Origin of the sequence: Nonomuraea sp. NPDC050663 (assembly GCF_044456985.1) — a bacterium.
Classification (GTDB): Bacteria; Actinomycetota; Actinomycetes; order Streptosporangiales; family Streptosporangiaceae; genus Nonomuraea.
This window is the reverse complement of record NZ_JBITGL010000005.1, coordinates 109,227-223,780: the sequence shown is the minus strand read 5'-3', so window position 1 is coordinate 223,780 and position 114,554 is coordinate 109,227. Positions and strand designations below refer to the sequence as shown.

Here is a 114,554-nt window from a genome sequence, read left to right as displayed (position 1 = left end):
CCGCTGATCCGAGCAGCCATGGCGCACCTGCACCTGGTCTCGATCCACCCCTGGGCCGACGGCAACGGCAGGATGTCGCGCTCGCTGCAGACCTTGCTCATCTCCAGAGACGGCACCCTGGCGCCGGAGTTCTCCTCCATCGAGGCATGGCTCGGCCGTCCTGGCAACACGTGGGAGTACTACGCGGTGCTCGCCCGCCGAGGCGCGGTCTACCGCCCTGATCAGGATGTGGCCGAATGGATCCGCTTCAACCTCACCGCCTACCACCAGCAGGCGCAAGCGGTGCGTGCCCGGCTCGGTCGTTCCAACCAGGTGTGGATCCTTCTCGAGGAATTCGCCCGGCAGCGCGGGCTCGATGAGCGGATGGTGACCGCACTCCACGACGTCGCGGTCTCCGGACGCGTACGGCGCAGCCGCTACGAAGCCGCGGAAGGGCTGAGCGTGCAACAGGCCCAGCGTGATCTGCGCGACATGGTGACCGCCCAGGTGCTCACACCTGTGGGCAAGACCCGCGCGCGGTTCTACACCGTGGGGCCAGCCTTTCCCGGGCCGCCGTTGGAGCTTGCCCGGACGCCGTTCTCGCTGGCGGATCCCTACCGGGGCGACATCTGAGCGGGCCCGGGACGCGCATCCGCTTTTGCTGGAACCCGCAAGTGATTGCGGGATGGCCCCGTGCGGGGTGCCGATGGCGCCCAGGGCCATCGGCCTCGGGGGCGTGGGGGTGGGCCGAAGGACCACCCCCACTGAACACAGCCCGAGCACGACGCGCCGAAGGCGCCCGACCCGGCGAGGCCCGAGCCTAGGAGGTGGCGAGCTTCTCCAGGATGATCTCCCGGGCCCGCCCGGCGTCGGCCTTGCCCCTGGAGGCCTTCATGACCGCACCCACCAGGGCGCCGACCGCCGCGACCTTGCCGCTGCGGACCTTCTCGGCCGCGTCGGCGTTGTCCGCGAGCACCTGGTCGATGATCGCCAGCAGTTCTCCTTCGTCGGCGATCTGCAGCCCGCGGCCGGCGATGACCTCGTCGGCCGAGCCTTCGCCGGCGAGGATGCCCTCGAGGGCGGCCCGTGCCAGCTTGTCGTTGAGCGACCCGGAGGCCACCAGCTCGGAGACGCGGGCCACGTCGCCCGGGGTGATGGGCAGGTCGGCGAGTGTTGCGCCCGTCTCGTTGGCACGGCGGGCGAGCTCGCCCATCCACCACTTGCGCGCGTCGGCGGCGGGGGCGCCGGCGGCGATGGTCGCCTCGACGAGGTCGATGGCGCCGGCGTTGTACATGGACTCCATGTCGTGGTCGCTGACGCCCCATTCGGACTGCAGGCGCTTGCGCTTGACGCTCGGCAGCTCCGGCAGGCTGTCGCGGAGGGTGGCGACCCAGGCGGGGTCGGGGGCGATGGGGACCAGGTCGGGGTCGGGGAAGTAGCGGTAGTCCTGGGCTTCTTCCTTGGAGCGGCCGGAGGTGGTGGTGCCGGTGTCTTCGTGGAAGTGCCTGGTCTCCTGGATGATCTTCTCGCCGGAGGCCAGCAGGAAGGCCTGGCGTTCGATCTCGCCGCGCACGGAGCGCTCGACCGAGCGGAAGGAGTTGACGTTCTTGGTCTCGGTGCGGGTGCCCCAGGGGGCGCCCGGCTCGTTGAGCGAGACGTTGACGTCGAAGCGCATCGAGCCCTGGTCCATGCGCACGTCGGAGACGCCGAGCGAGCGCATGATCTCGCGCAGCTCCACTCCGTAGGCGCGGGCGACCTCGGGGGCCATCGCGCCGGTGCCGGTGATGGGCTTGGTGACGATCTCGACCAGCGGGATGCCCGCGCGGTTGTAGTCGACGATGGAGTAGTCGGCGCCGTGGATGCGGCCGGTCGCGCCACCGACGTGGGTGGACTTGCCGGTGTCTTCTTCCAGGTGCACGCGCTCGATCTCGACGCGGTAGGTCTGGCCGCCCACTTCGACGTCGAGGTAGCCGTCGAAGCACAGCGGCTCGTCGTACTGCGAGATCTGGTAGTTCTTCGGCATGTCCGGATAGAAGTAGTTCTTCCGGGCGAAGCGGCACCATTCGGCGATGGAGCAGTTCAGCGCCAGGCCGATGCGGATGGTCGCCTCGATGGCGGCCTCGTTGGCCACCGGCAGCGAGCCGGGGAAGGCCAGGCAGATCGGGCAGACCTGGGTGTTGGGCTCGGCGCCGAAGCCGGTCGCGCAGCTGCAGAACATCTTCGAGGCGGTGCCGAGCTCGACGTGGGTCTCCAGGCCGAGCACGGGCTCGAAGCGCTCGAGCGCCTTGTCAAAAGCGATCACGCTCATAGCGCGGGAGCCTCCTTGAGCAGCGGGCCGCCCCAGCGGGCCTCGAAAGCCTTCTCCAGCACGGCGCCGACGCGGTAGCAGCGGTCGTCGCCGAGCACCGGGGCCATGATCTGCAGGCCGACCGGCAGGTTGTCCTCGTCGGCCAGGCCGCACGGGATGGAGATCGCCGCGTTGCCCGCCAGGTTGGACGGGATGGTGCACAGGTCGGCGAGGTACATCGCCATCGGGTCGTCGGCGCGCTCGCCGATCGGGAAGGCGGTGGTCGGCGTGGTCGGCGAGATGAGCACGTCGACCTGGCCGAAGGCGGCCTCGAAGTCGCGCGCGATCAGGGTGCGGACCTTCTGCGCCTGGCCGTAGTAGGCGTCGTAGTAGCCCGACGACAGGGCGTAGGTGCCGAGCATGATGCGCCGCTTGACCTCGGGGCCGAAGCCGGCGGCGCGGGTGAGCGCCATGACCTCCTCGGCGCTGCGGGTGCCGTCGTCGCCGACGCGCAGGCCGTACCGCATGGCGTCGAACCTGGCCAGGTTCGACGAGCACTCGGAGGGCGCGATCAGGTAGTAGGCAGGGAGCGCGGTGTCGAAGGACGGGCAGGAGACCTCGACGATCTCGGCGCCCAGCGACTCGAGCATCTTGACGGCGTCGTTGAAGCGGGAGATCACGCCGGGCTGGTAGCCGTCGCCGGCGAATTCGCGCACGATGCCGACCCGCATGCCCGAGATGTCGCCGGCCTGGGCCGCCGCCACCACGGAGGGCACGGGGGCGTCGATGGAGGTGGAGTCCATCGGGTCGTAGCCGGAGAAGGCCTCGTGGAGCAGCGCCGCGTCGTGGACGTTGCGGGCGAAGGGCCCGGGGGTGTCGAGCGAGGAGGCGAAGGCGATGAGGCCGTAGCGCGAGGAGCCGCCGTAGGTCGGCTTCATGCCCACGATGCCGGTGACGGCGGCGGGCTGGCGGATCGAGCCGCCCGTGTCGGTGCCGGTCGACAGCGGCGCCTGGTAGCCCGAGACCGCGGCGGAGGAGCCGCCGGAGGAGCCGCCGGGGATGCGCGACAGGTCCCACGGGTTGCGCGTGACGCCGTACGCGGAGTTCTCCGTGGAGGAGCCCATGGCGAACTCGTCGAGGTTCGTCTTGCCCAGGATGACCAGGCCGGCCGCGCGCAGGCGCGCGGTGACGGTGGCGTCGTACGGCGGGCGCCAGCCTTCGAGGATCTTCGAGGCGGCGGTGGTGGGCATGTCGCGCGTGGCGAAGATGTCCTTGTGCGCGATCGGCACGCCGGCCAGCGGCCCGAGCTGCTCGCCGGAGGCGATGCGCGCGTCGACCTCGCGGGCCTGCGACAGCGTCACCTCGCGGTCGACGTGCAGGAAGGCGTGGAGCTTGGGCTCGGTGGCCTCGATGCGGTCGAGGTGGGCGGTGGCCACCTCGACGGCGGAGACCTCACCGGAGGCGACCAGCGCGCCCAGCTCGGCGGCGGTCTTGTGGATCAAGCTCATGCCTCCTCCCCGAGGATGCGCGGCACCCGGAAGCGGTCGTCCTCGACGGCGGGCGCGCCGGAGAGCGCCTGCTGGGGCGTGAGGGACTGTCGCACCTCGTCGGCGCGGAAGACGTTGGTCAGGGGCAGCGCGTGCGACGACGGCGGCACATCCTCGGCGGCGATCTCGGCCACCTTCGCGACCGACCCGATGATCACATCGAGCTGGGTCGCGTAGTGACTGAGTTCGTCGTCCGTGAGCGCCAATCTGGACAGCTTGGCCAGGTGGGCGACCTCGTCGCGGGTTATGGCGGACATGAGTCGGTGAACCCGTTTCGTGGTTGGGCGGGGCTTATTCGTGACCTCGACAGGCTCGGTCACACGGTCACCTGTCATCCTAGAGGGCATGACGGAGAGCGACCGAACCGTTAACACGGTGGAAATCCGCGACGAGCTCCCAGAGGACCGCGAGGCGGTGTGGCAGGTGGAGGCGGACGCCTTCGGGCGTCCCGACGAGGCCGACCTGCTCGCCAAGCTGGAGCCGGACAAGGCCTTCTCGCTGGTCGCGACCGTCGGCGGGGAGGTCGTGGGCCACGTGCTGTTCACCTGGCTGCCGATCAGCGAGCACCGGGCGCTCGCGCTGGCCCCGCTGGCCGTACGGCCCGGCGCGCAGGGCAAGGGCGTCGGCGGCGAGCTGGTACGGCAGGGCCTGGCCAGGGCCCGCGCCCTGGGGGTGCCGGCCGTGGTGGTGCTGGGCGATCCCGCCTACTACGGGCGGTTCGGGTTCGCCCACGATCCCAAGATCACCCAAAGCTACGGATGGCCGGACGAGGCCTTCCAGGTCGTGAAATATCGAGAAATCGCGGGTGAGGCCGCCTATCCCCAGGGGTTCTTCCTGTAGAGCAGGCAGAACTCGCCGCCCGTCAGACGAACACAGAATCGGCGTGCGAGCGCAGCCACAAGGTGGCGTCGGCCGCCGTCATGGGCTGCGAGAACAGCCAGCCCTGCCCCATGTCGCATCCCATGGCGACCAGGCGCTTGGCGACGTCGTCGGACTCGACGCCCTCGGCGACGGAGCGCAGCCCGAGCGAGCGCACCAGGTCGACGATGGAGCGCACGATGCGCTCGTCGTCCTGCGAGTCGACGATGCGGCTGACGAACGACGCGTCGATCTTGACCTCGGAGACGGCCAGCCGCTGCAGCCTGATCAGGGAGGAGTATCCGGTGCCGAAGTCGTCGAGCGAGAGCGGCACGCCGAGCGCGGCCAGCGCCTTGATGGTGTCGTGCGCCTGCTCGCCGGTCAGGACGCGCTCGGTGACCTCCAGCTGGATGGCGTCGGGCGGCAGCCGGTAGCGGGCCAGCCCCACTTCGAGCTGGTCGGGCAGGGCGGAGTCGAGCAGGTCGCGCGCGGAGACGTTGACGGCGATCTGCACGCGCAGCCCGGTGTGCCACCAGCGGGCGGCCTGCTCCAGTGCTCCCTCGATGACGTATTCGGTCAGCTGCCGCATCAGGTAGGACTGCTCGGCCAGCGGGATGAACTCCGAGGGCGCGACCTGCCCGCGCACGGGGTGGCGCCATCGCAGCAGCGCCTCCATGCCGCGCACCCGCCCGGTGTCGAGGTCGACCTTGGGCTGGTAGTTCAGGCGCAGCTGGCGGTTCTCCAGCGCCCTGCGCAGGTCGCCGAAGAGCGAGAGCCGTTCCGGCGAGTTGCGGTCCTTGTCGGCCTGGTAGAACTCGACGCCGGTGCGCGCCTGCTTGGCCTGGTACATGGCGACGTCTGAGCGTTGCAGCAGCAGTTCGAAGTCGGGCGCGTGATCGGGGTAGAGCGCGATGCCCACGGAGCCGTCGAGGTCGAACGACATGCCTTCCAGCCTGATCGGCTCGGTCAGCGCGACCCTGAGCCTGGCGGCCACCTCGCGGGCGGCCTGGATGTCGCGCACCTTGGGCAGCAGCACCGCGAACTCGTCGCCGCCGAGCCGGGCGACCACGTCGCCGGGCCGTACGGTGTGGGTCAGCCGGTGGGCGATGGTCTGCAGCAGCCGGTCGCCGACGGGGTGGCCGAGCGTGTCGTTGATCTGCTTGAGCCCGTGGGTGTCCATGAGGAAGAAGCCGACCTTCTCCCCCTCGCGCGCCTCGGCCAGGGCCTCCTCGGTGGCGACGGCGAGCAGCTTGCGGTTGGGCAGGCCGGTGAGCTCGTCGTGCATGGCCTGGTGGTCGCGGCGCATGGAGAGCGTGGCGGTGAAGTAGACGGCGACGAGGGGCGCCACGAAGAGCGGCACGAGGGTGGGCGACCACTTCATCACGACGACGACCAGGGGGGCCAGGCCCAGGAGCCCGGAGTAGACGAGTGCCTGCGGCCCGATGGAAGCGCGCAGCACCCGCACGATGGACCGCCGCTCGTGCAGCGCGACGGCGCCGCTGACGAGCAGGCCGCGGGTGGTGAAGTAGGCGATTCCCGCGACCGCGATGGCCACCAGCGACGAGCCGTCGGGCACCCAGGTCTCGTCGGGGGTGGGCACGATGCCGAAGAGGCCGAGCACCACCGCGGCGGCGGTCAGGGCGAGCGTGGACTGGGCGGTGTTGAAGGTCACGCGGTGCCAGGCCTTGCGGGTCGCCAGGGCGTTGAAGATCACCGCCACGGCCTGCATGAGCGCGGCCACCGGCAGTCCGTAGTGGAGCAGGACGGCGAAGGTGAACATGGTGGAGGGGTAGGTGCCGCCGACCATCGTCTGCGACGACAGCATGACCGGGCGCAGCTCTCCCAGGACGACCAGGACGCCGAGCACCCAGAACAGCGGTGAGCGCGCCAGTTCCGCCAGTTCGGCGAAGCCGAGGCGCACCTGGCCCACCGCGAGCGCGGTGAGACCGATCACGGTCACCGCGGCCAGGTAGCCCCACAGGGGCGTGCCTGCGCGTGGTCCCGTGTCGCGGGTGTCATTCGGGTCGGTCATCGAAAACTTCAACCCCCATGAGTTCTCTAAGGGAGAGTACGGCCTTTGCTCCACTTCGCGAAACCAGTCGGGTACGTTCCGTCACTAATTGCCAGTTGGCACCACAGTGGAGTTGACATGGCACCATCATGACCCCATAGTGGAGCCATGCCCGCTTACGAGACTCCAGACCCGATCCACGTGATCGTCGAGCTCGCGCTGGGAGACCTGAGAGTCAGCGCGAGCGACCGCACCGACACCGTGGTGCGGCTGCAACCGAAGAACCCCGGCAGCAAGGCCGACTGCGACGCGGCCGCGGGGGCCCGCGTCGAGTTCGCCGGCGGCACGCTCGGCGTCAAGACCTTCACCCCCGGCCTCATCGACTCGATGTTCGGCCGGATCGGCGGCGTCGACGTGCTGGTCGAACTGCCGGCCGGCTCCACCGTCGACGCCGTCATCCACGGCCTGCTGCGCTGCGAGGGCAGGCTCGGCGACTGCCGGTTGGAATCCGCCTACGGCGACGTCGCCGCGGACGAGACCGGGCGACTGCGCGCCCGTGCCGGCTACGGCGACATCGCCGTCGGCCGGATCGCCGGCAAGGCCGACCTTGACGCCGGCTATGGCACCATCCACGCCGGCTCGATCGCCGGACCGGCGGTGATCAAGAACACCAGCGGCGACACCTCGGTCGACCTCGTCGAGGACGACCTGCGCGTCAACACCGCCAGCGGCGACATCACCATCGGCCGGGCGCTCAACAACGTCACCGTCAAGACCGCCAACGGCCACGTGCGCGTCGACGAGGTCGTCAGCGGGGTGGTGCAGCTGGAGACGGCCCACGGCTCCATCGACGTCGGGGTGCGGCGGGGCAGCGCCACCTGGCTCGACATCGACTCCACCTACGGGGCCGTGCGCATGGAGATGGACCCCCGCACCATCACGCAGGCAGAAGACGCCGTCGAGGTGCGCGCCCGCACCGGCTACGGCGACATCCACATCCACCGCTCGGACAAGGAGCTCCCCCATGGCTAACGCCATCGAAGCGACCGGCCTGGTCAAGACGTACGGCAAGCACACGGCGCTCGACGGCATGGACCTGGTCGTCCCCGAGGGCACCGTGCTGGGCCTGCTCGGCCCCAACGGCGCGGGCAAGACCACCACCGTGCGCATCCTGACCACCCTGATCAGGCCGGACTCCGGGCAGGCCAGGGTCGCCGGATACGACGTCGTGCGCGAGGCCCCCAAGCTGCGCAAGGTCATCGGCGCCTCCGGGCAGTACGCAGCCGTCGACGACCACCTGACCGGCGCGGAGAACCTGGAGATGGTCGGCAGGCTCTACCACCTGGGCGTCAAGCGGAGCAGGCAACGGGCCAGAGAGCTCCTGGACCGCTTCGACCTGGCCGAGGCGGGCGACCGTCCGGTCAAGGGCTACTCGGGAGGCATGCGCAGGCGCCTGGACCTGGCCGCCACGCTGGTCGCCCAGCCGCCGGTGCTCTTCCTCGACGAGCCCACCACCGGCCTGGACCCCCGCGCCCGCATCGCCCTCTGGGACGTGATCGCCGAGCTGGTGCGCGGTGGCACCACGCTGCTGCTCACCACGCAGTACCTGGAGGAGGCCGACCGGCTGGCCGACTCCATCGCCGTGGTCGACCACGGCAGGGTCATCGCCCGTGGCACCGCCGACCAGCTCAAGGACCAGGTGGGCGGCGACCGCATCGAGCTCTCGGTGACCAGCGGGCGCGACTTCGAGCACGCCCTGCGTCTGTTGGCGCCGCTCTCGGCGGGCGAGCCCACGCTCGACCGCGAGGCCTTCCACATGACCATGCCGGTCGCGCAGGGCGCCGCGTCGCTGACGACCGCCCTCGGCAAGCTCGCCGCCGACGGCATCGCCGTACGGGACGCCGGTCTGCGCCGCCCCACCCTTGACGACGTCTTCCTCACCCTGACTGGAGAAGTGACCACGTGACCACCGCCCTGGCCGACGGCCTGACCATCGCCAAGCGCAACGTCATCAAGATCAAGCGCACCCCCGACCTGCTCGGCAGCGTGGTGACCTTCCCGATCGTGTTCGTGCTGATGCTCGTCTACGTCTTCGGCGCCATGATCGAGATCCCAGGCATGTCCTACGCGGAGTACATGATCCCCGGCATCTTCGTGCAGACGGTGGTCATGAGCTCCCAGATCACCGGCTACACCCTCGTGCTCGACCTGCAGAAGGGCATCTTCGACCGGTTCCGGACCCTGCCGATGGCGCCGTCGGCGGTGCTGACCGGGCAGACCCTGGGCGACGTGCTGATGAACGCCGCCAGCATCCTCGTCATGTCGCTGATGGGCCTGCTGGTCGGCTGGCGGATCAACGGCTCGCCGCTGGAGGCGGTCACCGCCTTCGCGGTCCTGCTCTTCTTCGCCTACGCCTTCTCGTGGGTGACCGCCACGGTGGCGCTGGCCCTGCGCACCCCCGAGGTGTTCAACAACATCGCCACCATCGTGACGTTCCCGATCATGTTCCTGTCGAACATCTTCATCGACAGCAGCCGCCTGGCCGGTCCGCTGCAGGCCATCGCCGAGTGGAACCCGGTCTCCGCGGTCACCCAGGCGCTGCGGGAGCTGTTCGGCAACACCAGCTCCGCGCTGCCGGTGCCGGACGCCTGGCCGCTGCAGCACCCGCTCCTGGCCACGCTGGGCTGGTCGGTGGTGCTCCTGCTGGTGTTCGTGCCCCTGGCCACCCGTCTCTACAAGCGCTCGGTCAGCTAGCCGATTCTCAGGAAGGCCACAGCTCCGCGAGCTGTGGCCTTCACCCGTTTCTCAGCCACGGTTCCTAGCCTCGAAACCATGACAGCCGACCATCACGAAGGCCAGCGCGTCAGCCGCAGGCGCATCATCGCCGGCATCGGCTCGATCGGCCTGGGCGCGATCCTGACCGCCTGCTCGACCAGCCGGGCCGGAGCCCCCGCCGCGGTGGCGACCACCGAGGGCACGGCCTCCATCACTCCGCGGACGGCGCCGGCCACCGGCCTCGACGCCATGTTCGCCCGGGCGGGCACCTGCACGCTCACCGAGGCCACCACCCAGGGCCCGTACTACTTCGACGCCGACAAGGTGCGCAGCGACATCCGCGAGGACCGTCAGGGGGTACGGCTGGCGCTCGCGATCAAGGTCCAGGACAGCGAGAAGTGCACGCCGATCCCCGACGCGGTGGTCGAGATCTGGCACTGCGACGCGGCGGGTCTCTACTCGGGCGCGGAGGCGATGTCGCGGGGCGAGGGCGGCGGCGGCATGGGAGGCGGCGACCTGGAGCCTCAGGACGGCAAGCGCTACCTGCGCGGCGCCCAGGTCACCGACCAGGACGGCATCGTGCGCTTCACCACGATCTGGCCCGGGTGGTACCGCGGGCGCACCGTCCACATCCACGCCATGGTGCACGTGGGCGACCAGCGCACGCTCACCACCCAGGTGATCTTCCCCGAGGACCTCAACACCGAGGTGCTCCAGCAGCAGCCCTACACCGGGCAGGGCGAGCGCGACACCTTCAACGACGACGACGGGATCGCCGGCGAGAGCACGATGCTGGTCGTGGCCGAGGAGGGCGACGGCTACCAGGCCGTGGCGATTTTCGGCGTCAACCCTTGAAATAATCGGTCAGGTGACCTGGAACCTCCGCAAAGCCCACCAAACCGATGTCGACTTCCTGGCCGAGCTGCGCGCCGAGGTCCTCCGTCCCGACCTGGAGCGCCTGGGCAGATACGACGGCCAGAGGGTACGGCGGCGCATGCACGACACGTTCTCGCCCGAGCACACCTCGATCATCGTCGTCGACGGCGAACCCGCAGGCTCGGTCACCCTGCGCCCCGGCGACGACGGCTGGTGGCTGGAGCACTTCTATCTCTCCCCCGCCCTGCAGGGCAGGGGGATCGGCACCGCCGTCCTCGACAGCCTGCTCGCTCGGCTGGAAGGGCACCGGGTCCGGCTCAACGTGCTGCAGGGCAGCGCCGCTCGCCGGTTGTACGAGCGGCACGGCTTCGTCGTCGACTCCCAGGACCCGGTCGACATCTACATGAGCCTTCAGCCCAGCAGCCGGACGAACTCCTCGAAGGAGATCTGACCGTCGCCGTCGGCGTCGGCAGAACCCGACAGGGCGGCCAGTCCTTCCGGGCCGATCTGCGGGAACTTCCGCAGGAACTCGGCCTGGCTGATCTGCCCGTCGCCGCTCTGGTCGATCTCCTCGAAGAGCTGCTTCAGCTCAGCGAGCCGCTCCGCCGTCACTTCCATGGTCAGGCCTCTTCCTTGATCGCGACTTCGGCGGCGGCCTCCGGTCCCTGCTCCAGCAGGACACCGAACCCCGCCTCGTCGAGGATCGGCACGCCCAGGGAAACCGCCTTGTCATACTTTGACCCGGCATTCTCCCCCATCACGAGGAACGAGGTCTTCTTCGACACCGAACCGGAGACCTTGCCGCCCCGGCTCGTCAGCGCGTCGGCGGCGGAGTCGCGGGTGTAGCCCTCCAGCGACCCGGTGACGACGAAGGTCATGCCTTCGAGCGTCTGCGGGCCCTTGACGGGCGCCGGGCCGTCGTCCTCCATGCGCACCCCGGAAGCCCGCCACCGCTCGACGATCTCGCGGTGCCAGTCGACCTCGAACCACTCCTTGACCGTGGCGGCCACGCGCGGCCCGATGCCCTCGACCGCGGCCAGCTCCTCCTCCGTGGCGTTCATGATGGCGTCGATGGAGCGGAAGTGGCCGGCGAGGTCGACGGCGGTGGGCGGCCCGACGTGCCGGATCGAGAACGCGACCAGGACCCGCCACAACTCCTTGTCCCTGGCCTTCTCGAGCTCGTCGATCAGGCGCAGGGCGCCCTGCGACGGCTCCCCGTTGAGGTTGGAGAACAGCGAGACCACCTTCACCTCGCCCGTCTTGGGGTCGGGCTTGGGCAGGCCGGTCTCCTGGTCGCGCACGATGGAGCGGATCGGGACGAGCTTGTCGAGCGTGAGCTCGAACAGGTCGGCCTCGGTGCGCACGACCGGCTCCTGGCCCTCGACGGGCTGGGTCAGCGCGGTCGCCGCGACGTAGCCCAGGCCTTCGATGTCGAGGGCCTTGCGCGCGGCCGCGAAGAAGACCCGCTCGCGCAGCTGCGCGGGACAGCTGCGGGCGTTGGGGCAGCGCAGGTCGGCGTCGCCCTCCCTCTCGTAGGCCAGGGTGGTGCCGCAGGCCGGGCACTCGGTCGGCATCACGAACGCCCGCTCCGAGCCGTTGCGCAGCTCCGCGACCGGCCCGACGATCTCGGGGATCACGTCGCCCGCCTTGCGCAGCACGACCGTGTCGCCGATCAGCACGCCCTTCTTCTCGACGATCGCCGCGTTGTGCAGCGTGGCCCGCTCGACCGTCGATCCGGCGACCACGATCGGCTCCATCACCGCGAACGGCGTGACCCGGCCGGTGCGCCCGACGCCCACCTGGATGTCGAGGAGCTTGGTGTTGACCTCCTCCGGCGGGTACTTGAACGCGATCGCCCAGCGCGGCGCCCGCGAGGTCGAGCCCAGCTCGCGCTGCACGCGGAAGCGGTCGGCCTTGACCACCACGCCGTCGATCTCGTAGGCCGGGTCGTGGCGGTGCTCGGCGTAGTAGTCGATGTAGGAGACGATCTCCGTCAGCCCCGGCACGACCTTGTACAGGTCGCTCACCGGCAGGCCCCACTCGCGCAGCCTGTCGTAGATCGCCGACTGCGCCTGCGGCGGCTGCCCGCCGTCCTCCCACACGCCGATGCCGTGGACCAGCATGGCCAGCGGCCGCTGCGCGGTGATGCGCGGGTCCTTCTGGCGCAGCGTGCCCGCCGCGGCGTTGCGCGGGTTGGCGAAGGGCGGCTTGCCCTCGGCGACGAGCTGCTCGTTGAGCTTCCTGAAGTCGTCGACGGGGATGTAGACCTCGCCGCGGATCTCCACCAGCGACGGCACGCCCTCGCCCTTGAGACGGTGCGGGATGCCCTTGATCGTGCGCACGTTGGCGGTCACGTCGTCGCCGATCCGCCCGTCGCCGCGCGTGGCGCCGCGTTCCAGCCTGCCGTCGCGGTAGACCAGCGCGACGGCCAGGCCGTCGATCTTCAGCTCGCAGAGGTACGGCCCGGCGTCGCCTTCCGCCAGCCGCTCCGCCCTGGTCTGCCAGGCGCCCATGTCGTCGGCGCTGAAGGCGTTGTCGAGGCTCTCCATCTTCTGGAGGTGCTCGACCTTGGCGAAGTCCGTCGAGACCGGCGCGACCTTCTGGGTCGGGGAGTCGGGGGTCTGGAGGGAGGGATGGTCCTCCTCCAGCTTGACCAGCTCGCGATACCACGTGTCGAACGTCGCGTCCGTCACGACCGGGGCGTCGAGCACGAAGTACTTCCAGCGCGCGTCGTCGATCAGCTCGCTCAGCTCGGCGTGGCGCTTCCTCGCCTCGATGGGGACCTCACTCGTCATGAGGCCAAACTATCTCGCGGCACCGACACGTACAGAGCGCTCGACCTCGGCTTTAATCGCGGTCCGCGAGGACCTCCGCCGCCTGGCGCACCGCGGTCAGCGCCTGCCTGGCATAGCCCGGCGTGGCGCCCGCCAGCCCGCACGAGGGCGTCAGCACGACCTGCTCGGCCAGCCGTACCGGATCGAAGGCCAGCCGGTCCCACAGGCGCAACGCCGGCTCGGCCACCTTGGCGGGCTTGGGCAGCACGCTGTCGACGCCCGGCACCACGCCCAGGAAGAACAGCACCCCCGCCTCGACCGCCTCGCCGATCGAATCCTCGTCGCGCCTGCTCATGACGAAGGTGTCCATCGAGATGCCGCGCACCCCCGCCACCCGCAGCGCCCTGATCGGCACGTTGCGCGCGCAGCAGTGGACCACGGGCCGGTCGAAGCCCTTGAAGGACTCGATCACCACGTGCTCCTCGATCGCCCGCAGCCGCCCGAACCCGGAGGCCGTCGGCACGGTGCCGCGCAGCGCCGCGGGCAACGACGGCTCGTCGAGCTGCAGCACGACCTCGGTCACCCCGGGCAGGCGCCTGCGCACCGCGGCCACGTGGTCGGCCACGCCCTGGGCCAGGGACGCGGTCAGGTCGCGCACGGCGCCCGGGTCGGACAGCACCTTGTCGCCATGGGGCAGCTCGATCGACGCCGCCAGGGTCCACGGCCCGGCCACCTGGAGCTTCAGCGGCCCCTCGTAGGCGTGGCCGATCTCCTCCAGCCCGTCGAGGTCACGCGAGAGGTGGTCGAGAGCCCGCCTGTGGTCGCGCCCGGGCCGCCCGGTCAGCCGCCACCCGGACGGCTGCACCTCGACCGGCAGCTCGACCAGCAGCCCCGCCGCCCGCCCGATCATGTCGGCGCCCACGCCCCGAGCGGGCAGCTCGGGAAGGTACGGCAGGCCGGGGACCTCGCCGAAGACGACGCGCAGCGCCTCGAGGTGATCTTCGCCGGGATGCGACCCGACGCCGGTGGCGGAGAACATGGCTCCCAGCCTAGAGCGGCAGCAGAGCCTCCACGGACGTGCCTCCGCCCGGCCGGGGCTGCACCGTCCAGGCGCCGCCCACCTCGGTGGCGCGTTCCCGCATCGAGGTGAGGCCGATCCCCGGCGCGGCCGAGGGGGAGACGCCCGCGCCGTCGTCGTCCACGCGGACCCGCAGCACCCCGTCCTGCCTGCTCAGCCGTACGACCGCGCGCGTGGCACCGGCGTGGCGCCGCACGTTGGTCAGCGCCTCCAGCACGATCCGGTAGGCGGCCAGCTCGACCTGCGGCGGCAGGTCGCCCGCATCGGCCACCTCCAGATCCACCTCGAGCCCTGGCACGTCGGCCGCCTCGCGCAGCGCGCCTTCCAGTCCCAGGTCGTCGAGGACCGGCGGGCGCAGCCCCGCCACCAGCGACCGCACCGACACGACGGCGCCGCGCAGCTCCTCCTGGGCACGTTCCAGCAGGCCGGGAGCGGGCGCGTGGCGTGCCGCGTCGAGCATCATGACCACCCCGGTCAGCGCGGGGCCGAGGCCGTCGTGCAACTCCCTGGCCAGGCGGCGCCGCTCCTGCTCGCGTGTGACGCGGATGCGCTCGCGCGAGCGCCGCAGATCCTCCGCCAGCCGTACGGCATGAGCCAGCTCGGCCAGGTGCTTGGCCATCACGGCCAGCCGTTCCCTGCCGGCCCCGACACCGGCGGCGACGCCACCCGAGACGAGCAGCGTGCCCGCGGACTCGCCCTGCCACGACAGCGGCAGGCTGCGCGGCCGTGGACCGATCCTGCCGTCGGCGTACCGTTCGTCGCCGACCTCCACGGCCACGCCGCGCGCGTTCGTGGACCATCGCAGCAACCTGATCGCGCTGGCCAGCGCCTCGTCCGGGCTCTCGGCCTGCTGGGACGTCCGGCTCAGCCGGTCGGCCTCCCGGTAAGGGTCGCGCTCGACGCCGAAGACCCGGTCGACCGAGCCCTGCAGCCGAAGGCGCAGCGGATGCGCCACCGCGCCGACCGCCAGCGTGGCCGCCAGGCCCGCGACCGGCCCGTAGCCACCGGCCAGCCGGTCGCCCGCCCAGATCATGACGGTGTTGGCGATCGCCAGCACGCCGGCGAGCGAGACGTAGACCATGGTCCTGTTGAGGGCGACGCGGATGCCGTAGAACCCGCGCCGCACGACGGCGGCCACGATCGAGATCGGCGCCCCCGCGAGCAGCAGCAACTGGATGGCGACCAGCACCACGTCGCCGGGGTCGGACGCGAACACCACCCTGGCCACCCAGAACGCCATGAAGGCCGCCATCGTCCCGACGAACCAGACGATCTGGCCGCGCACCTCCCGCCCCGCCGCCCTGTAGCGGAAGGCCAGGGAGAGCACCGCGAGCGAGTACAGCGGCACCATGACCCAGCCGATGTGCGTCTCGGCCAGCCACGGCAGCCCGCCCAGCGCCTCCACGCCGACCGGGTTGTCGAGCGGCAGCAGGATCTCCTTCTCCGGGTCGGGCATGAGCGCCATGAGCGTCGAGTGGCCGGCGCACAGGGCGACGAGGCCCCACCACACCGGCCGCCACCGGCGCGACGGCAGCCGGCCGTCGGGGAAGAGCAGCGGCAGGAACCCGCTGAAGGCGGTGACCGGGTAGACCCAGGCCCAGACCGACAACCACGCGAGGGGGACGTAGGCGGCGTGCCCCGGCTCGGTCAGGTGGATCCAGTTGGAGGCGCACAGGGCCAGGGAGTACAGCGCCCAGACCAGGCCGCCGGTCCACATGATCCACGCGACGACCAGGCGGGGCCGGTAGGTGATGAGGAAGGCTCCGGCAGGAGGGAACAGGGTGCCGATGGGGTCGACGGGCTGCATGATCGCGGTCCAGCCGGTGCGCCAGGCGAACCAGGCCGCCGCCGCGACGGCCACGTTGGAACCGATCGCGCCCGCCCACACCGCGATCACCAGCGCTCGGCGGCGGGGGGACCAGGGTGGGGCGGGATCGTTCCCGAACACCGCCTCCTTCGAGCCGGGGCGGGCCGAGGAGGGTGAGCGCGGAGGGTCGGGGAGGTGCATGCCGTAGACCAGGTTGCGCACGCTCTCCACGGCGTCGGCCAGCCGGGTCCGCGCGGTCAGCAGCAGGTCGCCGTCGGCGGCGCCCGATCCGCGTGCGCGGCCGAGCAGGTCGACCAGCCCGGTGAGCGTCACCCCCAGGCCGTCCTGGAGGACGCGCAACAACCGCCCGCGCTCCTCCTCCCGCGCGGCCAGCAGCCGCTCGTGCGCGCGCCGCAGATCCTCGGTCAGCCGGACGGCGTGCGCGACCTCCGCGAGGTGCCTGGCCAGGCTGTCGACCAGCGCGGCATCCGGGCGGCGTCCCACGACGGTCAGGCGTCCCACCGGCCGCCCGTGCCAGACCAGCTTCGTCTCGTGCGCCTCCCCCTCCAGCGACCCGTCGCTGACCGCCGCCGACCCGTCGACCTCGACGAGCACGCCGTCCGCGCCCAGCGTCTGCCTGATGGCCACCGCCCCCGACGCCAGCGCCTCCCCCGGCCCGCTCGCCGCCTGCACACTGCGTGAGAGCCGGTCGGCCAGCAGATAGGGATCCCGCTCGACCCCGAACAGGGGCCGCAGGCGCTGCCGTACCGGATGGAACAGGGCGCCGGCCGCCAGCGCGGCCACCAGCCCGTCCACGGAGACGGCGAGCAGCCCGAAGTAGACGGCCGCGACCACCCCAGCCACCACCCCGTAGACGGCCGCCCGTCGTAAACCGCGCATGAGGCCGGAGACTATCGTCAGCAGGATGGAGCTCACCAAATACGGCCACGCCTGCTGGCGGGTGGAGAAAGACGGCAAAGTCCTCGTCATCGACCCCGGTGTGTTCACCCCAGAACCCGAGGCTCTGGCCGGAGCCGACGCCGTGCTGATCACGCACGCCCACTTCGACCACGTCGACGTCGACCGGCTCTCCGGCCTCGACGTCCCCGTCTGGACCTGCGCGGGGGTGATCGACGAGGGCGTCAAGGGCCAGGCCGTACGGCACGGCGACACCTTCGACGCCGCCGGATTCGGCATCCGGGTGTTCGGCGAGTGGCACGCCGCCAACCACCCCGACCAGCCCGTCATCGACAACGTCGGCTTCCTGATCGACGACGAGCTGTTCTACCCCGGCGACGCGCTCACCGTCCCCGACGCCTCCGTCGGCACCCTGCTGGTGCCGACGGGCGCGCCGTGGATGAAGCTGAGCGAGATGGTGGAGTACCTGCGCACGGTCAAACCCTCCCGCGCGTACTCCACCCACGACGCCCTGTACAGCGAGGCCGGGCTGGGCCTGGTCGACCGCTGGCTGCAGCTGGAGGCCGACAGGCAAGGGGCCGACATGCGCAGGATCAAGCCCGGCGAGTCGGTCACGCTGAGCTGACCCCGTCGCGCTCCTTCCGCACGGTCACCTCGCGGGCGCCGAGCGGGATCCCCGAGATCTCCAGCCAGTCGATGCCCTCGGGCAGGCCGGGCCGCACCGTGCCGTCCGGCCGGAGCCCGAGCAGGCCCTCGACGACCTGGGCGACCAGGGTGAAGGAGACCTCCGGGTAATCGCCGTTGCGCCCGCCTGCCACGTGCGGCAGGTCACGCATGGCGAAGATCTCCCGCATCCAGGCCCAGCCCTGGTCGAGGCGCCCGTGGCGGAAGAAGGTGTCGGGCAGGTAGGTGAGCGCCTCGACGTTCGCCGGCCGCCCCGCTCCCCATGCCTGCTCGTCGATGTAATCGAGGTAGGCATGGGGCTCGGCCATGATGCCCTTGAGCGGCATGAACCAGCTGTTCTCGCGCCCCCAGCCGGTCACCGGCCCTCCCTCGGGGGTGAAGCCCCTGACCTGGCCGGCTCCGCTGCCGGTCCATTCGCGGGCGAAGCGCTCGCGCAACGCCAGGGCACGCTCGACGCTGCCGACGGCCAGGCAGGCGGCGTACTCCGACGCGATCATGTCACCGGCCTCGGTCAGCACCTCGCCGGGCAGCTCGTTGTAGGTGGCCACGCCGTCGAAGATGCTCGCGCCGCCGACCCGCGGCCGTACGGCCATGGCGTCGCGGTAGAAGTCGCGCAGCACCGGATCGTCCAGGAAGGCGCGGTCGCCGCTCCACCGGTAGGCGACCATGCCCGCCTCGACCAGCTCGTAGACGGCGGGCGCCTCGCGCACGAAGTCGTCGGGGCCGCGGTAGTCGATGGCCAGGTAGGAGCCGTCGAAGTTGAAGGCCCAGACCGGATGGTGGCCGTGCTCCTCGGTGGCCGAGGCGGCGAAGCAGCGCAGCATGGCCAGGTTGGCCTCCTGCAGGCCGAGCAGGTGCGCGCCGACCAGCTGGTGGGCGAAGTCGCGTGCGTAGAAGCCGCTGCGGTGGGCGTAGCCGGCCCAGTAGGAGGCCAGGTAGACGCCCGTGCCGCGGCCCTCGGGATGGTGCTCGTCGGCGTCGACGACGCCGACGACGCCGGCGGGGTGGGCCCAGCGCAGGGCGCGCTCACAGGCCCATTCGAACAGCTCCACGACCTCGCGGGAGGACGAGTCGATGCGCATGGGATGGTCCAATCACGGCAGGCTGGCCCGCACGACGATCTCTCCGGGCAGCAGGAGACCGGCTTCGGCGCTCACGCCGTCTTCGATGATGGTCAGGAGGCGGCCGACCAGAGCGTCGGCGATGCGGCGCAGCGGCAGCCGCACGGTGGTCAGCGGCGGCTGGAGCAGCGCCGCGTAGGGCATGTCGTTGAAGCCCGCCACGGCCAGATCGCTCCCCACGACCAGGCCCTCGGCCTGGGCGGCGGCATAGGCTGCCGGGGCCAGCCAGTCGTCGATCACGACCAGGGCCGTCGGCGCGGGACGCCCGGCCAGCAGCTCGCGGGCGGCCGCCACGGCGCTCTCCGGGTCGTCGGCGGTCGCCTCGGCGGAGGTCAGGCCGCGGTCGCTCACCCCGGCGCGGAAGCCCTCGGCGCGGTGGCGCAGCCAGGGCTGGTCCAGGCTCATGGTCAGCAGCCCCACGTGGCGGTGCCCGCGATCGGCCAGCAGGCCGACCAGGTCGGCCATCGCCAGCGCCGAGTCGACGTCGACCCACGACTGCGCCAGGCCGGGCCCGGTGCGGCCGAAGACCGCGAACGGGAACCCCTCGGCCGCCAGGTGCTCGACGCGGGGGTCGTCGTCGAGCACGTCCGACAGCAGGAAGGCGTCGGCGCCTCCCCCGGCGATGACCTCGTCGATCGCCTTCTCCTGCGACTGCCCGGGGCGCGGGCGCACCAGCAGGATCCGGTAGCCCGCCTCCCCCGACGCCGCGACCAGCGCTTCGAGGAAGCCGCTCATCAGGGCGTTGGGGTTGGCGGGATCGGTCTCGGGCGTCGTGTAGGCGATGATGCGCCGGGTGCCGGAGCGCAGGCTGCGCGCCGACTGGTCGGGGCGGTAACCCATCTGCCTGATCAGCTCCGTGACCCGGTCGAGCGTCTCGGGCCGCAGGCGCTGCGGGGCGTTGAGCGCGTTGGAGACGGTCTGCCGGGAGACACCGGCCGCGCGGGCGACGTCCTCGATGCTGACCCCGCGGGCCCGGCGTGCCGGCATGCTCAGCTTCCTCCCCCTACGCGGCGCAGCCGCAGCAGGCCGCCCATCGGCACCGACACCGTGGCGGGCAGGCTCACCCTCGCCTCCTGGACCACCCCGCCCCGGCAGTCGTGGACGACCGCCTCGGCCTGCGCCTCGCCGTACAGCGTGACCCTGGGGTCGGGGTCGGCGTTGGCCACCAGCACCTCGCTCCAGTCTCCGTACGGCACGTCGACGGGCAGCGCGGCGTAGCGCGCGACGACCACGGTCTGCTCATCGTAGGCCCGCACCAGGGGGTAGCCGTGCTCGGGCTGCTCGGGCCGGAAGGCGCCCAGTTGGAGGGCGCCCAGGTGCTCGCGGCTGATCCCGAGCCAGAAGCCGACCGCGTCCAGCTGGTCGGGGCGCTGCGTGGTCAGGTCCACCGAGATCTGCGGGACCGAGAAGAGCGCGTTGATCAGGTGCACCGCGACCTGCTCCGCGCTCTCGTCCGGGTGCCACATGATCATGTCGGCGTGCACGGCCTGCGGCCCGGCGATCAGCCGCAGGTCGACCGTGCGCTGCCGGTTCTCCTGCGAGCTCAGCGGGCAGTCGGCCGCGCGGACCATGTTCCCGAAGCGCCACAACCCGGGGCTGGTGTACGGCTGGCGGTACTCGATCAGCAGCTCGGGCTCGGCCCCGCGCAGCCTCCTGTCGAGCTCGTCGAGCAGCAGCCCGACCCCCTCGTCGACACTCTCGCAGTCGGCGCCCTCGGAAGGGGCCGGATCTCCGCCCGGGGTCGCGAAGCGGTCCACGAAGTCGACCTTCAGCCCGTCCATGCCCCACTCCTCGACCGCGCGGGCCAGCCGGTCGGCCAGGAAGGCGCGCACGTCGGGGTGACGCGGGTCGAGCACCGCGGCGTCCATGAGATCGAGATAGCGCAGCGTCTTGCCCGCGAACCGCTCGAAGGCCTCGTTGTCCTTGCCGACGAACGGGATGGCGTACCACAGCATGTAGGCCAGGCCGAGCTCGTGCACGCGGGCGACGTGCGCGGCCGGGTCGGGGAAGGCGACCGGGTTGGGCGCCCAGTCGCCGCAGAAGGCGTAACCGCGGGCCCGGTCGGCCGTCTGCCAGCCGTCGTCGACGATGATCGTGGCGCAGCCCAGCCCCGCCGCCAGCCTCGCCTGCCGCTCCACGCCCTCCTCGTCGAGCTCCTGGTGCATGCTGTACCAGGTCGAATAGACGGGCAGCCTGGCCCGGTACGGCGTGGCCGGCGGCTCCTGCGCGGCGGCCCACCAGCCGGCCACCTCGCCCAGCACCTCGGCGAAGTGGCGGCCCGACAGGTCCAGCAGGATGGTCAGGCCCTGGCCCTGCGCGGTGAAGGCGAACTCCCCGGTCTCCTCCACCAGCCCGCCGGTGATGCTGGTCGGGCCGTGCACGTCGGCGAGCGCGACGGTGCAGACGTTGGCGCCCTTCATGCCGACCAGCGAGGCGACCGGCGAGCCCGAGGTCAGCCGGGAGGCGCGCGGGCCGGTCCAGATGGGCGGGATCCAGCGGGCGCCGCTGTTCGGGGTCCAGTAGGCCGCGGCCCCGACGCAGGGGACGCGCCACTGGGCCGCCCCCGCCCCAGGGGCCTCCACCAGCCAGACGTCGCCGCCCAGCGGGGTCACCATGGCCGCCGTGCCGTTGTCCAGCGAGAGCTCGACGTCGCCGACGGGCAGCGTGACCACCTCGGGCAGGGCATGGGGCTGCCAGATCTGCATGTCTATCCTTTCGTGGCCCCGGCCAGCAGGCCGGAGATGAACTGCTTCTGCAGGATGAGGAAGAGGGCCATCATCGGCAGCGCGGAAAGGGCGGTGCCGACCATGACCTGACCGAAGTCGGTCCTGGTCGTGGCCTGGAGGGAGGCCAGGGCGACGGGCAGGGTGTGCATCTCGGGGGTGCGCAGCGCGATCAGGGGCCACAGGAAGTCGTTCCAGGCGCCCAGGAACAGGAAGACCGCCAGCGCGGCCAGCACCGGGCGCATGACCGGCACCACGACCTGCACCAGCACCCGCAGCTCCCCCGCGCCGTCGACGCGTGCCGCGTCGAGCAGGTCGTCGGGTACGGCCAGCAGCGACTGGCGCATGAGGAAGATGCCGAACGGCACCGACAGGCCGGGCAGGATCAGCGCGGGATAGCTGTCGATCAGCCCGATGTCGTTCATCATCTCGAAGATCGGGATGATGGTGACGCCGCCCGGGATCACCAGCGTCGACAGCAGCAGGACGAAGAAGGCGTCGCGGCCCCAGAAGGTGAACTTGGCGAAGGCGTAGCCCGCCAGCAGTGAGACGACCAGTGCGCCCGCCGTCTGCACGACGGCCACGAACAGCGTGTTGCCCAGCACGTTCAGCAGGCCGATCGACTCCTCCAGCTTCCTGGTGTTCTCCAGCAGCTGGTCGCCGGGGTAGAACTTGGGCGGGTAGGAGAAGATCTCGGAGTTGGCGTGCGTGGCCGCCATGGCCAGCCAGTAGAAGGGGCCGACGCACAGCCCGAAGACCGCGGCCAGCCCGATGGTCAGCGGCCAGCCCCTGATCAGCCTGGTCATTTGCGGCCTCCGGTGAGCTTGATCTGCACCAGCCCGAAGCCCGCGACGATGAGGGTCAGCGCGTAGGCGATGGCCGCTGCGTAACCGAAGTCGAAGTAGCGGAAGCCGTTCTGGTACAGGTAGAGCGAGATCGTCAGCGTGGTGTTGTCGGGCCCGCCGCCGGTGAGCACGAACGGCTCGTCGAACAGCTGCAGGGTGCCGATCGTCGACAACACGATCGTGAGCAGCAGGATCGGGCGCAGCTGCGGCACGGTGATGGACCAGAAGCGGCGGACCGCGCCCGCTCCGTCGACCATCGAGGCCTCGTAGAGCTCCTTCGGGATACTCTGCAGGCCCGCCAGGTAGATGACGGCGTTGTAGCCGGTGTAGTGCCAGGTCAGGGCGATCACGATGGCGATGCGGGCCCAGAAGGGGCTGCCCAGCCAGTCGATGCGCTCGACCCCGAAGAAGCTCAGCATCCAGTTGAGCAGGCCCGACTCCTTGCTGAGGATCACCGAGAACATCACGCCGTAGGCCACCAGGCCGGTCAGCGAGGGCATGAACACGCCGAGCCGCCAGGTGCCGCGCAGCCGTACGAAAGGCGAGTTGAGTCCCAGTGCCAGCACCAGCGCGAGCAGGAGCATGATCGGCACCTGGACCACGAGGATCAGCGCGGTGTTCCACAACGAGGTCCAGAAGAGCGGGTCGTCGACCAGGCGGGCGTAGTTGTCCAGGCCCACGAAGCTCCTGGCCGCCCCCGCGCCGGTGGTGAGGCTGATGTAGGCGGCGGCCAGGATCGGGTAGGCCTTGAAGACGAGGAAACCCGCGAGCGCCGGCAGGATCAGCAGGTAGGGGACGTTGCGCCGGGTGATCATCCCGAGGCGAGCTTCCGGTTGGTCTGCTGGGCCAGCAGTTGCGCGGCCTGGGCCAGCGCGGCGGCGGGGTCGGCGCCCTTGGTGAGCACCTGCGTCTGCGCGTCGCTGGCGATCTTCAGGGCGCGGGCGTAGTCGCTGGAGTAGTAGGTGGCGTCGGCGCCCTCGGCCAGGGAGTCGGTGAAGGTCTTCAGCGCGGGCTGGCCGCCGTAGTAGGCGTTGGGCTCGGCGAAGACCGGGTCGGTGTAGGCGGCGTTCAGGGCGGGGAAGACGCCGCCCTCCTTGAAGACCTTGTTGATCACCTCGGGGCGGGTCAGCGCGTACTCCACGAACGCGTAGGCCTCCTTCCGGTGAGGGCTGTTGCCCGAGACCGACAGGTAGGTGGAGTTGACGATCGCGGCGCGCTTGCCGCCGGAGCTGATCGCGGGCGGCTGCATGGAGCGCCACAGGCCCTTCTGCTCGGGGCGCATCTCGGGGATGTAGTTGACCGCCCACGCCGGCCAGGGCAGCACGGCGAGCTTGCCGCTGCTGACGAGCTGCTTGAAGGTGCCCTCGCCCGAGGTGTCGGCCAGGATGCCCGCGTCGTTCATGCGCTTGAGCAGCGTCATCGCCGTCACCGCCGCGGCGCCGCCGAGGGTGACGTCGCCCCGCTGGTCGAAGTAGAAGGCGCCCTGCTGCTGCAGGAGCATCTGGTAGAAGTCCATGTCGGCGCCCCCGGCGGCCGGCTTGTTGACCCCGACCAGGTAGGCGCCGGTCTTCTCCTTGATCTTCTTGCCCGCCTCGATCGCCTCGTCCCACGTGGTGACCTCGGCGGGGTCGACCCCGGCCTTCTCGAAGAGGTCCTGGCGGAAGAACACGCCCGCCGGGTTGACCTCCCACGGCAGCGCGTAGACGCCGCCGTCCTTGCCGAGCACCGTGGGCCACAGGCCCTTGGCGAAGGCGTCCTTGTGCTTGTCGGCACCGAACTCCCGCAAGTCGGCCAGGCCGCCGGGGAACTTCTCCGTGTAGCCGGGCAGGTAGTCGACGCCGATGTGCAGCACGTCGCCCAGGCCCTTGCCGCCCGCGGCCATGCCGATGGTGATCTTCTCCCAGATGGCCGGGTTGCCGACCGCCTGGACGTCGACCTTGATGCTGGGGTTGGCCTTCTCGAAGTCCCTGGCCACGGCGGCCAGCCCCTCCGAGGCGGGCTTCCAGGTCCAGACGGTGATCTTCACCGGCCCGGCCTGCGCCCCGGGCTCGGTGCCGCCGCAGGCGGTGATGGGGAGGAGGAGCAGCAGGGCGAGGGCCCCACGGCGGTGGATCATGGCCGACTCCTTGGATGGGGGGTTTGAACGTTCAAACGCTCATTTGAACGTTCATATTGGTGGCTAGTGCTATGTCACACAAGACACGATTGAGTAACGCGCCCGCGGAGGATGGGCGACCGCCACCGGACGCCAGCCGACGCCGAACCACCAAGCCAGCCAGTCGGCCACCCCGCGGAGCACCGCAATGTCAGGAGGCGGCTCCAAGCCCGTCGTAAAGAGACCTGGGCGTGTCACTGGCGGCGTTGTGACGCCTCACCCACTCCCAGGACTCGTGGGTCAAGCCCACCTCCCAGGCCTCGGGCACGCAGTGCGACCGCTTCACCCCTGCCTCAACGCCCGCCGGAGCGCACCGCGCATCCAGCACGGCGAACCCGCGCTGCACCTCCAGCTCCGACCGCAACCGGGCATTGTCCTCATCCGCGCCCCGCAGCCGAGCCTCCAGCAACCGCATCCGCCCCTCGGCCTCGGCCGCCCGCGCCTCGGCCTCCACCAGCCGCTCGCCCATCCCGAGCGAAGCCGCCCTGACCGCAGCCACTTCGGCCGCCCGGCTTTTCCTCGCGGCCAGCTCCGCCTCAAGCTCGGCCACCTGCGCCTGGCACACCGCCCCGGCCACCTCGGCCCGCTCCGCCTGCCGCCGCACCTCACCCACCCCGGCCTCATCTCCATTGCCGAAGGCCTCCAGCTCGCGCTTGACCAGGTCGTCGTGGAGCAGATCGATGTGCTGCCGGAGCGCGGCCAACCTGCCCTCGGCCGCCTTGAGCCGGTCGGCGACGACCAGGATCGTGTACGCGTCCCTGTCTCGCGCCTGCAGGGCCTGGCGGTGCAGGGGCCGCAGCTCGTGACCATCGGGGAGGCAGTCGAGGAACTCCTCAGGAGGGTGCCGCTCGCCGTTGAGATAGCGGGTGATCACGGTCTCGTCCCAGTGCACCCCGGGGGACGGGCGGGGCCGGTTGAACCGTTCGCGCATCGCCACGACGAAGGCGGCGACGCGCGGGTCCAGATGTTCGGGGACCTCTTGAACCATCCTCAGTCCTCTCCGTTGAGGCCTTAGGGACATGGTGGCTCATGAAGGGCGCGGATGGGGGGCTACGTCACTGGGAGAAGAAAGTGATGGGGTGCCGGTTGTTGGGATAGGGGGGTGAGGACGCACCTTCATGCTGAGGACGCGCGGGCGCATGTCGTGCGGTTCGGTGCCGGGTCGAACGGCTGCGGTGGCGAGGACGCGGCCACAGTCGTGGGGTGGGGTTGATGCTCGACAGCCTGCGTGCCCCCTGGAGGTGTACGGCAGGCGCGAGCTGCCCTGCTCGCGCTGCGGCACGCCGATCAGGCGCGGCCCCCGACCCTCGCGCCGTGGGTCACCTCGTCTCGATCACCGACCCGGCGGCGTCAGTTGGCACGCTCGACGGTCCCGATGCGCGCGGTTCACACGGTTGACGTCCTGCTGAGCTGCACGTTCAGCTCGACCGCGGTCGCCGTCCTGAGACGTCGAAGGACCGTTGAGCGCAAGGCGTCACCGAAATACGGCTACCGCGCCGCCATGGCCTGCGCCACGGGCGTCCAGTTGATCGTCATCGAGTTGCCGCCCTCACCTGCCCTCAGCGACGCGCCTCACCATGGGGTGCCCGGGCGCAGCCCGGGCCAAAACCAGGACGCCCGAGCGCGGAAGCGCGAGGCCCTTAGATCCGGGTGGGTCCAAGCGGGTGACCCCGGAAGCGCGTCACGGGTGGGCGGGGGGCCGGGGGGCGGAGCCCCCCGTGCGGGGTCTGGGGCGGAGCCCCGGTGTTACAGCCCCGACCACGCCCGGCGCGAAGCGCCCGCTGACCGGGGAGGGACCATGCCTGGCTACCGGGGAGGGACCATGCCTGGCTACCGGGGAGGGACCATGCCGTCAGGAGGAGGAGGCGATGGTGGCTGACCCGATGACGGTGTCGCCGGAGTACAGCACCGCTGCCTGGCCGGCCGCGACGCCCTTGGCCGGGGCGTCGAGCTCGATCACGATCGAGTCGCCGCCGTCGACGATGCGGCAGCCGTACACCTCGCCGTGGGCCCTGAGCTGGACGGTGAGTCCGGTGCGGTCGGCGGGGCCGTTCCAGACGGGCCGGGTGGCGGTGATCGTGGTGACTTCCAGCGACGAGCGCGGCCCCACGGTCACGGTGTTGGAGACGGGCTCGATCGACAGCACGTAGCGGGGCTTGCCGTCGGCGGAGGGGCGGTCGAGGTGGAGGCCCTTGCGCTGGCCGACGGTGTAGGCGTAGGCGCCGGAGTGGGAGCCGAGGACGGTGCCGTCCTCGTCGCGGATCTCGCCCTGCGCGGTGCCGAGGCGCTTGGCGAGGAAGCCGCGGGTGTCGCCGTCGGCGATGAAGCAGATGTCGTGGCTGTCGGGCTTGTCGGCGACGGTGAGCCCGCGGCGGGCTGCCTCCTCGCGGACCTGGGCCTTCGTGGAGTCGCCGAGCGGGAACATGGCGTGGCTGAGCTGCTCGCGGGTCAGGACGCCCAGCACGTAGGACTGGTCCTTGGCCGGGTCGGGGCTGCGGCTGAGGACGCCGTCGGCGAGGCGGGCGTGGTGGCCGGTGGCGACGGCGTCGAAGCCGAGCGCCAGCGCCCGGTCGAGCACCGCCTCGAACTTGATCTTCTCGTTGCAGCGCAGGCACGGGTTGGGGGTGCGGCCGGCGGCGTATTCGGCGACGAAGTCCTCGATGACGTCGCGCTGGAACCGCTCGGCCATGTCCCAGATGTAGAAGGGGATGCCGATGACGTCGGCGGCGCGGCGGGCGTCGCGCGAGTCTTCGATCGTGCAGCAGCCGCGGGCGCCGGTGCGGTGTGATTGCGGGTTGGCCGACAGTGCGAGGTGCACGCCGGTGACGTCGTGGCCCTGCTCGGCGATGCGCGCAGCGGCTACGGCGGAGTCGACGCCGCCTGACATGGCGGCAAGTACGCGAAGTCCCATGACCCTTCCAGGGTATCGGGTCTGAGATGATGAAGGATTATGCGACTGTTCGGGCGCAAGGACGAAGAAACAGAAGAAGAGCCGGGCGACCACATCGCCGAGTTCTGGGTGTGGTGGGAGGAGACCCGGCCGCGGCTCGACTCGCTGGTGGCATCCGGTGAGGCCGAGGGGCTGTCGGAGGTGCTCGCGCCGGCGGTGGCGGCGATCGACCCGGGCCTGGTGTACGAGATCGCGCCCGGCCGGAGCGCCGCGCACGCCCTGGTGGTGACCGCGGCGGGCGACGCCGAGTTGCGTTCGCTGGCGCACCGCTGGGCGAAGGCGGCGCCGCCCTCCGATTTCCTGTGGGAGTTCTTCCCGTCGCGGCAGGCCAATCCGCGGGCGCTGGAGACGGCGCTCGACGTGGGCGGGCAGGAGTTCGGGTTCGACAAGCTGATGTTCGGGTTGCGGGTGCCGCGTGGCGCTTCGCGGGTCGACATCGCCGCCTACCATCCGCTCTTCGCCGATCTCGACGAGGAGACCCGGATGGACACCGCCCTGCTGGCCCTCGACTGGATCCTGGGCGAGGACGAGGTGGCCCGATGGGTGGGCGACATCACTCCGGCGACCTTCCAGCCGATCGACGCCGTGCCTGCCGTACACCTGCCCGCGGTCGTGGCCGATGTGGCCTCGGAGTGGTCGGAGGAGCAGTGGGCGCTGCTCGAGGGCCAGGCTGCGAGCGGGGCGCCGCTGATCGCGACGACGCGCTATCCGCTGCGGCCGGTCGACTATCCGCTGTTCGACCAGCACATCGAGATCACGCTGCCGTATTCCCACCGCGACGAGAACGGCCTGCCGGTCGGCGACTCGCTGGAGGCGCTGCGCGATTTCGAGGAGCGGCTGGCGACCCGGCTGACGAAGGCGCACGCCGACGCGGTGGTGGCGGTCCACGTGAGCGCGGAGGGGCATCGGGTGATCCACCTGTACGCCGATCCGACGGGCGACGCGGCGATCCACGCCAAGGAGCTCATCGTGGGCTGGGAGGAGGGCGAGCCGCGCGTCGACGTGGCCGCCGACCCGGGCTGGATCTCGGTCTCGCCGTTCCTGAGCTGACGAGCCGTTCCTGAGCTGGCGAGCCGTTCCTGAGCTGGCGAGCCGTTCCTGAGTCAGGCGACCGCCTCAGCTGAGTCCGGCTCGGCGGGCGCGCTCCACCACCGCGGGCAGCACCTCGACGAGCCGGTCGATGTCGTCCTTCGTCGAGGTGTGGCCCAGGGTGAACCGCAGCGAGCCGCGGGCGCGCAGCGAGTCGGCGCCCATGGCGAGCAGTACGTGGGAGGGCTGGGCCACCCCTGCGGAGCAGGCCGAGCCGGTGGAGCACTCCACGCCCTTGGCGTCGAGGAGCATCAGCAGCGCGTCGCCCTCGCAGCCGGGGAAGGAGAAGTGCGCGTTGCCCGGTAGCCGGTCGACGGGGTCTCCGTTGAGTATCACGTCGGGTACGGCCAGCCGTACTCTCTCGATCAGCTCGTCGCGCAGCTTCGTGAGGTGCTCGCGCTGCTCCTCCTGATCGCGGACGGCCACCTGGACGGCGGCGGCCAGCCCGGCGATGGCGGGGGTGTCGAGGGTGCCGGAGCGCACGTCGCGTTCCTGGCCTCCGCCGTGGAGCACGGGCGCGGGGGTCATGCTGCGTCCGAGGAGCAGCGCTCCCACGCCCATCGGCCCGCCGATCTTGTGGCCGCTGATGGTGAGCGCGTCGGCGCCGGAGGCGGCGAAGGAGACGGGCAGCTGGCCGAGCACCTGGACGGCGTCGGTGTGGAAGGGGATGCCGTGGTCGTGGGCGATCGCGGCGAGCACGCGGACGGGCTGGATGGTGCCGACCTCGTTGTTGGCCCACATCACGCTGACCATGGCCACGCTGTCGGGGTCGCGCTCGATGGCGGCGCGCAGCGTGTCGGGGTGCAGCTTGCCGTACTCGTCGACGGCGAGCAGCTCCAGCTCGGCGCCCTGCCGGTCGGCCAGCCACTGGGCGGGGTCGAGGGCGGCGTGGTGCTCGACGGAGCTGAGCAGCAGGCGGCGGCGGGGCGCGCGTGACCAGTACAGGCCTTTGACGGCGAGGTTGTCGGCCTCGGTGCCGCCGCTGGTGAAGACCACCTCGCTCGGGCGGGCGCCGAGGGCCTCGGCGATGCTCTCGCGGGACTCCTCGACGACCCGGCGGGCATGCCGGCCCGCCGCGTGCAGGGACGACGCGTTGCCGACCTGCCCGAGCTGCTCGGTCATCGCGGCGATCGCCTCGGGGAGCATCGGCGTGGTCGCCGCGTGATCAAGGTACGCGCTCACCGAATCAGGTTATCTTGTTTGCTACTGTACCGTCCGGACGGTACAGTAGCGGTATGCGTAGAGACGAGTTGCTGGATGCCGCGGAGCAGTTGCTCTGCGACCAGGGCTCCGACGCGCTGACCCTGGCCGCCGTCGCCGATCGCGCCGGCGTGAGCAAGGGTGGGCTGCTCTACCACTTCAACACCAAAGAAGCCCTCATCAAAGGCATGGCCGAACGGCTGATCGACGATTTCGACCAGCTCATGGCCGAGCAGGGCGAGACCACCTACACCCGGCGCTATTTGGCCGCCACCATGGCCGCCATCCGCAGCGGACGTCTGCGACGCTGGGCCGTCGTGACGGGCGCCTCAGGCAACATGTTCCTGCTGGGCCCGCTGCGTGAGGCCATGACCCGCTGGCACACCTCGGAGCTCGACAGCGAGCCCGACCCGGTGGCCGCCCAGATCGTCCGCCTGGCCTGCGAGGGACTGTGGGACGTCGCGTCCCACGACCCCGGGCTCTACCCGGACGACGAGCTCGACGCCCTTGAGCGTCGCCTCATCTCTCTTCTCTGATCCTTTTTACGTCTTTTCAGGAGTTCGCGATGACCCGCGCCCTGAGGACGGCCCGTTACGGCGCCATCCTCACCTTCGTCCTTGCCGGCCTCATGGTGGGCACCATGACCGTCCGCATTCCCGCGATGACCGACAAACTCGGCCTCTCGGACTCCGCGGTGGGCACGACCCTGCTCGCCTGGGGTCTGGGCGCCCTGGTCACCATGCAGGCGATGCGCGGCGTCATGGCCCGCATGGGCAGCAAGGCGGTGCTGCGCATCGGCGGCCCCCTGACCGCGGTGTCGATGCTCGGCATCGCCTACGCGCCCACGCTGCCGTGGCTGCTGGCCGCCGCCGCGCTGTTCGGCATGTCGTTCGGCATCGTCGACGTCGCCATGAACGCCCAGGGCTCCACCGTGGAGCAGGCCGCCGGCCGTCCGCTCATGAACGGCATGCACGCCGGCTGGTGCGTCGGCGCCATGAGCGCCGGCCTGTTCGGCTCGCTGTCCATCGCGCTCGGCCTGTCCATGACCGCCAATCTGACGATCATGGCCGTGATCTGCCTCCCGCTGATCGTGCTGATCGGGCGCACCTACCTGCCGGACGCCCCCGCCTCGGCGTCGGCCGAGACCCGCGTACGGCACCGCATGCCGCCGATCGTCTACCTGCTCGGCGCCATCATGTTCCTCGCCTTCATGGTCGAGGGTGTCGTGGCCGACTGGAACGGCCTGTTCATGCGAGACACGCTCGGCGCTCCTGAAGCCGTGGCCGCGCTCGGCTACCCGGTGTTCGAGCTGGGCATGCTGCTCGCCCGCGTGACCGGCGACCGGCTGCGCGCCCGCTTCGGGGTCAAGGGCATGATGACCGCGTCAGGGCTGGCCACGGCCGGGTTCTTCCTGGTCGTGCTCACCGCCCCGACGCCCGTGGTCGCGCTGGCCGCCATGTTCTTCGTGGGCGTGGGCGTGGCCACGATCGCCCCGATGACGATGTCGCTCGCGGGCACCTCCACCGCCCAGTCGGGCCCGGCCATCGCCCAGGCGGGCGCCATGGGCTACGCCGGTCTGCTGCTCGGGCCCGTGATGATCGGCTTCCTGTCGGACGCCACCTCGCTGCACACGGCGCTCGGCCTGGCCGTGGTGCTCGGCGCGATGATCGCGGTGCTGGCCCGCTTCCTGCCGCGGCCCCGCGCGTTCGGCGGGTCACGCGAGGACGAGCGGGAGCTGGCCCACGCGGCCTGATCGGCCGCTGGCCGAAGGGCATGCCGGATGGGATCCTGTGCGGCATGCCCCCCATCGTCTCCACCGTGGCGGCCTGGATCGGCCTGCTGGCCCACCTCGGCACGCTGATGTTCTACCTGTCCAGCGGCCTGGTCGCCCCGCTGTGGGCGATCGTCGTGCTGCTGATGCTCTGGGCGGCCCTGCTGCTCCTGGCGATTGCGGCGGTACGGCGGAGGCAGGCGTGGGGCCTGCTGGTGCCCGTCGTCGCGGTGGGCCTGTGGCTGGGCGCGATCTCGGCCGGTGAGGCGATCCTGGGATGGCAGGCCTAGACCTCGCCCCTGACGCCGTCGAGCAGCCGGGCCGCGTGACCGGAGACCTCCCCCGGGTCGAGCAGGGCGCGACCCACCAGCAGCCGGTACCAGAAACGGGTACGGCATCGGCACGCGGCTGGGTTAGTCTGCGCCCATGCGCCAGGGGGACATCGACAAGATCGCCGAAGAGACCGGCTTCTCCGGCGTGGTCTCGATCGACCGCGCCGGAGAGGTCGAGTTCGCCAAGGCGTACGGCCTGGCCAACCGCGCCTACCGCTTGCCCAACACGGTCGCCACCAGATTCGGCATCGCCAGCGGCAGCAAGGGCTTCACGGCGCTGGCCGTGCTCTCCCTGGTCCAGGACGGCCTGATCGCGCTCGACACCACCGCCAGGTCCCTGCTCGGCGACGACCTGCCGCTGATCGCCGACGACGTGACCGTCGAACACCTGCTCACGCACACCTCGGGCATCGGCGACTACCTCGACGAAGAGGGTGACCTGTCCATCACCGACTACCTCATCGGCGCGGCCCACGAGCTCACCACCACCGAGGCGTTCCTGCCCCTGCTCGACGGGCACCCCGCCAAGTTCCGCGCCGGCGAACGGTTCTCCTACTGCAACGGCGGATTCGTCGTCCTCGCCCTGCTCGCCGAACGGGCCGGCGGCGCCGGCTACCACGACCTGGTGCGCGAGCGCGTCCTCCGCCCGGCCGGGATGACCAGGACCGACTTCCTCCGCTCCGACGAGCTACCCGCCGACGCCGCCGTGGGCTACCTGCCGCTGGAGGGCGTCGACCGGACCAACCTCTTCCACCTGCCCGTGCTGGCCACCGGCGACGGCGGCATCCACACCACCGCCGCCGACGTGTCGACCTTCTGGCGCGCCCTGTACGCCGGTGAGATCGTGACCTCGGTCGACGACGCGGTCCTGCCCCGTTGTGACGTGCCGGAGGAGGGCATGCGGTACGGGCGCGGATTCTGGCTGCACGGGAGCAGCGACGCGGCGATCCTGGTGGGGTATGACGCGGGGGCGTCGTTCAAGTCGAGCCACGACCCGGGCACGGGGGTGACGAGCACGGTGCTGTCGAACACGTCGCCAGGGGTGTGGCCGCTGGCTCGGGCGCTGGAGATCTGAGGGTCGCTCGGAGAGCCGCGGGCAAAAGGAAGCGCCGGGAAGGGCCTGATGACCCTTTCCCGGCGCCCAACCTCACGGAGGGACCGCTACTTGCGCTTGGTGACCTCGTCCGTCAGCTGCGGCACGACCTGGTGGAGGTCCCCCACCACGCCGTAGTCAGCCAGCTCGAAGATCGGCGCTTCCGGGTCCTTGTTGATCGCCACGATCGTCTTGGCCGTCTGCATGCCGGCCCGGTGCTGGATGGCGCCCGAGATGCCGGCGGCGATGTACAGCTGCGGCGACACGGTCTTGCCGGTCTGCCCCACCTGGAACTGGTGCGGGTACCAGCCGGCGTCGGTGGCGGCGCGGGAGGCGCCGACGGCGGCGCCGAGCGAGTCGGCCAGGCCTTCGATGACCGAGAAGTTCTCGGCCGATCCCACGCCGCGTCCGCCGGAGACGACGACGGCCGCCTCGGTGAGTTCGGGGCGGGCGCCCTTCTCCTGCTTCACGCGGTCGACGATCTTCGCGGCGCGGGCGGCGTCGGACAGCGAGACGGAGACCTGCTCCTCCGTGCCGGCGCCGGCGGAGGCGACGGGGGCGGTGGAGTTGGGGCGGACGGCGACGATCGGGGTGCCCTTGGTCACGCGCGAGTGCACGTTGACGCCACCGCCGAAGATCGACTGGTCGGCGACGAAGCCGTCGCCGAGGCCGACAGCGTCGGTGATGACACCGGAGTCGGTCTTGACGGCCAGGCGGCCGGCGATCTCCTTGCCCTCGGCGGTCGCGGCGACCAGCACGGCGGCGGGCGAGGCCGACGACACGAGCTGGGCGAGCAGTTCGGCCTTGGGCGCGACGACGTAGTCGACGATGTCGGCGGAGTCGGCGACGTAGATCTTGTCGGCGCCGTACTCGGCCAGCTTCGCGGAGGCGGCCGCGGAGTGGCCGGGGCCGGCCCAGACGGCGGCGGGGGTGCCGAGCGAGCGGGCCAGGGTCAGCAGCTCGAGGGTGACCTTCTTGACCTCGCCGTCGACGTGCTCAACGAGTACGAGAATCTCAGACATTCTCTCAAGCTCCTCAGATGAACTTCTTCGACGCGAGGAAGTCGGCCAGCTTGGCGCCGCCGTCCCCCTCGTCCTTGACGATGGTGCCCGCGGCGCGCGGCGGCGCGGCGGCGAAGTCGACGACTTCGGTCCACGCGGCGCCGAGGCCGACCTGGGCGCCGTCGATCTCGGCGTCGCCGATGGCGAGCGTCTCGACGGGCTTCTTCTTGGCCGCCATGATGCCCTTGAAGGACGGGTAGCGCGGCTCGTTGATCTTCTCGACGACGGAGACGACGGCGGGCAGCGTGGCCTCGACCTTGTCGTAGCCGTAGTCGGTCAGGCGCTGCACGGCGATCGAGGAGCCGGAGACGTCGACCTTGTTGGCCAGCGTCAGCTGCGGCACGCCGAGGCGCTCGGCCAGCATGGCGGCCAGCACGCCGGTGCGGGCGTCGGTGGACTCCGCGCCCAGGACGACCAGGTCGAACCCGATCTTCTTCAGCGTCTGGGCCATCGCGTAGGAGGTGGACAGCGCGTCGGAGCCGTGGAGGGCGTCGTCGGACAGGTGCACGGCCTTGTCCGCGCCCATGGCCAGCGCCTTGCGGATGGTGTCGGTGGCCTTGCCCGGGCCCATGGTGAGGACGGTCACCTCACCGCCGTGTGCCTCTTTGAGCTTGAGCGCCTCCTCGACGGCGTACTCACATAGCTCGTTGACCACGCCGTCGGCGGCGTCGCGGTCGAGCGTCTTGTCATCCGACCGGAGCTTGCGCTCGGTCGCCGTGTCGGGGACCTGCTTCACGCAGACGACGATGTTCATGGCCGGTAGCCGACCTCCCGTTATCGCATGCTCGGATTCATTGCTGTCCAGACTGCCAGGCGACCCGGATGATCCATAACTCCGGGGCCCCTCGCGGCCATGTTACCCGCGGGTAGCTTTCACGCAAACCCGCACCCCCCACCATACCGAACTTTATTCCGGAGGCTGCTCACGCACTGAGCAGGAAGACCACCCCGACCACCAGAGCCGTGATCGCGAACAGCGCCAGCGTCCACGGCTCGAAGATGGCACTCATGATCAGCCCCAGCGCCGCCGTACCGAACACCGCGGCCAGATCGATCACGATGCGCGACCGTTTGAGCGGCGCCCGCGAGACCACCGCGACCGCGGCGTCGGCGAGCACGGCCAGCGAGTAGCCGGCGAACAGGAACAGCGCGACCTCGCGCAGCGGGGTCCAGGCCGCGGCGGCCATCAGCGAGATGAACAGGCCCGAGCCGATCACCCAGATCCTGCGCACCTTCTCGCGGTGCCGCAGGCGCGCGTCGCCCAGGCTCCTGCCCAGCTGCCGTCCGCCGCTGGCCTGGGTGGGCTCGTGCTGCACCGGCCCGCCTTCATGCAGGGCGTACGGCACGGCGGGCCCCCAGGCGGTCGTCGACTCGCCCGGAGACTCGGGCGCCCCCGCGGTCAGCGGGATCCCCAGCCGCAGGCACAGCTCGGCCGCCGTGGGCCTGGTCGCCGGGTCGCGGCGCAGGCAGTCCAGCACCAGCGGCTCCAGCCATCCCGGCACCCCGTCGAGATCGGGCTCCTGGTGCACGACCCGGTAGGCGACGGCCGACAGCGGCCCGTCGCCGAAGGGCTGGCGCCCGGTCGCGGCGTACGCGAGCGTGGCGCCGAACGAGAAGACGTCGGCCGCCGCGGCGGCGGGACGCCCCTCGATGACCTCGGGCGCGAGGTAGCCGGGCGTGCCGATGACCGCGCCGGGAGCGGTGGCCGACAGCGAGTCGAAGGCCCGCGCGATGCCGAAGTCGATGACGACCGGATCCCCGTCGGAGATCATCACGTTGGCCGGCTTGAGGTCGCGGTGCACCACCCCGGCCTGGTGCATCGCCAGCAGCGCCGCCGCCAGCCCGCGCGCGAGCCTGGCCAGGTCGGGCACCGGCTTGGGCGCGGCCGACAGCGGCTTGCCCTGGACATACCGGGTCACCAGGTACGGCCTGGCGCCGTCGAGCGAGACGTCGAGCACCTCGGCGATGTGCGGCCCGCGCACCAGCCGCATGGTCTCGACCTCGCGCGCCAGCCTGGCCAGCGCGCTGGCGTCGGCGGCCACCTGCGGATGCAGGAGTTTGACCGCCACGGTGTGGCCCTCGGGATCGAGAGCCAGATGGACCTGACCGAAACCGCCCGCCCCCAGCTCCGACAGTAAGCGGTAGGGGCCCAGAGTCTGACTCACGTCCTCCTCCTGCCCCGTCAGGACCAGGGCGAAAGGAAACCGAGGCCGAGATTCTTCATGAGATCGTCGAGCAGCCCCGTGAAGAGGCTGACCGTGCTGTCGCGCGCGCTGCGGGTGAGCTCGCGGATCACCTGGTCAGGCGCTCGCCACGGCTCCCATGACGGCTCCTGGCCGAGCGCGAACATGATGGCCAGCAGTGCCGCCGTACCCGCGATCAGGGTGGCCACCAGGGCGGCTCCCGGGCTGCGCAGCACCGAGCTGAGCGTGCGGGTGACCGCCTGCCGCGGCGCCTTGGCCCCGGGCAGGATGAACAGCCCGGCCGCGAAGGCCCCGGCGGCGAAGGCGATCGAGTGGTTGGTGTCGAAGCCGCCGCCCCACCGGGCCACGCCGTACGCGCAGGCCCCGAGCAGGACGGCGAGCACGGCGTGCAGGCCGGTCACGAGCACCGCCTTGACCAGCGCCCACGGCGCGCCCACCACGACCAGCAGCGGGTCGGCGGCGCTGCCGCCTCCGCGCATCTGGCGCCGGTTGACCAGGTCGCCGAAGAGGTATTCGCCCATGCGCAGCACCAGCGCCAGCGACGCCGCCACGATGCTGAAGATCACCGGCAGCATGACGGTCAGCCCGACCAGCGTGGCCAGCAGCAGCGCGCCGACCAGCTGGCTGCCGACGATCTGCTTCTTGCGCTCGCGCGGCGGCGTGTAGGGAGGCGGGCGGAACTGCGGCTGCGGCGCGGGGTAACCGGCCACGCGCTGGTCGGCGTAGGGCGCGGGCGCCGGACGCGCGTTCATCGGCGCGACGCCTCCGGGACGGGCCGGCACGGGGGCGGGCACGTAGGGCGGCGGCTTCTCCTGGCGCTGGGGCTTGTCCTGCCGCGGCTTCTTCTGGCGCGGCGGCTGCGTCGGCGCCTTGCTGTACTCGACCGGCGGCAGCACGTCGGAGTAGGTCCCCTTGCCCGGCAGCACCTTGGTGCCGCCGCGCGCGGGAGGGGTCTCGTTGAAGGTGGTCACCCTCGGGTCGAGCTGGCGCGCCGTGCGCAGCAGCTCCTGCGAGGAGAGCCGGTCGGCCACGTCGACCGCCAGCGCCCTGCTGAGCCAGCCGCGCAGCCACACCGGCGCCTTGTCGAGCTGCGGCCGCCCTTCCATGATGTTGTAGCAGACCGTCTCGAAGGCGCCCGTGCCGAAGGGCGGCACGCCTGTGGCCGCGAAGAACACCGTCGAGGCCAGCGCGTGCACGTCGGCCTTCTGGGTGATCTCGTCGTCGCGGATGATCTCCGGCGCCAGGTAGCCGGGAGTGCCGACGAACATGCCGGTCTGGGTCAGCCTCGTGGCGTTGACCAGGTGCGCGATGCCGAAGTCGATGACGAGCGGCTCGCCGTTGACCAGCATCACGTTCGAGGGCTTGAAGTCGCGGTGGATGACGTCGGCCGCGTGGATCGACACCAGCGCCTGGCACAGGCCCTGCGCCAGGCGGATGAGATCGCGCCCTTCCAGCGGCCCGTCGGTCAGGACCGTCTCCTCCAGCGTGCGGCCGGGCGCGAAGCGAGTGACCACGTACGGCTGGCCGCCGACGAGCTCGGCGTCGAGGACCGAGGCGACGAACGGGCTGCGCACCCGCCTCATCGTCTCGACCTCGCGGATCAGCCGGTCACGAGCCTTCAGGTCGGCGGCCACATGGGGGTGCAGGACCTTGATGGCGACCTCGCGGCCGACCTCGTCAAGACCGAGGTGGACAACTCCCATGCCACCTTCGCCGATCTTCCTGACCAACCGGTACGGGCCGAGTCGTTCGGGTGCTTGGGTGCTGCCTGCGCTCATTTACCTGCCGTCCCCCCTTGCAGTTCCTTGAGCTTGCCTTCGACGAATCCCACATCGACAGGTGTCCAGTTGGCCTCCGTCGGGTCGGTGCGGCCCGCTGTGCCGTACGCCACCCACAACGAGCCGGCGGCGACGACGGCCAGGACGCCCGCGAGCGTCATGGCTACTGTCTTAGAGGGTACGAGCGACGAAAGAGTTCTGCGCATCTGTCGGCTGGGTCCCTCGACACCGGGTCCGGCGCAGATGGTCCACAAGGCCACCGCCGCACCCCAGGCCAGGGCATTCCCGGCATCCATCTTCACGATGACGGTCAGCAGAAGCGTGACGGGCAGGCCCAGGATGGCGGCGTAGAACACCAGCGCGAGCGTGACGCCCAGCGACTTGGCCAGCGCCTTGGGGTAGGCGAAGACCCACAGCCAGTCGAAGGCGGCCGGGCCGGGACGGCGGCCGGTGAGCTGCGGCTGGGCCAGGTCGGCCGCGCGCAGCAGGATCGCGAAGGGGATCGCGACCGCGGCCACGAGCACCGGCGCGAGAGCCGCCGCCACGATCATGATGACCAGCAGCATCGCGCCGGCCACGCCGTAGGCCTTGGAACGCTTGAGCGGGTTGCCCAGGGCCGCGCCGGGGAAGTCGGGCGCCCGCCTCGTGGGAGGGTCGGGCGGGTAGTGCTGTTGCACGGCCGGGTTGGACTGCGAGCCGGCGGGCGGCACGTACGGCGGCGGCTGGTGGCCGCCGCTCGCGCGCAGCTGCTCGGCCACGGCCGGGGGGACCCTGCGCGTGGCCACGTCGGCCTCGCGCCGGCCGGGCTGCCAGGACTGCGCCTCCTCGCGCATGCGGCGCAGCTCCTCCGGGCTGACCCGGCGGGTGGGCGAGTTGTCGGCGGGGGCGCCGGCCTGCTGGGGGCCGGAGCCGTAGCCCTGCTGGGAGCCCGGGTAGCCGGGAGCCTGCTGCGGGCCCGAGCCGTAACCGCCGGCCTGCTGCGGTCCGGAGCCGTAACCCTGCTGGGACCCCGGGTAGCCGGAACTCTGGTGAGAGCCCGAGCCCTGGTGGGGGCCGGACCCCTGGTGGGGGCCGGACCCCTGGTGGGGGCCCGAGCCCTGGTGGGGGCCGGAGCCTTGGTGCGCGCCCGAGCCGAAGCCCGGCGCCTGCTGGATGTCGGACCCGAAGCCCGGCTGGATGTCGGACCCGAAGCCCTGCTGCACGCCCGAGCCGAAGCCCGGGCGGTCGGCGGTGGGCTGGCGGTCGGGGCGCCGTGGCACCGTGCTGGGCTCGTGCCCGGCAGGAGTGCCCCCTTGACCACTCCCCTGGCCGCCCGGCTGGCTGCCGGTGCCGCTGGACGGCTGCTGCGGCAGCAGCGAGACGAACGGGCCGGAAGGCGGCGGCGTCGGGTCGGGCGGCTCGTTGCGATCGGCCCGCGGCACGGTCGAGACCTCGTCGGGCACCCGCCCGGCCGGCTTGGGCAGCAGGCGCGCCGTCTGCTCCGCGAGCTCGGCCGCCTTGGGCCGCTTGCTCGGATTGCGCTGGAAGGCGGCCTTGAGGAACGGCTGCAGCTGCCCGGGAGCCGCCGAGATGTCGGCCTTGCCCGCCGTGATGTTGTAGAAGATCATCTCCAGCGTGCCCTTGCCGAAGGGCGGCTGGCCGGTGGCGCCGTAGAGGAGCGTGCCCGCCCAGGCGTGCACGTCGACCTCGGGCCCAGCCTCGTGACCCTCGATGATCTCGGGCGCGAGGTATTGCGGCGTGCCGATGAACATGCCGGTCTGGGTGAGGCGCGTGGCGTCGACCGCCTGGGCGATGCCGAAGTCGATGAGGACGGGCTCGCCGTCGAGGATGAGCACGTTGCCCGGCTTGAGGTCGCGGTGGATGACCCCGACGGAGTGCACGGCCGCGAGCGCGGCGGCCACGCCGTGGGCGACGCGGATGAGGGCCGCCAGGTCGAGCGGGCCGTCTTCCTTGACGATCTCGTCGAGCGGGCGTCCTGGGACGTAGCGGGTCACGATGTACGGCCGGTGCCCGGTCACGTCGGCGTCGAGCACCTCGGCGATGTACTTGCTGCGCACCCGCTGCATGGTCTCGACCTCGCGCGAAAGCCGCCGCCTGGCGACGTCGTCGCCCGCGACCTCGGAGCGCAGGACCTTCACCGCCACCTGGCGCCCGGCGGAGTCGACGGCCAGGTGAACCACACCCATGCCGCCCTCGCCGAGCCGCCTGAGCAGGCGGTACGGCCCTAGTCGATCGTCCTGATTCATGGCATGAAGCACCATACCGGCTTAAACCCCACCCAGAGATGAACCATGAGGTTACGATCCCTCCTGCGTCGGGACCGCAACCGAGGTGCTGTGCTTAGTGGTGCCCTCGCTTCGCTCGGTCACATTCCCACTTGCATAACGTTCGATTCAGTCCCGTCGGTTTCCCAAACGACGGTCTCACATTGGTCTCGATATAGGCAGCCAGGTCAGTCTGACCCACGCCACCGACATTTGATGCATCCGCCTCAGGGAGTCTTCATCACTCTCTGATGCAGCTGGGTCACCACGTGCCTGGCCGACTCCATCGCGCCCGCCTGCCATGCGGTCAGCTGGGTCAGCCAGTCACCGGCGAAGTAAACCCTTCCGGCCGGGCCTTGCAGAAGAGTGAAGGACGAATCAACGACCGGCCAGCGCACCCAGCCGCCCTTGATGTGGTCCTGGCGCTCCCAGGCGATCGAGGCGCTGGACAGCACGTTCTGGCGGAACTTCTCGCCGTGGATCTTCTTGCCCTGGGTGAGGGCACGGCGCTTGCGGTCCTCGTGGCTGAGCGCTCCGTAGAGCTCGGCGTCCTTGTCGGTGTTGTAGTAGGCGACGACCAGGCCGGTCGGCGCGTGGTAGCCGTGGGAGGGGTACCAGATGTGGGTGATGTCGAGGTCGGTCTCGGTGATGCCGCCGTAGATCCGGTCCTCCAGCTCCCACCAGCGCCTGCCGTACTCCAGGCCGAGCTTGCCCGCGGGCACGGGCGTCGGTTTGGCCAGGGCGGTGCTGACGTCGGGGCCGAGGTTGTGCGGGATGCGGGCCAGGAGGTGCGGGGGCAGCGCGGCGATGCAGTAGTCGGCCTTCTGCTTGCCGCCCTGCCATTCGACCTCGACGCCGTCGCCCAGGTTGGTGATCTTGGTGACCTGGACGCCGGTCCTGATCCGGTCCTCGCCGACCCGCTCGACCAGGGCGGTCACGATGCGGTCCATGCCACCGACCGGCTGGAACATCGGCGCGGCCATGTCGTAGGAGAAGTCGGCGGTGATCGCCCGGCCGGTGCCGGCGGACAGGACCTGGCTGAGCGTGCCGGGCGGCGGGTCGAGCTCCAGGCCGCCGGCGATGCCGGGGTTGCGCGCCATGCCGCGGCGCGGCGAGCCGTCGTACGACAAGGTCTCGCCCAGGTCGCCGAAGCGGGTCAGGAAGTCGAGCAGGCGCTCGCGGTCCTCGCCGGTCAGCCTGCGGTTCAGGCGGCCCTCGTCGGTGGCCTTGGCCAGGAGTTCGGCGATGTAGCCGTAGGTGTCGGCGCGGGCGGTGCGCGCGCGCACGGTCTGGCCCTTGGTGTGCACGTAGGCGGCGCCGTTGTTGTTGACGAAGGTCTCGATGGGGATGCCCAGCTCGCGGCAGTAGTCGAGGGTGAGCATCCAGGGCGCGATGCGCGCGGGCCCGGCGTTGAAGTAGACGCCGTCGCCGAAGCCGATCTCCTGCGCCGAGCCGCTCTCGGTGAGGCGGTCGCCGCCGCGCAGGGTCAGGTTGCGCCCGCCGGCGCGCTCGCGAGCCTCCAGGAGGGTGCAGTCGTATCCGGCCTTGCCCAGCTCGTAGGCGGCCGTCAGCCCCGCCACGCCCGCGCCCAGGATGAGCACGCTCGCGCCGGCGCGCCCGGTGAGCGTGAAGTCGCCCTTCTGCGGGGCCTGGAACTCCTTGTCCTGCCCGGTGGGGGCCAGCCCGAGCGCTCCCATCGCGGCGAACATCGCTCCCGCGCCGCCGGCCGCGCCGATGCCGACGAGCAGGCCGCGGCGGGTCAGCCGGGGGGTCTGCTCAGCCATAGGGGCCGCTGCCGCACGAGATCTGGCCGCCGATGGTGGCGAACAGCCCGAACAGGGCCATGATCTGGGTGAAGTCGTCGGTGGTGAACTCGATGTGCCGTGACCCGGCGGCCTTCACGCCGGGGATCAGCCCGACGGCGGCGGCGATGGCGGTGGAGTTCCACTCCACCGCGAGCGTGTACGGCGCGGCGAGCGTGTAGGGCGTGAAATCGCTCAACCGGTTCAACGCCCGGGTGGTCGCCTCACGGATGCGCGCCTGCGCCACCGAGGGTGGCAGCAGCTCGGCCGAGAACTTGTCGATGCCCTTCTTGACCGCCACGGTCTCCACGTCGCCGAGCAGCTCGCGGGCCTCCTCGCCGACCGCCTCGTCGCCGGTGACGAGCACGACGGGCACGCCGTGGAAGCCGGCGCAGGCGGCCACCAGCCGGGTCTCGCCGCAGATCTCGCCGTTGAGCCAGACGTTCTGGATCTCCTTGCCCATCCACGTGTGGTTGAGCACGCCATGGGTGACGCCGGCCCGCGCGTGGTAGCCGATGAAGCAGGCGGCGTCGAAGGAGCCGTCGAGCCCCTGGGCCATGCGCTGCGACTTGCCGGGGCCGCGGATCAGGCTGGCGCGCTCGTCGAGCAGGTCGATCCGCAGGTTCTTGGTCGACCCGTGCGCGTCGTTGACCAGCACGGCGTGCACGCCCGAGGCGTCGAAGGCCCCGGCCACGCAGGCGTTGGCGTCGGCCGTCATGAGCTCGCAGCCGCGCTCGTAGCCGCGCTTGCCCGCGTGCATCTCCTCCGGGTCGGTCAGTCCGGTGACGCCCTCCATGTCGACCGACAGGTAGACCTTCACGCGCCCCACTCCTCGACCCGCCGGGCCTGCTCAGGCGTCATCAGCCCGACGTTGTCGATCATGAACTTCTCCACGGTGTCACGCCACGGCGACGGGATCTCCGCCAGCGCGGGAGGGTAGCAGCGGTCCAGCCAGGCGGTGGACTCCTCGGTGGCCTTGAGGTGGCCGGCGGCCTTGCCGAAGACGCCCTCCTCGATGCCCGGCACGCGCGCGCAGCCGTACTCGATCATCTCCTGGCCGCCGTAGGGCGGCGGCTCCTGCCACTTGCGGGCCACCGGCCGCTTGGGCGTGATCGGGGTGTCCAGCGGCCGCCGTTCGACGGCGGCCTGGATGAGCTCCTTGTACAGGCACTTGCCGCAGGTACGGCACGGCCCGTCGACCCCTCGCAGGCACCAGCGCACGACGTCCTTCAGCGGCGACTCCAGGGCCAGCCGCATCGTGACCGCCTCGCTCACGCCGCCCACCGGCAGCACGATGTGCACGCCTGCGGCGGCGAACAGCCGTCCCCACGCGCCGTGCGGCGCCCACATCGGGTTGTCGGGGGTGTAGCGCAGCAGGTAGCGGTCGCCGCCGAGCCAGCGCGAGCCCAGCTCGTAGCCGAAGGCCAGCCCGCCCAGGTCCATCCGGTCGGCCAGCAGCAGCGCCCCCACGGCCACGGCGTGGTGCTCGGGGTAGCCGGGGCGCGGTTCGGCGAGCGTGAACTCCAGGTCGGAGTCGACGACGGTCAGCTCGCGCCCGGTGCGCGCGGCCAGCTTGGCGAGCACGTCGGAGCGGTAGTGCGTCCAGCGGTTGGGCACGCGGGGATGCGGCACGCGGCGGAAGTGCACGAAGGGCGCGTCGGGGTGGATCGCGGCGGCGGCCACGGAGTCGGCGCCGCCGCTGTAGGAGATCGCCAGGACCGAGCCGGTACGGCGGGGCGTCCCTGAGACGGGCCCGGCCTCGACGCCCCAGCCTTCGTGCAGCGCGGCGGCCAGTTCGGAGGAGATCGCCCGGTCGAACACGATCCGCCGCCGCGTCCACGGCGCCACGATGCTCCACGCGGCGACCGCGAACAGGTCGGGGTGCGCGTCGGCGGGAACGCCGTGCACGGTGCAGGAGTTGGTGCGCAGCTTGACCGGGTAGCCGTCGGCGGCGTGCCCGGTGAGTTCGTCGTCGGCGTCGAGCCTGAAGGTGAGCGTGCCGCCGTTCCAGATGACCCTCATGCCCGGTCGACCGCCTGCCAGAGCAGCACCTCGTTCTGCAGCACCGCGTCGAGCGCCTCGGCGGTCTGGGTGGCCAGGGCGCAGGGTTGGGGCGGCGCCGCGGTCAGCCGCCTGACCTCCTGCTGGAGTGCAGCGACGGCGGCCCGCAACGCCTCGATCTCCTGCCGCGCCTCGGCCAGCTCCTGGCTGGCCGCATAGCGCTCGTCCATCCAAGCTTTGGGGGCGCGCATCATGAGAGGCAACCATAGGAGATGACCCGGATTTGAGGCGACTCTGTGCCACAAATCGGTGCATAACCCGGCGAGGGTGGACGGGGCTACCGCCCGGTGAACTTGGGCTTGGTCTTCTCCGCGAAGGCCCGCATGCCGATCTTGGCGTCGTCGGTGGCGAACAGCCCGGAGAACTGCAGGCGCTCGATCTCGAGCCCGGTGTCGAGGTCGACCTCGAGGCCGTGGTCGACCGCCTGCTTGGCCGCGCGCAGCGCCACCGACGGGCCGCCGACGAAGGTCGTCGCCCACTCCAGGGCCGCGGTGTACACCTGGTCGTCCGGGACGACCCGGTCGACCAGGCCGATCTCCTTCGCCTCCGCGGCGGTGACGTGGCGCCCGGAGAAGATCAGGTCCTTCGCGCGGGACGGTCCGACGAGCCTGGGCAGCCGCTGGGTGCCGCCCGCGCCGGGGATGATGCCGAGGTTGATCTCGGGCTGGCCCAGCCTGGCCGACTCCCCCGCCACCCGGAAGTCGGCGCACAACGCCAGCTCGCAGCCGCCGCCGAGCGCGTAGCCGGTGATCGCGGCGATGACCGGCTTGCCGATGCGCGCGACCGCGGTGAAGCAGTCCTGGAGGGTGCCGGAATGCGCCGCCATCTCCGCGTAGGACATGTCGGCCATCTCCTTGATGTCCGCCCCGGCGGCGAACACCCGCTCCCCTCCGTAGATCACCACGGCGGCGACGTCGGTGTCGTCGGAGACCTGGCGGGCACTCTCGCCGATCTCTCGCTGGACCTGTCCGTTGAGCGCGTTCATCTTGGGCCGGTCAAGCCTGATCGTCGCGATCCGGTCGGCCACTTCGACGCGTACAAACTCACCCATGTGCCGACCCTATCCGGGGACGAACAGGCCGGGACGGGCGCAGCCGCGACGCACTCGGCATCCTCCCGTTAAATGCTGAAAAAAACTTTCGTAATGCCCTCGACTGCTGAAGGAAATCATGGTCAGACTGTCCCTGACGCACACCCCCAGCCAAGGAGCGCTTGATGCGTAGAGCGTTGATCGCTGTCATCGCCTTACCGCTGATCTTGACCCCCACCGTGTCCGCGTCGGCCGAGGAGCCTGGTGACCGGCAGGCGGCGTTCGCCGCCGCTGCCGAGGAGTTCCAGGTGCCGGAGAGCGTCCTGCTGGGCGTCTCCTACCTGCAGTCACGCTGGGACGCCCACGCCGGGCAGCCGAGCACGGACGCCGGATTCGGCCCGATGCACCTGACCGACGCCGCCGCCTACGCGGGGACGAACCACCACGACCACGGCGAAGAGGACTCGCGCGGCGACGAGAGCCGCCCGCAGGAGACAGCCGAGGCCGCCCCCGCCCCCGCCGAGATCCCGGCGTCGCTGCGCACGATGGAGAAGGCCGCCGAGCTGACCGGCGAGACCCACGAGAAGCTGCGCACCGACGCGGCCGCCAACATCCGGGGCGGCGCGGCGCTGCTGGCCGCCTACCAGAAGGAGCTGGGCGCGCCGCTGTCCGCCGACCCTGCGCAGTGGTACGGCGCGGTCGCCAAGTACTCAGGCGCCCAGGAGAAGGAGGCCGCCCAGTTCTTCGCCGACGAGGTCTACTCGACGATCAAGCAGGGCGCCAGCCGTACGACCGACGACGGCCACCAGGTCGCGCTGCAGCCCGACCCGGCGCTGGAGGCGATCAGGAACTGGCTGGAGAAGCTCGGGCTCAAGCCGCCGAGGCGTGACGGCGTGGAGTGCCCGCCGACCATCTCGTGCGAGTGGATCCCGGCCACCCAGGGCACCCGCCCCAACGGCAGCTACGGCAACTTCGACACCGGCAACCGGCCGGTGAGCCAGAAGGTCGACTTCATCATCATCCACGACATGGAGGGCTACTTCGGTCCCTCCGTGCGGCTGGGCACGAGCTACACCTACGGCGCCTCGTGGCACTACTCGCTGCGGTCGAACGACGGCCACATCGCCCAGCACCTGAAGACCAAGGACGTCGGCTGGCAGGCCGGAAACTGGTACATCAACGCCAAGTCGATCGGCCTGGAGCACGAGGGCTTCCTCGCCGAGGGCGCCTCCTGGTACACCGAGGCGATGTACCGCACCTCGGCCAAGCTGGTGCGCTACCTGGCCATGAAGCACCTGGTCCCGCTGGACAGGCAGCACATCCTCGGCCACGACAACGTGCCGGGCACCCTGCCGACCACCGTGCGCGGCATGCACGAGGACCCGGGACCGTTCTGGGACTGGGCGCACTACTTCCAGCTGCTCGGCAAGCCGCTGCACCCGTTCGGCGGTCCCAACTCCGGCACGGTCATGATCAAGCCGGACTTCGCCACCAACAAGCCGTACTTCTACGGCTGCAACCGCCAGCAGCCCCAGCTCGACTGCCCGCCCACCAGCGCCTCGACCGTGTGGCTGCGCAAGGAGCCGCGCGCCGACGCCCCGCTCATCGGCGACCCCGGCAAGCTCAACCCCGGCCTGTACAGCGTCTACGACCACAGTGCCCGCGCCACGACCGGCCAGCGTTACGCCGTGGCCGAGCGGCAGGGCGACTGGATCGCGATCTGGTACCTGGGCCAGAAGGGCTGGTTCGAGGCCAAGCACGCCATCCCGTCGATGGGCCTGCAGGTGAGCCCCAAGCCGGGACTGGCGACCGTGCCGGTGTACGGCAGGGCCTACCCGGAGCAGGAGGCCTACCCGGCCGACGGCAGCATCCCGTACCAGCCGATCACCCCGCTGTCGCAGTACACGTTCTCGGCGGGCGAGAAGTACGCCTTCGGCGGGATCCAGTTCGGTGAGTACTACCGCGCGGTGACCATCGACCCGGCGCCTCACAAGGTCGTGCGCGGGAAGCTGAAGTACTACCAGCTCCAGTTCGGCCACCGCGTGATGTACGTCAAGGCTGACGACGTGGTTCTGAGTTGGTCTTGACCCACTTGGTCACGAACATCGCCGCGAAGGCGATGCCACCGATGATCAGCGCCCACTTGAGGAGCGTGAAGGCGAAGCCCAGAATCGGGCCGAGCAGCATGAGGCCGACGATCACGGCGGCCACGATCAGAAGAATCCGTCCCATGCCTTGACGGTACGGCCCGGCGGCCGCCAGTGGCAGCCGCCGGGCCACAGATCGGGGAAGAGCCAGGGTTATCCCCGACCATCGGCGCTGACGTGGGAAAACGTAAGATCGGTCCATGGACCGCACCTGGGTGGAGTTCCCGGCGCGCCATCCTCTGCTCATGGACCTGAGCTGGCTGGTGCCGTGGGCGGTCCTGTGCGTGTTCACCTCCGGCGGCGAGGACGGCATGCCCGCGGCGCTGCCGGCCGAGCTGGCCGTCTGCGCCGGTCTGCTGGTCCCGTTGTTGTGGCGGCGCCGCTTCCCGATGGCGGTCTTCGCCGTGGTCGCCGGGGTGACCCTGATCCAGATCTATCTGCGCTGGCCGATCCTGCTGGCCAATCTGGGCGCGTGCGTGGCGCTGTTCGGCGTGGCCAACCGGTGCTCGCTCGCCAAGTCGCTGGTCGCGGCGGGGGTGGCGCTGGTGGGCCAGTGGCTCTGGGTCGTGCGCTATCCCGATTCCGACACCGGTCCCATGGCGGGATCGACGGCCGTCCTGGTGCTCCTGCTCTGGCTGGGCGGACGTTTCCTGCAGGCCAAACGCCAGGGCACCATGGCGCTGCGCGAGAGCCTGGTGCTGGCCGAGGAGGCCAGGCAGCGCGAGGCACGCTACGCCGCGGTCAGGGAGCGCATGGAGCTGGCCCGCGAACTCCATGACACCGTCGCGCACAACGTGAGCGTGATGATCCTCCAGGCGGAAGCCGTACGGCAGCAGCCCGCGCTGGCCGTCCGGGCGATGGACGTGATCGCGTCGGCCGGGAGGGCGGCGCTGGCCGACATGCGCTCCCTGGTCGGGACCCTGAGCGAGGAGCCTCCTGTCCCGTGGTCGGCGCTGGTGGCCGACGCCGTCGAGGCGGTCGAGCGCAGCGGGTTGAAGGTCCATGCCGAGGTCGACGGCCGGCCCTGCGACGCGCGGTGGGCGGAGGTGTATCCGGTGGTGCGCGAGGGCCTGACCAACGCGCTCAAGTACGCGGGTCCCGGCGCGCAGGTGCGGCTGGTGATCCATTTCGGCACCGAGCGCACGGAGGTCTCGGTGGAGGACGACGGGGGCGGCAGCCCGCTGCCGATGCCGCCGGGCGGGCACGGGCTGGCCGGGCTGCAGGAGCGGGTGCTCGCCGGCGGCGGCACGTTCTCGGCCGGGCCCGGCGAGTCGCGCGGCTATCGAGTGGTCGCCACCATGCCGAGGGAACCCGATGGACGGTGACGTGCGTGTCCTGATCGTCGACGACCAGCAGCTCCTCAGGGCCGGGCTGCGGCTGGTGCTGGAGCCGCGGCCGGGGCTCACCGTGGTGGGCGAGGCGGGGACCGGCGAGGAGGCGCTGGACCTTCTGGAGGTGGAGCGGGTCGACGTGGTGCTCATGGACGTGCGCATGCCGGGCATGGGCGGCATCGAGGCCACCCGCCAGGTGCGCGCCCGCTTCCCTCGCACCAAGGTGCTGCTGCTGACCACCTTCGACGAGGACGGGCTGATCCAGGAGGGCCTGCTCGCGGGCGCCGACGGCTACCTGCTCAAGGACGTCCCGCCCGACGACCTGGCGCGGGCACTGGTGAACATCGGCCACGGGGCGGCGGCGATCGACCCGCGGATCGCCAAACGGTTCCTCGACCTGTTCCGCACGGATCTTCCGGACGTCGCGCCGCCCACCGGGCGGCTGGAGGAGCTGACGGCCAGGGAGCGCGAGGTCTTCATGCTGGTGGCCGCCGGCTGCACCAATTCCGACATCTCACATAGGCTGGGCATCTCCGCCGTGACGGTGCGGACCCACGTCGACAACATCGTCGCCAAGCTCGCGCTGAGGTCCCGTCCGCAGATCATCGTCTACGCCTACGAGCAGGGCGTCATCCAGCCCTCTCAGCGTTTCGATGAGGAGTCAGCGAAAGAATGAGGGACAAACCCTTCTCGCGCAGGAGATTTTCCGGTGGAATCTCTTCTTACCGTCAAGTATGGGCATCATCCGTTCGCACATCACTTGTCTCACCCTTTGCCTCCTCGGCGCGGTGGGCGGTGCCGTCGCGGTCGCCGGAGCCCTCGGTCTGAACGGCGCCGAGCACGGGAGGTTCACCCAGTGCTTCGCCGGTCAGAGCATGAGCATCGTGGTCCTGCCCGCCGGCTTCCCCGGCAAGGACAAGGCGCCCGAGCTGCCCCCCGGCACCCCCGCGCAGGTCGAAACCGTCCCAGGCGTCTCCCACGTGGAGGAGGTCTACGGCGGTCCGCTGGAGACCGGCTCCCGCCCGCTGGCGGGGATCATCCTTCCCGAGGGCGGGCTCCCCATGCTGCCGCTCGTCTCGGGCACGCTGCCCGCCTCCGCCAAGGACGCGGTGCTCGACCGCGGCACCGCCTCGGCGCTGGGCCTGCGGCCCGGTGACCGCTTCCCGGTCACCGGCACCACCGGCCGCACGACCGACCTGCGCCTGTCGGGGATCATCGGCATCGACATGGACGCGCGCCAGATCGTCCGCGGCGCGGTGGGCCTCGGCCCGGAGACCGCGCGTGCCCTGATGGACCGGCCAGAGCTCAACGGCATGCAGCTGACCGTCGCGGGCACCGCCACGCCGTCCACCGTGCGAGACCTGGTGGCCGGCAAGCTCGGCCCCGGTCCCGAGGTCTTCACGCGCAAGGAGTTCGCCGCCCGCCGCGACCTCGACGCCCAGATCCTCACCGTCTCGCTGGCGGTCCTGGGCCTGACCGTCCTGCTCTTCGCCGCCGCGATCAGCAGCGTCACGTACGGCAGGCTACGCGAGAGCTGGCTGCGCCCGCCCAGGAAGGCGATCGCCAAGCACGGACTGGGCCCCATCCGCAGGCTGATGACCTTCGACCGCGTCATCGGCCTGCCCATCGCCCTGATCAGCGGTGTCGCGATCGGCACGGGGACGTTGGTGGTGCTCTCGGCCCTGGGCGCCGACATGTCGTGCACGGGCGTCTACTCGGTCCTCGGCCTCACCGTGCTGATCCCGACGAGCGCCTTCTTCCTCGCCATGTTCCTCGCCCCGATTCCTTCACTACTTCACAAATGGCGAGGAAAAATATAGAACTTGTTCCAACCCCCAACTGTGAGGAGCATCACATGAGCTCAGAAAGGGAAGGTGCGTTAGGGGTCTCCCGTCGGACCCTGCTCGCTGGAACGGGTTTCATACTGGGAGCCGCAGCGCTCCCGGCGCCCGCCAAGGCGAACGTACCCGCGCTGGTCATCGGCACCGGGTACGGCGGAGCGGTGGCGGCACTCCGGCTCGCGCAGGCGGGCGTGGACGTGCACATGGTCGAGATGGGCATGGCCTGGGACACCCCGGGATCGGACGGCAAGATCTTCTGCACCACCACCTCGCCCGACCACCGCTCCTACTGGCTGCGCACCAAGACCAAGGCGCCGCTCAACTACTTCCTCGGCTTCCCGATCGACCGGGACATCTCCCGCTACACCGGGATCCTGGACGCGGAGGAGTTCGGCGGCATCACGGTCTACCAGGGGCGCGGCGTCGGCGGAGGCTCGCTGGTCAACGGCGGCATGGCCGTCACGCCCAAGCGCCAGCACTTCGCCTCGGTGCTGCCCTCGGTCAATCCGGACGAGATGTACGACGTCTACTACCCGCGCGCCAACGCGGGCCTGGGCGTCGGCATGATCGACCCGGCCTGGTTCGAGAGCACCGCCTGCTACCAGTACTCACGGGTCGGCCGTAAGCACGCCCAGCGCTCCGGCTTCCCGTGGACCTTCGTCCCCGACGTCTACGACTGGGACTACATGAAGCAGGAGGCCGCGGGCACGGCTCCCAAGTCGGCGCTGGCAGGGGAGATCCTGTACGGCAACAACCACGGCAAGAAGTCGCTGCAGAAGACCTACCTCGCCCAGGCCAGGGCCACCGGCAGGGTCACCATCTCGCCCCTGCACCGGGTCACCTCGGTCACCCCGGCGGGCGGCGCCTACACCGTGACCATGGAGCAGCTCGACACGAGCGGCAACGTCGTCGCGGTCAAGCAGGTGACGGCGAACCGGGTCTTCTTCGCCGCCGGCAGCGTCGGCACCAGCAAGCTGCTGGTCAAGCTGAAGGCCACCGGCGCGCTTCCCGGCCTCAACGACGAGGTCGGCAAGGGCTGGGGCGACAACGGCAACGTGATGTGCGGCAGGGCCAACCACCTGTGGGATCCGACGGGCAAGCTGCAGTCGACCATCCCCTGCTCGGGCATCGACAACTGGGACGCGGGCGGCGCCTTCGCCGAGGTCGCACCGCTGCCCACGGGGATCGAGACCTTCGCCTCGTTCTACCTGTCGATCACCCGCAACCCGCACCGGGCTCAGTTCACCTGGAACGCCGCGGCGGGCAAGGTGGAGCTGAACTGGCAGACCGCCTGGAAGCAGCCGTCCATCACCATGGCCAAGACGATCTTCGACAAGATCAACTCGAAGGAGGGCACGATCTACCGGACGGACCTGTTCGGCGTCTACAAGATCTGGGGCGACCACCTGACCTACCACCCGCTGGGCGGCGCCGTGCTGAACAAGGCCACCGACAACTACGGCCGCCTGCACGGCCACCCCGGGCTGTACGTCATCGACGGCGCCCTCATCCCCGGCAACACCACGGTGAACCCGTTCGTCACCATCACAGCGCTCGCCGAACGGAACATCGAGCGGATCATCGCCACTGATCTGTGAGCACCGGGTCGGCCACGGGCGCGTGTGGCCGACGTCCTCTCACCTCTTCTTGACGAACTCCGCGACCGCCACCCGCGTGCTCCGCAGCGCCTCCTGCGAGGTGTCATAGGTGCGTTGAGCCACTCCCACGAAGACGCAGTCGACCACCAGCAGCTGACTGATGCGGCTGGCCAGAGCGCCGGGACGGAACTCCGTCTCCCTGCCCGCCGAGATGAGCACGTGCTCGGCCACCTCGGCGATCGTCGAGCGCGGGTTGTTCGTGATCGCGACGGTCGTCGCCCCCGCCTCCCCCGCCCTGCGCAGCGGCTCCAGCACGTCGGGGGTCTCGCCCGTGGTGCTGATGCCGATCGCCACGTCGCCGGGCTTGAGCAGCACGGCACTGGTCAGCGCCAGGTGGGCGTCGTTGAAGGCGTGACTGGCCAGCCCGATGCGCATCAGCTTCTGCGCCATGTCGGCGGCCACCAGGCCCGAGGCGCTGACGCCGTAGGCGTGGATCCTGGGGGCGCCCACGATGGCCTCGACCACCGCGCCGAGCTTCTCGGAGGTGAGCTGGGCGACCGTGTCGTTGATCGCCTCGGTCTCCGAACGCGAGACCTTGACGATCACCTCGGACAGCGGGTCGTCGGGCGCCAGGTCGCCGGGCACCAGCCGGTCGGGCTGCGCCGCCGCCGCGGCCAGCGCCAGGCGCAGCTGCGGGTAACCGGCGAACCCGAGCAGCCGTGCCGTACGCACGATGGTCGCCTCGCTGGTGCCGGAGGCGGCAGACAGCTCGGTGATCGTGCTGCGCGCGACCGTGGCGGGATCCTCGAGGATCAGCTTGGCCACGGTCTGCGCGGCGGGGGTCAACGACGGCAGCACCCCACGCACGGTGGCTACCAGGGTGTCGGCACGGGGTGTGTTGTCGTCCACACGATGATTATGCGGCCTTCCTCACCTGAGTGTGCCGTTCGTCATGCCGGCGGGCTCCTCAGGGAGCGCGACCAGCCCCAGGTCGGCGTGGGAGGCCATCAACGGGTGGTGCGGCACCACCCTGACGGTGTAGCCGAACGCGCCGGTGCGCTCCAGCGGCAGGACCCCCGAGTAATGGGCCTTGCCGTCGTCGCCGTTGCTGATCTCCTCCAACGTCAGATAGGAGGGGCTCAGCAGTTCGTCGTGCGCCCCGACCCGGCCGTAGGCGGCCTGGACCAGCACGTCACCGGGCGCCAGGTCACCCAGCGCGACCGTCGTGCGCAACTCCAGCGCGGCGCCCACCTCCGGAGTGTCGCCGATGCCGGAGGCCTCCACGTGCTCCACCCGCACGCCCGGCCACGCCTGGCTGACCCGCACGCACCAGGCGGCGAACGCCCGCGCCTGGCCGTACGCGTCGGACGACAACGCGCGGGCGGCGTGCGAGGCGGGCGTGTAGAGCGTGACCACGTAGTCGCGCAGCATGCGCCCGGCCAGGACCTTCGGCCCGAGCGTGGCCAGCGTGTGCTTGACCATCTCCAGCCAGCGCCGCGGCAGGCCGTCGGCCGCGCGGTCGTAGAAACGGTCGGCCACCTCGTGCTCGATCAGGTCGAGCAGCGCGCCGGACTCCAGATCGTCGCGCCGGTCGGGGTCGGTGACGCCGTCGGCGGTCGGGATCGCCCAGCCGTTGGTGCCGTCGAACCACTCGTCCCACCAGCCGTCGCGGATCGACAGGTTGAGCCCGCCGTTGAGCGCCGCCTTCATGCCCGAGGTGCCGCACGCCTCCAGCGGGCGCAGCGGGTTGTTCATCCACACGTCGCAGCCCTGCACCAGCAACTGGCCCAGGGCCATGTCGTAGTCGGGCAGGAAGACGATGCGGTGGCGCACGTCCTCCTCGTCGGCGAAGCGCACGATCTGCTGGATCAGCTTCTTGCCGCCCTCGTCGGCGGGGTGCGCCTTGCCCGCGATGACGATCTGCACGGGCCTGTCGGGGTCGAGCAGCAGCTCGCGCAGACGCTGCGGGTCGCGCAACATCAGGGTCAGCCGCTTGTAGGACGGCACCCGCCGCGCGAAACCGATCGTCAGCACCTCGGGATCGAGCGCGTCGTCCACCCAGCCGAGCTCGGCGTCCGAGGCGCCGCGGTCACGCCACGACCTGCGCAGCCGTACCCTGGCCGCCTCCACGAGCCGCCGGCGCAGCTTGCCGCGGATGCCCCAGATCTCGGCGTCGGAGATCTTCTGCACACCCTCCCAGCCCTGCGCCTTGTCGATGAGCGAGGGCAGCTCGCGCCCGGCCACCTCCATGATCTCGCGGCTCACCCAGGTGGGGGCGTGCACGCCGTTCGTGATCGAGCCGATCGGCACCTCGTCGAGGTCGAAGCCGGGCCACAGCGCCTGGAACATGCCGCGGCTGACGTCGCCGTGCAGCTCGGATACGCCGTTGACGCGCTGCGCCAGCCGCATGCCCATGTGCGCCATGTTGAAGCGGCCGGGATCCTCCTCGACGCCCAGTGCCAGGATGCGGTCGACCGGAACGGTCGGCCAGGCGTTGTCGCCGCCGAACTGCCGCTCGATCATCTCCCTCGGGAAGCGGTCGATGCCCGCGGGCACCGGGGTGTGCGTGGTGAACACCGTGCCGGCGCGCACCACCTCCAGCGCCTCGTCAAAACTCAGCCTCGACTCGGTCAGCTCGCGGATACGCTCCAGGCCCAGGAAGCCGGCGTGGCCCTCGTTGGTGTGGAACACCTCGGGCTCGGGATGCCCGCTGGCCGCGCAGTAGGCCCTGATCGCCCGCACGCCGCCGATGCCGAGCAGGAGCTCCTGCATCAGCCGGTGGTCGGTGCCGCCGCCGTACAGGCGGTCGGTCACGTCGCGCGCCGCCGAGTCGTTCTCCGCCACGTCGGAGTCGAGCAGCAGCAGCGGCACCCGGCCCACCTGCGCCACCCACACCTGCGCGTGCAGCGTGCGCCCTTCCGGCAGGCCGACGCGGATCTTGACGTCCTTCAGCAACGACAACGGCAGCCCGCCCGGGTCGAGCGACGGATAGTGCTCCAGCTGCCAGCCCTCGGGCGACAACGACTGCGTGAAGTATCCGTGCCGGTACAGCAGGCCCACGGCCAGGATCGGCACGCCCAGGTCGCTGGCGGCCTTCAGGTGGTCGCCCGCCAGGATGCCCAGGCCGCCGGAGTACTGCGGCAGCGCGGCCGCGATGCCGTATTCGGGCGAGAAGTAGGCGACGGCCTTGGCCGCGTCGGGCAGGCTCTGGTACCACTTCGGCGAGGTCAGGTAGTCGCGCAGGTCGTCGGCCGCGTCGGCCAGCCTCCGCTGGAAGCGGCGGTCCTGCGCCAGCTCGCGCAGCCGGGTCGGATCGACCGCGCCGAGCAGGGCCACGGGATCGTGGCCCACCTGCTCCCACAGGTCGGGATCGACCGAGGAGAACAGGTCGGTTGTCTCGGGATGCCACGACCAGCGCAAGTTGTGGACAAGCTCGCCGAGGGCGGCCAGCTCCGTGGGCAGGACGGTGCGGACGGTGAACCTGCGGATTGCTCTCACAATTAATGACCTTATGGCTACTCGGAGGACTCGCGTCTGTCTTTCACCGGCTGCCGCGCCCTCAAACACGACGGCGGGCGCATGAAGTTGGACGATTAGGGCAACTCACTCATATGTCTCAGCCCCTTGCTGTCCACATACAGGTGCAATGATCGTTGCGGCACGTACCAGCCTCGACCTGGAGAGCTCAGACACATGATCGGACGTATTCCCATCTCGGACATCCAGCCCGTCGTCGAGTGCGGGACCTGGCCCGCCAAGGCCGTCGCGGGCGAGACCTTCGAGATCTCCGCGACCGTGTACCGCGAGGGGCACGACGCGGTGGCGGCGGGGGTGGTGCTCGTGGCCCCCGACGGGGACAAACGGCGGCTCAAACCGATGAAGGAGCTGGCCCCCGGCACCGACCGATGGGCCGCCACGGTGTGCCTGCCCGACGAGGGTGACTGGCAGTTCCGGGTGGAGGCCTGGAGCGACCCGATCGGCACGTGGCTGCACGACGCCGGGATCAAGATCCCGCGCGGGCTCGACGTCGACCTGATGTGCGAGGAGGGCGCGCGGCTGTTCGAGCGGGCCGCGAAAGCCGTACGGCCCGCGGAGTGCCCCGCCGGGGCGGCGCCGGGCGGCGCCGGGGTGAAGGTCTCCAGCGCGATCCCCGGCGTGAAGGTCACCGCCAAGAAAGAGGCGTGCGGGCACCGGGCCGCCCTGCTGGCCGTCGCCTCCACGCTGCGCGACGACACGCTCGACCCGCGGGCCAGGCTCTCGGTGACGCAGCTGCCGGAGACGGCGAGGCTGCTGGAGGCGCATCCGCTGCGCGACCTGGCGACCAGGTCGAAGGCCTTCCGCCTGCGCGTGGATCGCCGCAGGGCCCTGTACGGCTCCTGGTACGAGTTCTTCCCGAGGTCGGAGGGGGCGATCGTCGACCCCGCGGGGGTGAACAAGTCGGGAGACTTCCAGACCGCGGCCAAGCGGCTGCCCGCCGTGGCCCGCATGGGCTTCGACGTCGTCTACCTGCCGCCGATCCACCCGATCGGCACCGCCCACCGCAAGGGCCCGAACAACACCCTGACCCCGGCCGAGGGCGACCCCGGCAGCCCCTGGGCCATCGGCAGCGAGGACGGCGGGCACGACGCGATCCACCCCGACCTGGGCACCATCGAGGACTTCGACGCCTTCGTCGGCAGGGCCAACGAGCTGGGCCTGGAGGTGGCGCTGGACTTCGCGCTGCAGTGCTCCCCCGACCACCCGTGGGTCAAGGAGCATCCCGAGTGGTTCAACATCAGGGCCGACGGGACGATCGCCTACGCGGAGAACCCTCCCAAGAAGTACCAGGACATCTACCCCCTCAACTTCGACAAGGATCCCGAGGGCATCTACACCGAGATCAGGCGGGTGCTGCGCCACTGGATGGAGCACGGGGTCAGGATCTTCCGGGTGGACAACCCGCACACCAAGCCGGTGAACTTCTGGGAGCGGCTGCTGGCCGACATCCACTCCACCGACCCGGATGTGATCTTCCTGAGCGAGGCCTTCACCAAGCCCGCGATGATGCGCGGACTGGCCAAGATCGGCTTCCACCAGTCGTACACGTACTACACCTGGAAGAACTCCAAGGAGGACGTGGAGTCGTATCTGGCGGAGCTGTCGGAGGAGACCTCCCACTACCTGCGGCCCAACCTGTTCGTCAACACGCCCGACATCCTCCACGAGTACCTGCAGCACGGCGGGGCGCCGGCCTTCAAGATCAGGGCGGTGCTGGCCGCGCTGACCGGGCCGAGCTGGGGGGTGTACGCGGGGTACGAGCTCGCGGAGAATGTGCCGGTTCGCCCCGGGAGCGAGGAATACCTCGATAGCGAGAAATATCAGTACAGACCGCGCGATTGGGAAGCAGCGGAACGAGAAGGCCGTAGTCTGGCCCCCTTCATCACTCACCTGAATTTGTTCCGAAGAGCCCACCCGGCGCTCCAAGAATTGCGTAATCTGAGGTTCCACAGGATCGACCAACCGGACATGGTCTGCTTTTCCAAGCGGCTGCCCGGCGCCTTCGACACGGCCACACGACGGCACGGACTGGGCGACGTTGTCCTCGCGGTCGTCAATCTTGATCCGCACCACACCCACGAGGCGACCGTGGAGCTGGACATGCCCGCTCTCGGTCTCGACTGGAACGCCGAGTTCGTCGTCGACGACGAGCTCTCCGGCGAGACCTTCCACTGGCGTCAGCACAACTACGTGCGTCTCGACCCCCACATCCACCCGGCTCACATCTTCACTGTGCGATCGGGCAATCGGTAGATCCGCACACAAACGATTCGGGGAGGCTTCGACGTGTCTGAAAGCGCTGAAACATGAACTCCGAGCCCATTCCCAACACTTTCGACGAAGAAGAACCGCGCGATCCCTACTGGTACAAACGCGCGGTCTTCTACGAGGTGCTCATCCGCGGGTTCAAGGACTCCAACGGCGACGGCACGGGCGACATCAAGGGCCTGATCAGCAAGCTCGACTACCTCGAGTGGCTCGGGGTGGACTGCCTGTGGCTGCTGCCGTTGTACGAGTCGCCGCTGCGTGACGGCGGGTACGACATCTCCGACTTCATGAAGATCCTGCCGGAGTTCGGAGACCTCGGCGACTTCGTGAAGCTGGTCGACGAGGCCCACAAGCGGGGCATGAGGGTCATCGCCGACCTGGTCATGAACCACACCAGCGACGCCCACCCGTGGTTCCAGGCCTCGCGTCACGACCCGACGGGCCCGTTCGGCGACTTCTACGTCTGGTCCGACAGCGACGAGCCCTACCAGGACGCCCGCATCATCTTCGTCGACACCGAGACGTCCAACTGGACCTACGACCCGGTGCGCCAGCAGTACTACTGGCACCGCTTCTTCCACCACCAGCCGGATCTCAACTACGAGAACCCGCAGGTGCAGGAGGCCATGCTGGAGGTCCTGCGGTTCTGGCTCGACCTGGGCATCGACGGGTTCCGCATGGACGCCATCCCCTACCTGTTCGAGGAGGAGGGCACCAACTGCGAGAACCTTCCCAGGACGCACGCCTACCTCAAGCGGGTGCGCGCCGAGGTCGACCGGCTCTACCCCGACAGGGTGCTGCTCGCCGAGGCCAACCAGTGGCCCAGCGACGTGGTGGAGTACTTCGGCGACCCGGTGACCGGCGGCGACGAGTGCCACATGGCCTTCCACTTCCCGCTGATGCCGCGCATCTTCATGGCCGTCAGAAGGGAATCGCGCTACCCCATCTCCGAAATCCTCGCGCAGACGCCGAAAATTCCGGAGAACTGCCAGTGGGGCATCTTCCTCCGCAACCATGACGAGCTCACCCTCGAAATGGTCACCGACGAAGAGCGCGACTACATGTACACGGAATACGCCAAAGACCCCAGGATGCGGGCCAATGTCGGCATCCGCAGAAGGCTCGCCCCGCTCCTGGAGAACGACCGCAACCAGATCGAGCTCTTCACCGCCCTGCTGCTCAGCCTCCCCGGCTCACCCGTCCTGTACTACGGCGACGAGATCGGCATGGGCGACAACATCTGGCTGGGCGACCGCGACGGCGTGCGCACCCCCATGCAGTGGACCCCCGACCGCAACGCGGGCTTCTCCGACTGCGACCCCGGCCGCCTCTACCTGCCGACGATCATGGACCCGATCTACGGCTACCAGGGGCTCAACGTCGAGGCGCAGCAGAAGAACGGCGGCTCGCTCCTGCACTGGACCAAGCGGATGATCGACATCCGCAAGCGTCACCCGGTCTTCGGCCTGGGCGAGTTCACCGAGCTCAACTCCAGCAACCCGAGCGTGCTGGCGTTCGTGCGCGAGCTGGGCGACGACCGTATCCTGTGCGTCAACAATCTCAGCCGCTTTCCCCAGCCCGTCGAGCTGGACCTGCGGAGATTCGTCGGCGTGGCGCCTGTCGAGACGATGGGCGGTGTTCCTTTCCCACCGATTGGCGAACTTCCGTATCTTTTGACGCTTCCTGGGCATGGGTTCTACTGGTTCACCCTTCCGCCTCCACAGACGGAGTAGCCAATGCTCGAGGACACCCTTGCCAGCTGGATCACGCACCAACGATGGTTCGCTGGCAAGGGCCGTCCTATAGACACTCTCCGCATCGAATCGGACACATCGCTGCCCGGCCTGCGCCATCTCGTCATCGCCGTGCAGCAGAGCGGCGTCACCGACCGCTACCAGCTGCTCCTGGGCCACAGCGACCACCTGCCCGACCGGCTCAGGCACGCCCACATCGCCGACGGCCTCTACGACGCGCTCCACGACTTCGAGGTCACCGGGGTGCTCCTGGAGCTGATGGCCTCGGGCACCACCTTCGGCCCGATCCGCTTCCGCCACCTGCCCGGCACCGCCATCGACACCTCGCTGCGCAGCCTGGTGCTCGGGGCCGAGCAGTCCAACACCTCCCTGGTGTACGGCGAGGCCTACATCTGCAAGCTCTTCCGCCGCCTCATCCCCGGCACCAATCCCGAGCTGGAGATCGTCTCCGCCCTGGCAGCGCGCGGCGCCAAGCACATCGCCCAGCCGTACGGATGGATCGAGACCGACCTCGACGACCAGCCCACGACGCTGGCGATCATGCAGGAGTTCCTGCCGACCGCCAACGACGGCTGGGACCTGGCCCTGGCCAGCGTGCGCGACCTGTACGGCGCGATGCCCGACATGGCCGCGGCGGAGGCCGGCGGCGACTTCTCCGCCGAGGCCTGCCGGCTGGGCCTGGCCACGGCCGAGGTGCACCGCGAGCTGGCCGAGGCCTTCCCGACGGACGTGGTGGAGCCGCCCGAGGTCAAGCGCATGGTGGAGGCCTTCAGGCGCAACCTCGAACGGGTGGTCGCCGAGGTGCCCGAGCTGGCGCCGCACGCACCCGTCGTGGAAGCGGCCTTCCACCGCGTGGAGGAGGTCACCGGCGCGGTGCCGGTGCAGCGTGTGCACGGTGACTACCATCTGGGCCAGGTGATGCGCACCACCACCGACTGGATCATCCTCGACTTCGAGGGCGAGCCGGGCCAGCCGCTGGCCGAGCGCCGCGCGCTGGCCTCGCCGCTGCGGGACGTGGCCGGCATGCTGCGCTCCTTCGACTACGCCGCCCGTCACCTGCTCCTGGACCACTCTCGCGCCGAGGAACTGGAGGAGCGTGCCGCCGGATGGACCGCCCACAACCGGGAGGCCTTCCTCGACGGCTACGTGCGCGGCGGCGGGAGCTTCACCGAGACCGACGCCGCGCTGCTGCAGGCTCTGGAGTACGGCAAGGCCGTGTACGAGGTGGGCTACGAGTCGCGCAACCGGCCCGGCTGGCTGCCGATCCCGCTGGCCGCGTTCACTCGTTGAACGTCACCTCGGGGTACTCCGGCGACTCCCGCTCCAGCAGGCTCTCCGACCTGCCGCGCAGATGCCGGTCCAGGAAGGCCGTGACGTAGGCGCGGGTGAGCTCGACGGCGCGCTCGGCGCCCAGGGTGCTTGCCTGCTTGACCCCGAGCGCGCCGCCCATGAGCATCGAGTCGGTGAACGACTGATGCTCGCCCCCGGTGAAGGTCAGCCAGCGTTTCCACCCGGTGAGCCGCTTCCAGTCGCGATCCCACGAGGTGTCGCGGCCGCCCGGCACGTGCTGGGGGTTGCCGAGGAACATGAACGGCCTCGGCAGGCCGGTCTTGGGGATGCGGGCGTAGGTGGTGCCGTCCATGTTGATCCCGGCGCGCACGCGCGGGTCCTTCACCATGGCGGCCACCGCGGAGCCGCCGCCGAGCGACTGGCCGACCATGGCGATCCTGGCGGGGTCGATGAGCTCGGAGCCCTTCCACCCGGTGCCGGTGAGCTGGTCGAGCACGAAGGAGACGTCGCTCGCCCGCGACTGGACCACCCGCGACTGGAAGCCGAAGTCGGTGTCGAAGTCGCAGGCGACGCACTCGGCGACGCTCCCGTCGGCCAGCGTGGTCGCGTAGCTCTCGTAGGTGTGGTCGATCCCGGCGACGACATAGCCCTGGCTGGCCAGCTCCTCGGCCAGCGAGGTGAGGGTGGCGACCGGCTTGGTCCAGCCGGGCGACAACACCACGAGCGGCAGGCCGCGCCGTTCTCCTGCCGGCTCGGCGTCCTCGACGGAGTTCGTCTCGGTCTTGCTGAGGATGTCGTACGGAGCGCTGGTCGTCACCCTGCCGCCCTTCAGCAGCAGCTCGGACTCCTTGGCCGACATGTACGGCGCGCGCTCGCCCTCCGCGCTCGCCGCCGGGTACCACAGGGTGACCCGCAGCCGCCTGGCCTCGGCCTGCGGCTCCCACGGATCGGGCCGGGAGGTGTCGTCGAGGAACAGGACGGTGCTGCCCACGGCGGAGCCGCCGGTGGGCGCCGGGAGAACCATCACGCCGGTCGGAACGGGCGCCGCCGACGGGGTCGCCGCGGCGCGGGGCGGGGCGGGGGCGGTGCAGGCCGACAGGGCGGACACGGCGGCGACGGCCAGCCCCGCGGCCCCCGCCCGGATCGAGGAGTGCTTCATGACGAGCTCCCAAGCAACGACAGGGCCTTGTCCAGCGCCGGGTCGCGCCCGGCGGCGACGTCGGCGGCGGTCAGCGGGAGATGGACGTCGGGCGCGACGCCGACCTCGTCGATCTCCTCGCGGTGCACGCCGAGGTGGTGGGTCGTCGGGAGCTGCAGCAGGGTCCCGTTGCCCAGGAGGTACGGCTTGGGCAGCCCGAAGACCACGCCGCCGGTCCGCGTGCCGACCAGCTTGCCCACGCCGAGCGCCTGCGCGGCCGAGCTGAAGTGCTCGCAGGCCGAGACGCAGCCACGGTCGGTGAGCACGACGAGGGGCAGGTCGAGCGGGGCCACGCTGTCGTCGGTCTTGGCCGGCCTGCAGGTGCCGTCGGGCGAGCAGTGGTGGCCGGTGACCTTGCCGCGCGCGAAGGCGCCGAGCAGCCGGTTCACCTCCTCCTCGCGTCCGCCGGTGTTGCCGCGCATGTCCAGCACCAGGCCCTTGAGCGGGCGCTGCGAGCCCAGGCGTGACAGCACGCGGAAGATCCGGTCGGCGACCTGGGGCGCGAACCCCGTCACCTTGAGATAGGCGACGTCGCCCAGCCGCTTGGAGGTCACCCCTTGGAGCAGGGCCAGGTCGGGCTGGAACAGGCCGGGCCGCAGCTCCACGCTCCAGCGGCGTCCCGTCGGCTCCCGCAGCAGCTGGAGCCTGACCGGGCGGGCCTCCGGGTATCGCGGGTAGACCTGCTTGATCGCGGAGGTCAGCCGGCCGCCGACGAACGGGGACTCCCCGTTGACCGCCTCGATGACGTCGCCGGGGCGCAGTCCCGCCTTCTCGGCCGCTCCGCCCAGCACGGTGGTGACGAACAGCGGGCCGAGCGCGCCGCCGAGGTCGTTGCCCGCCTGCAGGGAGGTGACGTTCGTCAGCAGGCCCAGGCTGTACATGTCGCCGTTGTGGAAGTCGGGATGGCGCGGCGGGTCGTCGTGGATCCAGGTGGTGTGGTTGGTGCTCAGGCTGGCGAGCATGGCCTCGAGGGTGACGACGGCCAGCTTCTCGTCCACGTCGTCGGGAAGCCGGTCGGTGATCTTGCGGAAGGTCGCCTCGAACGCCTGCCAGTCCTTCCAGCGGTCGCCCTGCAGCGGGGGCATGACGGCCGCCGCCAGGTCGCGGCCGGAGCGGGAGAGCTCCTGAGTCAGGGCGATGAAGCCGTCGGTCAGCATCTGTCCGGCGTCCACCGTCGCGCCCTTGTAGTGGTGGGCGAAGACGCAGTAGTAGGCCTCCTCGACCACGTCGATGGTGGCGGGCGTCTCGGCGGGGACCGGCGGCTCCGGCGGCTTGCAGGTCGACATGGCGGCCGCCTCGGCCGTCGAGGTGGTGCCTTCGCTGCGTGGCGGCGCCGGTGCCGTACAGGCCGCAGCGAGCAGCAGGGCGAGCCCGGCCGCCGCGGCCCTCGGCCTCACGACGACCGCCTGCGGACCCACCAGAAGCACAACCAGGTCAGCGCGATGGTCAGCGCGGCGTAGATGCCGGTCTCGATCCCCTGGAAGAGCCAGAAGGAGCGGGTGGGGTGGTAGGTCGCGGCCTGGCGGTAGCCCAGCCGGTTGAGTTCGGCGAAGCAGGTGGCCATGGGGTCGCCCTGGCCGGCCTGCGACGGCGACGGTGGGGTGCAGGCCCGATCGCCGTCGGGAGTGAGCGGGATGACCTCGCCGGCGGCCAGCGCGCGTCCCTTGGCGTCCATCAGGTGGCTGGTCAGCACCCAGGCGCCCGCGTCGGTGGGGATCTGGTCGCGCATCTTCAGTTCGATGCCGCCGGGGTCGCGGCTGAATCCTTCGACGTTGCCGCCGCTGAGCGCGACGTTGGCGCTGATGGGGGCCTGGAAGTGCGGGCGGACCAGCATGGGCATGGCGAGCTGGACGCCGACGAAGATCAGCAGCGTGACGGCCATGGCGGGCAGCGTGCGGCCGATGAGCAGCCCCGTGGTGATCCCCAGGACGAGCGCGAAGCCCGCGTACGCCATGGGGACGATGCCGCGCGCGTCGAACACCAGCGGGCTCATCAGCGCCCAGCCGTCGGCGGCCGACTTGTCCAGGGGGTCGGACCACCAGGTCACCGCGAGCCCGAGCAGGCAGGTGGCGGCCATGACGGTCAGGCCGATGACCACCAGCTTGACCGCCAGCCAGCGGCTGCGGGTGACGCTCTGGTTCCACACCAGCAGGTGGGTGCCGTTCTCCAGCTCCCGGGTGATCAGCGGCGCGCCCCAGAAGAAGCCGATCAGGGCGGGCAGGACCAGGACGACCAGGGTCACGCCCAGGAACGGTTGCTGGTAGCCGTCGAAGAAGTCGTTGTAGAAGCGGTCGCAGAAGCCGTTGGCCAGGCAGTTGCTCAGGCCCTTGGAGTATTCGGCGGCCATGCGGGGCCCGGTCAGGACCAGGACCAGGCCGACCAGGGCGAGCACCGCGCCCATGAGCGCGGCCGAGCCGCGGAACTGACGCCAGGTGAGCCAGATCATCGCTGGACCTCCAGGGTGGGGCCCGCGTGGACGTGGCCGGGGGTGGCCATGTAGGCCAGGACCAGGTCCTCCAGCGTGAGCTGGGTGACCGCCCACGAGGGGTCGTGGATGGGCGAGCCGGTACGGATCACGAAGGTGCTCTGCCGGTCGGTGTGGGTCGCGGAGACCACGTGCTGGTCCGAGGGCAGGTGGTCGCGGCGCGGCCCGGTGAGCCGGTGGTGGGTGGCCAGCAGCTTGTCGACCTCGCCCGCGACCTGGACCCTCGATCCGATCAGCACGATCAGGTAGTCGCAGGTGCGTTCCAGGTCGGAGACCAGGTGCGAGGAGAGCACGACGCTGAAGTCGTGGTCGACGACGGCCTCCATGAGTCCTTGCAGGAACTCGCGGCGGGCCAGCGGGTCGAGCGAGGCCACGGGCTCGTCGAGGATCAGCAGCTCCGGCCGCTTGGCCAGGCCGAGGGTGAGGGCCAGCTGGGCGCGCTGGCCGCCCGACAGCTTGCCCGCGCGCTGCCTGGGGTCGAGGCCGAGCCTGGCGATGCGGTCGCGGGCCAGCCCGGCGTCCCATCCCGGGTTGAGCCTGGCTCCCAGCCGCAGGTGCTCCTCGACGCTCAGCCCGGAGTAGGCGGGGGTGTCCTGGGCGACGAATCCGACCTTGGCCAGCTGGGAGGCGCTGCCGTCGGGCTGGCCGCCCAGCACGGTCAGGCAGCCCTCGCTCGGGGCGAGCTGGCCGGCCGCCAGCTTCAGGAGTGTGGTCTTGCCCGCTCCGTTGGGCCCCACCAGGCCGACGACGTGACCGGCGGGGATCTCGAGACTGCAATCACGCAGCGCCCAGCGCCTGCCGTACCGCTTGCCCAGGTCCTGGGCGACTAATACCGAGTTCACGCTATGTCCTCCTGAGCGCCGGCCCGAAAGGTGGTCGTGAAGAGAGCCTCGATGCTTTCGTCGTCGAGCCCCGCGCTCCGGGCCTTGGCCATCCACCGCTCCAGCTCCCTGCGCAGCGGGGCGTGGGCGGACAGGCTGGTGTCGGTCAGGGTGCGGGTGACGAAGGTCCCCAGACCTGGGCGCGCGGCGATCAGCCCGTCGTGTTCAAGCTCCCGGTAGGCCTTGAGGACCGTGTTGGGGTTGATCGCGAGCTGGGCCACCACCTCCTTGACGGTGGGCAGCTGGTCGCCCTCGCGCAGCAGCCCGAGCCGCAGCGCGTGCCGTACCTGCTGCTTGAGCTGCATGTACGGCGAGACTCCCGATCTGCCGTCCAGGTGGAACCGGATCATGGGCTTTCTCCATTTATCTAATGTCCTAGTACATTAGGACCGTAGATATATGGCGGCTGTTAGCGCAAGCCCGCCTCGTGAGCGGTCCTTACGGCCCAGGCGGAGACGGCCAGGGTCGTGACCGCTCCCAGGACCTGGTTCAGCCAGCCGACGGAGGACGACGGGTCGTCGGGCAGCAGACCCAGGATCACGGCCGCCGCGCCACCCACGATGGCCAGCACGGAGGTCAGCAGCGTCCAGCGCTGCTCCCACACCTGTAGCAGGCCCACCGCGGGCCACCACAACGCGGTGACCACGACGGCCCAGTCGGGCACCGTGAGGTTCGGCAAGAGCAGCGTGGCCCCCGGCACCAGCCACAGCAGGCCGAGCGCCAGCACGATCAGGCGCAGCCACTGGGGCGCCCGGTCGAGCACCACGTAGACCAGGATCGCCGCCACCACGCCGAGGGCCTCGGCGAGCCAGTACACCGGCGGAAGGAACAGGCCGACCATGCGGCCGAAGATCTGCCCGCCCGCGTAGATGTACAGCACCCAGCGCAGGGCGCGCGCCGCGCCGGACAGGGCGACCGGACGGGCGCCCAAGGGACCGCGCCCGACCACCCACATCAGCCACGACTGGAGCAGCCCGGCCGCGAGCAGCGCGGCCACGGCCAGCGGGGCGTTGCCGTCCGTCAGCGGCGAGGCCACGGCCAGCGAGCCCAGCGGCTCGGTGACGATGATCAACAGGATGCCGGTGAGCTCTCCGGGCATCAGCGCGACGAGCGCGCTCAGCAGGACGACGGCGAGATAGACGCCGGAGACGGCCGCGGCGGCGACCCCGTGGGGGTAGCGGGAGAGGAAACGCACGCTCCACCCTAGCCACCTCCTCGGCATAGACCGCTTCTAGCTGCGAAAATGCGGATTTCTCCGCCCCACGTCAGCCCATATGGCTACTCTTCGTAGGCATTCTGGAACGATGAGTGAAGGAGCGGTCATGCGGCGCAGCTGGGTACTGGCCGGTGCGACCCTGAGCGCGGCGGTGGTGGCGGGCACGACCATGTTCCTGTCCGGCGGCGAGCCGCAGGCGTCCCAGGTCCGGAGGCAGCCGCCTCCCGCCCCTGGCGACCCGCTCAGCCAGGACGAGATCCGCCGGGCCACCGAGGTCGCCACCGCCTCCTCACGCGCCCACATGGCCTCGGGACGGATCGAGCTGCTCTACGTCGAGCGCGACGACGACAAGGCGGAGGACGAGCGGCGGGCCGAGGCCTACCTGTACGACTACGCCGACGACGCGCTCATCGTGCGGACCGTCGACCTGGCCGAGGGCAAGGTCGTGGAGGAGTCCAAGGGCAGGGGCGTGCAGCCGCCGCCCTCCAAGCGCGAGGAACTGCGTGCCGCCGAGCTGCTGCTGGCCCATCCCAAGCTCGGCAAGGGGGTGCGGTCGGAATACAGGAAGGCGGCGGGCAGGCAGTTGCGCACCGCGGCCGACCTGCAGCTGCGCGGGCTGATCTACCGCGACGCCGGCGCGTGCCGTACCCATCGGTGCGTCCGCCTGTTCGTCCGGCTGCCCGATGGGCGCTTCCTCGACACCAGCCGCATCGTCATCGACCTGTCCGCCAAGAAGGTTCAGACCCTGGAGTGGTGACTTGTTCGTCCACCTCTTACTGGCGGGCTCGCTCGCCGCTTCCGACGTACCTCTCGCCCGTACGGCGGCGCCCGCCCAACCGTGCAGCGCCCCCTACCTCGTCGACGAGCAGTTGCCCAACGGCGCCCGCTGGAGGCTGTGCTGGGAGATGCGCACGATCGAGGGGCTGACCGTGGGCCGGGTCGCCTACACCCCGCCCGGGCACAAGCAGGTCGGGGTGCTGCGCAGCGGCGCGCTGGCGCAGATCCACGTGCCCTACGACAGCGGCGAGCCGCGCTACCACGACATCGGCTCGCTCGGCTCGGCGGCGGTCGCGCTGACCGAGGCCGACTGCCCTGGCGGCGAGCGGCGCGGGCAGTACGCGTGCGTGCTCACCCGGGCACGTGGGCACGCCTACCTCAAGGACGGCTACGGCGACCCGGCCGAGCGCAGATCGGCCCAGGGCCGGGAGCTCGTCGTGCTGTCGGCCTACCAGGTGGGGTGGTACACCTACATCGCCGAGTGGATCTTCGGGGACGACGGGTCGATCACGCCGCGCGTCGGGGCGACCGGGTCGCTGGCCGGCACCACCACGGCGCCCAAGCACGGCTGGCCCATCGGGGTGGGGCGCAAACACTTCGAGGAGTCGCACAGCCACAACATCTTCTGGCGCATGGACTTCGACATCGGCGGCAAGGCGCGGGACGTGGTGGAGCAATACGACTTCTCCGGAAATCGCACGAAGAAGCGCTCGCTGATCCGTACACCCCTGCTCCGCGAGACCAAGGCACTCAACCGGCGTATGCGCTGGTGGCGCGTCGTCGACCCGCGCGTGCGCAACGCCGACGGCCACGCGGTCTCCTGGGAGATCAACAACTCCGACAGCGCGGAGTACCGGGGACCCTCGGACGAGGCCTTCACACACTCCGACCTGTACGTGACCCAGTACCGGGCCTGCGAGCGGCTGGCCACGATGAACCCGCTGCCCAAGTGCCGCGACTCGGTCGACGCCTACGCGGGCAAGGAGCGGGTCACGGACCCGGTGTTGTGGGTCAACGTCGGCTTCCACCACGTGGCGCGCGACGAGGACGCCGACCCGATGCCGGTGCACTGGCAGGGCTTCCGCGTCACGCCCAGGGATGTGACGGCCCACAATCCCGCCGCCTCGGCGGGTCCCTCGTGACTTCGAGCACCACTGTGCCGTAGATCATGGGTTGACGGGTGGATGGACCGCGGCGAGTGGGGCAGGGTTGAGGACATGCCGGTGAAAACGGAGCTCGAGCGCCTCGCTGGCGGGGCACACCACGATCCGCACTCGCTCCTCGGAGCCCACCCCGGTCCCGCCGGGGTGACCTTCAGGACGCTCAGACCGATGGCCGAGCAGGTGACGCTGGTCCTCGACGACGGCACGCGTCACCCGATGCCCCACGCCGCCTACGGGGTGTTCGAGACCACCCTCGCGTCTCTGGACAAGGCGCCGGGATACCGGCTCGAGATCACCTATCCCGGCGCCGAGCCGCACCTGGTCATGGACCCCTACCGGCACTGGCCCACGCTGGGCGAGGTCGACCTGCACCTGATCGGCGAGGGCCGCCACGAGCGGCTGTGGGAGGCGCTCGGCGCCCGGGTGATGCACCACGAGGACGTCGACGGCACCGCGTTCACCGTGTGGGCGCCCAACGCGCGCGGCGTGCGCGTGGTGGGCGACTTCAACCACTGGAACACCGGCTTCCCGATGCGCTCGCTCGGCAGGTCGGGCGTCTGGGAGCTGTTCATCCCCGGGCTCGGGCCGGGCGAGCGCTACAAGTTCCAGATCCTCGGCGTCGACGGCGTCTGGCGCGACAAGGCCGACCCCATGGCCAGGCGCACCGAGGTGCCTCCGCTGACCGCCTCGGTCGTGGAGGCCACGTCCTACGAGTGGGGCGACGCCGACTGGATGGAGGACCGGGCGGCACGGCAGGCGCAACGCGGGCCGATGAGCGCCTACGAGGTGCACCTGGGCTCCTGGCGCCCCGGCCTGTCCTACGCGGAGCTGGCCGAGCAGCTCGTGGAGTACGTCGTCGACCTGGGCTTCACGCACGTGGAGTTCCTGCCGGTCGCCGAGCACCCCTTCGGCGGCTCCTGGGGCTACCAGGTGACCTCCTACTACGCGCCGACGGCCCGGTTCGGCACCCCCGACGAGTTCCGCCACCTGGTCGACCGGCTGCACCAGGCGGGCATCGGGGTGCTGCTCGACTGGGTGCCCGCCCACTTCCCGATGGACGAGTGGGCGCTGGCGCGCTTCGACGGCACGCCGCTGTACGAGCACGCCGACCCCGCGCGCGGCGAGCACCCCGACTGGGGCACCTACGTCTTCGACTTCGGCCGCCGCGAGGTGCGCAACTTCCTGGTCGCCAACGCGGCCTACTGGCTGCAGGAGTTCCACGTCGACGGGCTGCGCGTCGACGCGGTGGCCTCGATGCTCTACCTCGACTACTCCCGGCGCGAAGGAGAGTGGACTCCCAACGCGCACGGCGGGCGGGAGAACCTCGACGCGGTGGAGTTCCTGAAAGAGATGAACGCCCTGGCCTACCAGCACTCCCCCGGCATCTCCACGATCGCCGAGGAGTCGACCGCGTGGCCCGGGGTGTCGCGACCCGTCTACCTGGGCGGGCTCGGCTTCGGGTTCAAGTGGAACATGGGCTGGATGCACGACACCCTGGCCTACCTGCGCCACGAGCCGGTCTTCCGCCAGTACCACCACCATCAGATGACCTTCTCGCTCATGTACGCCTACAGCGAGAACTTCGTGCTGCCGCTCTCCCACGACGAGGTCGTCCACGGCAAGGGCTCGCTGCTGGGCAAGATGCCGGGCGACGAGTGGCAGCGTTTCGCCCAGCTGCGCGCGCTGTTCGCCTTCATGTGGGCGCATCCGGGCAAGCAGCTGCTGTTCATGGGCGGCGAGTTCGGCCAGGGCTCGGAGTGGTCGGAGGAGCGCGGGCTCGACTGGTGGGTGCTGGAGTTCGAGGGGCACCAGGGCGTGCAGCGGCTGGTGCGCGACCTCAACCACGTCTACCGCGAGACGCCCGCCCTGTGGGAGCAGGACGTCGTACCCGAGGGATTCCGCTGGATCGACGCCGACGACGCGCCCGGCAACACCTTCTCGTTCCTGCGCTACGCCGCCGACGGTTCCGCCGTGGCGTGCGTGGTGAACTTCAGCGGGACGCCGCACGACGACTACCGCGTCGGCCTGCCGTACGGCGGGCAGTGGGAGGAGGCGCTCAACACCGACGCCTACGACTACGCGGGCAGCGGTGTGGGCAACCTGGGGTCGGTGGAGGCCGGCGACCAGTCCTGGCACGGTCTGCCGTACTCGGCGGTGCTGCGTGTCCCCCCGCTCGGGGCGGTGTGGCTGAGGAGCCCTCACAGCGACTCCACGGGATCACCCGCCTAGGCGTGCCCGTGATATGGCTCTAAACTCCGAGATCACCCCCCACTCGGAGGACCTGTGCGACTTCGACTGCTGCTGGCGAGCCTGCTGGCCGGGCTGACCCTGCCCGCCGTACCCGCTCTCGCCTCCCCCGTCGACCCCAAGATCGAAGAGGGACTGGGCTCCGGCGAGGTCCGCGTCATCGTCGAGCTGAGCGACCCGTCGGCCACCTCCGAGGTGGCCGCGGCCTCACCCGCCGACGTGATCCTGCAGCAGGCCGTGGCCCAGCCGTACCTCGTGGTCGAAGGCGACGGCTCCGAGCTCGCCGAGCTGGCCGCCGACCCCCGGGTGACACGCATCAGGCGCGACCGCGCCTTCCCGCCGTCGGCGTTGTCGACGCTGCCCGTCATCGGCGCCGACAAGGCCCACGCCGCCGGCTTCACCGGCCAGGGCCAGGCCATCGCCGTCCTCGACACCGGCATCGACCGCGACCACCCCGCCTTCACCGGACGCATCGCCGGCGAGGCGTGCTTCTCCGCCACCGACGGCGGCGCCGAGTCGTTGTGCCCCAACGGGCAGGCCAGCATGATCGGCGAGGGCGCCGCCGACGTCGAGACGGCCGCCTGCGCCGGCGGGATCTGCGACCACGGCAGCCACGTCGCGGGCATCGCCGCCGCCGTCGCGCCGGGCGCGAGCATCGTGCCCGTCCAGGTCTTCAGCCGCCACAGCTCGCCCGACGTCTGCGGCGACCAGCCGCCCTGCGTCATGGCCTACGAGTCGTCGCTGCTCCAGGCCCTCGACTACGTCAACGGGCTGCAGCTCGGCGTCGCCGCCGTCAACCTCAGCCTCGGCGGCGAACTGTTCAACGGGCCCTGCGACGACGAGGTCTTCAAGCCCAAGATCGACACGCTGCTCGCGCGCGGCACCGCCACCGTCGTCGCCGCCGGCAACGAGACCTTCGACGGCGTGTCCTTCCCCGGCTGCGTCTCCTCCGCGGTCACCGTCGGCGCCACCGACAACTCCTCCGAGCTCGCGTCGTTCTCCAACCGCGGCCCGCTGGTCGACCTGCTCGCCCCCGGCGTCGAGGTCGAGTCGGCCGTGCCCGACGACCTCACCGCCGTCCACAGCGGCACTTCCATGGCCACGCCCCACGTCGCGGGCGCCCTGGCCGTGCTCAAGGCCCGCTCTCCGTCGGCCGACACCAACAGCCTGGTGGAGTCGCTCAAGCAGTACGGCCTGCCCGTGACGTACACCCTGGAGGGCGGCGGCTCCCACACGACGCCCCGCCTGGACGTCAACGCGGCCATCACCGGCGTCGCGCCCACCCCCGCGCCCAGCGGCCCCTCCCCTGAACCCCAACCCCAGCCGGACCCTGACCCTGACCCTGACCCTGACCCGGACCCCGAGCCCGAGCCTGAGCCGTCCGAAACCGACGACCCGACGCCGGTGCCGCTGCCCACCATCACCGTGACCGTCACGGTCACCGTCACCCCGTCGCCGGTCATCGCCGCCCCGGTCTGCGCGCGCGGCACCTCGACCACCCGCCTGACCTCGTCGCAGTGGGCCAACGAGATCCACCGCGCACGGGGGACGATGAGCGACGCCACCCTGACGTGCTACCTGCGGCTGGTACAGAAGGCGAGCAAGGTCTTCCCCGAGCTGACCAAGGCCTCGACGCTGGGGACGGCGTACCGCGTGCTCAAGGCCGGCAAGACGGCCAAGCAGCGGACGGATCGGGCACTGCTGACGGGGTGGCTGAACTGGGCCAACGGACAGGGCTCGACGGGGCCGCTGACGTCGACGGAGAAGGCGCGACTCAAGGCCAACTGACAGCGGGCCGTTTCCGGATCGTCAGATATCCGGATAACGGTGCCATCTCATATCGCCAGTCACAGGAATGTGATCACTACACTCCTGCCTCATAGTTCACTAACGGGGAATTTCCGGCGTTGGCCGGTCGGTGGACGACAGCGGGGGCTTCCAGCCATTTGTCGTTCCGTGATGCCACTCGACGGTGCCGCCATGCGCGCACCGGACTTCTCCATGCCTCCCCCTCGACCCTGGAGTTGTAGTGAGATTTCGGAAAGTCCTGGCGGGTGCCGCGGCCCTCGCCGCGGCCTCGATCGTCCTGGTGACGGCGCCCGCCGCCCAGGCGACGACGGTCGACCCACCGCAGATCGAGCCCGGCGTCGCCGCCAAGATCGCCAGTGGCAAGACGGTTCGCGTGCTGGTCCAGGTCGACACCGCCAGTCAGGCCGGCACGGTCGCCAGCAGCGTGGACGCCTCCTCCAAGACCACTAAGATCGTCGAAGACCCCGACTCCACGAATTACTTCGTCGCCGTCGTCGACGATGAGGGCCTCGCGGCCCTCAAGAAGGACGAGCGCGTCGCCACGGTGATCGAGGACAAGCTCCTCCCGCCGACCCTGGCCACCAGCATCGGCATCATCGGTGCCGACAAGGCGCACGCCGCCGGCTTCACCGGCAAGGGCCAGACGGTCGCCGTCATCGACACGGGCGTCGACACCGACCACCCGTTCCTGGCCGGCCGCATCGCCGCCGAGGCCTGCTTCTCGACCACCTACGCGCCGGACAACGCGGCGTCCCTGTGCCCGAACGGCACGGACGAGCAGATCGGCGCCGGCTCCGCCAACGCCGAGAGCGCCGCCTGCCTGAGCGCCAACGGCAACATCTGCTCGCACGGTTCGCACGTCGCTGGCATCGCCGCGGGCAAGAAGACCAATGGTGCTCCCGCGAACGGTGTCGCGCCCGACGCCAAGATCATCGCCATCCAGGTCTTCAGCCGCATCAACTCGCAGAGCCAGTGCGCGGAGTTCGGCGGCAGCGCCCCGTGCGTGCTCTTCTACTACTCCGCCCTCCAGCGCGCCCTCGGCTACGTGGCCACGCTCAACGGGGTGGCCGCGGCCAACATGAGCCTCGGCGGCGGGCAGTACTCCGCCAACTGCAACTCCACCCAGATCGGCGCGATCTTCAAGCCGCTGTTCGACACGCTCGTCAGCCGCGGGACCGCCCCGGTCGTCTCCGCCGGCAACGACGCCTACACCAACGCCGTCGGCTTCCCCGGCTGCATCTCCTCCGCCGTCACCGTCGGCGCGACGGACAAGTCGGACGCCATCGCCCCGTACTCGAACCGCGGCCCGCTGCTCGACGTGTTCGCTCCCGGTTCCGCGATCGACTCCTCGGTTCCCGATGACGCCTACGACTCCTACTACGGCACCTCGATGGCCGCCCCGCACGTGGCCGGCGCCTTCGCCGTCCTCAAGGAGGCCATCCCCGGCGCGAGCATCGACACGCTGCTGACCAAGCTCAAGACCACCGGCAAGCCGATCAGGTACGGCCAGGTCACCACCCCGCGGATCGACCTGTTCAAGGCGCTGCCGCCCAAGCCGGACCCGTCGGCCTCGCCCACCGCCTCGCCCACGGTCACGCCGACCAGCACCCCGACCTCGACCCCCACGTCGACGCCGACCAGCACTCCCACGAGCAAGCCGACCCCCACCCCGACGGTCACGACTCCCACGCCGACGCCGACTCCGAGCCACACGCCGACCTACGACCCGGTGATCATCGACACCGACCCTGAGCCGGTTCCGGCCATCTGCAAGCGCGGCGCGGGCACCAAGCCGCTGACCTCCCGCGGCTGGGCCACCGAGATGCTCAAGAACAAGGGCAGCCTCAGCGACCAGACCCTGATCTGCTACCTGTCGATCGCCCAGAACGGCAGCGGCGTCTTCCCCGAGGCGACCAAGGCCGACACCCTCAGCCGGGCCTACAAGGTGCTCAACCCGCGCAGCAAGAGCACCCGGTCGCTGCTCGACAGCCAGCTGCTGGCCGCGTGGCTGAACTACGCGCACGGCGTCTACAACGGCTCCGCCAAGGTGCACGGCAAGACCACCTTCGCCAAGGCGATCGCCATCGCCGAGAAGCACCGCAAGAGCGGCACCGCCGCTCAGGTCAAGAAGGTGACCACCTACCTGGCCAAGCACGTCAACAGCTAGTCGCCAAGCGAAAGGCCGGCCCGTCGGGCCGGCCTTTCGTGTGTCCGGGGCGGCGATCAGTAACGGTCACATAGCGTCTCGTCATTCACAGAATTCACATCACTACACTTGCCCCCCATACGTTGCTGAAGACGACATCGGGGGCTCTCCAGCCATCGTGCGTCTTCCTCCGCCATTCCCCCCAACGGAGGATTCGTGAGATTCCGGTCTCTGCTAGCCGGTGCCACCGTGCTGGCAGCCATGTCCGTCGCCCTTGTGGCGGGCCCTGTCGCCGCGGTCACCGACCCGGCCGCCAAGATCGGGCCCGAGCTCAAGGGCCCCGGGACCCACCGCGCGCTCGTCACCCTGAGCACTCCCGCGGGCGTCGATGCGGCCGCTCAGGCGGCCGAGGCGACCTCCGCGGGGACCGATGTCCTCAAGGCGCCCGAGCTCGTCCGGGCCAGGTCGGACTTCTTCGTCCAGCACGGCACCTACGAGGAACTGCTGAAGACCGCCGCGCGCACGGATGTGGAGAGCATCAGGCTCGACCGTGCCCACCCGCCCGGGCTCGTCCGCAGCATCCCGCTGATCGGTGCGGACAGGGCTCGCTCGGCCGGGTACAGCGGCGAGGGAACCGCCGTCGTCGTCCTGGACACCGGCATCGACACCGACCACCCCGCCTTCAGCGGGCGCATCGTCGACGCCGCGTGCTTCTCCGCCGTCAGCGCGGAGTACTCCGCCACCAGCCTGTGCCCGAACGGCGCTCCCTTCCAGCTCGGCCCCGGCGCCGCGGACGTGGAGATCGACGCGTGCACCAAGGAGGTCTCCTCGTCCACGGCCTGGGCAGGCACGCTGTGCTACCACGGCACTCACGTGGCCGGAATCGCCGCGGGGTCCCCGTTCATGTCCACGCGGGTCGACGCCTCGGGCAAGCCCGTCGCCATGGTGGGCGCGGGCGTCGCCCCCGAGGCCAAGATCATTCCGGTGCAGGTCTTCAGCAAGCTCACCGACCCCGCCATCTGCGGCGGCGTGAAGAACACCCCCTGCGCCCTGGCCTTCGACTCGGCGATCATGACCGGCATGCTCTACACCGAGCTCCTCGCCGGCAAGCACAACATCGCTTCCGTCAACCTCAGCCTCGGTGGCGGCGGCTACACCACCGACTGCGACACCGGTGACGGAGCGGAGTTCAAGGCCGTCACCGACAGGCTCCTGGCCAAGGGCGTCGCGACCGTCGTCGCCTCGGGCAACGAAGGGCTGGCGGCCGCCGTCTCCTGGCCCGCGTGCGTCTCCACCACCGTGGCGGTCGGCTCGACGGACGTGGCGCACTCCGGGGCGGGCACCAACACCGACGACGTGTCCGACTTCAGCAACCGCGGCAAGCAGCTCGACCTGTTCGCTCCCGGCTGGCCGATCTTCTCGGCCATCCCCGACGACAGCGATGCCGGAATCGGCGGCACATCCATGGCGGCCCCGCACGTCGCGGGCGCCTTCGCGGTGATGAAGCAGAAGACGGGCGGCAGCGTCGGCGCCATCCTGTCCCTGCTCAAGCAGGCGGGTAAGCCGATCACCTACCAGAGCGGCGAAACGTCGGTCACGACGCCGCGGCTCGACCTGGCGCCGTTCTTCCCCGCCCCGACGCAGACGCCGACTGCCACGCCCACCCCGTCGGACAAGGGCGCACAGCACGAGCCTGTCCACCCGCCGGTGGTCATCGACAGCGGTACCAGCTACGAGGGGATCGCCAGCCCGCAGGACGGTGGCGCCACCGAGCCCGCGTGCAAGCGCGGCAAGGGCAAGAACTCCCTGACCGCCGCCGAGTGGGCCAAGTGGCTGAAGACGGGCAAGGCCGCGACGGTCGCGTGCTACCTGTCCATCGCGGACAAGAGCAGCAAGATCTTCTCCGAGGTCGCCGACGCGAGGACCGCCGCCAAGGCCTACCGCGTGCTCAAGGGCAAGAACGCCCTCGACCGTGAGCTCCTGGCCGCCTGGTTGAACTACGCCCACGGCGTATACAACCTCTCGGCCAAGGTCAGCGGGAAGACGACCTTCGTCAAGGCCGTCGGCGTCGGTGAGAAGCACCGCAAGAGCGGCACCGCCGCCCAGGTCAAGAAGGCGGCGGCCTACCTGGCCAAGCACGTGAACAAGTAGCACGAGACAGACACGGCAGGGCCGATCGCGGGGCGATCGGCCCTGCCGTCGTTTATGCGGGATAAAGACTAAATAACGGTCACAAACCGCCTCTCGCGCCCCACAAAGCCCATCACTAACGTCACGAGCGCTAGTCGGATATTTCTTCGCGTCACCCCTCAACCCGGAGGACCAGTGAGATTACGGTCTCTGCTCGTGAGCGCCATCGCGCTCGCCGCCGCCTCTGCCGGGCTCATCACAGCCCCGGCGATGGCACAGGCCGACGATCCCGTCGAGAAGATCGAACCAGCCCTGCGGACGAGCGCCACCCATCGCGCGATCGTGCAGGTGCGCACCCCGCAGGAGGCCAGGTCGCTGGCCGCCAGGGCGGAGGCGGTCGCGCCGGGAGCCGACAACGTCGCCCCGGTTCCGGCGGAGCTGCAGGGCAAGCTGAACTTCTTCGTCTACGAAGGCACCACGGAGGAGTTCAAGAAGATCGCCGATCAGACCAACGTGGTCTCGATCAGGCAGGACAAGCTGAACGCGCCGAACCTGGTGCGGAGCATCGCGATCGTCGGCGCGGACAAGGCGCACACGGCGGGCGTCGACGGCGCCGGCAAGTCCGTGGTCGTGCTCGACACCGGCATCGACACCAACCACCCGTTCTTCGGCGGCCGCATCACCGCCGAGGCGTGCTTCTCCGCCACCAGCCCCGAGGACAACGCGACCTCGCTGTGCCCGAGCGGCGCGCCGTTCCAGCTGGGCGCGGGCGCGGCCGACGCGACGACCGCGGCGTGCATGCAGAACGTGGGCCCGGCCGACGTCACCAACGGCATCTGTCGCCACGGCTCGCACGTCGCCGGCATCGTGGCTGGCAAGGCGCACCCGTCGCAGCGCGAGCCCTCCAACGGCGTCGCGCCCGGCGCCACGATCATCCCGGTGCAGGTGTTCAGCCGCTTCGACAACTCGCCCTACTGCGGCACCCGTCCCGCGTGCGCGCTGGCCTTCGACTCCTCGATCCTGACCGGCATGGCCTACGCCAACCTGATCGCGCAGCAGTACAACGTGGTCTCGGTCAACCTCAGCCTCGGCGGCGGCGAGTACACCTCGTACTGCGACACCGGTGACGGCGCCGACTTCAAGGCGCAGGTGGACCAGCTGATGGCCAAGAACGTCGCGACCGTGGTCTCGGCGGGCAACGAGGGCCGCGAGGCTGGCGTGAGCTGGCCGGCGTGCGTCTCGAACGTGGTGACGGTCGGCTCGACGGACGTGGAGTACCCGGCCGTCGGCACCAGGACCGACGACATCTCCTCCTTCTCCAACCGCGGCGCCCTGCTCGACCTGTTCGCGCCCGGCTGGCCGGTCTTCTCGGCCGCACCGGACGACAAGTACGTCGGGCTCGGCGGCACCTCCATGGCCGCCCCGCACGTGGCCGGCGCCTTCGCGCTGATGCGTCAGAAGTTCCCCGCCGCCTCGGTCGACGAGGTGCTCGCCAAGCTCAAGGCGGCGGGCAAGCCCATCACCTACACCAGCGCCGGCGCCCAGGTCACCACCCCGCGCCTGGACGTGTGGGCCGCCATCCCGCACCCGGACTGCACGGCGACCTACACCCAGACCGGGCAGTGGCCGCGCGGCTTCCAGGCCAAGGTGGTCGTCAAGAGCACCGGCACGCTGCCGCTCAACGGCTGGAAGGTGAGCTGGAGCTTCGCCGACGGGCAGCAGGTGACGCAGGTGTGGAACGGCGTCCTCCGGCAGGACGGCGCGGGTGTCACGGTCTCCAACGCGCACTGGAACGCCAAGGTGGCCGTGGGCAAGAAGACGGAGTTCGGGTTCAACGCGTCGTGGAGCGGCACCAACACGCCGCCCGCCGCGGTGACCTGCACCCCGGTCTACAGCTAGGCCGTATGGCAGGAGCCGGTCGCCCAGGACCGGCTCCTGCCGTTTAGTGTGGCTCTATGGACGCGAGCAAGACGGTTCTGGAGACGGTGAACAAGCTCCGGCAGCGGCGCACCGCCCCGCTGGTTCTGGAGCTCGATCTGACCGAGGGCCTCACGGAGGGCCCACCGGCCGATCCGTTGTCCGCCGTGCTGTCGATGCGCAAGCCGCGCCTGGCCGACGTGCTGGGCGGGCTGAAGCGCGCGCGTGGCGACTCCCGCGTCAAGGCGCTCATCGTCAAGATCGGCGCCAATCCGCTGGGTTTCGCCACCGTGCAGGAGCTGCGGCAGGCGATCGTCCAGTTCCGCGCCGCGGGCAAGCTCACCGTGGCCTTCTCCGAGACCTTCGGCGAGTTCGGCAACGGCACCGTGCCGTACTACCTGGCGACCGCCTTCGAGCGCGTCTACCTTCAGCCGAGCGGCGACGTCGGGCTCACCGGCATCGCGCTGGAGCAGCGGTTCTTCAAGAACGCGCTGACCAAGCTGGGCGTGGGCTACGAGGTGGGCCAGCGCTACGAATACAAGACCGCGGCCAACACCTTCACCCAGGATCACATGACGGAGGCGCACCGCGAGTCGCTCGGGCGCATCGCCGAGTCGATCACCGAGCAGATCGTGGCCGGCATCGCCGACGGGCGGCGACTCGACCCTGCCAAGGTGCGCGAGCTCATCGACCGCGGTCCGTTCATCGGCGCGGAGGCGGTCGACAACGGCCTGGTCGACAGGCTCGCCTACCGCGACGAGGTGTACGAGGAGGTCAAGCGGGCCGCCGGGGCCGACTCGCATCTGCTGTTCGTCTCGCGCTACGTCCGCGGGCCCAAGCTGCCGCAGCGCGGCGACTCCGTCGCCCTCATCCACGGCACCGGCATGATCAAGACGGGCCGGAGCGGTCGCAGCCCGCTGGGCGGCGGAGGGGCGATGGGCTCCGACACCGTGAGCGCGGCCATCCGCAACGCCAGGCGCGACGAGTCGATCAAGGCGGTCGTGTTCCGCGTCGACAGCCCGGGCGGCTCCTACGTCGCCTCCGACACGGTCTGGCGGGAGATCGTGCTGACACGCAAGGTGAAGCCGGTGATCGTCTCCATGGGCGATCTGGCCGCTTCCGGCGGATACTTCGTCTCCATGGCCGCCGACGTGATCGTGGCCCAGCCCGGCACCCTGACCGGTTCGATCGGCGTCTTCGGCGGCAAGCCGGTCCTGGCCGAGCTGCTGGAGAAGATCGGGGTCAACTCCGACCTGGTCGCCGAGGGCGGCAACGCCGCCATGTTCTCGACCGCGCGCGGCTTCTCCCCCGAGCAGTGGGACAGGGTCAACGCCTGGCTCGACCGCATCTACGACGACTTCGTGGGCAAGGTGGCCGAGGGGCGGCGGCTGTCGCGCGAGCGGGCCCACGAGCTGGCCCGTGGCCGGGTGTGGACCGGTGCCGACGCCCGCGAGGGCGGGCTCGTCGACGAGGTGGGCGGCCTGGAGGACGCTCTCGGGATCGCGCGCAAGCGTGCCGGGCTCGTCGCCGACGCCCCGGTCCGCACCTATCCGCGGCTCAACCCCCTGGAGCGCCTGCGCGGGCCCGACTCCAGCGAGGACCGCGCGGCGGCGCTGGCCAGGGTCCGGCTCGAAGCCTGGGGGCCCCTGGCCCACCTGGCCGCCGAGCTCGGGCTGCCGGCCTACGGGCCGCTGGTGATGCCCGGCAGGCTGACCATCCGCTGAAGCACCTCGTGCGGGAGGGCGGTAGCCGTACGGCCTGAGGGGGTCACGATCGTGCGCGCGGCCAGCAGGCCGTCGATGACGGCCTCCTCCACGGCCTCCAGCACGCCGGCGAAGACCGAGTCGAGCTCGGCGGGCGCCAGCGTGCGCGGCGACTCGCACGGCACCGACGAGAAGGCCAGGCCGTAGTCGCCGCTTCCGTGGCTGAAGGCCGCGCCCACGGCGCCGAGGCCGAAGACGCCGCGGGCGGCGACGCGCTCCAGCTGGCGGACGCCGCACGCCACGTCGAGGGCGATCACCACCACGCAGGACCCGCGCTCCGACGCGTGGCCGGGCCGCCTCAGGCCGATGCTCTCCGGCGTGATCGTACGGCCCAGCAGGCGCAGGTCGCCGCCCATGTTGGCCTGGACGAGCACGCCCACCACGGCCTGCCGGTCGCGCAGGCTCACCCGGCGCGAGGCGGTGCCGATGCCACCCTTGAAGCCGAGCGCCAGCGCCCCGGTGCCGCCGCCGGTGTTGCCCATCTCGACCGGCCCGGTGGAGGCCGAGCACAGGGCCTCGTGGACGTGGTCGCTGGTCACGGGGCGAAGGTCCGTCGACGACAACCAGGTGTCGTTGATCTCCCCCACGACCGGGTTGAACGTGCGCAGGGGCCCGGTGGCGTGGTCGAGGATCCAGCTCAGCAGGCTGTCGGCGGCGCGGAAGGTCGAGAGCGTGGAGGTGAGCAGGACGGGCGTCTCCAGCTCGCCGAGTTCCATGAGCTGCGTCGCGCCGACGAACTTGCCGTAGCCGTTGCCGACGTGCAGGCCGGCGGGGACGGCGGGCGCCATCGACAGGGCCGCCGGCACGATGGCGGTGACGCCCGAATAGACGCCACGGGTGTCGTCGTGGAGCGTGGTCTGCCCGACCGCGATGCCGGACACGTCGGTGATGGCGTTGTGCGGGCCGGGTTGCAGGCGCCCGATGGTGTGGCCGAGGTCGCGCAGTCGCATCGTCGTCACCCCACCGGCCGGTAGCGTCCGCGGAGCCGTACGAGAGGTTGTCTGCCCGCCGTGACGTAGTCGACGGCCAGCACGTGGGCGATGAACAGGGTGTGGTCTCCCGCGGGCACCACCTGGACGGTCTCGGCCTCGACGGCGGCCACCCCCTCGTCGACGATCAGGGCGCCGGTGTGCGGGCCGCGGTGGTGGGTGAGCCCCGCCACGAGGTGGCGGGCGCTGGGGCGTCCGGGGGTGGCGAAGCGGCTGGCGACGGCGGCCTGGTCCGCCGAGAGCAGGGAGGCCGCCCACCGGTCCTGGCGCAGCAGCACCTCGGTGAGGTAGCCGTGGGAGGCCAGGCTCACCAGGACGAGCGGTGGTTCGATCGAGACGGACATCAGGGCCGAGACGGTGGATCCGAGGTCGTCTCGGTCGTCGCGCACCGTCACGACTCCGACGCCCGCGGCCAGCTGCGCCATCGCCTCGCGGAAGTCGCCCGCCTGGAATTCGCTCACTTGGGAAAGCGTAGCGAGCCCGGCGGGCCGCTCCGTGGAGCGGCCCGCACGGCGTGTGGTCAGGAGGCCAGGCCGTTGGCCGTCAGCCAGCCCTTGGCGACGGTCGCGGCGTCCTCCTTGTCGACGGCGACCTTCTTCATGAGCTCGACCAGCTGCTCGGTGGTCAGCTTGGCGGAGATCTCGTTGAGTGTCGCCTTGACGGTGTCGTTCACCGCGGCCTTGTTCACCAGCGGTGTGATGTTCTGCGCGGCGAAGACGCTCTTGGTGTCCTGCAGCGAGACCATCTTGTTGATCAGGATCTTGGGGTCGGTCGTGAAGACGTTGCCCACCTGGACGGTGTCGTCCTTGATCGCGTCGGCGGTGGTGTCGCCGGTCGGCTTCCACTCCTTGAACTCAAGGCCGTAGACGTCCTTGAACTGCTGCTCGCGGCGCTCCTTGAACTCGGGCGGGCCGCCGACGGCGAAGTCCTTGCTCACCTTGGCGAGGTCTTCGATCGTCTTGAGGTTGAACTTGGTCGCGGTCTCCTGCGTGACCGTGAGCGAGTCGCTGTCCTGCGCGGCGGCGGAGTCGAGGATCTCCAGCGTCGCGGGGAGCTTCTCCTTGAGCGCGGTGTTGACGTCGTCGGTCGAGGTGGCCGTGGCGGCCTTGTCGACGAAGAAGAGCAGGCCGCCGTTGTATTCGGGCAGCACGCTGAGCTGGCCGCTCTCGATCAACTTGTAGATCGCCTCGCGGGAGCCGATGTTCGGCTTCTCCTCGACCTCGACGCCCTTGGCCTTGAGCGCCTGGGCGTAGATGGAGGCCAGCAGGACGTTCTCGGGGAAGTTGGCCGAGCCCACGACCACCTTGCCCGCTGCCGCGGAAGCACTGCCGGAACCGGCGGGTTCGGGGCTCGCACTGCTGGTGGCCAAGGGGTCACCGGAACCACACGCCGTCAGGGCGAGCGCCGCGGTCAGGATGACTGCCGCGGTGCCGAAGATACGTCTCATCAGAACATTTCCCTTCTAAGCGGGGGGTATTGCAGAGATTAGCGGATACGGACTCGCTGGCTCACCCCCGGTGAGACCGTCACCCTCTGGGCGACCGCGAACAGGGCCTGTGCGGCCAACGCGAACAACACAATCAACACAGAACCGCCGACAACCTGTTCGTATTTCTGCGTGGCCAGACCGTCGATGATGTAGCGGCCCAGGCCGCCCAGCCCGACGTAGGCGGCCACCGCCGCCGTGGCCACGATCTGCACCGCCGCCAGGCGCAGGCCCAGCAGGATCAACGGCAACGCCACCGGCACCAGCACCCTGCCGAGCACCTGCGGGCCGCGCAGGCCCATGCCGTAGGCGGCGTCGCGCAACTCGGGATCGACGCCCCTGATGCCCTCGAAGGTGTTGACCAGGATCGGCGGCACGGCCAGCGCGATCAGCGGGATCAGCACCGGCCAGACCGAGGCGGTGCCGAACAGCAGCACCAGCAGCACCAGCAGGCCGAGCGTGGGCAGGGCGCGGGCGACGTTGGCCGAGACGACCACGAGCACGCCGCCCCGGCCGGTGTGGCCGATCAGCAGCCCGAGCGGCACCCCGATGAGCGCCGCCAGGAGCAGGGCGATCACGGAGAACTCCAGGTGCTCCAGCAGCCGGGCCGGGATGGCGTTGGAGCCGCTCCAGTTGGCCGGGTCGGTGAAGAAGTCGATCAACCAGTTCACGCCGACCTCCTGGCCCGCATCCAGGGGGTGAGCAGCCTCTGCAGCAGGACCAGGGCCCCGTCGGTGACCAGCGCAAGCAGCACGATCAGCACGATGCCCGCGATGGCGGGAGTGTAGAAGTCACGCTGGTAGGCGTCGGTGAAGAAGTTGCCCAGACCGCCCTGGCCGATCAGCGCGCCGACGCTGACCAGGCTGATGCTGGAGACCGCGACGACCCGCATGCCCGCCAGCACGACCGGCACCGCGATCGGTAGCTCGACCTGCACCAGGCGGCGCAGCGGCGTGAAGCCCATCGCGACCGCCGACTGCCGCACGTGCTCGGGCACTGAGGCGAGCCCGTCGACGACCGCGGGGATGAGCACCGCCATCGCGTAGAAGGTGAGCGGGATGATCACCGTCACCGGCTCGGCGCCGGTGACCGAGAGAAGGATCATGAACAGCGCCAGCGACGGCAGGGCGTAGACGGCGTTCATGAGGCCGGAGACCGGCTGGTAGAGCCAGCGCCAGCGCACGCACAGCAGGCCGAGCGGCAGCGAGACGAGCAGCCCCACGATCACCGGCACGGCCGACATCACGATGTGGGCCTGGAGCAGGTTGACGATGCTGTTGGGGCTGTCGTTGTCCCAGTTGGAGACCACCCAGCTCCATCGGAACAGCGGCTGGCCGTCATCCATCGGCCACCTCCGACAACGCCTTGTCGAGGGCCTGCCGGCTGACCACGCCCAGGACCTTGCCGTCGGCGTCGACCGCCACCGCCGCGCCCGAGGGCGACAGCAGGGCCGCGTCGAGGGCGCTGCGCAGCGAGTCGCGTCCGGGCACGAAGGTGCCGGCGGGCTCCAGCTCTCCGGAGTCTCGCCGCCATCCCACGGGCCGGCCGTCCTGCACGTCCAAAGAGGTACCAGCGGGGTCCGACAATTCCAGGCCGTCGGTGGCGACGAACTGCAGGCGCCTGATCCCCCGGTCCCGGCCGAGGAAGTCGCGCACGAAGTCGTCGGCGGGCTCCGACAGCAGCGTGCGCGGGTCGGCCAGCTGGGCCAGCTTGCCGCCCACCCGCAGCACCGCCACGCGGTCGCCCAGCTTGATGGCCTCGTCGATGTCGTGGGTGACGAAGACGATGGTCTTCTGCAGCTCGCTCTGCAGGCGGATCAGCTCGTCCTGCAGCGAGGTGCGCACGATGGGGTCGACGGCGCTGAACGGCTCGTCCATCAGCAGCACGGGCGGGTCGGCCGCGAGCGCGCGGGCGACGCCCACCCGCTGCTGCTGCCCGCCGGAGAGCTGGAAGGGGTAGCGCTGCGCCATCTTGGGGTCGAGCCCGACCCGCTCCAGCAGCTCCATCGCCCGGTCCTTGGCCTTGCGCTTGTCCCAGCCCAGCAGGAAGGGCACGGTCGCCACGTTGTCGACGATCTTGCGGTGGGGGAAGAGCCCCGCCTGCTGGATGACGTAACCGATGCCGCGCCTCAGCGTGGGCGGGTCTATGGTCGTGACGTCCGTGCCGTCGAGCAGGATCCTGCCCTCGGTCGGATCGATCATCCGATTGATCATTCGCAACGACGTCGTCTTGCCGCATCCGGACGGGCCGACGAAGACCGTGATCTCGCCGGTGGGCGCCTCCAAAGACAGACCGTCGACCGCGACGGTCCCGTCGGCGTACCTCTTCGTCACGGACTCAAAAGTGATCACGCCCAACCTCCTTGATCCCCAGGTCCACCCTAGGGGTATACGGAGCGCTGTGTCCCATTGGCCGAGAGTGAACCGTTTCAGGAATGACAAGCAAATGGGCATCCAATAGTGCGCTATACCCCTCCGTGACGGCATGATTGCCATCAACCTTTTTCCACGCAGAGGATCCGTCCACATGACTGACCTCGGGGTCGTGCGTCCCCTCACGAGCACCGCGCTTTACCACGAGCACGCCGCAGGACTTTTCGCCTACTGCGCCGACCAGCTCGGCGACCAGGGCTCGGCTCTCGACGCCCTCATGGCGGTCATGGCCCGCGAAGCCGAGCGGCCGCCGCCGCGCGCCGCGCTGTACGCGCTGGCCAGGCGCGAGATCCACCGGCGCGACGTCGTCTACGCGCCGCCCGTCGTCGACCCGCTCGTCGACCCCGCCTTCGCCCTCGTCGAGCGTGCCTTCCGCGACCTGCGCCCGCACCAGCGCGAGGTGCTGCTGCTGTGCGAGGTGTGCGGGCTGGACCGCATCGAGCTGGCCTGGGTGCTCGACGTGGCCGCCGACACCGCCGACGAGCTGGCCGCCAACGCCCGCACGCACTTCCAGCACGCGCTCCACACGGCGATCACCGCGATCTCCGTGCGCCTGGTCACCGCCGCCCACGACGTGCTGCGCATCGCGCCGCTCTCCGAGACGCTGCGCCGGCTGCCGTGGCCGGCGCCGCCCGAGTCGACCTACGAGATCCCGAGCCCGGCGCACGTCGTGGAGCGCGCGGCGATCCAGCGCTGGCCCCTGACGCCGACCTGGCCGCTGCCCCTGGCCGAGACCGACCCGCTGACCAACACCGGACTGTTCCCCGCCGAGCTGCTCGCGCCGCGCACGGGCAAGGCCGAGCACGAGGCGACCACCGCGCCGATGCCCAAGGTCCGCGACGACGTGGTGCTGTCAGCGCCGGTCAAGGACGACGTGCGCACCTCGATCAAGGGCATCCTGGGCTCACTGCAGAAGACCTTCGAGACGCCGGTGCCCACGCGCGCGGAGCCGGGCGACGTGCTGGTCGCCGGGGCGCCGGAAGACAGCCTCTTCCAGCCCAAGGCCGCACCGCCCGAGCCGGTGTACATCATGCCCGAGGAGCCCGAGCCGGAGCCCGAGCCCGTGGCGGTCGCGGAAGAGCGTCAGGAGCCCGTACGGCAGGAGGCACGGCCGTCGAAGGTCGCCCTGTCCCCCGAGCGCCCCAAGCCCGCCGCGCGGCCCCGCCACTATCCCAGGCACCACGACTGGGCCTGGGAGCTGATCGGTTTCGTGATCTGCGTGGCCATCGCGATGGTGGTCTTCTTCGCCATCCCGACGATCTCCGGCTAGGCGGCCGAGAGGATCAGCCCGCTCGTCGGCACGCCCGTGCCCGCGGTGACCAGGACGTTGTGCACGCCCGGCACCTGGTTCACCGAGGAGCCGCGCACCTGGCGCACCGCCTCGGCGATGCCGTTCATCCCGTGGATGTAGGCCTCGCCGAGCTGCCCGCCGTGCGGGTTGACGGGCAGGCGCCCGCCGAGCTCGATGCCGCCGTCCTGGACGTACGAGCGGGCCTCGCCGCGTCCGCAGAAGCCGAGCTCCTCCAGCTGCATCAGGACGAACGGGGTGAAGTGGTCGTAGAGGATGGCCGTCTGGATGTCCGACGGGCCGAGTCCCGACATCTCCCACAGCCGCCGCCCGACGACGGAGATCTCGGGCAGACCGTCCATGCCGTCGCGGTAGTAGCTCGTCATCATCATCTGCCCCGCCCCGGCCCCCTGGGCGGCCGCGGTGATCAGCGCGGGCGCCTGCCGCAGGTCACGCGCACGCTCGGCGGTGGTGACGACCACCGCCACCGCCCCGTCGCTCTCCTGGCAGCAGTCGAGCAGGTGCAGCGGCTCGACGATCCACCGCGACTCCTGGTGCTCGGCCAGCGTGATCGGCCGCCGGTGGAACCAGGCGGCGGGGTTGGTGGAGGCGTGGCGGCGCATCGCCACCGCGACCCGGCCGAAGTCCTCCGAGGTGGCGCCGGTGGTGTGCATGTAGCGCTGCGCGAACATGGCCACCCACGCCGCCGGGGTCATCAGCCCGTACGGCACGTGCCAGCTCATCTCCAGCCCCTGCGACGACGGCTCGCCGCCGAGCCGCGCGTCCGGCTGGCCGAACCGGCGCCCGGACCGTTCGTTGAAGGCCCGGTAGCACACGACGGTGTTGGCCATGCCGGTGGCGACCGCCATGGCCGCGTGCATCACCGTGCCGCAGGCCGCGCCCCCGCCGTAGTGCACGCGCGAGAAGAAGGTGAGATCCCCCGCGCCGATCTCCTTGGCGACGGAGATCTCCTGGTTGCTGTCCTGGGTGAAGGTCACCATCCCGTCCACGTCGGACGGGTCGAGCCCGGCGTCGGCGAGCGCGGCCAGCACGGCCTCCGCCGCCAGCCTCAACTCCGACCTTCCCGACTCCTTGCTGAACTCCGTTGCGCCGATACCTGCGATGGACGCTTCCACTAGCTCTCCGGTAACGAGAAGGTGACCGTCCCGGTCGCGTGGTCGCCGAGGCTGACCTTGCCGCGCACCTCGACGGTGTAGTCGGTCTCCGACCGCGACACGACGGTGCCGTTGAAGCTCAGCCGGTCGCCCGCGTAGGCGGGCACGCCGAGCTTGACGTTGATCCGCCTGATCACGGCCTCGGGTCCGGCCCAGTCGGTGACGTACCGCTCGACCAGCCCCATCGTGGTGAGGATGTTGAGGAAGATGTCCTTGGACCCCTGGGCGCGGGCGCCCTCGACGTCGTGGTGCACCGGGGTGAAGTCCATGGTCGCCAGCGCGGTGGAGACCACCACGGTGGGCGTGAGCTCGATCGACAGTTCGGGGAGAACCGAACCGATCGCGACATCGTCGTCGGTCAGTGTTCGCATCACGTCTCCCGTGGTGCCCACATCGGAAGGATCAGTTCGTCGTCCATCGGCCGGTAGGTCACGCGCAACGACATACCGATACCCACCGCTTCAACGGGGCAGTCCACTATGTTGCCCACAATCCGCACCCCTTCCGGCAGCTCCACCACAGCCACCACAAAAGGGGTCTCCTTTCCCGGGACGGGCGGATGGTGGTGCACCACGTAGCTGTAGACGGTGCCCTCGCCGGAGGCCACGACGTACCCCTGTTCGGTCGAGTGGCACGAGGGGCAGACGGGTCCCGGCGGGTGACGCAGCGAACCGCACGACGAGCACCGCTGGATGCGCAGCTCGCCCTGCCGTACGCCCTCCCAGAAGAAGGCGGTGTCGCGGTTGACGGCCGGTTTGAGCGGGAACGGCTCGCGCCGCTCTCGCGGGCGGAACTTCAGCACCCTGAACATCATCTCCGCGACCGGCTCGGAGTCCTCGTCGTACCAGGTGACGTTCCAGGTGGCGAAGTAGCCCTCGCCCATCGCGGTCTTCTTGGGCCCGGCCAGCGAGGTGAAGCGCGTGCCCGGCGTCAGCCGCTCCCCCACCCGCGCGTAGCGGTGGTAGGTGTGCTCGCAGTTGGTGGCCACGACCCCGGTGTAACCGTTGGCGTCGAGGGCCCTCAGCAGGTCGTCGACCGGGCTCGGGTCCTTGCCGCGCTTGACTCCCGACATGGTCCACACCTGCGCCATCGACGGCGGCGCCAGCCCCCTGTCGAGGAACAGGGGGTTGCGGTTGCCCATCGCGTCGAGCCAGTGCCTGATCATCGGCACGTTGACCGGGTCGTCGGAAGGAGAGCCCCGCAGCTCGCCCATGGCGATCTGCTTGTCGGCCAGCTCCAGCAACTCCTCCGAGGTCATCGGGGCGGCCTCGGCAGGTTGAGCCCGAGCATCGCGATCAGCTCGCGCTGCACCTCGTTGACGCCGCCGCCGAAGGTGAGCACCACCGCGCCCTTGGCGCCGTGGTCGGTGCGCTCCATGAACTCGGCCGTCTCGGGGTCGCTCGGGTCGCCGTAGCGAGCCAGGATGTCGGCGACCAGCCTGCCGATCTCCTGCATGCGCTCCGAGCCGTAGATCTTCGTCGCCGAGGCGTCGGGGGCGCCCAGCCAGCCGAGGTCCATGTTGGCCGCGATCTGCCAGTTGAGCAGCTCGTTGGTGCGGAAGTAGGCGTGGATCCTGCCGATCGCCCGCCGGACGTCCGGCACGTCCTGCACGCCCGCGTGACGGGCCCAGGCGACGAACCGGTCGTAGGTCTGGGCGATGTTGCCCGCGGGACCGAGCGTGACCCGCTCGTGGTTGAGCTGGTTGACGATCAGGTCCCAGCCCTTGTCGACCTCGCCCACGACCATGTTCACCGGGACGCGCACGTCCTGGTAGTAGGTGGAGTTGGTGTGGTGGCGGCCGTCCATGGTGACGATCGGCGTCCACGAGTAGCCGGGATCCGTGCAGTCGACGATCATCATGGTGATGCCGCGGTGCTTCTCGCCGCCGGTCCTGGCCGCCATCCAGATGTACTGCGCGTAGTGGGCGCCGCTGGTGAAGATCTTCTGGCCGTTGACGACGTAGTGGTCGCCGTCGAGCACCGCGGTGGTGCGCAGCGACGCCAGGTCGGTGCCGGCGCCCGGCTCGCTGTAGCCGATGGCGAAGTGGCACTCACCCGCCAGGATGCGCGGCAGGAAGAAGTCCTTCTGCTCCTGCGTACCGTACTGCATGAGCGTCGGGCCGACGGTCTGCAGGGTGATGATCGGGTACGGCACGCCGGCGCGGGCGATCTCGTTGGCGAAGATCTGCTGCTCCAGCGGGCCGAAGCCGCCACCGCCGTACTCCTTGGGCCAGCCGACGCCGAGCTTGCCGTCGCGGCCGAGGCGTTTGCAGTGCTCCATGTAGGCGGTGCCGAAGGGGTCTTCGGCGATCTTCTTGCGATCCTCGGCGGTGAGGCAGGTACGGAAGTATTCGCGTAGCTCGGCCCTGAAGGCCTTCTGTTCCGGGGTGAGGTCTATCTGCATCAGACGAGCTCTCCAATCCGGTCGAGCTGGGCCTCCGCGCCTCCGGTGAGCTGCGCCAGGTGCTTGGCGTGGGCGAAGTAGCGGTGCAGCGGGTAGGTCACGTCGAGGCCGAGGCCGCCGTGCAGGTGCTGGCAGGTGTACAGCGCCCTGAACGCCTCGTTCACGTGGAAGGCGGCCAGCGCCGTGTCGGCCTCGTCGCCGCCCCAGGCCGCCGACCACATCGCCACGTCCAGCGCGCGGGAGGCGATGTAGACGTCGGCGATCTGCACCGTCACCGCCTGGAACTCCGCCAGGGCGCGGCCGAACTGCTTCCTCGTCTTGATGTACGCCGTGGTCAGCTTGAGCGCTCCGGCCAGGACGCCGCTGGCTTGAGCGGCGATCGAGACGGTCGCCAGGCGGCGCAGCCAGGCCGGGTCGTCGCCGACCTTCTCCGCTTCGCCGTAGACCACGGTGGCGGCGGGTTCGCCGGTGGAGGTGAACTCCGGGATCAGTTCCGGATTTATGGCTAAATAGACAGCGTCGTCGGCGGCTACCAGGATGTGGTCGGCCTGCGCGGCGTAGGGCACCGTGTGGAACCTGTTCCCGCGCCCCTTCGTCGCCACGGTCACCAGGCCGTCGGCCCGCCTGCCGTACGCGGCCAGGGCGAGCGTGCCGACCAGATGCGTCATCAGCGGCACCGGCGCGGCGTGGGCGCCGACCTCGCGCAGCACCACCGCCAGCTCCGCCGCGCCCAGCCCCGCGCCGCCGTGCTCCTCGGCCCGGCAGATGTCGGTCAGGCCCGCCTGGCCGAGCGCCTCCCAGGCCTTCGTCAGGTACGGCTCGCCGCCGCGTTCGTGCGCCTCGAGGCGCTCGGTCGTCGACTCCTTGGCCAGGACGCCCTCGGCGAGCTTCCTCAGCTCCTCTTGCGTCTCATCCAGACTGAAATCCACCGGCACTCTCCAGAAGGTGTTGCCTGCCCTGCCGTACGAAATCCGCGTGGATCGCCTCGCGATCCCGCGCGGTCAGCCTTCGGTAACCGCCGTCGCGCACCCAGATCGGATCCTCCGTCAGCCAGGCGTCGCTGACCAGGTGGCGTTTGAGAACCTTGTTGGAGGGGGTCTGCGGAAGCTCCCCACAGACCCTGATATATCGGGGTATCGCCTTGCTGCCCAGGTCTTTCCGTCCCGCGAGGAAGGCCTGGAACGTATCCGGGTCGAACGGGGCCGCGAGCACCAGCGCGGCCATCACCTGATCGCCGGCCGCGGCGTCGGGCACGGGGTAGACGGCCGCCTCCACCACGCCCTCGAACTCGCGCAGCACCGCCTCGATCGGCGCGACCGCGAGGTTCTCTCCGTCGACGCGTAATCGCTCGCTGCCGCGCCCGGCGAAGAAGACGAAACCGTCGGCGTCGGCGTAGGCCAGGTCGCCCGACCAGAACACGCCGTCGCGGATGCGCTCGCGATCGGCCTCGACGTCCTCGAAGTAGCCGTCGAACAGGCCCATGCCCTGGACGTTGACCAGCTCGCCGATGGCCTCGTCCGGGTTGACCAGGCGCCCGTGCTCGATGATCGCCGTGGCCGATCGCCGGCCGGTGGCGGGATCGCGGATCTCGACGCCCTCGGGCAGCCTGCCCAGGCAGCCCTTCGGCCCCGACGGGTCGGGGCTGATCGAGATGGCCGTCTCCGTGGAGCCGAACGCGTCGATCACGTAGCAGCCGAACCGCTCGCCGAACCGCCGCACCGCCGTCGCGCCGCCCTCGTTGCCGAAGGCGATCTTCAGCGGGTTGCCGGCGTCGCCCGGCTGCTCGGGCGTGGCCAGGACGTAGGAGAGCACCTTGCCGACGTAGTGCAGATACGTGCAGCCGTGCTCCCTGACGTCGGGCAGGACGGCGGAGGCCGAGAACCTCCTGCGCACCACCAGCCGCGCGCCCGACGCCAGCGCCGGGGAGAAGGCCGCCATCAGCGCGCCGGAGTGGAACAGCGGCATCGAGCAGTAGACGGCGTCGTCGGCGCTCAGCAGCGCGGCGAGATTGGTGCCGGGCACGGCGAGCTTGCGCTGGGTGATCCGTACGGCACGCGGACGGCCGGAGGTTCCCGAGGTGAAGATGAGCATGACCAGCTCGCCCGGGGCGCTCTTGGGCTCGCCCGGGTCGCGCGCCTCGCTCATCCGGCAGTGCGGCACGCCCAGGGCCCGCGCCACCTCCCTGGCCGGCTCGCCGTACGGCTCGTCCCACAGGACCAGGTCGGTGCGCGTGGCCCGCGCGTCGCGCTCCAGCTCGGCGACCGAGCGAGTGGGGTTGAGCGCCACCACCACGTGCTCGCTCAGCGTGGCGGCGCCGATCAGGAAGAGCAGGTCGGGCGAGTTGTCGCCGAGCACCGCGGCGTGCAGGGGACGGCCGAAGGCGTCGAGCCAGGAGGCGGCGGACCGTGCCTCTTCGACGTATTCACGCCAGCTCCACGTCCGTCCCTCGAACAGCAGCCCTGGCCGATCGTCGCCGGCACGGGCGGCGAGGAGGTCGGCGAACGGCTCAGCGGTCATCGCGTCCTCCACCAAGCGCTCGGTCAATGCCTGGCAAACTAGAACAGATTCTAGTCCTTGTCCAGCAGGGTCGCTGGAGCCCCAGTCATGACAAATCACGAAAAGTAGGTAGACATGCGCTGATGCCATTCCTTAGTGACTGGCTAGTAACAAGCGGACTTGCCGACAAATCAGATAACGTGTTCTCATGCCCACCCCTGCGGCTCCCGTGCCTGCCCCCCAGGCCGACAGCGACACGGCCGGCCCCTCGGGCGCCCGCACCCGCAGTCAGCACCAGCGCCGCAAGCGCATCGTCCAGGCCGCCGCCGCCCTCGCCTCCCGCGGCGGCGTCGAGGCCATGCAGATGCGCACCGTCGCCGAACGCGCCGGCGTCGCCCTGGGCACGTTGTACCGCTACTTCCCGTCCAAGATGGACCTGGTCGTCGCCGTCGTCGGCGAAGAGCTCGACCTGCTGGAGACCAGCATCGAACGCCGCCCCCCGAGCGCCACCAGCGCCGCGGGCCGCGCCGTCGACGTCCTCATGCGCGCCACCCGCGGGCTCATGCGCGAACCGGAACTCGCCGACGCCCTGATCAGGTCACTGATCATGGCGGAGGTCGACACGCCGTTCGGCGATCGGATGGCGGGGCTGCTACTGCGGGTCTCGGGCATCCGCGAGGCGACGGACGAGGAACACGCGCTCGCCGGGTCGCTGTCGAGCGTGTGGGTGCACGAGCTGCTGGAGATGTTGCGGGGGCGGCGCACTTACGAGCAGATCCAGCATCGCATCGAGATCGCCGCCGGGCGCCTCTTCGCCGACCTCTGATTTCTCTGCCTTCCCGCCGCCCGTCCGTTGTGGAGATGCGGGGTGACATGAGCGAGCGCACTCAGCCGTGCCCGCCGCGGTCGCCCGCCGCGGTCGCCCGCCGGATCGAGCGCGACAACCTCGACGAACTCGTCCGGGCCGCCGAAGCCGAGCATGGGCCCATCACGCCGGAGGAGATCCAGGAGCTCCGCGACCGACTCCACCGAGCGACTCGGCGTGGGTGATATTTCCCTCTTTGATCTCCCCCACCCCTGACGCTAGGGTCCCCTCCATGGTCAAGCCCAGGTGTGGAAACCCATGATGGACCGCGCACGGCTGACCCTCGGGCGACCCCTCGGGCGTGAAGGCCAGGGGGTGCTCCACGAGGAGCTCAGCGGAAAGATCAACGGCCGGTGGGACGCCGTCTACAAGGAGTTCGACCCCGGCACTTCCGTCGAGGTGCCCGTGCTCACCGCGATGACCCAGCTCGCCGGAAGGCTCTCTCCTCCCGACGCCGCGTGGTTGGGTGAGAAGGCGGCGTGGCCTGCTGAGACGGTGGAGATGGACGGGGCAGTCGTCGGGTTTCTGATGCGGGCGGTGCCGCACCGGTTCCTGCGCGATGTGCGGGAGCCGGCGACGCTGGAGCACCTCATCCGCGACCAGGGGGGCTCCGACCGGGAGCGGTTGCTGGTTCTGGCGGATCTGGCCGACAGCTTGGTCCGGCTGCATTCGATGGGGATCGTCGTGGGCGGGCTGTCGCCCCGGAGTGTGTTGTTCGCGGTGGGTGGGGAGCCGGGGTGCTTTCTCGTCGGCTGCGACACGATGGGGATGGGCGGGGCGCACGCGTTGGTCCCTGCCGACGTGCCGCTGCCTGGTGACGAGCCGCTGGGGACGCCTCAGAGTGATGGGTATCTCTTCGCGTTGCTGGTCGTGCGGGTGCTGACGCGGGACCCGGGGGCGGTCGATGGGCGCCGGTTGGGGGCCTTCGGGGGCGGGGTGGCGGATCTGGCGGCGGCTGCGCTTCAGCAGCCGCCGTTCAGCCGGCCGGTGCTCTCGCAGTGGGCGGCTCGGCTACGGGAGGCGGCCGCTGTGGGAGCGCCCCACGGCGCCGCCGCCGGAACGCCCGATACCGCCGGGCCGGGGACTGACAAGGCCGCTGCTCCCGGTGGGCAGGCGGGCTCCTCCGGGCAGGCGGCCTCCTCCGGGCGGGCGGGCTCCTCCGGGCGGGCGAAGATGGTGGGCATCGCCGCCACCGCCGGTGCGATCGCGCTGGTGGTGCTCTTCGTCGTCGGCAAGAACGTGCTGAAGAACAACGTCCGTGCGGCCCTGACCGACTCTCCGGACGTCACCACGACGCCCACCGAGGTCTACACGCCCCCTCCCGCCCCCACTCCCACCCCCACGCCGACCGAGGAGAAGCCCGAGTTCGAGGTCGGCGACTGCCTGAGCGGCCTGCCGAAGCGCCCGGCCGTCGACAGCTGCAACGACGGCGCCCCCTACCGTGTCGCCCACATCGTCCGTCTGGGCGAGTACTGCGACGGCAAGACGAACCACCGTTTCCTCGACCGCGGCGACGTCACGTACTGCATCGCCTACCACTTCGGCCGCAACCACTGTTACAAGTGGACGAAGGACGAGGAGTACGTCGACTTCGCCAAGTGCGGCGCCCCCAGGACCTACACGGTGCGGCGTGTCGTCAGGAACGACGAGAGCAAGGACGGCAGCGCGTGCGGCGGCGTGGGGACGCACTACTGGACGTGGCGGATGCCGCCGATGACGGTCTGCGTCGACAAGCACTGAGCCCGGGACGCGTCACGGGTAGATCGTGTACGTCTTGGTGTTGTTGCACACGATGGTGCTCGGAAGGCAGCGCTTGGCCCGGATGGTGATCCGGTCGAGGGTGGTGCGGGAGAGGGTCCACTTGAAGCTCTTGTGGCCCTTGTTCCGCCCGGCCTCCTTGTACCAGCCGGCGATCTCGTTGCCGTTGCTCTTCTTGAAGGAGACCTCGGCCACGGCGGTCCAGACGTCGTTCTTGGTGTCCGTCACGCTGCCGCGCGCCTCGCCGTAGCCGTTGGTGCAGAGCGTGAGCACGTAGCTGACGAAGCCGTCCTTGGTGTTCAGCTTGCTCCACTTCTCCTTGCAGCCGGCCGAGGTGGTGGTCCAGGAGCCGGTGGAGGCGGTGGCGGCCGTGGCCGGCGTCAGGACGGCGAGGGCCGCGGAGATCCCGACGACGGTGGTGAGCATCTTCGAGCGGATGAGCTTCCGCATGAGAGTCCGATCCTTTCCATGGGCGTTCTTCGTGGTGCTCGGAGCACCGCGAAGAACGCTAGGGATCGGCGGTATGGCGAGGGTATGTCCAGGTGCTAGGACGTGCGCTCCATCCACTGGCGTGCCCGCTCGACCTGCTGCGCGACGACGTCCTCCGGGGCCTCCTCCAGCAGCGCCACCGCCACCTGTTCCAGCCCGAAGGTCATGAACCACACGCGCGCCCGCCGGTACGTCTCCTCGTCGACGGCGGCGCGCACGGTGTCCCATCCGTGCCAGGCCAGGCAGGCCACGTCGACGGCGGGGTCGTAGGGCTGGGCGAAGTCCCAGTCGAGGATCCCGATCAGGCGCCCGTCGGCGCTCCAGTGCATGTTGTGCCCGGCCAGGTCACCGTGCACGAGGCCCGGCGGCACGGCGGGCAGGTCGAGCGCCGCCTGGATGCGTTCGCCCGCCTGGCCGCCGAGCAGCGGGGCGACCTGCTCCAACATGATCTCGGCCCATCGTTCCCCGCCCGCGTAGGTGTGGGGGACGCCGAGCAGGTCGTCGAGCTTGGCCAGGTCGACGCCCGCGAGCGCGTCGAGCACGGCGCGCAGCTCCGCCGGGTCTCCGCTGCCCTTGGGGTGCGCCTGGCCGTCGAGCCACGACACCGCGACAGCCGTACGGCCGTGCACCTCGGTCACCGGGCCGAGCGGCACCGGCACCTGGAAGGGGAGGTCCTGGGCGGCGAGGCGGTCGAGCAGGGCGGTGCGGCGGGGCAGTTCGCGGGCCGCGCGCCCGGTCCGGGCGATGCGTACGGCGGCGACGCCCGGCACGAGGACGACGTCGTGGAAGCCGCCCTGCTCGTGGCGGGCGGCTTCGAGGGAGACGCCCGGCAGGAGGGTCCTGGCGACGTACAGCAATGAGGTTTCCACGCAGGTCAGTCAATCAGGGGCGCATCGTGGTGAAGTCTTTGGGGAATTGTCGGTGGCGTCGTCTATACAGGAGGCATGACGGACAACGATGAGTTCCTTCGTCAAGCCGACCCCCTGCGGCGCGAGCTGATCGCGCACTGCTACCGGATGATGGGCTCGGTGCACGACGCGGAGGACCTGGTCCAGGAGACCTATCTTCGAGCGTGGAACGCCTACGACAAGTTCGACGGCAGGGCGTCCATGCGCACGTGGCTGTACAAGATCGCCACGAACACCTGCCTGACCGCGCTCGACAGCCGCAAGCGGCGCCCGATGCCCACGGGGCTGGGCCAGCCGAGCGCCGATCCGGTCCAGGAGCTGGTCAGCGACAACGAGGTGCCGTGGCTGGAGCCGATCCCCGACGTGATGGTCGGGGCCGACTCGATGGGTGCCGATCCCGCTCACGTGGTGACGTCGCGTTCGTCGATCCGGCTGGCGCTGATGGCCGCGCTGCAGCATCTTCCCGCCAGGCAGCGGGCCGTGCTGGTGCTGCGCGAGGTGCTGCAGTGGAAGGCGGCGGAGGTGGCCGAGGTGCTCGGCACGACCACGACCGCGGTCAACAGCATGCTGCAGCGGGCCAAGGCGCAGCTGGAGCAGGCGGGCCTGGCCGAAGACGATCTCAGCGAGCCGACGGCCGACGAGCGCAAGGAGATCCTCGACCGCTACGTCCGGGCCTTCGAGGATTACGACATGGCCGCCATCGTGGAGTTGTTCACGAAGGACGCCGTGTGGGAGATGCCGCCCTTCGTCTGCTGGTACCAAGGCCCCGAGAACATCGCCGGCCTCATCGCCAACTGGTGCCCGGCCAAGCGCGCGGGCGATCTGCAGCTGGTCGCGGCGCAGGCCAACGGGCAGGCGGCCTTCGGCATGTATTACAAGGGGGAGCCGTTCGCGATCCCGGTGCTCACCCTGGAGGGCGGCAAGGTCAAGCACGTGAGCCAGTTCTTCGACCTGTCGCTGTTCAAGGTGTTCGGGCTGCCCGACTCCGTGTAGAGAACGTGCGCCGGTAGGTGTGCGGCGAGACGCCGCAGGCCGCGTTGAGGTGCTGCCTGAGCGAGGCGGAGGTGCCGAAGCCGGCGCGCGAGGCGATCGTGTCGACGGGCAGGTCCGTGCTTTCGAGCAGGTGGCGGGCGAGCTCGACGCGCTGGGTGGTGAGCCACTGTCCGGGGCTGAGGCCGACCTCCTCGCGGAAGCGCCTGGTGAAGGTGCGCCGGCTCATGTTGGCGCGCGCGGCCAGGTCGTCGAGGTGGAGCGGCAGGCCGAGGTTGGCAAGCGCCCACTCGCGGGCGGGGGCGGTGCCGGAGTCGCCAGGCAGGGGCACCGGCCGCTCGATGTACTGTGCCTGCCCGCCCTCGCGCCAGGGCGGCACGACGCAGTTGCGCGCGGCCCGGTTGGCGATGTCGCTGCCGTGGTCCTGCCTGACGATGTGGAGGCACAGGTCGACTCCGGCGGCGGCGCCCGCCGAGGTCAGCACGTCGCCGTCGTCGACGAAGAGCACCTCGGGCGCCAGCCGTACCTGGGGAAAGCATCTGCTGAAGTGGGCGGCCCTGGCCCAGTGGGTGGTGGCGGGGCGGCCGTCGAGCAGGCCCGCGGCGGCCAGCACGAAGGTGGAGATGCAGATCGAGGCGACTCGTGCGCCGGGTCGCAGCAGTGTGAGGGCCGACAGGAGCGCCGGGGGCAGCCGGTCGGGCCCCGTGACGTCGCCGAACCACTCCGACGGCGGGACGACCAGGATGTCGGCGGTCGCGATGATCTCCATGGAGTGCTCGACGGCGATCGAGAAGTCGGCGTCGGTGCGCACGGGTGCGCCGTCGAGCGAGCAGGTCAGCACCTCGTAGAGCCCGGGTCCTGCGGCCCTGAAGATCCGGTCGGGCACGCTGAGCTCGAAGGGGATGACGCCGTCCAGGGCCAGGACCACCACGCGCTGCATGGCCCAATGTTTGCACATCATGTCCCATGGGCCACTGGCCGGGATGATCGCCCGGCTGACAGGGTCGGGGGCATGAAGATGCGCGCGATCAGCCAGGACCGGCTCGGCGGGCCGGAGGTCCTGAGGGAAGTCGAGGTCGACCGGCCGGAGCCGGGGCCCACCGAGGTGCTGGTCCGGGTCAGGGCGGCCGGGGTCAATCCGACCGACTGGAAGTACCGGGAGTACGGCGGCGCGCTCGGCGACCCGCCGTTCGTGCTGGGCTGGGACGTCTCGGGCGTCGTCGAGGAGGTGGGCGCGGGCGCCGCCCTCTACAAGCCGGGCGACGAGGTCTTCGGCATGCTGCGCTACCCCTTCTCCAACGGCGCCTACGCGGAGTACGTCGTCGCGCCGACGCGGACGTTCGCCCGTAAGCCGGCCGAGCTCGACCACGTGCGGGCGGGCGCGCTGCCGCTGGCGGCGCTGACCGCCTGGCAGGCCCTCATCGACACGGCCCGGCTCACGAAGGGCCAGCGGGTGCTGATCCACGCGGCCGCGGGCGGCGTCGGCCACCTGGCCGTGCAGATCGCCAAGACGCGCGGGGCCCACGTCATCGGCACGGCCAGCGCCGCCAAGCACGACTTCCTGCGCGGGCTGGGCGCCGACGAACTGATCGACTACCGGACCACCGACTTCGCCGAGGCCGTGCGCGACGTGGACGTGGTGGTGGATTCGATGGGCGGGAAGTACGGCATGCGGTCGCTGCGCACGCTCAGGCCGGGCGGCGTGATCGTGTCGCTGGTGTTGTCGGACGTGCATTCCGAGCTGGTGGCCGAGGCGGGCAGGCTGGGCGTGCGCTCGGAGGACATGCTGGTCGAGCCCGACTACGCCGCGATGACCGCGATCGCCGGGCTGGCGGCGAGGGGCGAGCTGAAGGTGCACGTCGACACCGTGCTGCCGCTGGCCCAGGCGTCCAAGGCCCATGAGCTGGGCGAGAGCAATCGCACCACCGGCAAGATTGTGCTGACTAACTAGAACACGTTACATTCAGCGCGTGGGCACACCTGTGATCGTCGAAGCCGTCCGGACCCCCATCGGCAAGCGGAACGGCTGGTTGTCCGAGCTGAAACCGCAACAGGTTCTCGCTGCCGCGCTGAACGGCCTGGTGCAGCGGGCGGAGATCGACCCGGCCACGGTCGAGCAGGTCTTCGCCGGGTGCGTCACCCAGGCGGGCGAGCAGGGCGGGCACGTCGGGCGCCACGCCTGGCTGTACGCGGGCCTGCCGTACTCCACCGGGGTCACCACGATCGACGCCCAGTGCGGCTCGTCGCAGCAGGCCGTGCACCTGGTCGCCGCCCTGATCCAGGCGGGCGTCATCGAGGTGGGCGTCGCCTGCGGCGTCGAGGTGATGAGCCGCGCCCCGCTGGGCAGCAACGTGATGCCCGCCTCGCCCAGGCCCGACGACTGGAGCATCGACCTGCCCGACCAGTTCACCGCCGCCGAGCGCATCGCGCGGCGGCGCGGGCTGACCCGCGAGCGGCTCGACTGGTTCGGGGCGCGCTCACAGCAGCTGGCCGCCAAGGCCTGGGCCGACGGGCGGTTCGAGCGGGAGATCGTCGCGGTCAACGGTGTCAACCGCGACCAGGGCTTACGCGAGACCACGGCCGACGGCCTGGCGAAGCTCAAGCCGGTCATGCCCGACGGCCTGCACACGGCGGGCACCTCGTCGCAGATCTCCGACGGCGCCGCCGCCGTGCTGCTGATGAGCGAGCAGGCGGCCCAGAGGTACGGCAAGCGCCCGCGCGCCCGCATCCTGGCCCAGGCATTGGTCGGATCTGAGCCGCACTATCACCTCGACGGCCCGGTCGACGCCACCGCGAAGGTGCTCGGCCGTACCGGGATGAGCGTGGCCGACCTCGACCGTTTCGAGGTCAACGAGGCCTTCGCCTCCGTGGTGTTGTCGTGGGCGAGCGTGCATCAGCCCGACTTCGACCGCGTCAACGTGAACGGCGGCGCGATCGCGCTCGGCCACCCCGTGGGCGCGACCGGCTCCCGGCTGATCACGACCGCGCTGCACGAGCTCGAACGCTCCGACTCCGCGACGGCCCTGGTCAGCATGTGCGCGGGCGGGGCGCTCGCCACCGCCACGATCCTGGAAAGGCTCTAGACTCCTAGACATCCGATGTCTAGGGGGATGCTGGTGGCCGTCACCGACGCCGCGATCGACAAGATCAAGCAGATGATCCTGTCCGGCGAGCTCGCGCCGGGGGCGCGCCTGCCCAAGGAGGCCGACCTGGCCGAACGCCTCGGCCTGTCGCGCAACTCGCTGCGCGAGGCCGTCAGGGCGCTGGCGCTGATCAACGTGCTCGACGTGCGCCAGGGCGACGGCACCTACGTCACCAGCCTGGAGCCCGGCCTGCTGCTCGACACTCTCTCCTTCGTGCTCGACCTGCACCGCGACGACACGGTCATCCAGTTCTTCGAGGTGCGCCGCATCCTGGAGCCCGCCGCCACCGCGATGGCCGCCGAGCTGATGAGCGACGACGACATCGCCGAGCTGCGCGCGATCCTCGACGACCTGCCCGCCGACCCCACCATCGAGCAGCTCGTCCAGAACGACCTGCGCTTCCACCACCGCATCGCCCGCGGCTCGGGCAACAGCGTGCTCTGCTCGTTCGTCGAGTCGCTGGCCGGGCCCACCCAGCGGGCGCGGATCTGGCGCGGCCTGACCCAGGAGGGCGCGCTGGAGAAGACGATCGAGCAGCACACCGCCATCTACGACGCCATCGCCGCCCGCCAGCCCGAGGTGGCCCGTTCGTGGGCGACCATCCACATAGCGGGCGTGGAACAGTGGCTTCGCCGGGTATGACCCGTGCATGCTGGATCGATATCGCGACAAGCGTGACCCCAGCCGCACCCCCGAGCCCTTCGGCGAGCCCCTGCAGGGCGACGACGACCAGTTCGTGATCCAGGAGCACCACGCCCGCTCGCTCCACTGGGACCTGCGCCTGGAGCGCGAAGGGGTGCTCGCCTCCTGGGCCATCCCCAAGGGCCTGCCGCCCGACCCCAAGGTCAACCACCTGGCCGTGCACACCGAGGACCACCCGATGGAGTACCTCACCTTCGAGGGCGAGATCCCGCAGGGTGAGTACGGCGGCGGCAGCATGACGGTCTGGGACCGCGGCACCTACACGTGCGAGAAGTGGAGCGAGCGCGAGGTCAAGATCGTCCTGAACGGCTCCCGTGCCCAGGGCAGGTTCGTGCTCTTCCAGACCCACGGGAAGAACTGGATGATCCACCGCATGGATCCCCCGGCCAGGGACCCCATGCCCGCGCTGGATCCGATGCTGCCGGCCGAGCGGGCCAGGGCTCCCAGGCGTCCCGGCGACTACGCCTTCGAGTTCGCCTGGGGCGGTCGGCGCACTCTCGCGACGATCGACGGCGGCCGCACCGAGGTCAAGCTCCTGCGCCCGCTGGCCGAGTCGTTCGGCAGCCGCAGCGCCGTCCTCGACGGCGAGCTCGTCACCCTCGGCGGCGCGGAGATCTACGTCTGCTACGACCTGCTCTACTACGACGGCCACCTGCTGACCGGGCTGCCGTTCAGCAGCCGGCGCGAGACCCTGCAGTCGCTGGAGATCTCGGGCCCGCGCTGGCAGACCGCCCCGTCGTGGCCGGGCGAGTTCGAGGCCGTACGGCAGGCGGCCCGCGATCAGGGCCTGCCTGGCGTGATAGGGAAAAGACTGAATTCCTGTTACGAGCCCGGCGAATCCCAGTCTTGGCTGCTTTTCTCCACATAAAGGACTTACTCTCGACCCATGGGGGATTTCTTAGAATTCACCTGGGAGATCGGTGACGAGCTGGCCGGCACGGCCTACCTGCTCACCGGACACGCCGGAGAGGCCGCGTCCCTGGCCTCCAGGTCCCTCGGGGGCCTCCGCCAGAGATGGCACGTGATCCACGCCGACGACGCGCGTGATCGCCTTTACGAGTTACTCCTGGCCGAATACCTGGACAACAGTCACCCCGAACCAGCCGGGATGGAGTACGGGGCCTTCCCCCGCGCCTGGTGGCGGCTGCGACCCGACCAGCGTGCCCTCATGGCGGCCTGCTTCCGCATCTGGCCCGAGGAGTCGCGCGCCTTCCTCGCCGCCCGGCAGCAGCCGGGCCAGGGCGGGACCGAGGCCAGGCGACTGGCCGAGGACCTGCTGCCCGGCGGATCGTCCGCGGAGCTGCGCGAGGCACTGGACGAGATCGCCGGCGGCCGCCCGCCGGTGACCTTCACCGTCGCCGCGCCTCCCCCTGCCCCGCACGTGCCGCATGCCGTACGGCCCAGGCGCAAGAAGGGCCCGGTGCTGATCGCGCTCGGGCTCGTCGGCGTGCTCCTGCTCGCCGGGCTGCCGTCGATCGGCACCTCGGGACCGCCGGAGGCCGTGCGCATCTACGAGGGCGTGCCCGCGCCCATGGTGATCGAGCCCGGCCTCGTCGCCGAACCGCTGCCTGACACGCTCTCCGAGCCGATCAGCTACGCCTTCGACTGTCCCGCGTGCGACGCCTGGCTGCTGGTCGGCGAATCGGGCCGGCGCTGGGTGTTCGGCGAAGCGGTGCCGGGCGCGCGAATCGGCCTCTCCCCGGACGGCACGATGCTGGTCTATCGGGCGCCTCGAAGCCAGAAGGTCATGATCCGGTACCTGCGCGAGGGCACCACCAGGGCCGTCACCGGCAAGGGCGGCGCGCTCGACTACTTCTTCTCGGCCAACGGCCGCTGGCTGCTGGTGACCTCCGGCCGTGGGCCTGTCCTGTACGACACCCGCTCCGGCAGGCAGGTCACCAACGTGACCTGGTCCGCGCGCGGGCTCGGCGTCTCCGATTCGGGCAGGGCGCTGATCGCCGACGGCGACGAGGTCACGGCGATCGTTCCCGGCAAGGTGGCTTCCACCTCCTTCATCCTGCCCCGCGACCTCGCGGTCAGCGGCGGCCACCTGTCGCCGGACGGGCGGACGATGGCCTTCATCTCCGTGCGCACCCTGGTCACGGTCGACGCGCGGACGGGCCGCGAGCTCGACCGGAGGCGGATGACGGCCGTCGACCCCTCGACGGCCGTCATCGTCGGATGGCGGTACGGGGGGCAGGTGCTCATCCGGGACTCCGGCGGGCTCCACCTGGTCAACGCCGCCACCGGCCGGACCAGGACGGTCGCGGCGCCGGACGAGATCGGCGAAGTCGACGGGCTGGCGATAGGCGCCATGCGCTGATGGGGGATTTTCTCGAATTTCGCGGCGAAGTTCGTGACGAGTTGGTCGGCACCGCCTACCTTCTCGTCGGCAATCACGGCCAGGCGACCGAGCTGGCCCGCGAGGCGATGGAGCACGTCCGCACCCGATGGACGACCGTTTCCAGGAGCAACCCGCGCGACCGGCTGTACGAGTTCCTGCTGCGTCAGTATCTCGACGGGTTCCGGCCCCGGCGCCACGACCCGGCCTACTGGGCGCTGCCGCGTGTCCTGTGGGAGCTCGAAGCGGAGCGGCGTGCCCTGGCGGTGGCGTGTTTCCACATCTGGCGCGAGACTCCCCGCGCCGTGTACGCGGCCCGGTGGGAGCTGGATGCCGGCCAGGACGAGGCCGGGCGGCTGCTGGGCGAGCTGGAGCCCAGCGGGACCTCGGCGCGGTTGCGGGAGCAGATGGCCAGGCTGGCCGCGCCCGCCCATCCCCCGGCGGAGCCGCCGCCGACGGATGTCAGGTCGCCGCTGAAGGGCTGGCTGGCGGCGAGCACGGTGTTCGGGCTGCTGATGGTGGCGGCGGTCATGGTCTCGGTGTCGGGCACGGAGCAGGAGCAGCCCCCGCTCAGCGTGGTGCGGCCACCCGCGCTGGTCGAGGAGACGGTGACGGAGGACGCGAAGCCCGAAGTCGTGGGCGAAGCGCAGGGCCGCCTGCCGGAGAAGCTGAAGGAGCCGATCCGCTTCGCTCATTCCTGCAACGACTGCGACGCTCCCTGGCAGCTGGTCGACGTGTCGGGCAACACGTGGGACTTCGACGACGCCGAGGACGAGGGCTACCTCAGCGTGTCGCCGGACGGCCGCAGCCTGGCCTACCTGGCCGCGGACGACGAGCTCGTGGTGCGCGATCTCCGCACCGGCCGCACGCGGACGGTTTCCGACAAGGTCAGGGACGGCGTCATCCTCTTCTCGGCCAACAGCCGCTTCCTCGTGGCCGACTCCGACGAGGACAAGGTCAAGGCCAGAACCGTCCTCCACGACCTCAAGACCGGCCGGACCACCCACATCCCGCTCGCCTGCTGCGCGATAGGGATCTCCGACTCCGGTGACGTCCTGCTCGCCGACCACGTCGAGAAGGACGACGTGCCCGGATTCCCCACCGTGAGCCGGGTCCTGAAGGTCACCCCCGGCCACGCGGAGCCGAAGGTGCTCTTCCAGATCGACTACCTCCTCTGGGAGTCGGCGGGCCACCTGTCGCCCGATGGCCGCACCCTGGCCTTCGTGACCGAGCGCCCCGGTGGCCATGTCCTGGTCACCATGGACGCGCGGAAGGGTCGCGTGCTCACCCAGCAGCCGCTCAGGCCCCTGGAGGAGCCGTCCGTCCTCGGCTGGCGCGACTCCGATCATGTGGTGCTCGTGGACGCGAGCGAGTATCACCTGGTGGATGCCGGGACGGGCAGGATGGAACGGATCCCCATCGCCACGTCAGTCGCCGACGCCGGGGTGCTCACGATAGGTCCGCTGCCCTGACCCAGAACTCCTCCGGCACCGCCGTGCCGTACAGCTCGGTGTTCTGCTTGACCTCGTCCGCCGAGCGCATACCCAGCACCACCGCCGCCACGGCCGGGTGCGTGAGCGGGAAGGCGATCGCCGCCTGCGGCAGCGTGATGCCGTACCTCTCGCACAGCCGGGCGAGCGCTCTGGCCCGCCCCAGCACCTCGGGCGGCGCCGGAGCGTAGTCGTAGGTGCCCGACGGCTCGTGGGTGGCCAGCAGCCCGCTGTTGAACACCCCGGCGGCAAGCACTTTGACCCCGCGCGCCGCGCACTCGTCGAGCAGGTCCTGCCCGGAGCGGTCGAGCAGCGTGTAGCGGCCGGCGAGCATCACCACGTCGATGTCGGTCTCACGGACGAAACGCCGCGGTACCTGCCACTGGTTCATGCCGATGCCGATGGAGCCGACCACGCCCTCGGAGCGCAGTTGCTCCAGGGCCGGGTAGGCCTCGTCGAGGGCCTGCTCGGCGTGGTCGTCGGGGTCGTGGAGGAGCACGGTGTCGACGTGGTCGACGTCGAGGCGCTTGAGCGAGTCGTCGAGGGAGCGGCGCACGCCGTCGGCGGAGAAGTCCCAGACCCGGCGCAGGTCGGAGACGACGTCGAAGCCCTGGGTGTCGCGTTGCGGCGGGTGGCCGGGGACGAGCAGGCGGCCGACCTTGGTCGACAGGGTGTAGCCGGACCTGCCGCGCAGGAAGGAGCCGAGGCGGTGTTCCGAGAGGCCGAGGCCGTAGTGCGGGGCGGTGTCGTAGTAGCGGACTCCCGCCTCCCAGGCGGCCTCCATCGTGGCGTGGGCCGCCTCCTCCGAGACCGCGGCATACAGGTTCGACACGGGCGCGGCCCCGAAACCGAGCTTCACTCTCACATCTCCCAGACCAGTGCGAGCCCACCGGAGCTCTTGTCGAAGTCGCCGTCGAGCAGCCGGTTCATCCGCCGCTGCCAGGCGATGTCGGCCGGATGGTCGCGCAGCGCCTCCTGCAGCGCGGCGTAGTCGTCCACCTCGACGACGTGGAACAGGTCGAGCCCGTCGCGGTAGATGCGCCAGGAGTGCACGCCGTGCTCGCGCATGGCCGCCTCCAGGTCGGCGGGGATCCGCGCGTGCTCGGCGTCGTAGGTCTCCTCGCAGCCGGGTCTGAGCCGGGTGCGGAGGGCGAGGCGTTGCATCAGTCCTGTGCCTTTCCGCCGACGACCCGGCTGATGATCAGGGAGACGAGGATGATCATTCCGTAGATGAGCTGGCGCCATTCTGGCGCGACCCCGACGAGCGACAGGATGTTCTCCACGAGCCCGATCACCAGGACTCCGGTCAGCGCGCCGAAGATCGTGCCCTTGCCGCCGTCCATGCTCACGCCGCCGATGACCGCCGCGGCGAACACCATGAAGATCATGCCGACGCCCTGGTTGGCGCTGATGCCGCCGAGCCGTCCTGCCTCCAGCAGCCCGGCCAGGGCCGCCAGGGTGCCGCCGAGGATGAACACGCCCCAGAGCACCCGGTCGACGCGGATGCCCGCCGCGCGGGCGGCGTCGATGTTGCCGCCGATCGCGTAGAGCGCCCTGCCCAGGCGGAAGTAGCGCAGCACCACGATGGCCAGCGCGAACAGGATGATCACGAACCACACCGACACCGGCAGGCCGATGAAGGTGGTGCTGCCCAGGAACAGGATCGACTCGGGCACCTTGAACAGGCTCTTGCCCTCGCTCCAGCCCAGGTGCAGGCCGTGCACGACGATCAGCATGGCCAGCGTGACGATGAAGGCCGACAGCTGGAAGCGCACGATGAGGAAGCCGTTGAAGGCGCCCACGGCCGCGCCGACCAGCAGCACCAGCGGGATCGCCAGCGCCGTGGGCAGCTCGATGCCGAAGCCGCTGGAGGCGGCGGGCACGACGAGCATGACGGCCACGGCGGGCGCCATGCCGACGATCGACTCCAGCGACAGGTCGAACTTGCCGGAGATCAGGATCAGCGCCTCGGCCAGCACCACCAGGGCCAGCGCCGACTGCTGCTGCAGGACGTTGGTCAGGTTGCCCGGCGTCAGGAAGATCGGGTTGGCGAAGGCGCCCACGACCAGCAGCAGGACGATGACCGGCACCAGCGTCAGATCGCGGAACCTGGCGAGCTTCACGGCCGGCCTCAGAGCCACGCTTGTCACGCGTCCACTCCTTCCATTGCGGCCACGAGCTGGTGGTCGCTCCAGCCGCGCGGCACCTCCTTGACGATCCTGCCGTGGAACATCACCAGCACCCGGTCGCAGATGCGCAGGTCGTCGAGCTCGTCGGAGACCAGCACGGCGCCGGCTCCGCGTTCGGCGGCCTCCTCCACGGCGCCCAGCAGCGCTTGCTTGGCCTTGACGTCGACGCCGGCCGTGGGGTTGATCACCACCAGGGCGCTCGGGTCGTCGGCCAGGGCCCTGGCCATGACCACCTTCTGCGCGTTGCCTCCGGACAGGTCGGCGACGGGCTGGTGCGGGCCTTCGGTCTTGATGTCGAGGTCGCCGATGAGCCGTACGGCCCTGGCCCGCTGCCTGGCCGGGGCGACGATGCCGTGGCGGCCGAGTTTGTGCGCGATCGTCATGGTGGCGTTCTCGGCGATCGACAGCAGTGGCACGAATCCCTCGCGGTGGCGGTCCTGGGGCACGAAGCCGAGCCCGGCGCGCAGGGCGGAGGGCACGTCGCTGACGGGGGCGTCGTTGACGGTGACGGTGCCCGAGTCGGGGCGGTGCAGGCCGACCAGCGTCTCGGCGAGGCCGATCTTGCCGCTGCTGCCGGAACCGGCGACGCCGACGATCTCACCGGCGTGGACGGACAGGGAGATGCCCTGATATTTCCCGGCTAGGGCGAGCTCGCGTGCCGCCAGCACGACGCGTGCCGTACCTCCGCCGGACCCCGGGTCGCGGCGGGACCGGTAGGCGCCACCCGCCTCCCCCGTCATCGCGGCGACCAGCGCGTCCTGCGGCAGCTCCGCCACCGGCGCGGTGACGACATGCCGGGCGTCACGGAAGACCGTGACGCTCTGGCAGATCTCGTACACCTCCTCCAGATGGTGCGAGATGTACATCATCGTCACCCCCTCGGCCCGCAGCGCCCGCATGCGCTCGAAGAGCCGCTGGATGGCGGGCCCGTCGAGCTGGGCGGTCGGCTCGTCGAGGATGATGAAGCGGGCTCCCATCGACAGCGCCCGCGCGATCTCGACGAGCTGGCGCTGCTCGACCGTGAGGTCTCCGGCGAGCACCCGCGCGTCGACCGCCACGCCGTACCTCTCCAGGAGGTCGGCGGCGCGCCTGCGCAGCGGGCCCCACCTGATCGGGCCCCCGCTCGCCTGACGGTTGAGGAAGAGGTTCTCCGCCACCGTCAGCGCGGGGATGATCGTCGATCTCTGGTACACGCAGGCGACCTGCCGCCGCCAGGCGTCGCGGTCGGCGAGGGCGGGTGCGGCCTGTCCTGAGAAGCGCACCTCGCCCTCGTCGGGACGCTGGAGCCCGGTCAGGATCGACACCAGGGTGGACTTGCCGGCGCCGTTGCGGCCGACGAGAGCGTGGGTCTCGCCGTCGGTAATGGCGATGCCCGCGTCGTCGAGCGCGGTGGTCGGCCCGAACCGTTTGGTCACCCGTTGAGCTTCAACGTGATATTTCGTCATCCGACCGTGTTGCCCCAGAGGTTCTTGTCGTCGACATTCTCCTTGGTCACCAGCGGCGCGGGAAGCTGGTCCTCCAGGCCGTTCGGCAACTGGATGATCGTGCTGCCATGGTCGGTGGGCCCCGGCTGGAACGTCTTGCCCTCCATCGCGGCCTTGGCGTAGAAGAGGGCGTACTTGGCGTACAGATCGGCCGGCTGGGAGACGGTCGCGTCGATCTCGCCCTTGCGGATGGCGTCGAACTCCTGCGGGATGCCGTCGTTGGAGACGACGAAGACGTGCTTGGGATCCTCCGGCGCGACGAGCAGGCCCTTGGCCTTGAGCACCTGGAGCGTCGGCGCCAGGTGCACGCCGCCCGCGTGCATGTAGATGCCCTTGATGTCGGGGTGCGCCTCCAGGCGGGTCTGCAGCATCGAGGCGGCCTTGCCGCCGTCCCACTCGGTCGGCTCCTCGAAGACCTGGATGCCGGGGAACTTGCTCTGCATGCACTCGCGGAACGCCTCGGCCCGGTCGCGGCCGTTGACCGACTGCAGCGCGCCCATCAGCTGCACGACCTTGCCCTTGCCGCCCAGCTTCTCGCCGAGGAACTCGCAGGCCTTGGTGCCGTAGGCGCGGTTGTCGGCGCGCACGACCATGTAGACCTTGCCGGTGTCCGGCCGGGTGTCGACCGAGACGACCGGGATCTGCTTGCTCTCCAGCTGCTGCAACGTCGAGGCGATCGCCCCGGTGTCCTGCGGCGCCATGACGATCGCCTTGGCTCCCTGGCCGACGAGCGTCTGGACGTTGTTGACCAGCTTGGCCACGTCGTTCTGCGAGTTGGTGGCGTTGAGGGTCTCCACCTTGAGCTCGCCCGCCATCTGCGGCACGTACTTGATGTAGGAGTTCCAGAAATCGGAGTCGGCCCGTGGATGGTCGATGCCGACCTTGCCACCTGCGCCGCCACCGGTCGCCGCTGGGGTGTTCGTGGTGCCGCAGGCGGACAGCGCGCCTAAGAGCGCCACCCCGGCCAGGACGGACCCGATCTTCATCATTCTCTCCTCAGTCGAAGCCCTTGCATTCCACCGTCGACGGCCAGTGCCGTCCCTGTGGTGGCGGCCGACTCCGGTCCCGCGAGGAAGACGATCGCCGCCGCCACCTCCTCCGCGCTGACCAGGCGTCCCATCGGCTGCCTGGCGTTGAGCGCCGCCCGCTCGGCCTCCGGGTCGGCGGCCGAGTCCAGCAGCCGCCCCACCCACGGGGTGTCGGCGGTGCCGGGGTTGACGCAGTTGATCCTGATCCCTTCGCGCACGTGGTCCGCGGCCATGGCCAGCGTGAGCGAGAGCACCGCGCCCTTGGTCGCGCTGTAGAGCGCCCGCTGGGGCAGGCCCGCCGTGGCGGCGATCGAGCAGGTGTTGACGACCGCCGGGTGCTGCGACCTCCTGAGGTACGGCAGGGCCGCGCGGGTCACGCGCACGATGCCGTACACGTTGACGTCGAAGACGTTCTGCCATTCGGAGTCGGGATTGTCCTCGACGGTGCCCTGCGCCCCGATGCCGGCGTTGTTGATGACGATGTCCAGCCCGCCCAGGCGCTCGGCCGCCTCGGCGACAGCCGTACGGACCTGCTGGTCGTCGCGCACGTCGCAGGCGACGTCGCCGCCGCGCAGGTCCAGGGCGAGCGCCTGCCAGCCGCGCTTGCGCATGGCCTGCACGACGGCCAGGCCGATGCCCGACGCTCCGCCGGTCACGATGGCTCTCATCTCAGCCCCTCCAGGTGTAGGTCGCGATGGATTCCTGGTGCATCTCGGCGCTGAACCCGGGCCTGACGGGCGCCCGGTAGCTGCCGTTCTCGATGACCACCGGGTCGACGAAGTGCTCGTGCAGGTGGTCGACGTACTCGATCACCCTGCCCTCCATGGAGGCGCTCACGGCGACGTAGTCGAACATCGACAGGTGCTGCACCAGCTCGCACAGGCCCACGCCGCCGGCGTGCGGGCAGACCGGGACTCCGAAGCGGGCGGCCAGCAGCAGGATGGCCAGGTTCTCGTTGACCCCGCCGACCCGGGCCGCGTCCAGTTGCAGGTAGGAGATCGCGCCCGCCTGGAGCAGCTGCTTGAAGATCACCCGGTTCTGCACGTGCTCCCCGGTGGCCACCGCGATCGGCGCCAGCGCGCGGGCGATGGTGGCGTGGCCGAGCACGTCGTCGGGGCTGGTCGGCTCCTCGACCCAGTACGGGTTGAACTCCTTCAGCGCGCCGACCCACTCGATGGCCGCGCCCACGTCCCAGCGCTGGTTGGCGTCGATGGCGATGGGGAAGGCGGGGCCGCACACCTCGCGGGCGACGCGGAAGCGGCGCACGTCGTCGGCCAGGTCGGCGCCGACCTTCAGCTTGATCTGGGTGAAACCCTGCTCCAGCGCCTCCTTGCAGAGCCGCCGCAACTTCTCGTCGTCGTAGCCGAGCCAGCCGGGCGAGGTCGTGTACGCCGGGTAGCCGTGCTCCCTGAGGTGGGCGATGCGCTCCTGTTTGGAGTCCTCGTTCCTCCTGAGGATCTCCAGGGCCTGGGCGGGGGTGAGCGCGTCGCTCAGGTAGCGGAAGTCGATCAGCTCGACGATGCGCTCGGGGCTCATCTCGGCCAGCAGCAGCCACAGCGGCTTGCCCTCGCGCCTGGCCTTCAGGTCCCACAGCGCGTTGACCACGGCGGAGATCGCCATGTGCATGACGCCCTTCTCGGGCCCGAGCCAGCGCAGCTGGGAGTCGTAGACCAGCTCCATGTACAGCGAGCCGAGGTCCTCGGCGTCCCGTCCGAGCACGTACGGCCTGAGCGCGTCGATCGCGGCGGTCTGCACGTCGTTGCCCCGGCCGATGGTGAAGGCGAACCCGTGGCCCTCGTGGCCGTCGTCGGTGCGCAGCACGACGTAGGCGGCCGAGTAGTCGGGGTCGGGGTTCATCGCGTCGGAGCCGTCCAGCTCGCGTGAGGTGGGGAAGCGGATGTCATGGCTCTCCATCGCCACGATCGCGTAGGCCGTCAAGGCGATCCCTTCAGACATCGGATGTATCTGGGCCATGATGCTGCGCTATTCCGGAAATCCTGTCAAGATTGGGCGGACTCGCGATCGAAACCATCGGAGGACTCAGTGCGTCTCTGGTACGACCGGCCCGCCACCGACTGGGAGAGCCAGTCCCTGCCGATCGGCAACGGCGCCATGGGCGTCTCGGTCTACGGAGGCGTCGCCACCGAGCGGCTGCCCTTCAACGAGAAGACGTTGTGGACCGGCGGGCCCGGCTCCAAGGAGGGCTACGACTTCGGCGACTGGGCCACCCCGCGCCCAGGGGCGATCGCCGGGATCCAGGAGGCGCTCGACCGCGAGGGCACGCTGTCGCCCGGGGAGGTCGCGGCGCGGCTGGGCCAGGCCAAACGCGGCTACGGCGCCTACCAGACCTTCGGCGAGCTGCGGCTCGAGTTCGGCCACGCCGACGCCTCCGGATACGAACGGGAGCTGTCGCTCGACGAGGCCGTGGCCAGGGTGCGCTACGACTGCGACGGGGTCGGCCACACGCGCGAATACTTCGCCTCCCATCCCGGGGGCGTGGTCGTCGGACGGCTGGCCGCCTCGGAGCCCGGCGGGCTGTCCTTCACCGTGCGCCACACCTCGCCGCACGCGCCGGAGATCACCGTCTCGGACGGCAGGCTGACCATCCGCGGGGCGCTGGACGACAACGGGCTGCGGTTCGAAGCCCAGCTCCAGGTGCTGACCACCGGCGGCAGCCGTACGGACCACCTCGATCACCTGTCGGTCACCGGCGCCGACAGCGCGGTCCTCATCCTGTCGGCCGGCACCGACTACGCGCCCGTCCATCCCGCCTACCGCGGCGACGACCCGCACGACCGGGTCACCGCGGCCGTCGACGCCGCCGCGGCCGCGGGCTACCAGGCCCTGCTGCTGGAGCACCTCGCCGACTACCGCGAGCTGTTCGACCGGGTCCGGCTGGAGATCGGGCAGCAGGAGCCCCCGATCCCCACCGACCGGCAGCTGGCCGCCTACACCGGCGGAGCGTCGGCGCACGACAGGGCGCTGGAGGCGACCTACTTCGCCTACGGCCGCTACCTGCTCATCAGCTCCTCGCGGGCCGGGTCGCTCCCGGCCAACCTGCAAGGGGTGTGGAACGACGTCACCGACCCGCCGTGGAGCGCCGACTACCACGTCAACATCAACCTGCAGATGAACTACTGGCCCGCCGACCAGACGAACCTCTCCGAGACCTTCGCGCCCTACGACCGGTTCGTGAAGTCGCTGGTCGAGCCGGGGCGGCGCACGGCCAGGGAGATGTTCGGCTCGCGCGGATGGGTCGTGCACAACGAGACCACGCCGTTCGGCTTCACCGGCGTGCACGACTACGCCGAGGCGTTCTGGTTCCCCGAGGCGGCCGCGTGGCTGGCCCAGCACCTGTTCGACCACTACCGATACTCGCTGGACGTGACCTACCTGGAGTCGGTCTATCCGGTGATGCGGGAGCTGGCCCACTTCTGGGTCGACAACCTGGTCGAACGCGAGGGCCGCCTGGTCGTGTCCCCGAGCTACTCGCCCGAGCACGGCGACTTCACCGCGGGCGCCGCCATGTCGCAGCAGATCGTGTACGACCTGTTCACCAACGTGCTGGAGGCCGCCGAGGCGCTCGGCGACGACGAGCAGGAGGTACGGCAGGCGCTGGCGAGACTGGATCCCGGGCTGCGGATCGGCTCCTGGGGGCAGTTGCAGGAGTGGGCGGACGATCTCGACTCACCCGGCGACGAGCACCGGCACGCCTCCCACCTGTTCGGCCTGCATCCCGGCCGCCAGATCCGGCCAGGCACGCCCTTCGCCGAGGCCGCCATGGTCAGCCTGGTCGCGCGAGGCGACGGTGGCACCGGCTGGTCGAAGGCCTGGAAGATCAATTTCTGGGCCCGCCTGCGCGACGGCGACCACGCCCACACGATGCTCGCCGAGCAGCTGCGCCTGTCCACGCTGGACAACCTGTGGGACACCCACCCGCCCTTCCAGCTCGACGGCAACTTCGGCGCCACCTCGGGGATCGCCGAGATGCTGCTGCAATCGCACACCGGCGTGATCGACGTGCTGCCCGCGCTGCCGCGCGCCTGGCGCGACGGGTCGGTCCACGGGCTGCGGGCCAGGGGAAACGTGACGGTGTCGCTGACCTGGCGCGACGGCGCCGCCACCGAGGTCGTGCTGCACGCCGGGTCGGACGGCCCACTGCGGGTGCGCTGCGGAGACGACCTCACCGTCGTGGAGGCGCGAGCGGGTTCGAGCCACCGGATCCCGCTGGGGTGAAGAGCAGGGCCGCGGCCAGTGCGGTGGCCGCGGCCCTGCCCGGTCAACGGGGACCGGTGCTGTTCAGCCTAGGAACGACGACGCTCGCGGC

At 70.5% G+C, this 114,554-nt stretch carries 99 protein-coding genes (1 of these 99 only partly in view); 41 read left to right on the top strand and 58 right to left on the bottom strand.

From position 1 onward, the window contains the following. Positions 1–612 carry the 3' portion of a Fic family protein gene (locus ACIBH1_RS17990; protein WP_397314885.1) on the top strand. The gene continues 531 nt to the left of window position 1, outside the view, so only the last 612 of its 1,143 coding nucleotides appear in the window; its start codon lies off the left edge, out of view; it ends in the stop codon at positions 610–612. Positions 613–799: 187 nt separating this feature from the next. Here ACIBH1_RS17990 and gatB read toward each other — a convergent pair whose 3' ends face one another. Genes gatB through gatC form a run of 3 tightly spaced genes read right to left on the bottom strand, consistent with a single transcriptional unit; the run spans position 800 to position 4,070 of the window. Next, a complete protein-coding gene (gatB, locus tag ACIBH1_RS17985; protein ID WP_397314884.1) occupies positions 800–2,287 on the bottom strand; it encodes an Asp-tRNA(Asn)/Glu-tRNA(Gln) amidotransferase subunit GatB in 1,488 nt (495 codons plus the stop codon). Further along, entirely contained in the window at positions 2,284–3,774 is a 1,491-nt protein-coding gene (gene gatA, locus ACIBH1_RS17980) for an Asp-tRNA(Asn)/Glu-tRNA(Gln) amidotransferase subunit GatA (RefSeq protein WP_397314883.1), read from the bottom strand. The genes gatB and gatA overlap by 4 nt, the downstream gene beginning before the upstream one ends. After that, entirely contained in the window at positions 3,771–4,070 is a 300-nt protein-coding gene (gatC, locus tag ACIBH1_RS17975; RefSeq protein ID WP_397314882.1) for an Asp-tRNA(Asn)/Glu-tRNA(Gln) amidotransferase subunit GatC, read from the bottom strand. Before gatC ends, gatA begins: the two co-directional genes overlap by 4 nt. 118 nt (positions 4,071–4,188) lie before the next feature. Here gatC and ACIBH1_RS17970 point away from each other — a divergent pair, with 118 nt between their 5' ends. Beyond that, entirely contained in the window at positions 4,189–4,653 is a 465-nt protein-coding gene (locus ACIBH1_RS17970; protein ID WP_397314881.1) for a GNAT family N-acetyltransferase, read from the top strand. A gap of 22 nt (positions 4,654–4,675) precedes the next feature. Here the strand turns inward: ACIBH1_RS17970 and ACIBH1_RS17965 are convergent, their stop codons facing one another. Next, a complete protein-coding gene (locus ACIBH1_RS17965; RefSeq protein ID WP_397314880.1) occupies positions 4,676–6,703 on the bottom strand; it encodes a putative bifunctional diguanylate cyclase/phosphodiesterase in 2,028 nt (675 codons plus the stop codon). 147 nt (positions 6,704–6,850) lie between these two features. Between ACIBH1_RS17965 and ACIBH1_RS17960 the strand changes: the two genes are divergently transcribed. From ACIBH1_RS17960 to ACIBH1_RS17940, 5 genes are all read left to right on the top strand, one after another. Then, positions 6,851–7,714, top strand: coding sequence for a DUF4097 family beta strand repeat-containing protein (locus tag ACIBH1_RS17960; protein WP_397314879.1), 864 nt, complete (start codon positions 6,851–6,853; stop codon positions 7,712–7,714). Beyond that, complete coding sequence (locus ACIBH1_RS17955; protein WP_397314878.1) at positions 7,707–8,648, top strand: ATP-binding cassette domain-containing protein; 942 nt, start codon at positions 7,707–7,709, stop codon at positions 8,646–8,648. The genes ACIBH1_RS17960 and ACIBH1_RS17955 overlap by 8 nt, the downstream gene beginning before the upstream one ends. Next, positions 8,645–9,436, top strand: coding sequence for an ABC transporter permease (locus ACIBH1_RS17950; RefSeq protein ID WP_397314877.1), 792 nt, complete (start codon positions 8,645–8,647; stop codon positions 9,434–9,436). The genes ACIBH1_RS17955 and ACIBH1_RS17950 overlap by 4 nt, the downstream gene beginning before the upstream one ends. 78 nt (positions 9,437–9,514) lie before the next feature. Beyond that, positions 9,515–10,312: an intradiol ring-cleavage dioxygenase gene (locus ACIBH1_RS17945; protein WP_397314876.1), complete on the top strand. Its 798-nt coding sequence runs from the start codon at positions 9,515–9,517 to the stop codon at positions 10,310–10,312. A gap of 13 nt (positions 10,313–10,325) precedes the next feature. Further along, complete coding sequence (locus ACIBH1_RS17940; protein WP_397314875.1) at positions 10,326–10,784, top strand: GNAT family N-acetyltransferase; 459 nt, start codon at positions 10,326–10,328, stop codon at positions 10,782–10,784. On the opposite strand, the gene ACIBH1_RS17935 is transcribed toward ACIBH1_RS17940, so the two are convergent. From ACIBH1_RS17935 to ACIBH1_RS17920, 4 genes are read right to left on the bottom strand one after another with little or no spacing between them, the layout of a single operon-like run. Then, positions 10,745–10,951 carry an EF-hand domain-containing protein gene (locus tag ACIBH1_RS17935; protein ID WP_246379200.1) on the bottom strand — a complete coding sequence of 69 codons (207 nt, stop codon included), beginning with the start codon at positions 10,949–10,951 and terminating at the stop codon, positions 10,745–10,747. The two genes, ACIBH1_RS17940 and ACIBH1_RS17935, sit on opposite strands and share 40 nt — an antisense overlap. A gap of 2 nt (positions 10,952–10,953) precedes the next feature. Beyond that, on the bottom strand, positions 10,954–13,128 hold the full coding sequence (ligA, locus tag ACIBH1_RS17930) for an NAD-dependent DNA ligase LigA (protein ID WP_397314874.1): 2,175 nt from the start codon (positions 13,126–13,128) through the stop codon (positions 10,954–10,956). A gap of 52 nt (positions 13,129–13,180) precedes the next feature. Further along, positions 13,181–14,146, bottom strand: a complete 966-nt coding sequence (locus tag ACIBH1_RS17925; protein ID WP_397314873.1) for a methionine synthase — start codon at positions 14,144–14,146, stop codon at positions 13,181–13,183. Between the two features lie 10 nt (positions 14,147–14,156). Beyond that, positions 14,157–16,892, bottom strand: coding sequence for a histidine kinase (locus ACIBH1_RS17920; protein ID WP_397314872.1), 2,736 nt, complete (start codon positions 16,890–16,892; stop codon positions 14,157–14,159). Positions 16,893–16,917: 25 nt separating this feature from the next. On the opposite strand from ACIBH1_RS17920, the gene ACIBH1_RS17915 reads away from it, so the two are divergent. Further along, positions 16,918–17,535 (top strand): MBL fold metallo-hydrolase, encoded by a 618-nt coding sequence (locus ACIBH1_RS17915; protein WP_397314871.1) that lies wholly within the window; start codon positions 16,918–16,920, stop codon positions 17,533–17,535. On the opposite strand, the gene ACIBH1_RS17910 is transcribed toward ACIBH1_RS17915, so the two are convergent. The 8 genes from ACIBH1_RS17910 to mnmA all read right to left on the bottom strand — a co-directional run bounded on the left by ACIBH1_RS17910 (position 17,522) and on the right by mnmA (position 27,349). Then, on the bottom strand, positions 17,522–18,676 hold the full coding sequence (locus ACIBH1_RS17910) for a hypothetical protein (protein ID WP_397314870.1): 1,155 nt from the start codon (positions 18,674–18,676) through the stop codon (positions 17,522–17,524). The genes ACIBH1_RS17915 and ACIBH1_RS17910 overlap by 14 nt on opposite strands. A gap of 12 nt (positions 18,677–18,688) precedes the next feature. Next, on the bottom strand, positions 18,689–19,702 hold the full coding sequence (locus ACIBH1_RS17905; RefSeq protein ID WP_397314869.1) for a LacI family DNA-binding transcriptional regulator: 1,014 nt from the start codon (positions 19,700–19,702) through the stop codon (positions 18,689–18,691). A 2-nt stretch (positions 19,703–19,704) separates the two neighbouring features. Beyond that, positions 19,705–21,420, bottom strand: coding sequence for a glycoside hydrolase family 36 protein (locus tag ACIBH1_RS17900; RefSeq protein ID WP_397314868.1), 1,716 nt, complete (start codon positions 21,418–21,420; stop codon positions 19,705–19,707). Positions 21,421–21,422: 2 nt separating this feature from the next. Further along, positions 21,423–22,244 carry a carbohydrate ABC transporter permease gene (locus ACIBH1_RS17895; protein WP_397314867.1) on the bottom strand — a complete coding sequence of 274 codons (822 nt, stop codon included), beginning with the start codon at positions 22,242–22,244 and terminating at the stop codon, positions 21,423–21,425. Next, on the bottom strand, positions 22,241–23,098 hold the full coding sequence (locus ACIBH1_RS17890) for a carbohydrate ABC transporter permease (protein ID WP_397314866.1): 858 nt from the start codon (positions 23,096–23,098) through the stop codon (positions 22,241–22,243). The genes ACIBH1_RS17895 and ACIBH1_RS17890 overlap by 4 nt, the downstream gene beginning before the upstream one ends. Continuing rightward, positions 23,095–24,399: an ABC transporter substrate-binding protein gene (locus tag ACIBH1_RS17885; protein WP_397314865.1), complete on the bottom strand. Its 1,305-nt coding sequence runs from the start codon at positions 24,397–24,399 to the stop codon at positions 23,095–23,097. Before ACIBH1_RS17885 ends, ACIBH1_RS17890 begins: the two co-directional genes overlap by 4 nt. Before the next feature lie 190 nt (positions 24,400–24,589). Further along, the gene (locus ACIBH1_RS17880) at positions 24,590–25,426 is read right to left on the bottom strand and encodes a hypothetical protein (RefSeq protein WP_397314864.1); all 837 of its coding nucleotides are present in this window, start codon (positions 25,424–25,426) and stop codon (positions 24,590–24,592) included. 864 nt (positions 25,427–26,290) lie between these two features. Next, entirely contained in the window at positions 26,291–27,349 is a 1,059-nt protein-coding gene (gene mnmA / locus ACIBH1_RS17875; RefSeq protein ID WP_397314863.1) for a tRNA 2-thiouridine(34) synthase MnmA, read from the bottom strand. A gap of 39 nt (positions 27,350–27,388) precedes the next feature. Here mnmA and ACIBH1_RS17870 point away from each other — a divergent pair, with 39 nt between their 5' ends. Then, positions 27,389–28,438 carry a DUF695 domain-containing protein gene (locus ACIBH1_RS17870; protein ID WP_397314862.1) on the top strand — a complete coding sequence of 350 codons (1,050 nt, stop codon included), beginning with the start codon at positions 27,389–27,391 and terminating at the stop codon, positions 28,436–28,438. A gap of 66 nt (positions 28,439–28,504) precedes the next feature. Here the strand turns inward: ACIBH1_RS17870 and ACIBH1_RS17865 are convergent, their stop codons facing one another. After that, entirely contained in the window at positions 28,505–29,659 is a 1,155-nt protein-coding gene (locus ACIBH1_RS17865) for a cysteine desulfurase family protein (RefSeq protein ID WP_397314861.1), read from the bottom strand. A 53-nt stretch (positions 29,660–29,712) separates the two neighbouring features. Here ACIBH1_RS17865 and ACIBH1_RS17860 point away from each other — a divergent pair, with 53 nt between their 5' ends. The 4 genes from ACIBH1_RS17860 to ACIBH1_RS17845 all read left to right on the top strand — a co-directional run bounded on the left by ACIBH1_RS17860 (position 29,713) and on the right by ACIBH1_RS17845 (position 32,855). Then, on the top strand, positions 29,713–30,213 hold the full coding sequence (locus ACIBH1_RS17860; RefSeq protein WP_397314860.1) for a TetR/AcrR family transcriptional regulator: 501 nt from the start codon (positions 29,713–29,715) through the stop codon (positions 30,211–30,213). A 29-nt stretch (positions 30,214–30,242) separates the two neighbouring features. After that, on the top strand, positions 30,243–31,430 hold the full coding sequence (locus ACIBH1_RS17855; RefSeq protein WP_397314859.1) for an MFS transporter: 1,188 nt from the start codon (positions 30,243–30,245) through the stop codon (positions 31,428–31,430). 44 nt (positions 31,431–31,474) lie between these two features. Further along, positions 31,475–31,738, top strand: coding sequence for a hypothetical protein (locus ACIBH1_RS17850; protein ID WP_397314858.1), 264 nt, complete (start codon positions 31,475–31,477; stop codon positions 31,736–31,738). Positions 31,739–31,874: 136 nt separating this feature from the next. Then, a complete protein-coding gene (locus tag ACIBH1_RS17845; RefSeq protein WP_397314857.1) occupies positions 31,875–32,855 on the top strand; it encodes a serine hydrolase domain-containing protein in 981 nt (326 codons plus the stop codon). A gap of 86 nt (positions 32,856–32,941) precedes the next feature. On the opposite strand, the gene ACIBH1_RS17840 is transcribed toward ACIBH1_RS17845, so the two are convergent. The 10 genes from ACIBH1_RS17840 to ACIBH1_RS17795 form a co-directional block, all read right to left on the bottom strand. Continuing rightward, positions 32,942–33,895, bottom strand: a complete 954-nt coding sequence (locus tag ACIBH1_RS17840) for an electron transfer flavoprotein subunit alpha/FixB family protein (RefSeq protein WP_397314856.1) — start codon at positions 33,893–33,895, stop codon at positions 32,942–32,944. A 13-nt stretch (positions 33,896–33,908) separates the two neighbouring features. Further along, positions 33,909–34,688, bottom strand: a complete 780-nt coding sequence (locus ACIBH1_RS17835; protein ID WP_397314855.1) for an electron transfer flavoprotein subunit beta/FixA family protein — start codon at positions 34,686–34,688, stop codon at positions 33,909–33,911. A gap of 169 nt (positions 34,689–34,857) precedes the next feature. Beyond that, entirely contained in the window at positions 34,858–36,099 is a 1,242-nt protein-coding gene (locus tag ACIBH1_RS17830) for a serine/threonine-protein kinase (protein ID WP_397314854.1), read from the bottom strand. 17 nt (positions 36,100–36,116) lie between these two features. Beyond that, a complete protein-coding gene (locus ACIBH1_RS17825) occupies positions 36,117–37,916 on the bottom strand; it encodes a protein kinase (RefSeq protein WP_397314853.1) in 1,800 nt (599 codons plus the stop codon). Next, complete coding sequence (locus ACIBH1_RS17820) at positions 37,913–40,162, bottom strand: protein kinase (protein WP_397314852.1); 2,250 nt, start codon at positions 40,160–40,162, stop codon at positions 37,913–37,915. Before ACIBH1_RS17820 ends, ACIBH1_RS17825 begins: the two co-directional genes overlap by 4 nt. Positions 40,163–40,407: 245 nt before the next feature. Then, on the bottom strand, positions 40,408–41,964 hold the full coding sequence (locus tag ACIBH1_RS17815) for a flavin monoamine oxidase family protein (RefSeq protein ID WP_397314851.1): 1,557 nt from the start codon (positions 41,962–41,964) through the stop codon (positions 40,408–40,410). Then, complete coding sequence (locus ACIBH1_RS17810; protein WP_397314850.1) at positions 41,957–42,802, bottom strand: M55 family metallopeptidase; 846 nt, start codon at positions 42,800–42,802, stop codon at positions 41,957–41,959. The genes ACIBH1_RS17815 and ACIBH1_RS17810 overlap by 8 nt, the downstream gene beginning before the upstream one ends. Beyond that, the gene (locus ACIBH1_RS17805; protein ID WP_397314849.1) at positions 42,799–44,004 is read right to left on the bottom strand and encodes a DUF6395 domain-containing protein; all 1,206 of its coding nucleotides are present in this window, start codon (positions 44,002–44,004) and stop codon (positions 42,799–42,801) included. Before ACIBH1_RS17805 ends, ACIBH1_RS17810 begins: the two co-directional genes overlap by 4 nt. Further along, complete coding sequence (locus ACIBH1_RS17800) at positions 44,001–44,213, bottom strand: hypothetical protein (RefSeq protein WP_397314848.1); 213 nt, start codon at positions 44,211–44,213, stop codon at positions 44,001–44,003. The genes ACIBH1_RS17805 and ACIBH1_RS17800 overlap by 4 nt, the downstream gene beginning before the upstream one ends. 107 nt (positions 44,214–44,320) lie before the next feature. Then, the gene (locus ACIBH1_RS17795) at positions 44,321–45,094 is read right to left on the bottom strand and encodes an enoyl-CoA hydratase/isomerase family protein (protein ID WP_397314847.1); all 774 of its coding nucleotides are present in this window, start codon (positions 45,092–45,094) and stop codon (positions 44,321–44,323) included. A 164-nt stretch (positions 45,095–45,258) separates the two neighbouring features. On the opposite strand from ACIBH1_RS17795, the gene ACIBH1_RS17790 reads away from it, so the two are divergent. Next, positions 45,259–47,160 carry an N-acetylmuramoyl-L-alanine amidase gene (locus tag ACIBH1_RS17790; RefSeq protein ID WP_397314846.1) on the top strand — a complete coding sequence of 634 codons (1,902 nt, stop codon included), beginning with the start codon at positions 45,259–45,261 and terminating at the stop codon, positions 47,158–47,160. On the opposite strand, the gene ACIBH1_RS17785 is transcribed toward ACIBH1_RS17790, so the two are convergent. Beyond that, a complete protein-coding gene (locus ACIBH1_RS17785; RefSeq protein ID WP_181612864.1) occupies positions 47,126–47,305 on the bottom strand; it encodes a hypothetical protein in 180 nt (59 codons plus the stop codon). The two genes, ACIBH1_RS17790 and ACIBH1_RS17785, sit on opposite strands and share 35 nt — an antisense overlap. Before the next feature lie 115 nt (positions 47,306–47,420). On the opposite strand from ACIBH1_RS17785, the gene ACIBH1_RS17780 reads away from it, so the two are divergent. The 4 genes from ACIBH1_RS17780 (at position 47,421) to ACIBH1_RS17765 (ending at position 51,990) form a co-directional block, all read left to right on the top strand. After that, entirely contained in the window at positions 47,421–48,545 is a 1,125-nt protein-coding gene (locus tag ACIBH1_RS17780) for a sensor histidine kinase (protein ID WP_397314845.1), read from the top strand. A 1-nt stretch (position 48,546) separates the two neighbouring features. Continuing rightward, positions 48,547–49,227, top strand: coding sequence for a response regulator (locus ACIBH1_RS17775; RefSeq protein ID WP_397314844.1), 681 nt, complete (start codon positions 48,547–48,549; stop codon positions 49,225–49,227). A 112-nt stretch (positions 49,228–49,339) separates the two neighbouring features. Beyond that, complete coding sequence (locus ACIBH1_RS17770; protein ID WP_397314843.1) at positions 49,340–50,371, top strand: hypothetical protein; 1,032 nt, start codon at positions 49,340–49,342, stop codon at positions 50,369–50,371. A 35-nt stretch (positions 50,372–50,406) separates the two neighbouring features. After that, positions 50,407–51,990 carry a GMC oxidoreductase gene (locus tag ACIBH1_RS17765; RefSeq protein WP_397314842.1) on the top strand — a complete coding sequence of 528 codons (1,584 nt, stop codon included), beginning with the start codon at positions 50,407–50,409 and terminating at the stop codon, positions 51,988–51,990. Positions 51,991–52,029: 39 nt separating this feature from the next. Here ACIBH1_RS17765 and ACIBH1_RS17760 read toward each other — a convergent pair whose 3' ends face one another. Together ACIBH1_RS17760 and glgP are read right to left on the bottom strand one after the other, a co-directional pair. Next, positions 52,030–52,899, bottom strand: a complete 870-nt coding sequence (locus ACIBH1_RS17760) for a MurR/RpiR family transcriptional regulator (protein ID WP_397314841.1) — start codon at positions 52,897–52,899, stop codon at positions 52,030–52,032. A 21-nt stretch (positions 52,900–52,920) separates the two neighbouring features. Beyond that, positions 52,921–55,488, bottom strand: a complete 2,568-nt coding sequence (gene glgP, locus ACIBH1_RS17755) for an alpha-glucan family phosphorylase (RefSeq protein ID WP_397314840.1) — start codon at positions 55,486–55,488, stop codon at positions 52,921–52,923. 195 nt (positions 55,489–55,683) lie between these two features. On the opposite strand from glgP, the gene ACIBH1_RS17750 reads away from it, so the two are divergent. From ACIBH1_RS17750 to ACIBH1_RS17740, 3 genes are read left to right on the top strand one after another with little or no spacing between them, the layout of a single operon-like run. Then, the gene (locus tag ACIBH1_RS17750) at positions 55,684–57,780 is read left to right on the top strand and encodes an alpha-1,4-glucan--maltose-1-phosphate maltosyltransferase (protein WP_397314839.1); all 2,097 of its coding nucleotides are present in this window, start codon (positions 55,684–55,686) and stop codon (positions 57,778–57,780) included. Between the two features lie 53 nt (positions 57,781–57,833). Continuing rightward, positions 57,834–59,528 carry a maltose alpha-D-glucosyltransferase gene (gene treS, locus ACIBH1_RS17745; RefSeq protein ID WP_181612872.1) on the top strand — a complete coding sequence of 565 codons (1,695 nt, stop codon included), beginning with the start codon at positions 57,834–57,836 and terminating at the stop codon, positions 59,526–59,528. A 3-nt stretch (positions 59,529–59,531) separates the two neighbouring features. Then, entirely contained in the window at positions 59,532–60,839 is a 1,308-nt protein-coding gene (locus ACIBH1_RS17740) for a phosphotransferase (protein WP_397314838.1), read from the top strand. Here ACIBH1_RS17740 and ACIBH1_RS17735 read toward each other — a convergent pair. The 6 genes from ACIBH1_RS17735 to ACIBH1_RS17710 are packed head-to-tail and all read right to left on the bottom strand — an operon-like array spanning position 60,829 to position 66,598. Next, on the bottom strand, positions 60,829–61,998 hold the full coding sequence (locus tag ACIBH1_RS17735; protein ID WP_397314837.1) for an alpha/beta hydrolase family protein: 1,170 nt from the start codon (positions 61,996–61,998) through the stop codon (positions 60,829–60,831). The two genes, ACIBH1_RS17740 and ACIBH1_RS17735, sit on opposite strands and share 11 nt — an antisense overlap. Then, entirely contained in the window at positions 61,995–63,434 is a 1,440-nt protein-coding gene (locus ACIBH1_RS17730) for a S41 family peptidase (protein WP_397314836.1), read from the bottom strand. Before ACIBH1_RS17730 ends, ACIBH1_RS17735 begins: the two co-directional genes overlap by 4 nt. Continuing rightward, entirely contained in the window at positions 63,431–64,483 is a 1,053-nt protein-coding gene (locus ACIBH1_RS17725; protein ID WP_397314835.1) for an ABC transporter permease, read from the bottom strand. The genes ACIBH1_RS17730 and ACIBH1_RS17725 overlap by 4 nt, the downstream gene beginning before the upstream one ends. Further along, complete coding sequence (locus ACIBH1_RS17720) at positions 64,480–65,364, bottom strand: ABC transporter ATP-binding protein (protein ID WP_397314834.1); 885 nt, start codon at positions 65,362–65,364, stop codon at positions 64,480–64,482. The genes ACIBH1_RS17725 and ACIBH1_RS17720 overlap by 4 nt, the downstream gene beginning before the upstream one ends. Then, positions 65,361–65,753 carry a GntR family transcriptional regulator gene (locus ACIBH1_RS17715; protein WP_397314833.1) on the bottom strand — a complete coding sequence of 131 codons (393 nt, stop codon included), beginning with the start codon at positions 65,751–65,753 and terminating at the stop codon, positions 65,361–65,363. The genes ACIBH1_RS17720 and ACIBH1_RS17715 overlap by 4 nt, the downstream gene beginning before the upstream one ends. Positions 65,754–65,812: 59 nt before the next feature. Further along, positions 65,813–66,598: a hypothetical protein gene (locus ACIBH1_RS17710; RefSeq protein WP_397314832.1), complete on the bottom strand. Its 786-nt coding sequence runs from the start codon at positions 66,596–66,598 to the stop codon at positions 65,813–65,815. Between the two features lie 127 nt (positions 66,599–66,725). Between ACIBH1_RS17710 and ACIBH1_RS17705 the strand changes: the two genes are divergently transcribed. From ACIBH1_RS17705 to sppA, 8 genes are all read left to right on the top strand, one after another. Next, positions 66,726–67,376, top strand: a complete 651-nt coding sequence (locus ACIBH1_RS17705) for a hypothetical protein (protein WP_397314831.1) — start codon at positions 66,726–66,728, stop codon at positions 67,374–67,376. A gap of 1 nt (position 67,377) precedes the next feature. Beyond that, positions 67,378–68,538 carry a copper amine oxidase gene (locus ACIBH1_RS17700; protein ID WP_397314830.1) on the top strand — a complete coding sequence of 387 codons (1,161 nt, stop codon included), beginning with the start codon at positions 67,378–67,380 and terminating at the stop codon, positions 68,536–68,538. A gap of 75 nt (positions 68,539–68,613) precedes the next feature. Continuing rightward, positions 68,614–70,788 (top strand): 1,4-alpha-glucan branching protein GlgB, encoded by a 2,175-nt coding sequence (glgB, locus tag ACIBH1_RS17695; protein WP_397314829.1) that lies wholly within the window; start codon positions 68,614–68,616, stop codon positions 70,786–70,788. A gap of 54 nt (positions 70,789–70,842) precedes the next feature. Beyond that, positions 70,843–72,594 (top strand): S8 family peptidase, encoded by a 1,752-nt coding sequence (locus ACIBH1_RS17690; RefSeq protein WP_397314828.1) that lies wholly within the window; start codon positions 70,843–70,845, stop codon positions 72,592–72,594. Positions 72,595–72,835: 241 nt separating this feature from the next. Then, positions 72,836–74,782, top strand: a complete 1,947-nt coding sequence (locus ACIBH1_RS17685) for a S8 family peptidase (RefSeq protein WP_397314827.1) — start codon at positions 72,836–72,838, stop codon at positions 74,780–74,782. Positions 74,783–75,022: 240 nt separating this feature from the next. Continuing rightward, positions 75,023–76,912, top strand: a complete 1,890-nt coding sequence (locus tag ACIBH1_RS17680; protein WP_397314826.1) for a S8 family peptidase — start codon at positions 75,023–75,025, stop codon at positions 76,910–76,912. Between the two features lie 195 nt (positions 76,913–77,107). Next, on the top strand, positions 77,108–78,790 hold the full coding sequence (locus ACIBH1_RS17675) for a S8 family peptidase (RefSeq protein ID WP_397314825.1): 1,683 nt from the start codon (positions 77,108–77,110) through the stop codon (positions 78,788–78,790). 56 nt (positions 78,791–78,846) lie between these two features. Then, a complete protein-coding gene (sppA, locus tag ACIBH1_RS17670; RefSeq protein WP_397314824.1) occupies positions 78,847–80,532 on the top strand; it encodes a signal peptide peptidase SppA in 1,686 nt (561 codons plus the stop codon). Here the strand turns inward: sppA and ACIBH1_RS17665 are convergent. The 6 genes from ACIBH1_RS17665 to ACIBH1_RS17640 all read right to left on the bottom strand — a co-directional run bounded on the left by ACIBH1_RS17665 (position 80,490) and on the right by ACIBH1_RS17640 (position 85,397). Then, entirely contained in the window at positions 80,490–81,521 is a 1,032-nt protein-coding gene (locus ACIBH1_RS17665; RefSeq protein ID WP_397314823.1) for a P1 family peptidase, read from the bottom strand. The genes sppA and ACIBH1_RS17665 overlap by 43 nt on opposite strands. Positions 81,522–81,526: 5 nt before the next feature. Then, positions 81,527–81,985 carry a flavin reductase family protein gene (locus tag ACIBH1_RS17660; protein WP_397315329.1) on the bottom strand — a complete coding sequence of 153 codons (459 nt, stop codon included), beginning with the start codon at positions 81,983–81,985 and terminating at the stop codon, positions 81,527–81,529. Positions 81,986–82,080: 95 nt separating this feature from the next. Beyond that, positions 82,081–83,007 (bottom strand): glycine betaine ABC transporter substrate-binding protein, encoded by a 927-nt coding sequence (locus tag ACIBH1_RS17655; protein WP_397314822.1) that lies wholly within the window; start codon positions 83,005–83,007, stop codon positions 82,081–82,083. A 38-nt stretch (positions 83,008–83,045) separates the two neighbouring features. Next, complete coding sequence (locus ACIBH1_RS17650) at positions 83,046–83,717, bottom strand: ABC transporter permease (protein ID WP_397314821.1); 672 nt, start codon at positions 83,715–83,717, stop codon at positions 83,046–83,048. Further along, a complete protein-coding gene (locus tag ACIBH1_RS17645; protein WP_397314820.1) occupies positions 83,714–84,391 on the bottom strand; it encodes an ABC transporter permease in 678 nt (225 codons plus the stop codon). The genes ACIBH1_RS17650 and ACIBH1_RS17645 overlap by 4 nt, the downstream gene beginning before the upstream one ends. Next, complete coding sequence (locus ACIBH1_RS17640; protein ID WP_397314819.1) at positions 84,384–85,397, bottom strand: ABC transporter ATP-binding protein; 1,014 nt, start codon at positions 85,395–85,397, stop codon at positions 84,384–84,386. Before ACIBH1_RS17640 ends, ACIBH1_RS17645 begins: the two co-directional genes overlap by 8 nt. A gap of 175 nt (positions 85,398–85,572) precedes the next feature. On the opposite strand from ACIBH1_RS17640, the gene ACIBH1_RS17635 reads away from it, so the two are divergent. Further along, a complete protein-coding gene (locus ACIBH1_RS17635) occupies positions 85,573–86,748 on the top strand; it encodes an RNA polymerase sigma factor (RefSeq protein ID WP_397314818.1) in 1,176 nt (391 codons plus the stop codon). Here ACIBH1_RS17635 and ACIBH1_RS17630 read toward each other — a convergent pair. From ACIBH1_RS17630 to ACIBH1_RS17605, 6 genes are read right to left on the bottom strand one after another with little or no spacing between them, the layout of a single operon-like run. Beyond that, positions 86,745–87,902, bottom strand: a complete 1,158-nt coding sequence (locus tag ACIBH1_RS17630) for a lipid-transfer protein (RefSeq protein ID WP_397314817.1) — start codon at positions 87,900–87,902, stop codon at positions 86,745–86,747. The two genes, ACIBH1_RS17635 and ACIBH1_RS17630, sit on opposite strands and share 4 nt — an antisense overlap. Beyond that, positions 87,902–88,312 carry a MaoC/PaaZ C-terminal domain-containing protein gene (locus ACIBH1_RS17625; protein ID WP_397314816.1) on the bottom strand — a complete coding sequence of 137 codons (411 nt, stop codon included), beginning with the start codon at positions 88,310–88,312 and terminating at the stop codon, positions 87,902–87,904. Before ACIBH1_RS17625 ends, ACIBH1_RS17630 begins: the two co-directional genes overlap by 1 nt. Then, positions 88,312–89,199, bottom strand: coding sequence for a bifunctional MaoC family dehydratase N-terminal/OB-fold nucleic acid binding domain-containing protein (locus ACIBH1_RS17620; RefSeq protein ID WP_397314815.1), 888 nt, complete (start codon positions 89,197–89,199; stop codon positions 88,312–88,314). The genes ACIBH1_RS17625 and ACIBH1_RS17620 overlap by 1 nt, the downstream gene beginning before the upstream one ends. Then, the gene (locus ACIBH1_RS17615) at positions 89,196–90,344 is read right to left on the bottom strand and encodes an acyl-CoA dehydrogenase family protein (RefSeq protein WP_397314814.1); all 1,149 of its coding nucleotides are present in this window, start codon (positions 90,342–90,344) and stop codon (positions 89,196–89,198) included. Before ACIBH1_RS17615 ends, ACIBH1_RS17620 begins: the two co-directional genes overlap by 4 nt. Then, positions 90,344–91,273 carry an acyl-CoA dehydrogenase family protein gene (locus ACIBH1_RS17610; protein WP_397314813.1) on the bottom strand — a complete coding sequence of 310 codons (930 nt, stop codon included), beginning with the start codon at positions 91,271–91,273 and terminating at the stop codon, positions 90,344–90,346. The genes ACIBH1_RS17615 and ACIBH1_RS17610 overlap by 1 nt, the downstream gene beginning before the upstream one ends. After that, positions 91,254–92,861 (bottom strand): AMP-binding protein, encoded by a 1,608-nt coding sequence (locus tag ACIBH1_RS17605; RefSeq protein WP_397314812.1) that lies wholly within the window; start codon positions 92,859–92,861, stop codon positions 91,254–91,256. The genes ACIBH1_RS17610 and ACIBH1_RS17605 overlap by 20 nt, the downstream gene beginning before the upstream one ends. A gap of 187 nt (positions 92,862–93,048) precedes the next feature. Here ACIBH1_RS17605 and ACIBH1_RS17600 point away from each other — a divergent pair, with 187 nt between their 5' ends. From ACIBH1_RS17600 to ACIBH1_RS17590, 3 genes are all read left to right on the top strand, one after another. After that, a complete protein-coding gene (locus ACIBH1_RS17600; protein WP_397314811.1) occupies positions 93,049–93,666 on the top strand; it encodes a TetR family transcriptional regulator in 618 nt (205 codons plus the stop codon). A 47-nt stretch (positions 93,667–93,713) separates the two neighbouring features. Continuing rightward, on the top strand, positions 93,714–93,890 hold the full coding sequence (locus ACIBH1_RS17595) for a hypothetical protein (RefSeq protein WP_397314810.1): 177 nt from the start codon (positions 93,714–93,716) through the stop codon (positions 93,888–93,890). A gap of 73 nt (positions 93,891–93,963) precedes the next feature. Then, the gene (locus tag ACIBH1_RS17590) at positions 93,964–95,445 is read left to right on the top strand and encodes a hypothetical protein (RefSeq protein ID WP_397314809.1); all 1,482 of its coding nucleotides are present in this window, start codon (positions 93,964–93,966) and stop codon (positions 95,443–95,445) included. A 12-nt stretch (positions 95,446–95,457) separates the two neighbouring features. Here ACIBH1_RS17590 and ACIBH1_RS17585 read toward each other — a convergent pair whose 3' ends face one another. Further along, a complete protein-coding gene (locus tag ACIBH1_RS17585; RefSeq protein WP_397314808.1) occupies positions 95,458–95,913 on the bottom strand; it encodes a hypothetical protein in 456 nt (151 codons plus the stop codon). A 95-nt stretch (positions 95,914–96,008) separates the two neighbouring features. After that, positions 96,009–96,821: an aminoglycoside phosphotransferase family protein gene (locus tag ACIBH1_RS17580; RefSeq protein ID WP_397314807.1), complete on the bottom strand. Its 813-nt coding sequence runs from the start codon at positions 96,819–96,821 to the stop codon at positions 96,009–96,011. A 75-nt stretch (positions 96,822–96,896) separates the two neighbouring features. Between ACIBH1_RS17580 and ACIBH1_RS17575 the strand changes: the two genes are divergently transcribed. After that, the gene (locus ACIBH1_RS17575; protein WP_397314806.1) at positions 96,897–97,853 is read left to right on the top strand and encodes a sigma-70 family RNA polymerase sigma factor; all 957 of its coding nucleotides are present in this window, start codon (positions 96,897–96,899) and stop codon (positions 97,851–97,853) included. On the opposite strand, the gene ACIBH1_RS17570 is transcribed toward ACIBH1_RS17575, so the two are convergent. Then, on the bottom strand, positions 97,822–98,790 hold the full coding sequence (locus tag ACIBH1_RS17570) for a GlxA family transcriptional regulator (RefSeq protein ID WP_397314805.1): 969 nt from the start codon (positions 98,788–98,790) through the stop codon (positions 97,822–97,824). The genes ACIBH1_RS17575 and ACIBH1_RS17570 overlap by 32 nt on opposite strands. Positions 98,791–98,868: 78 nt before the next feature. Here ACIBH1_RS17570 and ACIBH1_RS17565 point away from each other — a divergent pair, with 78 nt between their 5' ends. The 6 genes from ACIBH1_RS17565 to ACIBH1_RS17540 are packed head-to-tail and all read left to right on the top strand — an operon-like array spanning position 98,869 to position 105,508. Then, complete coding sequence (locus ACIBH1_RS17565; protein ID WP_397315327.1) at positions 98,869–99,801, top strand: NADP-dependent oxidoreductase; 933 nt, start codon at positions 98,869–98,871, stop codon at positions 99,799–99,801. Positions 99,802–99,820: 19 nt separating this feature from the next. Continuing rightward, entirely contained in the window at positions 99,821–100,933 is a 1,113-nt protein-coding gene (locus ACIBH1_RS17560) for a steroid 3-ketoacyl-CoA thiolase (RefSeq protein WP_397314804.1), read from the top strand. 15 nt (positions 100,934–100,948) lie between these two features. Further along, complete coding sequence (locus ACIBH1_RS17555; protein WP_397314803.1) at positions 100,949–101,635, top strand: FadR/GntR family transcriptional regulator; 687 nt, start codon at positions 100,949–100,951, stop codon at positions 101,633–101,635. Between the two features lie 7 nt (positions 101,636–101,642). Then, complete coding sequence (locus ACIBH1_RS17550) at positions 101,643–102,563, top strand: DNA polymerase ligase N-terminal domain-containing protein (RefSeq protein WP_397314802.1); 921 nt, start codon at positions 101,643–101,645, stop codon at positions 102,561–102,563. An 18-nt stretch (positions 102,564–102,581) separates the two neighbouring features. Next, entirely contained in the window at positions 102,582–104,018 is a 1,437-nt protein-coding gene (locus tag ACIBH1_RS17545; RefSeq protein ID WP_397314801.1) for a hypothetical protein, read from the top strand. Then, the gene (locus tag ACIBH1_RS17540) at positions 104,018–105,508 is read left to right on the top strand and encodes a hypothetical protein (protein WP_397314800.1); all 1,491 of its coding nucleotides are present in this window, start codon (positions 104,018–104,020) and stop codon (positions 105,506–105,508) included. The genes ACIBH1_RS17545 and ACIBH1_RS17540 overlap by 1 nt, the downstream gene beginning before the upstream one ends. Here the strand turns inward: ACIBH1_RS17540 and ACIBH1_RS17535 are convergent. Genes ACIBH1_RS17535 through ACIBH1_RS17505 form a run of 7 tightly spaced genes read right to left on the bottom strand, consistent with a single transcriptional unit; the run spans position 105,486 to position 112,183 of the window. Beyond that, a complete protein-coding gene (locus ACIBH1_RS17535) occupies positions 105,486–106,385 on the bottom strand; it encodes an aldo/keto reductase (RefSeq protein WP_397314799.1) in 900 nt (299 codons plus the stop codon). The two genes, ACIBH1_RS17540 and ACIBH1_RS17535, sit on opposite strands and share 23 nt — an antisense overlap. Positions 106,386–106,387: 2 nt before the next feature. Beyond that, positions 106,388–106,690, bottom strand: coding sequence for an L-rhamnose mutarotase (locus tag ACIBH1_RS17530; protein ID WP_397314798.1), 303 nt, complete (start codon positions 106,688–106,690; stop codon positions 106,388–106,390). Beyond that, complete coding sequence (locus ACIBH1_RS17525; protein ID WP_397314797.1) at positions 106,690–107,676, bottom strand: ABC transporter permease; 987 nt, start codon at positions 107,674–107,676, stop codon at positions 106,690–106,692. Before ACIBH1_RS17525 ends, ACIBH1_RS17530 begins: the two co-directional genes overlap by 1 nt. After that, a complete protein-coding gene (locus tag ACIBH1_RS17520) occupies positions 107,673–109,130 on the bottom strand; it encodes a sugar ABC transporter ATP-binding protein (RefSeq protein ID WP_397314796.1) in 1,458 nt (485 codons plus the stop codon). Before ACIBH1_RS17520 ends, ACIBH1_RS17525 begins: the two co-directional genes overlap by 4 nt. Before the next feature lie 26 nt (positions 109,131–109,156). Then, positions 109,157–110,185, bottom strand: coding sequence for a sugar ABC transporter substrate-binding protein (locus ACIBH1_RS17515; protein WP_397314795.1), 1,029 nt, complete (start codon positions 110,183–110,185; stop codon positions 109,157–109,159). Then, complete coding sequence (locus ACIBH1_RS17510) at positions 110,185–110,895, bottom strand: SDR family NAD(P)-dependent oxidoreductase (protein WP_397314794.1); 711 nt, start codon at positions 110,893–110,895, stop codon at positions 110,185–110,187. Before ACIBH1_RS17510 ends, ACIBH1_RS17515 begins: the two co-directional genes overlap by 1 nt. 1 nt (position 110,896) lies before the next feature. Then, positions 110,897–112,183: an L-fuconate dehydratase gene (locus tag ACIBH1_RS17505; protein ID WP_397314793.1), complete on the bottom strand. Its 1,287-nt coding sequence runs from the start codon at positions 112,181–112,183 to the stop codon at positions 110,897–110,899. Positions 112,184–112,270: 87 nt separating this feature from the next. Between ACIBH1_RS17505 and ACIBH1_RS17500 the strand changes: the two genes are divergently transcribed. Continuing rightward, positions 112,271–114,463: a glycosyl hydrolase family 95 catalytic domain-containing protein gene (locus ACIBH1_RS17500; RefSeq protein ID WP_397314792.1), complete on the top strand. Its 2,193-nt coding sequence runs from the start codon at positions 112,271–112,273 to the stop codon at positions 114,461–114,463. Positions 114,464–114,554 lie beyond the last annotated feature (91 nt).

Excerpts from the sequence above, each read along its gene's own strand:
- gatC (WP_397314882.1), bottom strand. The coding sequence starts at position 4,070 with ATGTCCGCCATAACCCGCGACGAGGTCGCCCACCTGGCCAAGCTGTCC.
- ACIBH1_RS17925 (WP_397314873.1), bottom strand. The coding sequence starts at position 14,146 with ATGTTCTCCGCCACCGGCGTCGGGTCGCATCCCGGCGAAGATCACCTC.
- ACIBH1_RS17600 (WP_397314811.1), top strand. The coding sequence starts at position 93,049 with ATGCCCACCCCTGCGGCTCCCGTGCCTGCCCCCCAGGCCGACAGCGAC.
- ACIBH1_RS17840 (WP_397314856.1), bottom strand. The coding sequence starts at position 33,895 with ATGTCTGAGATTCTCGTACTCGTTGAGCACGTCGACGGCGAGGTCAAG.
- ACIBH1_RS17895 (WP_397314867.1), bottom strand. The coding sequence starts at position 22,244 with ATGACCAGGCTGATCAGGGGCTGGCCGCTGACCATCGGGCTGGCCGCG.
- ACIBH1_RS17645 (WP_397314820.1), bottom strand. The coding sequence starts at position 84,391 with ATGGATGACGGCCAGCCGCTGTTCCGATGGAGCTGGGTGGTCTCCAAC.
- ACIBH1_RS17620 (WP_397314815.1), bottom strand. The coding sequence starts at position 89,199 with ATGACCTCGGAGGAGTTGCTGGAGCTGGCCGACAAGCAGATCGCCATG.
- ACIBH1_RS17565 (WP_397315327.1), top strand. The coding sequence starts at position 98,869 with ATGCGCGCGATCAGCCAGGACCGGCTCGGCGGGCCGGAGGTCCTGAGG.
- ACIBH1_RS17955 (WP_397314878.1), top strand. The coding sequence starts at position 7,707 with ATGGCTAACGCCATCGAAGCGACCGGCCTGGTCAAGACGTACGGCAAG.
- ACIBH1_RS17855 (WP_397314859.1), top strand. The coding sequence starts at position 30,243 with ATGACCCGCGCCCTGAGGACGGCCCGTTACGGCGCCATCCTCACCTTC.
- ACIBH1_RS17905 (WP_397314869.1), bottom strand. The coding sequence starts at position 19,702 with ATGCCGGCACGCCGGGCCCGCGGGGTCAGCATCGAGGACGTCGCCCGC.
- ACIBH1_RS17735 (WP_397314837.1), bottom strand. The coding sequence starts at position 61,998 with ATGAAGCACTCCTCGATCCGGGCGGGGGCCGCGGGGCTGGCCGTCGCC.
- ACIBH1_RS17845 (WP_397314857.1), top strand. The coding sequence starts at position 31,875 with ATGCGCCAGGGGGACATCGACAAGATCGCCGAAGAGACCGGCTTCTCC.
- ACIBH1_RS17860 (WP_397314860.1), top strand. The coding sequence starts at position 29,713 with ATGCGTAGAGACGAGTTGCTGGATGCCGCGGAGCAGTTGCTCTGCGAC.
- ACIBH1_RS17555 (WP_397314803.1), top strand. The coding sequence starts at position 100,949 with ATGTCTAGGGGGATGCTGGTGGCCGTCACCGACGCCGCGATCGACAAG.
- ACIBH1_RS17505 (WP_397314793.1), bottom strand. The coding sequence starts at position 112,183 with ATGTCTGAAGGGATCGCCTTGACGGCCTACGCGATCGTGGCGATGGAG.
- ACIBH1_RS17680 (WP_397314826.1), top strand. The coding sequence starts at position 75,023 with ATGTCCGTCGCCCTTGTGGCGGGCCCTGTCGCCGCGGTCACCGACCCG.
- ACIBH1_RS17945 (WP_397314876.1), top strand. The coding sequence starts at position 9,515 with ATGACAGCCGACCATCACGAAGGCCAGCGCGTCAGCCGCAGGCGCATC.
- ACIBH1_RS17870 (WP_397314862.1), top strand. The coding sequence starts at position 27,389 with ATGCGACTGTTCGGGCGCAAGGACGAAGAAACAGAAGAAGAGCCGGGC.
- sppA (WP_397314824.1), top strand. The coding sequence starts at position 78,847 with ATGGACGCGAGCAAGACGGTTCTGGAGACGGTGAACAAGCTCCGGCAG.
- ACIBH1_RS17540 (WP_397314800.1), top strand. The coding sequence starts at position 104,018 with ATGGGGGATTTTCTCGAATTTCGCGGCGAAGTTCGTGACGAGTTGGTC.
- ACIBH1_RS17530 (WP_397314798.1), bottom strand. The coding sequence starts at position 106,690 with ATGCAACGCCTCGCCCTCCGCACCCGGCTCAGACCCGGCTGCGAGGAG.
- ACIBH1_RS17935 (WP_246379200.1), bottom strand. The coding sequence starts at position 10,951 with ATGGAAGTGACGGCGGAGCGGCTCGCTGAGCTGAAGCAGCTCTTCGAG.
- ACIBH1_RS17605 (WP_397314812.1), bottom strand. The coding sequence starts at position 92,861 with ATGACCGCTGAGCCGTTCGCCGACCTCCTCGCCGCCCGTGCCGGCGAC.
- ACIBH1_RS17820 (WP_397314852.1), bottom strand. The coding sequence starts at position 40,162 with ATGAATCAGGACGATCGACTAGGGCCGTACCGCCTGCTCAGGCGGCTC.
- ACIBH1_RS17900 (WP_397314868.1), bottom strand. The coding sequence starts at position 21,420 with ATGCAGATCTGGCAGCCCCATGCCCTGCCCGAGGTGGTCACGCTGCCC.
- ACIBH1_RS17570 (WP_397314805.1), bottom strand. The coding sequence starts at position 98,790 with ATGCAGCGCGTGGTGGTCCTGGCCCTGGACGGCGTCATCCCCTTCGAG.
- ACIBH1_RS17815 (WP_397314851.1), bottom strand. The coding sequence starts at position 41,964 with ATGGCTGAGCAGACCCCCCGGCTGACCCGCCGCGGCCTGCTCGTCGGC.
- ACIBH1_RS17780 (WP_397314845.1), top strand. The coding sequence starts at position 47,421 with ATGGACCGCACCTGGGTGGAGTTCCCGGCGCGCCATCCTCTGCTCATG.
- ACIBH1_RS17615 (WP_397314814.1), bottom strand. The coding sequence starts at position 90,344 with ATGCAGATAGACCTCACCCCGGAACAGAAGGCCTTCAGGGCCGAGCTA.
- ACIBH1_RS17635 (WP_397314818.1), top strand. The coding sequence starts at position 85,573 with ATGACTGACCTCGGGGTCGTGCGTCCCCTCACGAGCACCGCGCTTTAC.
- treS (WP_181612872.1), top strand. The coding sequence starts at position 57,834 with ATGAACTCCGAGCCCATTCCCAACACTTTCGACGAAGAAGAACCGCGC.
- ACIBH1_RS17795 (WP_397314847.1), bottom strand. The coding sequence starts at position 45,094 with ATGGGTGAGTTTGTACGCGTCGAAGTGGCCGACCGGATCGCGACGATC.
- ACIBH1_RS17785 (WP_181612864.1), bottom strand. The coding sequence starts at position 47,305 with ATGGGACGGATTCTTCTGATCGTGGCCGCCGTGATCGTCGGCCTCATG.
- ACIBH1_RS17750 (WP_397314839.1), top strand. The coding sequence starts at position 55,684 with ATGATCGGACGTATTCCCATCTCGGACATCCAGCCCGTCGTCGAGTGC.
- ACIBH1_RS17800 (WP_397314848.1), bottom strand. The coding sequence starts at position 44,213 with ATGGACGAGCGCTATGCGGCCAGCCAGGAGCTGGCCGAGGCGCGGCAG.
- ACIBH1_RS17595 (WP_397314810.1), top strand. The coding sequence starts at position 93,714 with ATGAGCGAGCGCACTCAGCCGTGCCCGCCGCGGTCGCCCGCCGCGGTC.
- ACIBH1_RS17765 (WP_397314842.1), top strand. The coding sequence starts at position 50,407 with ATGAGCTCAGAAAGGGAAGGTGCGTTAGGGGTCTCCCGTCGGACCCTG.
- ACIBH1_RS17705 (WP_397314831.1), top strand. The coding sequence starts at position 66,726 with ATGCGGCGCAGCTGGGTACTGGCCGGTGCGACCCTGAGCGCGGCGGTG.
- ACIBH1_RS17790 (WP_397314846.1), top strand. The coding sequence starts at position 45,259 with ATGCGTAGAGCGTTGATCGCTGTCATCGCCTTACCGCTGATCTTGACC.
- ACIBH1_RS17655 (WP_397314822.1), bottom strand. The coding sequence starts at position 83,007 with ATGAGACGTATCTTCGGCACCGCGGCAGTCATCCTGACCGCGGCGCTC.
- ACIBH1_RS17625 (WP_397314816.1), bottom strand. The coding sequence starts at position 88,312 with ATGCGAACACTGACCGACGACGATGTCGCGATCGGTTCGGTTCTCCCC.
- ACIBH1_RS17805 (WP_397314849.1), bottom strand. The coding sequence starts at position 44,004 with ATGAGGGTCATCTGGAACGGCGGCACGCTCACCTTCAGGCTCGACGCC.
- ACIBH1_RS17515 (WP_397314795.1), bottom strand. The coding sequence starts at position 110,185 with ATGAAGATCGGGTCCGTCCTGGCCGGGGTGGCGCTCTTAGGCGCGCTG.
- ACIBH1_RS17510 (WP_397314794.1), bottom strand. The coding sequence starts at position 110,895 with ATGAGAGCCATCGTGACCGGCGGAGCGTCGGGCATCGGCCTGGCCGTC.
- ACIBH1_RS17915 (WP_397314871.1), top strand. The coding sequence starts at position 16,918 with ATGGAGCTCACCAAATACGGCCACGCCTGCTGGCGGGTGGAGAAAGAC.
- ACIBH1_RS17660 (WP_397315329.1), bottom strand. The coding sequence starts at position 81,985 with ATGGCGCAGCTGGCCGCGGGCGTCGGAGTCGTGACGGTGCGCGACGAC.
- ACIBH1_RS17960 (WP_397314879.1), top strand. The coding sequence starts at position 6,851 with ATGCCCGCTTACGAGACTCCAGACCCGATCCACGTGATCGTCGAGCTC.
- ACIBH1_RS17965 (WP_397314880.1), bottom strand. The coding sequence starts at position 6,703 with ATGACCGACCCGAATGACACCCGCGACACGGGACCACGCGCAGGCACG.
- ACIBH1_RS17545 (WP_397314801.1), top strand. The coding sequence starts at position 102,582 with ATGGGGGATTTCTTAGAATTCACCTGGGAGATCGGTGACGAGCTGGCC.
- ACIBH1_RS17575 (WP_397314806.1), top strand. The coding sequence starts at position 96,897 with ATGACGGACAACGATGAGTTCCTTCGTCAAGCCGACCCCCTGCGGCGC.
- mnmA (WP_397314863.1), bottom strand. The coding sequence starts at position 27,349 with ATGGGACTTCGCGTACTTGCCGCCATGTCAGGCGGCGTCGACTCCGCC.
- ACIBH1_RS17585 (WP_397314808.1), bottom strand. The coding sequence starts at position 95,913 with ATGCGGAAGCTCATCCGCTCGAAGATGCTCACCACCGTCGTCGGGATC.
- ACIBH1_RS17920 (WP_397314872.1), bottom strand. The coding sequence starts at position 16,892 with ATGCGCGGTTTACGACGGGCGGCCGTCTACGGGGTGGTGGCTGGGGTG.
- ACIBH1_RS17880 (WP_397314864.1), bottom strand. The coding sequence starts at position 25,426 with ATGGTTCAAGAGGTCCCCGAACATCTGGACCCGCGCGTCGCCGCCTTC.
- ACIBH1_RS17550 (WP_397314802.1), top strand. The coding sequence starts at position 101,643 with ATGCTGGATCGATATCGCGACAAGCGTGACCCCAGCCGCACCCCCGAG.
- ACIBH1_RS17725 (WP_397314835.1), bottom strand. The coding sequence starts at position 64,483 with ATGATCTGGCTCACCTGGCGTCAGTTCCGCGGCTCGGCCGCGCTCATG.
- ACIBH1_RS17910 (WP_397314870.1), bottom strand. The coding sequence starts at position 18,676 with ATGCGCATCGACTCGTCCTCCCGCGAGGTCGTGGAGCTGTTCGAATGG.
- ACIBH1_RS17885 (WP_397314865.1), bottom strand. The coding sequence starts at position 24,399 with ATGATCCACCGCCGTGGGGCCCTCGCCCTGCTGCTCCTCCTCCCCATC.
- ACIBH1_RS17715 (WP_397314833.1), bottom strand. The coding sequence starts at position 65,753 with ATGATCCGGTTCCACCTGGACGGCAGATCGGGAGTCTCGCCGTACATG.
- glgB (WP_397314829.1), top strand. The coding sequence starts at position 68,614 with ATGCCGGTGAAAACGGAGCTCGAGCGCCTCGCTGGCGGGGCACACCAC.
- ACIBH1_RS17740 (WP_397314838.1), top strand. The coding sequence starts at position 59,532 with ATGCTCGAGGACACCCTTGCCAGCTGGATCACGCACCAACGATGGTTC.
- ACIBH1_RS17665 (WP_397314823.1), bottom strand. The coding sequence starts at position 81,521 with ATGCGACTGCGCGACCTCGGCCACACCATCGGGCGCCTGCAACCCGGC.
- ACIBH1_RS17590 (WP_397314809.1), top strand. The coding sequence starts at position 93,964 with ATGATGGACCGCGCACGGCTGACCCTCGGGCGACCCCTCGGGCGTGAA.
- ACIBH1_RS17890 (WP_397314866.1), bottom strand. The coding sequence starts at position 23,098 with ATGATCACCCGGCGCAACGTCCCCTACCTGCTGATCCTGCCGGCGCTC.
- ACIBH1_RS17850 (WP_397314858.1), top strand. The coding sequence starts at position 31,475 with ATGCCCCCCATCGTCTCCACCGTGGCGGCCTGGATCGGCCTGCTGGCC.
- ACIBH1_RS17825 (WP_397314853.1), bottom strand. The coding sequence starts at position 37,916 with ATGAGCGCAGGCAGCACCCAAGCACCCGAACGACTCGGCCCGTACCGG.
- ACIBH1_RS17835 (WP_397314855.1), bottom strand. The coding sequence starts at position 34,688 with ATGAACATCGTCGTCTGCGTGAAGCAGGTCCCCGACACGGCGACCGAG.
- gatB (WP_397314884.1), bottom strand. The coding sequence starts at position 2,287 with ATGAGCGTGATCGCTTTTGACAAGGCGCTCGAGCGCTTCGAGCCCGTG.
- gatA (WP_397314883.1), bottom strand. The coding sequence starts at position 3,774 with ATGAGCTTGATCCACAAGACCGCCGCCGAGCTGGGCGCGCTGGTCGCC.
- ligA (WP_397314874.1), bottom strand. The coding sequence starts at position 13,128 with ATGACGAGTGAGGTCCCCATCGAGGCGAGGAAGCGCCACGCCGAGCTG.